Here is a 115,343-nt window from a genome sequence, read left to right as displayed (position 1 = left end):
TTTTAATGCCGCATTGATTGAATCAGCTGTTACGTCTTTATCAAGCTCCACAACTAAATCCACACAAGATACGTTTGGTGTCGGAACACGCATTGAGAAGCCGTCTAGTTTGCCTTTTAATTGTGGCAATACTTTCGATACTGCTACTGCTGCACCTGTAGTTGTCGGAATCATTGATACCGCGCCAGCACGTGCACGACGTGGGTCTGAGTGCGGGAAGTCAAGGATACGCTGGTCATTTGTATACGAGTGAATTGTCGTCATCATACCGCGCTTAATACCGAATTGTTCATCCAATACTTTTGCAAGCGGTGCTAAACAGTTTGTCGTACAAGAAGCGTTCGAGATAACATCCTGTGATGGGTCATAATCCGTATGGTTTACGCCCATAACATAAGTTGGCATATCGCCTTTTGCTGGTGCTGAAAGAATCGCTTTTTTCGCCCCGGCTTGAATATGCTTCTCTACTTCTTCCATTGAACGCCATCTACCCGTACATTCTAAAACAACATCTACACCAATTTCGCCCCATGGTAATTTTGCAGGATCTTTTTCTGAATACACTTGAATGCGTTTGCCGTTTACGATAAATGCATCACCTTCCGCCTGAACATCTGCATCGTACACACCATGTACTGAGTCATACTTCAATAAGTGTGCAAGCTGTCCGGCATCTGTTAAATCATTTACTGCAACAACTTCAAATTCCTCGTGCTTCATTGCTTCACGGAATACTAAACGTCCGATTCGACCAAATCCATTAATTGCTAATTGTAATACCATGTGAAATTCCTCCAATATATTTATTATTTAAACAGTATGTGTAATGGACATACTTTTAAAAACAACTTATCTTTCTAGAATTGTATTTGCGGTTTGCTCATCCGTAATTAAAATCGTCTGCTTTACTGCATTTTTAAAATAAGCCTGAATTGCAACTGCCTTGTTACTACCTGCAGCAATCGCAATGACATGTTGCGCCTTATTTACATGCTCAAGCTGAATCCCGATTGTACGTAAATGATGAACAATATCGCCATTTTTATTGAAATAATAGCCAAACGCTTCTGCAACGGCTCCCTTTTGTTCAAGCAGCTGCTGCTCCTCGTATGTGCTATTGCGACGAAGTGCCATTTCCTGAGCGGCTCCAATGCCATGAACGACAATATCCACCTGCTCATACAGTTCAATCATTTCTTTAATGATTGGCTCATCCTTCATCGCTTCATAAGCCTGCTCACTTAAATGCTCCGGTAAAAATAAAGTACGATATTTTGCACCACATCTTTTGGCAAACTTAGAAACAACCGTATTCGCCTGGAACGTCATCTCGTCACCCATACCGCCTCGTGCTGCAATAAAATTCGCATCACTGAGCACCGTGTTCGCTGTTAAATACTCTTTCATCGAGGCCACACTGCTACCGCCAGTCACAGCTATCTGATCTTTACCTTTAGCGAGTTGCTGTAACATCTGTGCCGCTTCTTTACCGAGCTGTTGCTTTACAGTCATATCCTGGTCCGCATCACCCGTCACAATAATAACGCGTGCAATCCCGAACATTTCTTTAAGCTGTTGTTCCATCGCCACAATACCTGACAACTCCCGATGTAATTCGGAAAGCTGTTCTAATACTTCATACCCTTTTGGCATACAAATCATGCCCTTTTTCTGAATCGAGATCAATTGCTGCTCACTGAGGACGGTTGTTTCATTACGAATATCACGCTCTGTCATCTGAAGCTGCTCGACTAAAGCACGCCTACCAATTGGCCCGAATGTTGCTAAAGCCTGCAATACTCGAAACCTCTTTTGAAAGAGCTTATCGATTTCAGGCATTAGTTTGCGCTCTGCTGCAAAAAACGAAACATCAGTCAAAAAACCACCTACTCAACTATATTGGACAAATTATGTCCCGCATATTATTTTCTAGTCCCACTTAGAGCAAAAAAAATAATTTCTGTCTTTATTATAAAATGCATAATATTGTTTTGCAACTTATATACTTGTCGGAATTATGACTTTCAACAAAAGTAAGGCACCCGCATCAATCTCCGAGCGCCTCATATAACGTTGCATAATCAAGCTGTCCATATTGAATAACTTCCCCATCCTGCTCAACGACGGGAATCATTAGCATATATTTTTCATGCACTGCATCATCTTCCTCAATATTATAGTGCTCAATTGTAAAGTCGATATCTTCCTGAACTATTTTCAACGTATGTAGCCCTTCCACGCAAAGCTCACAGTCCGGTTTAGAATAAAATTTAATAATCATGGTATTTCCTCCCTTTTTTATATTATAGCCGGGGAGAATAGAAATGGGGAAAGCTTTTATTAGAAAATCTTTGCAACATATTAGCACTTTCATAACACTTATTAGCAAACGAACCTCACTTATTTGAACATCCGACCCTTTTATTAGCAAATCAACATTTTATTAGAACAATCGCAAAACATATTAGAACATCCCGGACATTTATTAGAAAACCTCCACCGCCTGCCGCACACCACACCACAAAAAAAGCACCTCACCCCCTTAAGAGTAAGATGCCCATCCTAAAACCTAAAACTTCCTGCCAGCCCCGCCGCCGAATGATCCGCCACCGCCGAAACCACCAAATCCACCGCCAGAAGAGCCGCCACCTCTACCGCCGAAACCGCCGCCAAATGCACCAGGGAATCCGCCGCTACGGTATACACGTCGAGCAGTACGTCTACGTCCACCTGGACCACCGCCACCGCCAAACTTCGTAATGAGGTAGTAAAGAATAATAATAAAAATAATAAAGCCAATGGAAATGCCGTCATCATCACCCGATGAAACAGGCTTCACTAAATCAGCCCCACCTGCTTCACCACCCATTTCCTCATAAAAAACAGAGAAAATATTCGCAAAAGCACTCGTATAATCCCCATTCATTAAATAAGGAAACATATATTCATCAATCATACTGCCGAGTTTGCCGTCCGGGTAATCACCCTCTAAGCCGCCGCCGACCGTAATCCATACATCATTTTCCCCTGGACCTTGCTCAGTCGTAGCGAAAATCAGCATCCCGTTATTCTCGTTCGCACCACCGATTCCCCATTGCCGAATCGTTTCCGTTCCGAATTCATACGCATCCATTCCACCGATCGTATCAATGGTCATCATGACGATTACATTGCCAGTTGAACCTTCCAATGCTTTTGCGGACTGAATCAGCTGTTGTTCCACATCATCAGATAGTACATTCGCATAATCATAAACGTAGGAATTATAAGCCGGCTTCTCCGGTATAGCGGCCATCACCTGAAGCGGTACAGCTAGGAACAATATGAAAAGCGAGACAATCCATCTCATACGCAACCCCCCTTTTTGGAAATTTCGCCTCTATTAATCAAAATCGACAGCCGGTGCTTCTTCCACACCTTCTTTAATTTCAAAGTAATCTTTTTGCTCAAAGCTGAACATGCCCGCGATTAAGTTTCCTGGGAATCGACGCACAGTATTATTGAATTGCTGAACCGTATCATTATAATCCTTACGCGCTACCGCCAAACGATTTTCTGTCCCTGCCAGCTCATCCATTAAACGTGTAAACTGCACATCGGATTTTAAAGTCGGGTAATTCTCAATGACTACTAATAATCGGGATAATGCCGAAGATAAATCATTGTTCGCTTCTGCTGCCTCACCAACTGTATTGGCATTGCCATATTGTGTACGTGCATTGGCAATTTGAGTAAAAATCTCCTCTTCCTGCTTCGCATAACCTTTTACGGTATTCACTAAGTTCGGTACTAAATCAAATCGACGCTGCAGCTGGTTTTCCACTTGCGCCCATGCTGCATCCACCGTTTCTTCCCCACTCACTAAATTGTTGTATTTCGGTACGACGATCATTGCCGCAATGACAATCACTACAATGATGGCAATGACCGTAATTAAACCAGCACTGCCTCTTTCATTTTTAGAATACATTTTGTCTCATCCCCTCTTTCTAAAAAAGTGCGTATAAAATTTATGTTCACATCCACAATAAGAGCGTACGAAATTCTTATTATGGAGGTTACTGAATGTTTACCCAATCATCCCAATCACAAGATAACCAAATGCCATTTTCAATGAATCATGGTGCTCATGAATTACTGGATGTTCATGAAGTACTAGGCGCTATGATCGGCGGATTAAATCAATACGTTTTATTACGTGACCAAATTCAAGACCCAGAGCTACTATCTATTATGGATCGACAATACCCATTTATGCTTGATGAATACAATCTTACAATGGAAGCCTACAAAACAGGACACGATCCAAAGCACCCAACTCGCAGCTACAATATGCAAATCGGCAATGATACAAATTACGGTATAAAACCAGGCGAGCCTAAAAAACCAATTACTTCTGCTAACGAAATTAATGACGATATCATTTCAAGCTTCATGCTAAGCTGTCATAAAGCAGGAGCAGCAGGAAAAACGGCTGCAGCTTTAGAGTGTACAAACCCAGTTGTACGTCGTGTACTGCAGGACTCTGTACCAAACTGCATCGAGATGGCCTACGAAATCTCTTTGTACCAAAACAAAAAAGGGTATTATCAAGTACCACAACTTTCGCAGCAGGATATGAATACGATGCTCAATATGTATGGGCAGGCACAGCAAGCTAAAAATATGCCTAACTAATCCCCAATAAAGTATACGATTAATTCTTCCATTAATTATTGGCTTTGAATTAATAATAATACATTTTTTTTGCGGATATCCAATATTTACTTGCAAAAATTAAAGAATATACTTCCCTAAACGAACAAACACTAATAATGGTGTTGTATCACCTACTACGATGAAGGAGGGGCTTTTATGAAAAATATTCGTGAAGGTTTAATTCCGACTGTACTTGGATCAGCTGTAACTGCAACGGGGTATGCAATGAAACAAAAAATCGGTACAAACAAGATGCTTGCCAATACCATTTTCGGTTTCGGCCTTGCCCATATTGTATTAGGAGCAATTGACCTTGTAGAACATCGTAAGTAATAAAAGCAGGATAATCTGCTTTCAGCTGGCTTAAAGAATCATTAAGGTTCTTTACAGCCAGCTTTTTTAATGACAAAAAACAGCTTAACCCCAATTTAGAAAGGGATTAAGCTGTAAAATATTAATTAAATAAGAGTAAAACAATACCCACAAAAATAATCATATTTGCTGGAATAACATAAAAATACATTTTCTTGCCTTTCTCTTGCCTTTCATTTCCAGCTTTGTTGAATAAGTATTCAAAGAAAAAGCTAGTCCCAGCTAATACAGTAGCTGCAAAAGCATATGGCATTACATTACTAGTAAAAAAGCCAGTAAATACTAGAGAAAGGATTAATAACAATACTAATAGACTTACCGAAATTGCGTAACGATCCAAGTATTTTGTAACCAATTAGTTCAACCTCCTATTAACACATTAATGATCCTCCCACCCAAATAGCTCCAGTAAGTGCTGTAACAGCAATTAAAGCAGGTGTACTTGCTACACCTAAAATATACATAGCTGCCTGAGTTTGAACACCATGGTATAACCCTAGCACACCTAATGCGATTTCACACATACTAGCATAAGTACCATATTCGAGCTCACCTTCAGCTTCTACTTCCAAATCTTCAATGGCATTATTTATATTATCGATATCTTTTTTTATTTCACTTAAACTAACATCAGAAGATATTACTTGCAACTTTTTCCCTAACTCATTTTCATTTACTAAGGTAAATAATTTTGTCTTTTCATCGAATACTAAGTGTTCCATTATTACTTCACTAATTTGAATGTCCTTTTCAGTAAATCCATTTTCATCATATGTAGGCCCTTGTGCAAAAGAATTCCCAACTCCACCAGTCAACAATACAAACGACATCATCATCAAAGCAACAATCTTCTTCAAATTTTTACTATACATTATTAAATCTCTCCTTTATATTTTATTATGAAAATTTAACCTAAATACAATCATCCACCTATAATCCAAATATCAACAAGGATTTGTATTAACTCCATTACATAACCCCACCTTTCTTATAGCTACTATAAAGGATATACTGGACTATACAACATATTATTCCATATGGAATATTTCATTGGAGGGATAGGAATGAATTTAGGTAAAGATTTAAAAAGTATTAGAAAGAATAAAACATATAGCCAAGCGGAAGTGGCGAGTAATATTATTTCTCAAAGTACCTATTCTAAGTTTGAGGCTGGAATAAGGGATGTAGACGCGAGCATATACCTTCAATTACTTCAACGCTTGAATATTTCAGCGGAAGAATTTGATTACATTCGGAATGACTATAATTACGGACGGAAACAAAAACTTATTCATAGTCTATTTTCTTTAGATTACAATCACATCGCGAGTTTACATAAATTAAAACAACAAACAGTCCTTTTTTTACAAGAGCATCGTGACGAGGATATAGAGGAGATCTACCTGATATGTGAGGCATTTATACAACTTCATGATACAAAAAATATTGATATAGCCCGAAATATAGTGGAGCCTATTTGGAAAGAGATGTCGAAATACGAACAGTGGTATTTAAATGATATCCGCATAATCAATACCATTTTATTTTTATTTCCTGCAGACATTGCGATTGAATTCACACAAACAGTATTAACTAGACTGGATATGTATAAAGATTTTCATGATGCTGAAAGACTAAAGATTGCATTTAAAATCAACCTCTCCCTGATACTTATAAAAAATAAAGATTATGCAAAGGCACTTACAATTATCGAAGATTCACTTCAATCTGATAAAAAAAAGATGAGTTATACTATTTTGTCGCTTCATTATTCAAGAGAAGCCATTTGTAGAGTTAATTTACAGGAAAAAAAACCTGAACATCCCTTAAAAAAAGCTCAACAGTTATTGATGCTTTACGACGATCAATACTATTGGGAACTGATTCAGCAAGAGTTTAAACAATATACCCTTTCAAGGTCTAGTATGGATTAATGAACAATTTCTTAAAGTTCAATTTGTTTGTAAACACAACAAAAAAGCACAAACGCTATTAAAACAGTTTGTGCTAAATGTTATGGAATTTTATTAAAACATCTTTTTTACAATCTGCGCAAACTTCATAAGACGGTATTTTCACCGAAAGATCTAGTGGAACTCTCCATGTAAAACCTTGTATATTTTCTTATGATCGCTCCTTTAAGGTGACTTATAGTATCGCTTCTCGCTAGCTCACCCCCTGCACCTTGAGCTAAAGGCTACATTCCTTCAGCCCATTTTAACTCATATTATAACCACACTCCTCGCAAAACTTTTTCGGCTCTTCGTAGACTTCATTACAGTTGGCGCAATTGTATATATAGGGCGCTGTAATTTCGTCAATCGTTTGCTTTGCATTCAGATCGGGTATGATTTCCTCCTCTTCGGCACCCGCTAATTTACTAAGTTCATTCAATTCTTCGATATCTTTTTCCAGCTGCGCAATTGCGTTTTCTTTCGCCTCAATTTGCGCGAGCTGATAATTCACCATGCTAACCGAAAACAGGCTATTGCGGTTCATATTGACGATTTCCCCAATTTGCTGTTTCAGCACTTTGATCTCTTCTTCAATTCCATTGATTTGTTTTCGCAGTTTGGACCGGTCGACCGCAAAAGACGTTTTACTGCTAAGCGTTGTCACCTTCTTGTTGACTTTCTTCCTCCATTTCTGAAATGTGCCTTTTCCTCCACCCATAAAAAACCCTCCACTTCGATCAGAAATTTTTCTACATTCAACTGGTGCATCCACTTATCCTTCTTCACAATATGTATTTCCATGTCGAAATATGCCTTTGTTCGAAATTTTCTGGTGTAATTTAATAAAATAAAAAAGCGCATCCCATATGGAAATGCGCCTGACACTCTAAATTTTCAACTGCTTAATTGTTCCAATAGTTTACTGGAGAAATATTTTCGCGTATCTGCCATTTTAATATGCAGTATACGCTCCTCGTTCGTATCTTCATTGATAAAAGTAACAAAGGCACCTTCTAAATTTTCGTATACACTTTTAAAAATATAGTTATCGGCAAGCAGCTCATCAATCTGTAAAATTTCCTTAGCCACAAATTCATATTCTGACATCGTCGCACCCCATTCACATTTAATCTGTAGAAGCTGTTTGTTGAACACCAATCGGTTCCGGCGTCACATCAATTTCCCAGCTACGTCCAGCTGTTATGCCTAAATACTCCTCATCACTCGGATTCGTAATTTCAGCTTGCGGATACTTTTTGAACCACCAGAATTTCGCCAGCACATAATAGATTGCCGCCCCTACAAAGAAGCCGATTAGTGAAGAAAACGATGGCCAAATATTTGCGATTAATCCACCAAGCACCCAAGCGATAATACCCGCTACATTGACACCTTTTAAATATTGATATTGACCATCTGTTTCATATAGATCCTTTACATTTACTCGTCGCTTACGAATTAAATAATAATCGGCAAATAAAATACCAACAATTGAAGAAAGGATACCACCAACAACGAGTAAAACGCTATTTAAAATATCAAACAAGCTCCACGGTTGAACAATCGTCCCTACAATACCTGCAATGACAACCCCTACCCAAAACGGTACTTTCGGGCCGCCGATATTCGAGAAAATCGTCGCCGCCGGAATAACGTTCGCAGAAGTATTTGTCGACCATTGAGCGAGTACGATCATCGATAATAACATTACAAGAACAATGCCACCTGCTGCTTGCTGAAGTGCGTTAATCGGGTCACCTGAACCGGTAGACATATAACATACCGCGCCAATGACAATCATTAGCGTATTGAAAATTGGCTGAACTACTAGTGAACCTAGTAATTGTGTTTTATTTCGTTTAAACCAGTTACGCTCATTTTTCGGTGCTTTAAAGTGACGTGAAAGAGTTGGCATATCCGCAGCCAATGTCGCCCAGAAGCCCATAATTGCCATCGCGACAATCATAAATGCCGTAAACTGTTCAAAGCCTGTCTGCGGTGCTTCCACCCAAGACCATACCGCTTTTCCTTGTGCCTTTGCTTCAGCCGATAATTGCAAGTACATCCAAATCGAAATAAAGATAATGATCGGTGCAGCAAAATCGGCGAAACGCTCAATTGATTTAATCCCTAACGATACGTTGAATAACTGCAATGTCGCAAAGACGATAAAGCACACAAACCAATTATCGAAGCCTATCATAATATTTAAGATTCCATTGATTGCAAGGGCTCCGAAATACGTATTAATACCAAACCAGCAAGATGCCGTAAATGCACGTGCAAACGAAGGAAGATGGGTACCAATCGTTCCGAACGGAGCACGCATATACACCGGAAACGATAATCCGTGTTCTACACCGATATCGCCGATAATCACCATGAAGATACCAATTAAAATCGATCCTACCAATGTCGCAAGGATCAGCATCGGCATACTTAAATTCACAATCCCGCCGGCACCGATCGCAAAGGCGGCCAGGACGATCGCCATTCCTACCCAGATCATACCAAAGCCAAGCACTCCAATACTGCGATTCTCATGCGAGACAGGAAGTAAATCAGGTGATTTCAAATAATTATTACTCGAGCTTTTTGGATTGGACATCGCTACACCTCTCATTATTCAATTTTTTGGGTCTACAGGAAATAGGTCAGTCAGCCGTTGTCGCACATGCGGTGCTGTTAGGCTGACATCCATTCCTTAAAATCAACTACCTCACAATACTTGAACTGTTCGCTGCAAATCCTGCAATTAACGACTGTCTTTCATTCCATGTCATTGGTGGCTGTGTAGGCACCAATTCCTTCATCGTAATAGCACCTTCTGCCGGACAAACAATCGAACATAAGTTACAGCCTACACAATCTTCCTCGCGAACTTTGAGCATCGGACGACCGTCTTCCGTATACAAATCGATACATTGATGCGATGTATCTTCACACGCGATATGGCACTTATTACAGTTAATGCAAACATCATTATTAATCTCTGCTACAACTTTATAATTTAAGTCCAGATCGCCCCAATCTGAATACTTCGGAACCGTTTTGCCAACGAGATCCATGACCGAGTCTAAGCCTTTGTCATCTAAATAGTTGCTTAAGCCATCAATCATATCCTCTACAATGCTGAAGCCGTGGTGCATAGCTGCTGTACACACTTGCACGCTTGTCGAGCCCATCAGTATAAACTCAGCAGCATCCTGCCAGTTCGATATACCACCAATGCCTGAAATCGGTACATTGATATACGGATTTCTCGCACATTCACCAACCATGTTCAGCGCAATCGGTTTAACCGCTGGACCACAATAACCTCCGTGGGCACCTTTGTTACCAACGTGCGGGATTGTGTTCCAAGAGTTTAAGTCAACGCCCGCCAGACTATTGATTGTATTAATCATACTAATCGCGTCAGCACCACCGCGTATCGCCGCTTCAGCTGTTACCGTAATATCAGTAATGTTCGGCGTCAGCTTAACAATGACCGGTACTTGAGCATATTCCTTCGCCCAATACGTCTGCTTTTCCACCAGTTCCGGTACCTGACCAGAAGCGGCACCCATGCCACGCTCGGCCATTCCATGGGGACATCCAAAGTTTAATTCGAAGCCATCGACCCCGACATCCTGTACTTTTTTTACAATTTCATACCACTTTTCAGCTTTCGGCTCGACCATTAATGAAGCAATGATCGCGTGATTAGGGAATCGTTTTTTCGTTTCATAAATTTCTTTCAGGTTCACTTCCAGCGGTCTGTCCGTGATTAACTCAATATTGTTGAACCCTGCCACCTTTTGACCATTAAAACTTACAGCTGCAAAACGGGAAGAAACGTTTAAAATAGGGTCCCCCAACGTTTTCCAAACAGCGCCACCCCAGCCTGCTTCAAAAGCACGTTGGACTTGATAGCCCGAGTTAGTCGGTGGTGCAGATGCCAGCCAAAATGGATTCGGTGACTTTATTCCAGCAAAATTTATACTTAAATCAGCCATGTGAATACCCCCTATGCGATTTCTGAATTTGCGTTTAGTTCATAATGAATTGCGTATGCCGAATCTTTCCCTTGCTGCGCCGCGGATACAACAGTCGCTTCACCGTATCCATTGCCGTAAATTACATCGCCACAAGCGTAGATTTTCGGATTGGATGTCTTTAAGCTATTCATCTCGACATCAATGACCCCACGAGTATTCGCCAGACCTAGATGCTCAATCAGCTCATACTGCTTAGCTTGACCAATGGCCCGAATGACAGCATCCGTTTCAATAATAAATTCAGAACCCGGAATCTCAGTTAACGTTCCTTTTCCGTTTTCCATATCAGTTAGCTTCATCTTGATACATTCCAGACCAACTACTTTACCGGCTTCGTCCCCGATGATTCGCTTCGGTAACGATAACCATCTAAATTCAACACCGTCCTGCTTCGCAAAATCATATTCAAAGTCATAAGCTGTCATTTCCTTCGATGTACGGCGGTAAACGATTTGAACCTGCTCAGCTCCTAACCTTACCGAACACGTCGCTGCATCAATCGCCGTATTACCAGCACCGATCACGACTGCTTTTTTGCCTAGCATTTTATCTGTAAATGAAGCTTTCGATTCTTTTACAAAATCAATCGCATCATAGACGCCTTCCAAGTGCTCGCCCTCAATATTGAGCATCGGTACTTTCCCCATACCAACCGCTACGATAATGCGGTCAAAATTCTCAAGCAGTTCATCAACTAATACATCTTCGCCGATTTTTGCGCTCGTTTTAATTTCAACACCGAGGTTTTGTACTTGCTGCACTTCCCACTCCACAACGTCTTGAGGTAGGCGGAATGAAACGATCCCGTAATAATTCAAGCCCCCTGCTTTTTCATCTGCTTCGTAAATTGTCACACCGTATCCTAGTAATGCCAGTTCACGTGCAGCAGATAATCCAGCAGGACCGCTACCAATAATCGCGATTTTCTTGCCGTTTGCAGGTTTCGGTGTAAACAACTTCACATCGGTTTCACGCAGCCAGTCTGTTGCATAGCGCTGCAAGTGACCAATCTGTATTGGCTTTTCCTCACTGTTCAACACACAAGCACCCTCACAAAGCTCGATTGTCGGACATACACGTGCACAGCTTGCTCCTACTGGGTTCGCTTCCATAATGACACGAGCAGAGCCCTTCATATTATTCGAGGCGATTTTCTTTATAAAGCTCGGAATATTAATGCTTGTCGGGCACGCTTTAACACACGGTGGATCATAGCAATACAAACATCGATTCGCTTCCACGGTTGCTGCGTATGTTGTTAAACCACCAAATATTTCTTCAAAGTTTTTCGCTAAACTATTGCTCATTTCATAACAACCCTCTCCAGTTTGATTTGTTATTACTTTTTAGGATTACTAAACTATGAAGTTACTTTAGTGGAGCTCTTTACTTCACGACGAATGTACTGGCCTCTTCCCAGTTCTCCAACAAACTTTTTATCCTGAATCACGTATTCACCACGCACCAGTACACTCATTGGCTCCCCTGTCACTTCCAGCCCTTCAAATGCATTGTAGTCAACATTCATATGGTGAGTTTCTGCCGAGATTGTCCGTTTGACTGTTGGATCGAATAATACGATATCCGCATCAGAACCGACCGCAATCGTTCCTTTTTTAGGGAACAGACCGAAAATCTTCGCAGACTGCGTCGAAATCATATCAACAAACTCGTTCTCCGTAATGCGGCCTTTCGCAACACCCTCCGAATAAAGTACAGAGAAGCGATCTTCAATAAATGGTCCACCATTCGGAATTTTCGAGAAGTCATCCTTCCCTAATGTTTTCTTGCCATTGAAGCTAAACGAGCATTGATCCGAGCCGATCGTTTGCAGCTGCTTAGCTTTTAATGCATTCCACAATACTTCCTGATGCTCTACTGGACGCAGTGGCGGTGACCATACATATTTCGCCCCTTCAAAGTTCGGCTTTTCCAATGCCGTTTGATCCAATACTAAATACGGTGGGCAAGTTTCCCCTAAAACGTTGTAGCCTTTATTACGCGCTGCGATGATTTCATCAACGGCTTCTTTACACGTAACATGTACAACATAAAGCTGTGCACCCGCTAAATTTGCTAGCTCAATCGCACGCTTCGTCGCTTCACCTTCAACTTCTGGAGGACGAGTCAGTGCATGATAAATCGGCTCTGTCTGCCCATTTGCCTTCGCCTCTTCTACCAGCTCATCGATAACAGAACCATTTTCACAATGCACCATTACCGTTGCGCCTAATTGCTTTCCTACTTTAAATGCCTGGAATAACGTACGATCCGTCGCCTGGAATTCCTTTGCATAAGCCAAAAATACTTTAATCGAGCTAATGCCGCCTCTTTCTAAAGCTTCCGGCAATTCCTTTAGACGTTGCTCATTCAAATCACCAATCATTAAGTGGAACCCATAGTCGATCACGGCCTTGTCCTTCGCCTTGCCATGCCAAGTATCAATCGCATCCATCAATGTCGGAGAGCCTGCACTAATACAAAAATCAATAATTGTCGTGGTTCCACCAAATGCTGCTGCAATGGTACCTGATTGCCAATCATCATCTGTTACCGTATTGTTGAACGGCATATCCAAATGGGTATGTGGATCAATTCCGCCCGGGAATAACAGCTTTCCAGTAGCGTCAATAATTTCTGCATCCGCATCTTGAATGCTTGCCGCAATTTGCTGAATAACGCCATCCTCAATCAGCACATCACCTTTATACGTGTCTGTAGCCGTAACAATTGTTCCCCCGGTAATAATCTTTTTCATAGTAAACCCTCCTATTTTTCTAGTAATTTAGCTAAGTTCTAGAAAGAACCGATGAAACCCGTGCCTTGCATTTAATCTGAATTTTCAATAAATTTAAGTCACAATTAGAGTTATTTAATACTCTTTTGATTTTTTTGGCATATTTAACTTTTGAGAAGCATATAATTAAATATATATTATTATATGTTATATTTTTTTACATAATATCTAATTATTCAAAAAAATTAAAATAAATTTTAAAAGTTGCTTCTTCCCTTCATACACTTAACTTTACTCGATGCTTGATTAAAAATTAATATACAAAAGGTAATTTTTCCAATAATCTTTTTGGACATAACGTAAAAAGATAAGGGGAAAATCCACTTTTCATGTTATATTTTATGACATAATAAGTGCTAATTCGATAAATTCAGCAAAAAATGTTCTAATAAACTTTGAAATATTCTAATATATTTTCATTTGTTCTAATATATTTTTGATCTTCTAATAAAGCCTCGGCATGTTCTAAAATAGGTGCAAATTGTTCTAAAATCCCCTCTCAACCTTCTAATATCCCACCCGCATTTTCTAATATCCCCCCAAACTGTTCTAATAAATTCAATTACATATAAAAAACAGCCTGATCCCATTTCCCGGAATCAGGCTGTTTCCCATATTATTTTAGTCGTTACTCGGAAACGCAAATGTCGAAGCAGTCGTTTCCGTTGTCCCTGGCCAGCGCTCGGATACCGTTTTCGTTTTCGTAAAGAATCGCGCCTGATCTGGGCCAAACATATGCCCCTCACCGAAACGAGAGCCTTTAAAGCCGGCAAAGTTATGATAGCCTACCGGGATTGGAATCGGCACATTGACACCAACCATGCCTACATCAATTTCCGTAGTAAATTTACGCGCCGCAGCACCATCATTCGTAAAGATCGTTACACCATTTGCTAGCTCCTGATCGTTAATGAAGTCAATCGCCTCCGAAAGCGAACCTACGCGCACGACATTTCGAGCCGGTCCGAACACTTCCTGATCGCAAATATCCATTTCCTTTGTCACATTGTCCAATAGCGTCGGACCTACGAAGAAGCCTTCCGAATTCTTCACAATATCCACTTCACGACCATCATTCACAACTGTCGCACCTTGCTGCTCAGCTAAATCGATTGCCTTTAAAATACTTTCTTTCGACTCCTTCGAAATAACCGGTCCAAAATCCGTACCTTCTTCTGTATAGCTGCCAACCTTCAATTTACTGATCTTGTCTTTTAAAATCGCTACTAATCTATCAGCTGTTTCTTCACCAACCGGCACGATCGTAGAAATCGCCATACAACGCTGAGAAGCCGCGCCATAAGCAGCACCGATAAACGCGTTCGCCACTTGCTCTAAATCCGCGTCCGGCATAACAACCATATTATTTTTCCCGCCACCAAGCGCCGTTACACGTTTGCCGTATTTAGCACCTGTTTCGTAAATATATTTCGCAACCGGCGTTGATCCGACAAATGAAATCGCCTGCACAGTCGGGTTTTCCAGAAGTTCATTTACCGCGTCCTTGCTACCGTTTACTACTGTCCAAATACCATCCGGCAAGCCTGCCTTTTTCCATAGCTCACTTACAAATAGTGAAGTCATCGGTACCTTTTCGGAAGCCTTTAAAATAACAGCATTCCCTACAGCAATGGCCATTGACGTTTGCGCCAGCGGTACCATGATTGGGAAGTTAAACGGTGAGATCGCAGCTACGACACCTAAAGGATACTTCGCCGAGTAGGCATTAATTTGACCACCAACATTGACCGAATACTCACCCTTCACAAGGTGAGGTGCCCCGATCGCCAAATCGACCGACTCCAATGCCCGCGTCACTTCACCACGTGCATCCTCCAACGTTTTTCCACTTTCCGTACAAATCGTATCTAATAGCTGATCCATATTTTCTGTAATTAAATAGCGGAAGCGCATTAATACTTCAGCTCGCTTCGCAACGGATAAATCTCTCCACGCAGGAAAAGCCGCTTTTGCCGCTGCAATCGCTTCACGCGTTTCCTCGGCTGTTGCAATCGGTACTTCAGCAATCACTTCGCCTGTAGACGGATTATAAACCTTTGAATAGCTTCTGCTTTTCCCCTCGACTAATTCTCCATTAATAAAATGCGTTAACTTTTTTACCGAAACTGCTTCTGTCATTCTAAATGTCCCCCTTTATTTAATGCTGTTGACCGCCTCAATGAATGTCGAAGCGATAAAGTCCTTTTCCTCCGACGTAATCGATAGCGGTGGTGATAAAGTTAATACATTATTGAAATTCGCTACAGTTACACCATTTTTACCGATAATGACGCCCTTTTGCTTACAGTAGGCAATAACGGCATTGACCTTGTTAACATCAAGCGGCACTTTCGTTTCTTTATCTTCCACAAGCTCAATCCCGATCAATAAACCTTTTCCTCGAATATCCCCGACAAATGGATGATCCATTAAATTATCCGTTAACATTTCCTTCAGTGATTCCCCGAGCATCGTGGATTGGTCAAATAAATTTTCGCGCTCCATAATTTCAATGTTTTTCAACGCAACCGCACAAGCGACCGGTGAACCACCGAAAGTATTAACGTGACGTAAAAACTCGTAATCTCCTTCAGCTATAAACTGTTCATATATTTCACGACGAATAGCAGTAGCCGATAAAGGCATATACGCACTTGTCAGCCCTTTTGCCATCGTAACGATATCCGGCTTAATTCCGTAATTTTGGAAGCCAAACGCTTTTCCTGTTCGCCCAAAACCACAAATAACCTCGTCAATAATAAGTAGTGCCCCGTGCTTTTCACATACTTCCTGGACACCTTGCAAATAGGCCTCATTCGGGACGATTACCCCACCGCCCGTAATAATTGGCTCCATAATGACAGCGGCAATCGTTTCCGACATTTCCCACGTCATCACCTGGTCCAAGTTTTTCACACTCGGCAATGTCGTAGGGTCCTCCCCCTGCATTTCTTCTGGGTTACGATATTGATCAGGTGGCGCTACATGCAGAAACCCTGGAGCAAGCGGCTCATATTTATATTTACGCTGTGCCTGGCCTGTTGCGGCTAACGCACCCATCGTATTCCCGTGGTATGCACGGTAGCGGGACACAATTTTATAGCGATTCGTTTCACCTTTTTGCTGATGGTATTGACGCACGACTTTAAAGGCAACTTCATTTGCTTCCGAGCCACTGTTGGAGTAGAAAACGACATATTCATCACCAAGCAGCTCGCTAATTTTCTGACTTAGTAAAATTGCCGGCGTATGCCCATATGTGAGTGGCGTATAGGAATTTTTAAGCATCTGCTCATAGGCTACTTCTGCAATTTCCTTGCGTCCATACCCAATATTCGTACACCATAGCCCTGCCATCGCATCCAAATATTTGTTGCCATCGATGTCCGTCAGCCAAGCTCCTTCTGCTCTATCTACAATAAACGTTGCATCCGGGTTATAAGGCTTCATCGAATGCCACACATGCTTTTCGTCATTTGCCTTCCAGTTATACTCTACGTATTGGCTCATGCATTTCCCTCCTAAATTTCAGAACTTACCTCTATTTTCGCTTATCGAACTTATTAGGGCATTATACATTGTGTAAAATGATTTTTTGCATTCACTTCACATTAAGGTAATTAGTGAGTTCTTCATTAGTAGGTTAATATAACGTTTTTGTATAGTCCGACAAGCGATATTAGGTGACTTTCATCCCCTCATAATAATTATGCTTTGTCATCAATAACATGAGTTCTAAACATAAACGATTTTCATAATTCATAAAATCACTGCCGATAATTTGCTCCACCTTTTCAAGACGATGATAAAGCGTTTGGCGAACAATAAATAATTTTTCGGCTGTCTCCTTTTTCAATCCATTGCACTGAAAAAAGATATCCAACGTCTGAATTAAATTCGTATTATGCTTGCTGTCATACTGACTGAGCTTCTCAATCTTTTCCTTAGCCGCCTGCATAAGACTATTGTTATTTTGCAGAACCTTTACCATATGATAAAGAAGCAGCTCATCATAGAAATACGAAAGCTCCATATTCGTCATTCTGATTTGAAGCGTCTCCTGCGCAGTTTGATAGCTTTCCTTCAATTCATTGTAATGAGATACATATTTCCCTACCGCAATGAGCGTATCCAGCCTGTACTGATTGATCAGCTCATTCATCGCGCGCTTCATCCGCTCTTTATAAGTAGCTTCCGGCCCCAAATCATTCAATATAAAGATTAAATACTGGGACTGCTCTACGATAAATGTATAAAAGCCTTCCTTTTGCAAAGCTTGGCGAAGATTGATTTTATAGTTCGTCAAATCCTTTATAATATTTTTTCTTCGCATTTGATGAATCATAACCATCCAGCCGTTTTGCTTGAGCTTCTGTTCCGATTCTTCGATAAAATAACGTATTTCATCATCACTGTTTTTACCTTCCAGCCATTTCTCAAAAAATTTACGGTTTTCACTTTCAAGCTTTTCCTCAATATATAAATCCCTTAAAACAAACTGAGACAACGTAACGACTGTCCGATCCAAAATGAGTAAATCCAGTTCGGTAATTTCCCTTTTCTCGGAGTAAATATGGACCGTACCATACACCTGATCAAATAAATTCATTTCCAGACTCGCCTTATTTTTACTGTTCAATCTATTGATGAAATCTTTGTAATTTTCAATCTTTTTATCCGGGATTGCGAGACTTGTCCCTTTATTCACTTCAAAATAAGTGTTTACATTTAAATATTTCTGCATGTACTGCAAAATCTTCGCCTTGTCATTTACCTTTAACACATAGTTGTTTATTTTTTGGGAGTAATCCTCCAACTGCTTCAGAATACCGTATTGCTGATGAATAATCGCTGTATGCAAATCCTGCGTAATCCCGATAAACGGCACGATTTCCTGAAACACAATAAGTGGAAAATCAAGACGATCCGCTAAATTTATGACGCTTTCCGGTACAACCTGAATATACATTCCTAATTCAATGCATAGACCCGCCACTTCCAAATCGCTAAGCTGCTGGACAAAGTTTAAAAAACCTTGCTCGTTGTCTTTTAAAATAACTCCGGTTGTCAAAATGAGCTCATTACCTTTTATTAGCTGCTTCACATCGATAACTTCCAATATATGTATCCATTTTATCGCATGATTTAATCCTGATTGACCCGCAACAACTTTGGCAGATTCAAAGTATTTTCGATTTAGCACTTCTTTTACAGTTATCATAAGCAGCCTCCTCTAATTAACAATTCGTCCATACAATTATTGTAACATTTTACATTAGGTATATATTAATTTGTTATATGAAAATGCTAATGTATATATATTAATGGATTAAAGGGGGACTCCTAATGTTAAAAACCAATCGTGAACGACTAAAAAACAGTATCGAGTTATTCAGTCAATTTGGAGCTACAGAAAATAACGGTGTCACACGTTTAAGCCTTTCAAAAGAGGATATTCTTGCTCGCAACCAATTGAAGGAAACTTGCGAACAGCTTGGAATGACTGTCACAACAGATGATATGGGGACAATGTATGCCACACTTCCTGGCAAACCCAACCATTTACCGATTGTGATGGGTTCTCATTTGGATTCTGTTATTAAAGGCGGACGCTTTGATGGCGTTTTAGGCGTTTTAACAGCTTTAGAAACCGTCCAAACGATCATTGATGCAGGACTTGAACTGAATCACCCTCTAACAATCGTCAACTTCACAAACGAGGAAGGCGCTCGCTTTGAACCTTCATTAATGGCTTCCGGCGTTCTTTCAGGAAAATTCGAAAAAGAAAAGATGCTAGCTTCCACTGACATAGAAGGCATTACATTTGAACAGGCCTTAAAAGAAAGCGGCTATGAAGGTGATATAGCTAACCGGTTAACGGATGCACACGCCTATTTAGAGCTTCATATCGAGCAAGGCCCCGTACTGGAACATTATGAAAAGGAAATCGGCGTCGTCGAAGGTGTTCTTGGTATGGTCTGTTATGACATCGCATTAACTGGCGAATCGAATCATGCCGGTACAACCCCTATTTCAATGCGGAAAGATAGTATGTTTGCCGCAATGCAAATTATTTCAATCCTTCAAAATAAACTAAAACAGCTACCTGATGATCTTGTTTATACAATCGGGCGCATCAATGCCTACCCGAATATTCATACGGTCATTCCAAATAAAGTAACATTCTCGTTAGAATCCCGCCATCAAGACCCTTCAGTGATCGGGCAAGTAGAACAAATTATTTTCAACCTGCCAAAGGAAATAGAAAACTGCCAGCTTAGCTATACAAAATTATGGAGCCGCGATACGGTTCATTTCGCACCGGAAGTCATAGATGCCGTAGCAGCAAGCGTAAATGAATTAGGATATTCAAGCCAACAAATGTATAGCGGCGCCGGTCATGACGCACAATTTATTGCCGGATACATTCCTTCGACAATGATTTTCGTTCCAAGCAAGAACGGCTATAGCCACCGGGAAGATGAGTATACTTCTTATGAAGAATGCTCAAAAGGTGCTGACGTCCTTGTAAATGCCGTAGTGAAGATTGCAGAAAGTTCGGTTTTACCTGTGAAATCCGCTACTATGAACTAACCAACTTTACTATTTTAAAATATCATTCGAACGAGGAATGGCTACACGAATGCCTCTCTTCTAATCTGCCTTTTACTAAAATCAGGCACAGCCTTATGCATTGTTTTCACCTAGTAAAAAAATAGATTAGCCCTACCCTTCTTATTTAGGAAATCATACTATATGGTAACTATTAAAAAGAAGGGAGATAAAAGTAATGAGACGCCCTGCATTTGGTTTTTGTTACCCTGGTTACCGATACTGCGGACCAGGCTGTTCCGGTCCCGGTGCACCAACAAATGCAGTAGATAACTGCTGTCTGCACCATGATGCATGCTATTACTACGGATATGATAAACGCTACTGCGATGCGATATTTCAACAATGTTTAAGTCAATACAAATATGCTCCCACTAAAATGGGGAGAGACGCAAGATTATTCTCTAATGCCATCCGTATTAAAAATAACCTTTTATAACGATAACAAATAGACATGACTTCCTTCGCAACAAGGAGGTCATGTCTATTTAATTTCGATTTTTCGCGAAATGAAAATCATGTGATATTCAAATTAGCTTTCTTATAGGGATTTAATCGATATAGAAGTAAATGTAGTTGTTCGGAGTGAAGGCGGCGACTCCCAGGGGACAAGCAAAATTTATTTTGCGACGAGTAATCGCAGGAGCAGGTGGGAGAGACGTAAGGAACAAAAGCTAAAAACGCCACGTCCTGTGGCAACGCTTTTGTGACCAACTTCCTGTTGGCCTCGTGCCCCCAGGAAAGCGTCCGCCGTAACGGAGAACAACGGCTACGAAGTAGAAACAAAATAAAGCCCTGCATATGTATGCAAGGCAGCTCCTTTTATTAATCGATTTTTTGTCCTGTAATTTCTTCAAGCTTACCGTTTTCTTTAATTTTCTGTAAGCCTTCATTTAGGTGATTTAGTAGCTCAGTATTTCCCTTTTTCACCATAAAGCCGTAATATTCTTTTTCAAACTGATCTGATTCAATTGCTTTTAAGCCTGATTCAGGATTGTTCTTTAAGTACTCTAACACTACAGCATTATCACCAATTGCAGCCGCTGTTGCACCATTAATTACTTCCTGGAAAGCAATTGGCTGGTTTTCATAAGCTAACGTTTTCGAGCTTGTCATACCTTGCAGTTTTTTCGCCGCTTCATGACCTGTTGTATTAATTTGTACAGAGATTTTCTCATCCTTCAACTCATCCAATGTTGTAATCGGTGAATCTTCTTTTACGACAATCATTAATGTCGCTTCGTAATAAGGCTCTGTAAAATCAAATGTTTGTTTACGCTCATCTGTAATCGTAATTCCTGATGCCCCTAAATCCAACTCACCATTCTTTAACTGTTGGAATACCGGCTCCCAGCCTACATTTCTAAATTCGATTTCCGAACCCATCTCTTCACCGATTGCGTTCATAATATCAACGTCAATTCCGACAATTTCCCCTTTATCATTCATCGATTCAAACGGAGCAAAAGTTGCTTCCGTACCGACTAATAGTTTGGCAAATTTACCTTCCGCATCTGCGCCTGAAGTTTCTTTATCCCCAGTACCACATGCAGTTAAAACTAATGATAATACTACAAGCAGCATCATTGTTAACCATTTTTTATTCAACATTGCAAATCCCCCTATACATTTTATGTTATAATTATACATTTATTGAATATAGTAATACAACATTTATTTTGAATTTTCCGATATTTTATATTAAAAAAACTATCTTCACTATATTTTAATATAGTAAAAGATAGCTTTTTTCTATCCCTATAATACTTTCCCTAAAAATGCCTTCGTGCGTTCATTTTGTGGATTGCCGAAAACTTCTTCCGGATGACCTTGTTCTACAATATAGCCACCATCCATAAACAGTACGCGGTCACCAACTTCGCGCGCAAAGCCCATTTCATGTGTGACAACGACCATCGTCATCCCTTCTTTGGCAAGGTTTTTCATTACTTCTAAAACCTCTTTAACCATTTCAGGGTCGAGCGCTGATGTCGGCTCGTCAAATAGCATCACTTTTGGCTTCATTGCTAAAGCACGTGCAATGGCAACACGCTGTTGTTGCCCACCTGATAATTGCTGTGGGTAATTATCCGCTTTTTCACGCAATCCAACTTTATCAAGTAGCTCCATTGCCAATTTCTCGGCATCTTGTTTATTTAAGTTGCGAATTTGCATCGGAGCCATCGTAATATTATCAATAACCGACATATGCGGGAATAAGTTAAACTGCTGGAATACCATCCCTACTTCTGTTCGGATATCGTTAATGTTTGTTTTCGGATCATTAATTTTGACACCATTAATATAAATCGCGCCATCTGTTACTTCTTCAAGTAAATTCATGCAACGGAGGAAAGTCGATTTACCAGATCCGGATGGACCGATGACACACACAACTTCCTTTTCATGAACTTCATAATCAATTCCCTTTAACACTTCGAGCTTGCCAAAATGCTTGTGTAAGTTTTCTACTTTAATCATTTACGCGCGCTCCTTTTTCTTACGTGGGTTGTAATTGATATCGACCCGCTTTTCGATAAATGCGATGAGCTTTGTTACTGCGTACGTTAATACAAGATATAAGAACGCTGCAAATAAATATGGCTCCCAGAAACGCTGATACGTTCCGGCAACGACTTTACTCACGTATAATATTTCTGCACCGGCAATAACCGTTACAAGCGATGAATCTTTTAACAAGGCAATAAACTCATTCCCCAGTGGTGGAATCATACGACGGAATGCTTGAGGTAAAATGACTTTGCGCATCGCCTGACTATGCGTTAAACCTAATGACCTTGCTGCTTCCATTTGCCCTTTATCTATTGATTGAATTCCTGCACGGAAAATTTCCGCATTGTATGCCGCGCTATTTAAAATTAATCCTACGATACCCGATACCCACCAACCTTGTGATGAACCAAAAATAGTTGGAATAACAGCTAAGTGAATTAATAATAATTGCACTAGCAATGGTGTACCACGGAATACGTCTACATAAATTTTAGCCGGCCAATAAATTAATTTTCTTTTCGAAACTTGGCCTAACCCTAATAGTAGACCGAAAATGATACCACCAATATAACCACATGCGGTTAGAACAATGGTCGCCCAAAGTCCTTTTGCATATAGCTCACGGTAGTTCCAGATAATTTCCCAACGGAAAAAATCAAAAAACTCCATCTGAAACCCTCCAATAAATTAAAAATAGCTTATTCGATTTCTGTACCTGTAATTTCAGCTAATTTTCCGTTAGCCTTAATTTTGTCCAGACCTTCATTTAAAATATTTAATAGCTCTGTATTACCTTTTTTCACCATGAAACCGAAGTAATCTTTTTCAAATGAATCGTCTTCGATCGCTTTTAAACCAGAATCCGGATTTTTCTCTAAGTATTCTAAAATAACAGCATTATCACCGATCGCCGCATCTGAAGCACCTGTTAATACTTCTGTTAGTGCAATTGAAAAGTTTTCATACGCTAAAATTTTTGAACTTGATACGCCTTGTAAATCCTGTGCTGCTTTGTGACCTGTTGTATTAATCTGTACTGAGATTTTTTTGTCTTTAATATCCTCTAAAGATTCAATTGAAGAATCTTCTTTTGTCACGATTAATAATGTCGCCTCATAGTATGGATCTGTGAAATCATATGATTGTTTACGCTCATCAGTAATCGTAATCGCTGCTGCACCCATATCGATCTCACCATTTGTTACTTGGCTCATCATCGAGTCCCAGCCAACATTTTTAATTTCTGTTTCGACACCCATCTCTTCACCAATTGCTGCTAAAATATCAGCATCTAAACCTACTACATTACCTTTATCATCTAAATACTCAAAAGGAGCATATGTTGCTTCTGTACCTGCTACGATTTTTGTATATTCTTTATCCCCTGTAGATGATTTTTCATCTGCACCACATGCAGTTAAAATCATTGAAGCTGCTGCTAAAGGGGCTGCCCATTTAAGTAATTTTCTAGCGTTCATTATAAATATCCTCCTGGAGTTTTAAGTTTTTTAATTAATATCTTGTTCAATTATATTAATTCCCCAATTAATATACAACATTTAATTTTTAAAAAATTGATTATTATTGCAGTATGATGAATTTTTATAACAAAAATGATAAGAAATCTGCATATCTTTTAATATTTATTCATTAAATTGTTATATCATTATTGTTTTTTAATCTTCTATGTACTATGGGTACTGTATTTTTATTCTCTCTTTTTTAAAATTTGGGTTCATCACCATAACATGGGGTTACTTTTCTAATAAAATTCCACTTGATTGGTGGGCTGCGGCAAGACAGCGCTAAAGCCACGTGATATACGTGTCTTTATCACTGCCTTTATTGCCGTTTGCGAGGCCCACCAATCTCAAAATTTTGCCCTCGTTATAAAGTGAAGTAAAAAACACCTAATCAAGCCGCTTGCGCTATCGCGAGGCGGCAATTTTGTCATCCCCAACTTATGGTAATGAATCATTTTTTATATTATTTTCTAAATAACGGAAATCCCTTCCGCTATTTATCTCCTGACGCAATTCAATCTCCCACTCGTTATGTAATACAAAAAAGACTACTTCACGGGAATCCCGAAAGTAGTCTTGGTTTAAGAATGAATGAAGGATAAAAGGAATCGGTACAGTGATTCCTTTTATCCTACCAAAAAATCCATTCTCCATTGTAGAGCAATAACTATTATGTTATTTTTCTACAATTGGTATAGAAAAGTATATGAAAACAGTAAAATGGCGTCCTATTGGACATGATAATATAGTATTGCTTGAACATAACCTTTAATAATTTACTAATTATCTTTCCTTTTTTCAAGTCTAAATTATAAATTTCATTTAAAGAATTTAAATATTTTTTAAAAGTGCGTTTAAATTATACAGAATTCGGAAATTTATAGTATAGTGCCTAAAACGAATGTTAAATAATGGAATTAAAATACTTATCATCCTATTAAAGAACGCTAATACTTAATTATTCGCAAATAAAAAAGACGCCCTCGGAGGGAATCGAACCCCCAGCCTCAGAACCGGAATCTGAAGTGTTATCCATTACACCACGAGGACATATTAATAAGTAAAATAAGTATATGTTCAACTTTTCCCATTATACAGATGGTACGCCAGATTTTCAATAGCAAAAGTCAGAGTTTATATTTGACCATAACTGACTAATACGTGTATGATAGGTTTACAGCTGAAATGATTTCCATTTTTCAGCATAAGAATGCGAATAAAAGCTTTAACAAAGGGAGGATTATTCAATGAACTTAATTCCTACAGTTATTGAACAAACAAATCGCGGGGAACGTGCATATGACATTTATTCACGTTTATTAAAAGACCGCATCATCTTATTAGGTAGCGGAATTGACGACAACGTTGCAAACTCAATCGTTGCACAGCTACTGTTTTTAGAAGCAGAAGATCCAGATAAAGATATCTACCTATACATCAACTCACCAGGTGGTTCTATCACATCGGGTATGGCTATTTATGATACGATGAACTTCATCAAGCCGGACGTTTCAACAATTTGTATCGGTATGGCAGCATCAATGGGTGCTTTCTTACTTTCTGCTGGTGCAAAAGGTAAGCGTATTGCATTACCAAACGCAGAAGTAATGATTCACCAACCACTTGGCGGTGCACAAGGTCAAGCAACTGAAATCGAAATCGCAGCAAAACGTATTTTACATTTACGCGAAAAATTAAACCGCATTATGGCTGAAAACACTGGCCAAGAATACGAAACATTAGCGCGCGACACAGATCGTGATAACTTCATGACTGCAAAGCAAGCATTAGATTACGGTCTTATCGACAAAATCTATGAGCGTAACCAATTAAATAAATAATGTACGATGAAGCATGCAGGCGTTAATCCTGTGTGCTTTTTATTTTTCCAGGTCCCTCGCACTGCTTAATCGCCACAAAGGTATGGTTATTCGCCACTTATAATCTGATAATCGCCACTCCACTCCAGATAACCGTCACTCTTCTCCGGATAATCGTCAGTCCCCCAGATAATCGTCAGTCACCTCCAGATAATCGCCACTCGCCCACAAAAAAATAAAGCACAACCCGTTCATCCTGTGAATTGGTTGTGCTTTTCAAGTTAGTTTGCTTTTTCGATTAAAAGCTGGAGAGCATTAATGGCTTTTTCTTCATCGTGACCATCAGCACATAATGTGACAACTGTACCTTTAGCCACAGCTAAGCTCATAATCCCCATGATCGACTTTGCATTAACTTTTTTCGTATCCTTTTGTAAAAAAACGTCTGCTTTAAAACGATTTGCTTCTTGTACGAATAATGCAGCTTGTCTTGCCTGTAAGCCGGATTTCAGCTTTACTTCTACTTGTTTTTCGATCATCTTGATATACTCCCTTTCACAACCGTTCATCGCTACTTTTATCTATCTTATCGGAATTATTCGAAAAGAACAATAATAGATTCCGGTACACATGAAATCGTTACCATTATTACCTATACATTAGCATAAATGTACTTAAATCGTAAGTTTCATTCCAAAATTCTACGTAGCCAATGCCACTAAATTTTTTCACCACGTCTGAGGGCCTCCGCTATATCATCAATTTTACGTAAACGATGATTAACGCCTGACTTACTAACAACACCTGTTGAGACCATCTCTCCAAGCTCTTTTAATGTGACGTCCTGATATTCGACTCGAAGTCGGGCAATCTCTCGTAGTTTTTCGGGTAATTGATCAAGTCCCACTGCATTATCAATATAGCGGATATTTTCAACCTGCCGCAGTGCCGCACCAATTGTTTTATTCAAATTAGCCGTTTCACAGTTTACGATTCGGTTTACACTGTTGCGCATATCTCTAATGATACGGACATCTTCAAACTTTAGCATAGCCTGTACAGCACCGACTAAATTCATAAAATCCGAAATTTTTTCTGCTTCTTTTAAATAAGTAACATAGCCTTTTTTTCGTTCGATTGTTTTTGCATTGAGATCATAGCGATTCATCAGCTGTGCCAACGCTTCCCCGTGCTCCTTATATAAAGAATAGATTTCCAAATGATAAGAGGAAGTCTCCGGATTATTAACTGATCCGCCTGCTAAAAATGCCCCGCGTAAATAGGCACGGCGCTCACTGTTTCGCGGAATGATCGATTTTGAAATCGTATGATTAAATTCAAAAGAATTCGATACAATTTCTAAATCATCCAATATTTCACGGGCACCTTCCCGAACACGGCATATGTACACATTATTCTTTTTCAGGCGCATTTTTTTTCGAACAAGAAGCTCTACATTATATGGATAGAGCCTTTTTACAATGATATATAGTCGACGTGCTATAGCTGCATTCTCTGTTTGAACATCTAAGCTTATTTGACGATTCGCAAAGCTTAACGAACCATTCATTCGTATAAGGGCGGATACTTCAGCCTTCAAACAACTGTCATCCGCTTCAACCTGTGTCAGTTCCTTTTTTGTTTCAGATGCAAATGACATTATGTGCTCCCCCTTTCCTAGCAAACTATGTAGTGATTACAAGTAATATTACTGCATTGTTTGTTGTTTTAGTATTGTATATTCACACAGCCAATCCGCTAAATTACTTGCATCATGACGTACTGTTCCATTTTGGATAAGTGCAATTTCCTTTTGAATAATATTAATGCCCATCTCTTTTATTCTATCTATATCAAATTTTACGGGCTCGGCATTTTCTTCACGATAGTTTTCATAAATTGACGACGGAAGCTCTTTTTCATTAATCAGTATCGATTGAATGAACGGTTCGCCTACATGCGCATGAATGGCCTCAATATGCTGTGAGGCTGTATATTGACCTGTCTCACCTTGCTGGGTCATTAAATTAGCAATATAGATTTTCTCACCTTTTGCTCGAATTACCGCCTGGCCAATTCCTTTAACTAATAAGTTCGGAATGATGCTCGTATAAAGACTGCCTGGTCCAATCAAAATAAAATCCGCGCGTTCAATTGCGTGAACAGCAGCTGGCAACGGTTTTAAATTGCTCGGCTCTAAATACACACGCTTAATTGGTGCATGGCCAGACGGGATTTTCGATTCCCCGATAACGTCTGAACCATCCATTAATTCAGCATGTAATGTCACTTTTTTATTTGCAGCAGGAATGACTTTTCCGTGCACATTCAGAACTTTACTCATTTCTGCAATGGCATGGTTAAAATCACCTGTAATTTCCGTTAAAGCTGTTAACATTAAATTGCCTAAAGAATGTCCGTCAAGGTCATTGGATTGTGAAAAGCGATATTGAAACATTTGCTCAACTAAAGGCTCTACATCCGACAATGCTGCAATCACATTCCGGACATCCCCTGGAGGCGGAATATCATAGTCATCTCGTAAACGCCCAGAAGAGCCACCGTCATCTGCTACCGTAACGATGGCTGTAATATCAAAAGGATGCTGTTTTAAACCTCGTAATATCGTAGAAAGCCCCGTGCCTCCACCGATTACGACGATACGTGTTCTCTTTTTCTTCATTTAATCAATCCTTTCTATGATTGATATCTCTATGTGAAATGATGACTTGATCATTTTTTGCTAACAGTTTGCCAAAGTATTCAGCGAGCGTTACCGAGCGATGTTGTCCACCAGTACAGCCAAATGCGATTACTAACTGCGACTTTCCTTCACTACGGTAATGCGGAATCATAAATGTAAACAAGTCCGTTAACTTGGCAATGAGCTGCTGTGTTTCTTCTGTTGCAAGCACATAGGAAGAAACCTCTGTCTGAAGTCCGGTTTTATGACGCAATTCCTCAACATAATAAGGATTTTTCAAAAAACGTACATCAAAAACTAAATCAGCATCGATCGGTAAGCCATGCTTAAAGCCAAATGACATAATGTTAAGTGAAAAAGTTGGGCTGCTCATATTTGAAAATTCCTGTGCAATGCGTTCGCGTAATTCCCGGGGTTTCAGCTTGGATGTGTTTACAATTGTTTTTGCACGGCCTTTTACCTCTGAAAGCAATTCCCGTTCCTGTTGAATCCCTTCCAATGGTAAACCTTGTGTTGCAAGTGGGTGTGAACGACGAGATTCTTTATAGCGTCGAACTAAAGTGGCATCGTCGGACTCTAAAAATAAAATCCGGAGTAAAATGTCCTCTTCATTCATTAATGCATCGAGCGATTCAATTAACGACCCAAAAAATTCTCTCCCACGTAAATCCATTACGACCGCGATACGTGAAATTTTCTTTTCGGAATCTTTCATTAGTGCTAAAAAAGTAGTCAAAAGTTCCGGTGGTAAATTATCAACACAGTAATAGCCTAAATCTTCAAAGCTTTGAACTGCGACCGTTTTGCCCGCCCCTGACATTCCTGTAATAATAACTAACTCATGTGTAAAGCTCGAACTACCCACTTGTTTCATCTCCTCTAGTTTTGTTCTATCGAGTGTTGAATGGTTTCACTTAATAGCTCAAAATCTTCTGTATATTCAAATGTACCATATTGCATTCCTTGATTTGCTGTTGCAAATAATAAATTTGTGCGGTCACCTGCTGCCATCGGAAGGTCGTTTAATTGCTCTACTGGATACCAGTCCAAAATGCCTTCACGTGTTTCCACAAACGGTGTTCCTTCAACATCTGTTGCAATAAATGTATAGAGCATCCATTCATCTACGACTGTATCACCATTTTTTATGACCATAGTATAAATGCCTTTTAAATGAACGTTTTTAGGTTTTAAATTCGTTTCTTCCTGAAATTCGCGAACAGCCGATTCATAGATGGACTCTCCAAGCTCCATTTTGCCGCCTGGTGCAACAAACCAACCTCTTCTCGGTTTTTGGAGCAACAGCACTTTGCCATCCTTTATTGCGAGTAAATTTGTAATACGTTGCATACGTAACACCTCAATTCTTTCATTTGTGGATATTAATTTATGACTTTCAAGGTAATCCACATAAAGTACAGATAGTCTCTCACGCTATTGTACGCTAAATTTCTTTTCCTAATGCTTATATTTCTATTATACCTTGTCCCAGGCATTACGTAAAAGTACTCGTACCATTTGTCCCATTAGTAAATAAAGGATTGAGGGCTGAGTATTTATAATTCCGCACAAAAAGAGGTTGTTTCAGCGCAGATCGCGCTTGAAACAACCTAAGGATAAAAATATAAGGGGGTTAAAACAAATTCTACTTTTAGTATACCCTTATTTTGTAACGAGATGATTACATTTATGTTAAGGATTTATTGATTTATTTTTTCTTTTATTTCTTCGATGTAATGTTGGGCTGATTGTGCAGCAATACTGCCATCGCCAGTAGCTGTTACAATTTGGCGCAACATTTTCTCACGGACATCACCCGCTGCATAAATACCCGGAATAGCTGTTTCCATTTTTTCATTTGTTAAAATGTAGCCTGCTTCATTTAAAATATTCAGTGAAGCAAAAGGAGCTGTCAACGGAAGCGTGCCCACATATACGAATACGCCATCTGCCTGCATTTCTTTTTCAGTGCCATCCACATTTGAAACTAATGTCACTTTACCGACTTTGCCGTCCACTTCATGAATTTCCTTCACTTGTGTATTCCAGATGAAATCAATTTTTTCATTGGCAAATGCACGATCTTGTATAATCTTTTGAGCACGTAATTTATCACGGCGGTGAACAATTGTTACTTTGTCTGCGAAGCGTGTTAAATAAATACCTTCTTCAACAGCTGAGTCGCCCCCACCGATTACAATTAGGTTCTTTTGTTTAAAGAATGCACCATCACATACAGCACAATAACTTACACCACGACCTCCAAGCTCTGTTTCACCTGGAATGCCTAATTTTTTATATTCTGCACCTGTTGTAATAATTATTGTACGTGTTTTGTATTGTTTTTTACCTGAAACGATAATTTTATATTCTTCACCATCGATTACTTCGGACACATCACCGTAAGCATATTCTGCACCGAACTTTTTCGCGTGCTCGAACATTTTTGTAGATAGCTCTGGTCCTAAAATTGTATCGAAACCTGGGTAGTTTTCCACTTCTTCAGTACTAGCCATTTGACCACCAGGAATACCACGTTCAATCATTAATGTTGCTAAGTTTGCGCGTGATGCATAAACCGCAGCCGTCATACCTGCCGGACCTGCTCCGATAATTACTACATCATAAATTTTTTCTTCAGACATGTTGATCCTCCTCTTGCGTATACCATTACGATATTTTTATCGTATAAGATTGCTTAGATAAATACAACTATACTGCCCTATTCAAAGTCAGCCGGTATGAATTCATACAATTCATCACTATACTTCGTTAATGTTGCAGTTGTAATACCGTATTTCCCTGCAATCGCCTTTTTCGTTACCTTTTTCTCAAGTGCGATGTTATATGAATATTCAACCGCAGCAGCCAATGCAGCACTATTTTTAAACGCATACCCTTGCTGGAAAGCGATTTCGCCTAGTGCAAACCACGTGCTTAATATTTGTGCTACTTCAAGTGAAATCGATTCATTTTTTTCTGTAATAAGTTCCGCCACTTCCATAAAACGTAAAAAGTGCTTTTCCTCATTACTTTTTTTATCGAAATCATATTCAAGGGCATAAGCCAGACATAGTTTTTCCAAGTCCGAAAAGCTATCAACATTTAAAATAGTAGGATGTGCTACAATTTCCTGCTTATACGCAGAACGCTTTAATAGGAAAAGTCCGAATAACCGGCTTGATTCATGTTCATCCGATAATTGGCGAACAATGAATTCCCGATGATTTTCAGCCGAATTACCGAAAATCGTTCCTTCATTACTTCTCCATGGCTCCATACCTTCTTTTGAAGGGTCCAACTGAATCAGCAATTTCCATGATTCATTGGCTACTGCTTCATGTCCTGTAAAGTAGGCTGATTGGGCGAGCCAAAAATAAAAGCCTGGATCCCCTTCATATCCCTTTTTACTCATTGAACGCAGCCATTTATATGCTTCATCATATTGACCGATCAATGCTAAAGTTGCACCTAGCTTATAGCGATTATCCCATTCAAAAGGTTGTATTTTCTTTAATATTGAAAGGAGATTCTCAAGCTCTTCCGTGTTTCTCTCATAATAGGCAAACACTGCTAAGTTACACATTGCATGGAGATTCCCTGTATTTTCACGCAGCACTTTATGTAAAAGTGCGCGCGCCTGTTCAGCATCGCCAATATAAAAATAGGCTAACGCTAAGTTATTATAAGCATTCCAAAGGTCCGGGTATTCCTCAATTATTTGCTCCAACATTTCAATTGCAGCCTGGAAATCCCCTTGTTCCATGTGACGACGAGCTTTTTCCTGCGCTACATGTTTCGCCCCTTCAAATTCGTCCATATCATCTATCTCTTCGCCTACATAGTCGACAAATTCCAATATTTCAGAAGCATCCTCTAAGTAAGCACCATTAGGTTCCATTTCCAAATAGCGGGCTGCGTACTTTTGTGCATCCGCAATATGTCCGATACAGCCTGAAACTTCTGCCATCATAAATATAATTTCGGATTCATCCGGCTCTAAACTATAAGCGGTATGGATCAATTCATAAGCATGTTCAAAGTTTTGCAATTCCATTTCTAAAATGCCATATTGCAATAACACGTGCGCGTCATCCGGACTTAAATCCGCTGCGCGCTTAATAAACTTATAGGCTTTATCCATTTCATCCCGCTCAATTGCTTTTAATGCTACGTTATAATAATAATCACCATTCGGAACAAACGACACGACATTTGATGCATTTGCTTTTAAACGTTTATTTTCCAATAAAATTCCTCCGAGTCATTTCCGTTCAATACCTTTATATAATTCAATACGAAGTGTATCGTATGCTCAATTGTAGTAAAATACGCCTCGGCATCATTACACCCTATAACAGGAAGTAGACAACCATCCGAAGCTTCTATTTCGTTTAGTAGCCTTTTGACAACCACTGAGAAATAAACAAAGAAATAAGGAACGCACAAGTGTCGTCCCTTAATCAATTCTTTCCATTATAGCATATGTAGCAAATATGTACTTAAATCATGTTTGCAAACAACGGAATTCTCGTTAGATTATTGCTTTTTGCCTTCATGTCGTTTTTGTAGCACATCAAGCACTTCATATACATCCACTTTTTGTTCTTGAAGTAACACAAGCAAGTGATAAAGAAGGTCAGCGGATTCCCATTTCACTTCTTCCTTGTCACGGTTTTTCGCCCCGATTACTACCTCTGTTGCCTCTTCGCCAACTTTTTTACAGATTTTATCGATACCTTTATCGAATAAATACGTCGTATACGCCCCTTCAGGCATATCGATTTCACGCTGTTTAATTACTTCCACAAGCTGAGGTAAAATTGCTACAGTACCAGGTCGTTCGTTTTCTACCAAGCTTTCTGTAAAGCAAGATGTTGTTCCATTATGACAAGCTGGACCCGCAGGAACAACTTCAACTACTAATGCATCTTGATCACAGTCTGTTTTAATTGAAACAACCTTTTGTGTATTACCACTTGTTGCCCCTTTATGCCATAGCTCCTGGCGGGAACGAGAGTAAAACCAAGTTTCATTCGTTTCAATTGTTTTTTGTAGCGATTCCACATTCATATAAGCAACCGTTAATACTTCTTTTGATCGGGCATCCTGTACTACTGCTGTAATTAGCCCTTGTTCATTAAATTTAACATTCATCGTACACGTACCCCTTTTTCTTTTAAGTAGCTTTTCACTTCTGCTACGCTCGTTTCTTTATAGTGAAAAATGCTCGCAGCAAGTGCTGCATCTGTATCAACATCCTGCAGGACTTCACGGAAATGTTCAGCATTACCCGCGCCGCCACTTGCAATAACCGGTACTGTAACGGCATCTCGAACTGCCTTCGTTAACGCTAAATCAAAACCCGATTTCTCACCGTCTTGGTTCATCGATGTAAGTAGAATTTCCCCTGCACCTAGTTTTACCGCTTCTTTTGCCCAATCTATAGCTTTCCTTGAAGTTTTGTTACGGCCACCGTGTGTATACACCATCCATGTACCGTCTTCTTCAGAATATCTCGCATCAATCGCACAAACGATGCATTGTGCACCGAAGTAATCCGCGCCTTCTTTAATAAGCTCTGGACGCTCTAAAGCAGATGTATTAACCGACACTTTATCTGCACCGGCACGTAAAATACGTTTCATATCTTCAATCGTACGAATGCCGCCACCTACAGTAAAAGGAATGGCTAACGCTGATGCTGTTTGTCGGACAACATCGACCATCGTTTCACGTCCTTCATGCGAAGCCGAAATATCTAAAAATACGAGCTCATCCGCACCTTGCTCATCATAAAATTTAGCTAATTCTACCGGATCGCCTGCATCTTTCAATTCAACAAATTGTATCCCTTTTACTACGCGCCCTTCTTTTACGTCTAAACATGGAATAATGCGCTTCGTTAACATACGCCCTCTTTCACTCCTTCTGCCCAAGCCGTCAACAAGTGCATACCAAACGGACCTGACTTCTCCGGATGGAACTGCATACCTGTAAAATTATTCTTCGCCACAATCCCAGGCACTTGTATATGTTCATAGTCTGCCGAAGCAACCCGTTCCTTCTCATCCAATCCGCTCGCATAAAATGAATGGACAAAATATACATGGCGTGCTGCAGGCAGGTTATCTCTATCCAGCCAGCTTGGCGTATGCTGCAACGTTAAGTCATTCCATCCCATATGCGGAATTCGGGAAACCCCTTCAAAGCGTTGAATACGCCCTTTAAAAATACCTAGCCCTTCTGTTAAAGCCACTTCATCGCTTTCTTCAAATAACAGCTGCATTCCTAAGCAAATTCCGAGTAACGGCTTTTTCGTATTGCGAATGAAATCAATTAAACCTGTTTCCTTTAAACGCTTCATTGCATCTGGAAAGGCACCAACACCCGGCAGTACATAAGCATCTGCTGTTTCGAGTTCCACTTTGTCATTTGACACAATGACTTCAACATTAAGGCGCTTTAATGCCTGCTCAACACTAAATAAATTACCCATTCCATAATCAATTACACCAATTTTCACGTTAACAGCCCCTTCGTTGATGGCACGCCTTTCACACGCGGGTCAATTTGAACCGCTTGATCTAAGGCACGTGCTAATGCTTTAAAAACTGCTTCAATAATATGGTGTGTATTATGTCCATAAGGAACGATGACATGTAAATTAATGCGTGCCTCTAACGCAAACTTCCATAAAAACTCATGCACAAGTTCTGTATCAAATGACCCTACCTTGGCATTAAGTTCAGGTGTAATACGGTATTCCAAGTGCGGACGGTTCGAACAATCCACCACAACCTGTGCCAATGCATCATCCATCGGTACAAATGCAGTTCCGTAACGTTTGATCCCTTTTTTATCGCCCAATGCTTCACGGAATACTTGACCTAATACGATACCAATATCCTCTGTCGTATGGTGGTCATCTATCCAAGTGTCGCCATTTGCAATAATTTTTCCGTCAAATAACCCGTGCTTTATAAACAAATCCAGCATATGGTCCATAAAACCGACACCTGTTTTTATTTCAGCTTGCCCAGAACCATCGATATTAAGCTCTACTGCAATTTTTGTTTCATTTGTATTTCGTTCGATTTTCGCAAAACGTGTCATTCTTCTTCTCCTTTATCCCAGCCCCGTGATTCTACTGCTCTTGCATGTCCTTCTAACCCTTCAAGTCGTGCAAGACGTGCAATTTTCGGCGAATTTTGTTTCCAAGTTTTTTCGCTGTAATAGACAACACTCGTTCGTTTAATAAAATCATCCACATTCAACCCACTTGCAAAACGTGCTGTTGAATTTGTTGGTAATACGTGATTCGTACCTGCAAAATAATCGCCCACTGGCTCAGAGCTATAACGCCCGATAAAAATAGCACCCGCATGTGTAATCATTTCCGAAACCTTTTCGGCATTTTCCGTTACAACTTCTAAATGCTCCGGCGCTAATGAATTCACCGCTCGAACCGCTTCTTTCATCGATTCAGCAACATAAATATGACCAAAGTTTTCGATTGATTTTCTGGCAATTGCTTCACGCGGCAATTTGGATAATTGAATTTCTACCTGGTCTGATACCGCATCTGCCAAATCATCACTTGTTGTAATGAGTACCGCGCAAGCCAGTGCATCATGCTCAGCCTGTGATAAAAGATCTGCCGCAATTTCATCGGCATAGGCAGTTTCATCAGCCAAAACGCAAATTTCAGATGGCCCTGCAATCATATCAATCGCCACTTCGCCAAATACTTCACGCTTTGCCAATGCAACAAATATATTTCCCGGACCCGTAATTTTATCTACCGGGGCAATTGTTTCTGTTCCATATGCTAGTGCTGCGATCGCTTGTGCACCGCCTACTTTGTAAATTTCCGTCACTCCTAAAATATGGGCTGCCACTAATACCGCATCCGGTAGCTTCCCATCATTGCCTGCTGGCGATGTGATGACAATACGCTTCACCCCTGCAACTTGCGCCGGAATGACATTCATTAAAACAGAAGAAGGATAAGCCGCTGAACCACCCGGTACATAAAGCCCTACTGCATCAAGGGGTGTAATCCGCTGCCCTAAATACGAACCGTCCGCTAACGGCAATCGAAAGCCACTGCGCTTTTGTTCATTATGGTAAAGGCGAATATTATCTGCTGCCTCCTGTAAATCGATATATAATTGCTGATCGAAATTTTTTACAGCCTCAACAATTTCCTGCTCCGAGACACGTAAATTTTCAGGTGCAAAACCGTCCCATTTTTCACTATAATATTTAATTGCCGCATCCCCTTCTGTTCGTACTTGCTGAATTACTTCACGAACGGTTTGCAGCTGCTGCTCATTGCCTTGCTCGAGTTGGCGTTTTAAAGAAATATCATCGTTTAAAATTGTTATTTTCATCTATTTAGCCTCTCTTATTTCACACATTTTTTTAAGCGCGTAACTAAATCCTGAATACGGTCGCTTTTCATACGATAACTTACAGGATTGGCAATCAAACGTGATGAGACTTCGGCAATATGTTCATATTCCACGAGACCATTTTCCTTTAATGTACGTCCTGTTGATACGATATCGACAATGCGATCCGCTAAGCCAATCATCGGTGCAAGCTCAATCGAACCATTCAGCTCAATAATTTCAACTTGCTCACCGATACCTTTATAATATTTCAACGCAATATTCGGATATTTTGTCGCAATACGTGGTGCGATTTCACTCATCGTCGTATTCGGTAAACCTGCTGAAGCAATATAGCATTCACTAATCTTTAAATCGAGCAGCTCATGAACAGTACGACGTTGCTCAAGCAGCACGTCTTTCCCCGCGATTCCAATATCCGCTACACCATGCTCTACATATACCGGCACATCCATAGGCTTCGCTAAAATAAAGCTGATCTTTTCCTCTGGAATTTCAATCATTAGTTTACGTGACATTTCTACTTCTTCAGGAAGGTTGAAACCAGCCTCGAGCAGCATTTCATATGCCTCTTCAAAAATTCTGCCTTTTGGCATCGCGATTGTTAGCTCTGTCATTGCTTATGCCTCCCTGCTTTTAAATTCATTAACTATTTTATAATATGCCTTCAATGCTTCAATATTTTCGATTCCCTCATATGATTGGAACGTCACTTGCTTACCTTGTTCACGTAAAAGCTTCACCGTCTGTAAAGCTTCAGAAAAACGCTCTGACTCAAATAATACAAGCACATTGTCTGTTACAATATCGATCTTTGGCATCGCTTCAAAAACGCGATCTACACGTAATCCAAAACCAGTCGCGCCAACTTGCGAACCGAATTGCTGAAGCAATCCATCATAACGACCACCATTTCCTAACGGGAAACCACTGCCTGAAGCAAATACTTCAAATAACATCCCTGTGTAATAGCTCATATGGCTCGACAATGTGAAATCGAATGCTATGTATTCATCATACCCAGCAGCATCCAAAATTTTTGCTAAGCTGCGCATATATTCAAGCGCATCATTTTTTCGGACATATTTCTCAATAGCTTCTATAGAAGGGACTCTAATGGCTTCTTCAATATAGGCCAACAATGCATCAGATTTTGTTTTCGGTAAATCAAATGCCAATACTGCTTCTTCAAAGCCTACAAAATTCCGTTGTACGAGTAAATCATTTAAATGAAGAGCCTGTTCGTCACTCTCTGTATAATCCTTTAATATGCGACTTAATACGCCGGCATGTCCGATCGTAACTTTAAAATCGGTAATATTAAAGCTCTTTACTAAATCAATCGCGGTCATAATGACTTCCGCATCAGCAAACACTGAATTGTCGCCGATTAATTCAATACCCATTTGGTCAAATTCCGCCGGGCGCCCACCTTCACGTTGCTGTGCTCTGAATACATTCGCAAAATAGGCTAAGCGCTGTGGTATTTTTTCCTTTAATAATTTTGAAGTCGCGACACGTGCAATGGGTGTTGTCATATCTGGGCGTAATACAAGTGTATTCCCCTGACTATCAACAAGTTTAAACAGACGGGCATCAGAAATTGCCGATGCTTTCCCCACTGTGTCGTAATATTCTACAGAGGGAGTTTTAATAAACTCATAACCACGAGTATGCAGCAGTTCTCGACCAGTCGATCGAATTAATTCAAGTTTTTCATATATATCGGGAAATGTATCGCGCATCCCAAGAGGTTTTTCAAACATTTTTATCGATGACATTTTGACACATCCTAAACTTTTTTAAATAGAATATTATTTCCTGTTTCGTAATTTCACTTCACTTCGCTAGAGTAATGAATTACTAGTGTATGAAAGTATTTTACTGCTACTAGTATTCATAGTCAATGGAATTGTTGAATATTCAATAATTTAATTTTCTGATATATCAATTCATTATATATCATATATGGTGAAATATCTTAGGCAAAGGGATTTTCGAGAAGTTTTCATTTGCCGCAAATCTGTCAAAACTAAAAAAGACACCCCGCCGTAGCAAAGTGTCTCCAAATTTAATTTTGCCATACAGGCTGATCGTTCTTTTTTCGTTCCGCCATCTGCTCAGCAGTGAAGATAATGCGCATCGGATTGCCTCCTGCCATTGCGCCAGCTGGGACATCTTTATGAACGAGTGTTGCAGCAGATACGATGGCTCCGTCTCCAATCTTTACACCCGGTAGTATCGTTGAGTTAGCACCAACCATCACATTGCTGCCGATTTCTACATTCCCCAATCGATATTCCTCAATTAAATATTCGTGAGCTAAAATTGTCGTATTAAAGCCGATAATGGAATTATCTCCTACCGAAATACGCTCCGGAAACATCGAATCCGGCATAACCATTAGCGCCAGTGAGGCTTGTTTGCCGATTTTCATTTTCAAAAACGTCCGGTACAGCCAATTTTTCCAAGCCATAACAGGTGTAATACGTCCAATTTGAATTACGATAAAGCACTTCATTACTTTCCAAAACGAAACCGTTTCATATACATTCCACAATGAATTAGCATTTTGTACACGATAGCGTTCGGTTCTCCTCATGAAGACTCCCCTTTCACAATTTCAAGTAAATCTCGCATATGGTGCAGCATATATGTCGGTTCATAAGACATTAAGTAGTCGACACCCTTTGCAGACCAGGCAACACCTGCTGTTCGAACACCGGCATTCTTCCCGCCTTCAATATCATGTGAGTTATCACCAATCATAATTGCTTCACTTCGATTCACGCCAAGCTTTTGCAGCGCCAGAAGAACAGGCTCTGGATGTGGCTTCACATGCTCGACATCATCTAAACCAACTACAGCATCAAATAAGTGCTCTGCTTGTAAAATTTTCATTCCGCGAGCTAAACCTTCTCTGCTCTTCGTAGAAACAATGGCCAATTTAATTCCTAATGCATGCAGCTCTTCCAATGTTTCAACTACTGCTTCATAGCCGGTCACTAACGAATCATGGTTTGCTGCATTCCACTCTCTATATTTCGCAATCATTATTTCTGTTTCACCAGGTGTTAATTCGTCAAAAGTCTGTTTTAATGACGGACCGATGAATTTCAGGCAATCTACTGTCGAATATTGCCCGGGAAATCTTTCGTCAAAAATATACATAAACGTTTGGATAATCAATTCATTTGTATTCAGTAACGTACCATCAAAATCAAATAACAACGCTTTTGTTTTCATAACCATGGCCTCTTTCTTTTAAAAAAAGTCTGGGACAAAACGAAAAATATCTATTTTTTCTTTGAAAAAATAGATATTTTTCTACTTCTGCCAGAATTGATTTCCGTTCCGGGGACGCTTTCCGGGGGCACGGCCTGAGCCTGTAGTCTCAGGCGTCGGTGCTCCTGCGGTTACTCGTCGCAAAATAAATTTTGCTGTTCCCCCAGGAGTCGCCCCTTCACTCCAATCAATTCATATAATATCAATTTCTTCATAAGAGTATTTCCCTTATACAAAGAAATTTCTACTTATGCCCCAGCCTCTGTACTATTATTTCTTTTTATTATTATTTTTCTTTTTATTTGTTGCTGGTTTTGCTGGTTTTTTTTCCTCATCTAAATAATGCACAGCCGGTTTGACATACACTCGGCGGTAAATAATACCGATAATACCAACAGCAATTCCAATAATCGAAACAACTTGCGCAGAACGCAGTAACTCGTCCCCTATATATAAACTATCCGTACGCAATCCTTCGATAAAGAATCGGCCTACTGAATACCATATTAAATAGAAGAAAAACATTTCCCCGCGTCGCCAATTCAATTTACGAGCAAACAGTAAAATTACTAATCCGACAACATTCCATAATGATTCATATAAAAATGTCGGATGGACATATGTACCTTCTTCTCTAATATACATTTGTTCGATAATCCAGTTCGGTATAAATAAACCTTCCAAAAATTCACGCGACACTGGACCACCGTAAGCTTCCTGATTAACGAAGTTGCCCCAGCGACCAATAATTTGCCCGACTAAAATACTCGGTGCAGCAATATCGGCTAATTTCAAAAAGCTCACTTTACGCTTTCTAGTGAATATATAAGCAGTAATAAATGCTCCAATTAAAGCACCGTGAATCGCAATACCACCATTCCAAATTTCAATAATGCGTCCTGGATTTTGGCTATAATAATCCCATTTCATCACAACATAGTACGCACGTGCTGATAAAATTGAAATCGGTATTGCCCAAATGAGTAAATCAGCTATAAATTCTTGGTCGAATCCGCGGCGTACCGACTCCTTTTGAGCTAAAAAGTAAGCAATAACAATACCTAATCCGATTATAATGCCATACCAGTTCACCGGAAATGATCCAAGGTGAAATGCGACCGGATTAATCGCTAGTAAATTTGTACCCATAAAATTCTCCCTTCAACTACCTACTCCATTATTAATAATCATCCATCTCATCATTTACGACAAGCATATCATCTAAACGACGTGAAAACTCCTCTGCTGCATTCACACCCATTTTTTTCAGGCGATAATTCATAGCAGCCACTTCAATAATTACCGATACATTTCGACCCGGTTGAACAGGTACTGTAAGCTTTGTTACATCTGTATCAATAATTTTCATCTTTTCTTCATCTAGACCTAGACGATCATAAAACTTTTCAGGATCCCACGTTTCAAGCTCGATAATTAATGTAATCCTCTTATATGGACGAATAGCACTTGCGCCAAAAAGCGTCATAATATCAATGATACCGATTCCACGTATTTCAAGCAAATGTTCCAATAATGGTGGAGGGCTTCCAACGAGCATATTTTCCCCTTCTTGTCGAATTTCCACGCTATCATCCGCTACTAAACGATGCCCTTTTTTTACTAGCTCAAGCGCTGTCTCACTTTTACCGACACCGCTTTTCCCCATTATTAATACACCAATCCCATAAACATCGACAAGAACACCGTGCACTGCCGTTGTCGGAGCAAGTTTACTTTCCAAAAAGTTTGTTAACCGGCTTGAAAACCATGTTGTCGTTTGATTTGTAACAAATACAGGTACATGATTTTCGTTCGATGCATCGATAAGCTCTTTCGGCACCTGTAAATCACGCGAAATAATAATAGCTGGTGTTTCATCGGAACAGAGGCGCTTCATCCGGCTAATTTTATCTTCTTCAGGCAGCATTTCAAAAAATGATAGCTCTGTTTTCCCTAATAGCTGGACACGATCCGCCGGGTAATGAGTAAAATAACCCGCCATTTCCAAACCTGGCCTTGAAATATCACTAGTCGTTATATAACGTCCAATCCCTTCTTCACCACTAATCAGCTTTAAATTGAATTTTTCCATAACATCTTTCGCAATTACTTGAATCATGAATTTGGTACGCTCCTATCTCCAGACATCTATAAAGTATTTTAACATGACTTATAAATTTCCAATATAAAACGAACTTACTTTTCTTCACGGAACCGCCAAATTAACAGCCCAACAAAAAAACGATGAAGCTCATTTGCCCATCGTTTCGTTTGTTATTTTAAAGTTGCTAAATACTCTGCAGCCGCTTCAGCCTTTTCGCCTTTTACAATCCCAGGAGGCATACGGTCTTTACCGTTTAAAATAATATCTAAAATCTCTTCTTCAGAATATTTTGCTCCTAATTTATCCAATGCCGGAGCACTGCCACCCTGTAATTGACCACCATGACATGTTGCACAGGATTGTTTAACTACTTTTTCACCATCGACTTCTGCTGTTTCGCCGTTTGTTGCCGAATCATCCCCACCACATGCTGCTAAAAATAGTGCTGAACCAAATACTAATGTAAGTAAACCTTTTTTCACTCTAAACCCCTCCAAAACGAATTACTAATACACTGCTAATTATAACAAACTTATACCTTTTTGAAACCTTCTCCGAGCACTTCATACGCATCTGAAACGATAACAAACGCTTCTGGATCAATGGCTTTCAACACTTGTTTCAGCTTTGTGAACTCTGTTTGATAAACGACAACCATCAATACCGGACGTTCCTCACCCGTATAGCCTCCATATGCGGGAAGCCTCGTAATACCACGATTTACTTCTTTATAAATCGCATCGCGCACTTCTGTTTCCTTTCGAGTAATGATATAAACCATTTTCGATTGGCTAAAACCAAGCTGCACAATATCGATCGTTTTTGTTGTTACATAAAGACCAATTAAAGCAAAAAGTCCTTTTTCCAAATCAAAAACAATCGCCGCACTAACAGCGATGACTCCATCAATAAACAATACACTCGTCCCTAAAGTCAGCCCTGTAAATTTTGTTATAATTTGCGCAAGTAAATCTGTTCCACCTGTAGAAGCATTTCCTTTAAATACAAGTCCAATACCTAAGCCGACAACAATCCCACCAAAAATTGAACCTAATAACGGATTTAATGTCCATGCATCCCAGCCTGCCGTTAAAATAACGAAAAAAGGAAGCGCAATCGTACCGATAAATGATTTAATGCCGAATTTCTTCCCAAGTACAAGTACCCCTGCGATAAATAAAGGGATATTAAATGCATATTGTACAATTCCGGCATTCCAGCCGAACATACCATGCAAAATAGTACTTATCCCACTAACCCCGCCAGAAGCAACTTGGTTTGGAAATAAAAATACATTAAAACCAAAGGCAATGACTGCCGCTCCTATAATGACAAATAAATACTCTTTTATACTATCTTTCACTGAATGTTGTGAACTATACGTCATATTAATCCTCGCTTCTTTTGCAAATTCCTTTGAATTATAGCAAATCCAACATGAAATGAGAACTTCATTAAAGTAAAGAGGACGTAGCTAGCTGTACCGGTTATTTCATATTAAGCGTATCATTTACCCACCCTTTTACTTCCTCATACATTGGTAAAATCTCATCGCTCGGAATATTTAATTGATTAGCTAACGGCATTATATTTTCCCAATCTAGCTTACTTAATGCTGTGCTAAATTGAAGGTAAGGCGTCATAACTGTCTGTGATCCAGAAATTGTTTCTAAAATATCGTCTGACAAAGGCAATTGTGTAACAATAATGTTTAAAGGACGCTTCAATAAAGAATCGATTAATGAAAAAAGCCCAACTAAAAAGTACTCTGAGTAATTTTTTTTATAATTTAGGCGAGCACTTATTTCACATGCTTTTGCTCTAAATAACGATGTATACATTAATTCTTTAAACACATCGTTATTAGAATTTATATTCGACTCACGCATCGCTAGCAAGTATACCCATTGACGCAGTTCCAGCAGTCCCAACATTAATATCGCCTGCTTTATCGAACGCACCTTCTTTTTCGTTCGCTTAGAGGATCCGTTAATTAACTTCAATAAACGATATGAAAGTGAAATCTCACGTTCAATATTTTCTGCCAATAAATCAATATTTGTTTCATCATCACGCAATAAAGATATAATTTGAAAATATTGAAAGATATTTGCTGGTATATCATTTGCAGTTAATATTTGAGGCTTTTCAAAGAAATACCCTTGAAATAAAGAGTACCCAGATTGTTTTGCAATTTCGAATTGTTCGCGCGTTTCTACCTTCTCTGCTAAAAGCTTAATATGAGGAAATTTCGATTTAATTAGCCGTTCTGTTACTATTCGCTCGTTTTCCGATGTATGTAAAAAGTCAATTTTAATATAATCAATTTGAGGAAAGAGCTCATCATATACAAGGACCTTTTCATCAATTACAAAATCATCCAGAGCAAGCTTGTAACCTGCACTTTTCAATTGTTTTAGCTGTTGAATCAGTTCAGGAGTAATTGAAACGTCTTCCAATATTTCAATTACTACTTGTTCAGACTCTAAAAAATCTACAGAATCTTGCATAATTAAGTTTTCTGTGAAGTTAATAAATGCTGGTTTGCCATTTGCCACTTCTTTAATACCTATGGAAAGAAATGAATTGATTAATAATTCGATTGTTGCTGTATCCGAATCAATATTCGGAAACTGATTAACGTAATTGTTTCGATACAATAATTCATATGCGATGATTTCTTCATATTTATTAAATATTGGCTGTCTTCCGATAAAAACTTCCAAGTTAACCCTTCCCTACTTCTAGTATATTTTCACTATTAATGTAATTTGTTGTAATTTTAACTATTTACAATGTACTATAAAACTAGAGTAACAAAATATCAGGAGGTAGTAAATGTGAATACTGTAAAATACGACCAAAAAGATTTTACCGCATACGTAACCCTTAATCGTCCGGATATGTTAAATGCCTTTAATTATGAAATGCTTGAACAATTAAGAAGTGTCATCGAATCCATTCAAATTCATCCTGACATTCGCCTTGTCGTGATTACAGGAGCAGGTGATAAAGCATTTTCTGTTGGTGCTGACTTAAAAGAACGCAAAACACTCCCTGACACACTGGTAAAGCGAAATTTAAATCGCTTTGGTGAAGTATTTACACTTATTGAACAATTACCACAGCCGACAATTTGCGTTTTAAATGGATATGCTTTCGGTGGCGGGCTTGAGTTGGCACTTGCTTGTGACTTCCGCATCGCTGCTGACCAAATTTCACTCGGCTTAACGGAAACAGGCTTAGGGATTATTCCAGGTGCAGGCGGAACACAGAGACTGCCTCGTTTAATCGGTGAAGCAAAAGCGCTAGAGCTTATTTTAACGGCTAAACGGCTGACTGCAGCAGAAGCGCTTCAATACGGTGTGGTCACAAAAATAGCACCTTTTGAAAATTTACATGAAGTAACTGCTGATTTTGCGGCATTAATTTTAAAGAATGCACCGATTGCTCTACAGCAGGCTAAATTTGCCGTGAAGCAAGGAATGAAGACAGACATTCAAACTGGTTTGCAAATAGAACGAAAAGCTTATGAACTGACAATTCCTACAGAAGACCGAATTGAAGCACTAAACGCCTTTGCAGAAAAAAGACCCCCACAGTTTAAAGGGAAATAAACAAAAAAACAGGGCGCCCAATATGGGATACCCTGTTTACTTTTTATAAATATTTCTCAAACCAACCTGTAATTTGCTCCAATCGTTCTAGTCGTAAATTTGGAATCCCTGTTCGTGATAAGTTATGATCACATTCCGGGAAGCGGACGAATCCAACTTCTTTCCCCATACGCTTCAACGTAATATACAACTGTTCTGCTTGCTCAATTGGACAGCGGAAATCGCGTTCACTGTGTAAAATAAGTAACGGTGTCTCAACATTTGCTGCATACTTTAACGGCGAATGATGCCATAGCTTCTCAACGTCATTCATATCCGCAAGCATTTGCCATTCTGAGAAGTAATAGCCGATATCCGATACCCCGTAGAAGCTTATCCAGTTTGAAATCGAACGCTGTGTAACAGCTGCTTTAAAGCGATTCGTATGTCCTACAACCCAGTTCGTCATAAATCCACCGTAACTACCACCAGTAATACCTAAACGTGACTCGTCAATCCATGCATAATGTTGCAATACATAGTCAACACCAGCCATAATATCCTCATAGTCACCTTCACCATATTTACCGCGCACACCATCTACAAATTCCTGGCTATAACCATGACTGCCACGAGGATTCACATATAATACGCCGTATCCTTTTGCCGCTAATAACTGCATCTCATGGAAAAATGTATTTGCATACAATGTATGAGGTCCACCATGCACTTCCACAATGAAAGGATATTTCTCGCCTTCTGTATATTGAGCAGGCTTCATTATCCACCCATGTACAGTGATACCATCTTTTGCAGTATACGAAATCGCTTCCGGTGTTGAAAGTGTTGTTGATTCTAAAAACTCAGCATTAAATGTTGTCAGTTGTTTACGCTCACCCGTTGTAATATCGAAATCAAATAATTCGCCAGGGAACGTCGGATTCGAAACCGTTATCAATGCACGGTTACCATTTTTGAAAACGGCATATCCATATACATGTTCATTTTCAGGTGATGCAGGATAAATTGCGCCCTCTAATGTAGCATAATATAATCGGATATCTCCCTCAGTAGACACTTGGAAATATAAATCGTTATTTTCCGTCCAAATGACCGTTGGAGCATCAACACCTTGCTGGATATCTGCAACAGCATAATCCCCTACAGGGACGTCCAGCATCTCAGTCAGCTTTTGCGTAGTTTTTGTTTCTGTATCATAAATATACACATGGCCATGTGTCGCGTTTTTATATGTATGGTCCGAGCCGCCAAATGCTATATAACGATCATCAGATGAAAACTCAGCGCCACCATAATAGCCGTCTTCATCAATTAATACTGCTTCTTCTTTCGTCTCAACATCAACTAAAAATAGCGGTGTACGGAATATGTCATCCGTATTTTCAGTACGATTTACTGCAATAACCAATGTTTTTCCATCATGTGAAATCCCTTGTAAACTATGAGAATAATCACCTTCTGTAAAAGCACTCACTTCTTTTGTCGCCAAATCGACCTTCGCAATTTGTGAATAACGTTCCTGAGGTAATAACCCAACACTATCTGCTTTGTATTTCATTTTGTCGACTACATATGCTTTCGGAACTTTTTTCTCTTCTTTTTCTTCCTGCTCTGTAATGCCCAAGCCTTTTTTTACAGTACTCGTAATCCAAAGCTTCTCACCACATGGGCTCCATAAGTATGAATTGACGCCATTTGGAAGTGTCGTTAATTCCTGTGCTTCTCCTCCACGGCTATTTAAAATATACAGCTGCTGTTTTTCATTGCGTTTAACTAAAAACGCAACTTGCTTGCCATCCGGTGACCATTGTGGACTTGAAACTCTTTCATTGCCATATGTCCATTGCGTTGATTCCCCTGTTTCCAAATCAATATGAAACAGATGAGCATTATAGTTATTTTCCTTCTCATTCAATTGAGTGCGTATATATAATGCTTCTTTCTCGTTTGGTGCAAGTATTGGATTCGTAATGGATTGTATTTCAAAAAGACTTTCTTTCGTTACATAGTTTGCCATTATAACACCTCTTAAAATTTATTTCGATTTCCGTAATAACACTTTAACATTTTTTATTTGAAAGTTCAAAATATTATTAGTATAACTTTTTGTTGGGGTAGTGTCATATTATTTCTTCAATTGTCACTACCTCTTTTTGTTGTTTCTAATAAAGTCCGTTGATTTCCATTACGGGCGGACGCTTTCCGCGGGCACGGCCTGAGCCTGTAGTCTCAGGCGTCGTGCTGTTCCCGCAGGAGTCTGCCGCCCTCCATTCCAATCAACTCTTGATTAACCAAGGTGTATCCCTACATTTTTATATACATGATTTAATTAGTAATATCTTTGCTTTATAGTGTTAAAATTAAAGAAACATATAGGCCTTCCTTTTAATACTTTTAAGTGTATTATTAATTCCTTCTACCAATTCTGTAGAACCTTTTCAAATAGCAAAACACCTACCACAAGTGCAGTAGGTGTTTGTATGTTATGCTTTTGCGATTTCTTTTAAAGAGCGTCGCAGAATTTTGCCTGTTGTATTCTTAGGAAGCTCGTCCAAAATTTCAATAACAGACGGCACTTTGTATTTCACGATATGCTTTGCACAGTATGCTCGAATGTCCTCAACTGTAAGAGAAGGATCTTTTAATACAACATATGCATGTACCGCCTCACCAAAATCACGGTCAGGGAAGCCTACAACTGCTGCCTCAACTATTCCTTCATGCGAGAACAATACTTCCTCAACTTCACGAGGATACACATTGTAACCGCCTACAATTATTAAGTCCTTTTTACGATCTACGATATAGAAATAACCTTCCTCATCTCTACTCGCTAAATCCCCTGTATATAACCAGCCATCACGAATCGCAACAGCCGTTTCTTCTGGCATTTTATAGTAGCCCTTCATTACGTTTGGTCCACGGACGATCAGTTCCCCGACTTCACCGACTCCTACTTCATCGCCATTTTCATCAACAATTTTATTTTCAACATTCACAATCGACTGCCCGATTGAACCCGGTTTACGTTCGCGATCAATAGGATTAAAGCATGTTACCGGTGAAGCTTCTGATAAACCGTAGCCTTCAGAAATTCTTACATTAAACTTTTGCTCAAAGTTATGTAGTAATGATACTGGTAATGATGCTCCCCCTGAAATCGTCAATCGAACACTTGAAAATGCCGAAACATCGCCTTGTTCATACTGATACAGGAAATTAAACATTGTCGGCACTCCTGCAAATACAGTTGCCTTATATGTCGAAGCTAGTTCAAAAATTTCTCCTGGACTAAAGCGTGGAGCCAATAAAATTGTCGCTCCCCGCGTTAATGGCGAGTTCACCACAACCGTTAATGCAAATACATGGAATACTGGTAATGTTGCAATAACACGGTCATCCGTCGTCATTTGCAAATAATCCCCAATATCACGCGCATTAGAAAACAGGTTATTATGTGTCAGCATTGCACCTTTTGGATGACCTGTTGTACCGGAAGTATATAAAATAATAGCTGTATCGTCCGGAGCTAAATCTACCGGATCAGTTGTACGAGCCGTTGTAGCCAGTACTTGTGAAAACAGCTTTGTTTTTTCTTTAGCAGCATCCGAAAGTGCCGCATATTTCTCACCGATTTCCGGTGTCGTTTCGCAAATAATATACTGTTCAACTTGTGGTAATCTATGCACCCCTGCTTCCACAAGCGGTAAAAGTAAATCAAGTGCGATAACAACCTTAACGTCACCATTTTTAATAATATAAGAAATTTCATCTGCTGTATAAATTGGATTAATCGGAATTGCAACAGCACCAATACGCATAGAAGCGTAAAGACTGATGATAAAATGCGGTGTATTCCCAAGTAAAAACGCGACATGATCGCCCTTTTGTACACCTAAATCTTCCAAGGCAGCAGCAAATCGCGCAACGGTTTGCTCCAATTCCCCGTATGACGTGCCTTTGCCTAAAAAGTAGTACGCTGTTTTTTCTGGTTGTTCGAAAGCCTGTTGTCTTACCTTTTCAACTAAATTCAATACACCCATCCCCTTTATGCGTAAAATGAAACAATATTCACTTTATTAGCATTATAAAATAAGTATATTAATAAAACAATACCAAACTCTCGTTTATACCGAAATATTGTACTAAAATCATATTTTTTCTATATCTATTATCCTCGGACATGCGATAAATACCGCCATCTTATTAAATAAAAATAGACAACTTGAATAACTCCAAACAATGTAAATGAAAATACAACTTCCTTTACGATCGATAAATTCATCACATCATTTAAAACAGTTTGGACGACATAGAACGCGAAAGCACTATGGATAAAGGCTAAGCCCCATGGTAGGAAAAATTGAATGACTAAATTTCTTGTTATAAGCCGCTTTAGTTCCTTATCACTTAAACCGATTTTTTTGAGCATATCAAACTGCTTTTTCTCCCGGTCCAAGTTTGCATAAATTTTGAAATAAACAAAGCTCCCTGATGCCAATAAAAATACAGCTACTACTAATATACCAATGAGTGTTAACAAGGAATACGTAGCTAATATATAAGAATAATTTAGACCTGCATTTTCAAAATAAAATGGCAGTGTATAATCACTATTTAAAATATAATCTCTGGCAACCATTTGCTGAATGCCAAGACCAATTTGATCAGTTTCAGTCCAGTTAGGAATATCAAAAGTAAATAAGTGATAACCCGGCTCGACAAATGGTGTCATCTCAAAATCATTTACGAGACTCGTAAAATCTTCGTCGCTGATTATAATCGCATTACTGCTAATAATCGCAGATGGGAAAAACACTTTTGGATACACACTATCAATCGTCAGGTGAATATCGTTTTCCTTTAAAACCGTCTCTACAACCGTCTCCTCCAATGTTTCAATCGAATCTTCCGAGTACGGGATGAACATTGCTTCCCCACTCGTTAAACTAACAAGCGGATATTTATAGGAAAACAGTAAATGGTTAATATCGGTTTCCCGAAACACCTCTACCGGATTCGAAGTATAAGTGGATGTTTGACGTACTACAGTAAAACGCGTCATATGATAACTTATTCCGCTATCTTCCAACTCATCTATAATAGAGAGAATATGCTCAGTTTCATATGGATTATCGGTTACTCCTTTATAAATAAGGCCAATCGGGTTGAGCTTATCGTATTGGGAAGTATAGGACGACATTGCAGACAATACGCCTACTGTTAAAAAGGCTAGTGTGGAAACAAGGGTAACGATGAAGAACATCCGAGAATTAACACGTAAAATATGCACTTGCTCGGCTATCGCCAACATGCGTGCCCGCTTCCAATAAAACAGCTTTCGATTCTTCAAACGATCTATAATAAAAAGCGTTGTATCTGTAAAGAAATAATACGTCCCGAAAGTTACAAAGATCGGGATAAGTAGTGTATACGTAAAAATGGATGATTTCGTTGTAATAAGCGCTAAACTGTAGCCACATAAAATAAGTACAATTCCTAAAATCGCATTGCGTTTTGAATAGTTCGTTACAACATCAACAAATTTTGGCCCTCGAATTAAATTCCTAATTTTAATGTCAGGAGTAAACATAATACTGATTGTTGAAATTACAATAAAAGCACTCAAGTAAACAAATAACGTAAGTACAAACGGCTCCCATGATAAATAGAGCGGCAACGCAGTTAAGTTTAAAATTTCACGCACAATCATAAAGAAAAACTTAGAAAATGCATAACCAAAAACAATTCCTGAAATGCAGGAGAATATACCAATTGTCATCGTTTCAATGATAATTAGTTTTCCGAGTTGATTGCGATCCATGCCAAGTTGAAGCAATATCGCAAATTCCTTCGAACGCGCCTCTAAAAAGGCCCGCATCGAATAAAAAATAAAAAACCATGAAAAGAGAACAAGTATAATTTCAGCAATAACCATCCCTGCAATTGATACTTCTCCTAAAAACCCACTTTCTATTTCAGGATGAAACATCAACATGGAATAGATAAAAAAAACAAAAACACTGAAAAAGCTGGCCATAAAAAAAGCAGCGTAGTTTCGAAAATTCCGGAAAACGTTACGGTAGGCGAATTGAAGAAAAGTCACCGACATGTCCCCCTAATAAACTTAATACATTTAAAATTCGTTGGAAAAAAGTTTGGCGTCGGTCATCTTTATAGATTTCATTGAAGAACTCACCATCTTTAATAAAAATAACACGGTCACAATAGCTTGCTGCGATTGGATCATGTGTCACCATTAAAATAGTAGTGTTATTTTCTTGATTCATTTTTCCCAACAGCTCCAAAACTTCTCGTGACGCATTCGAGTCTAAATTCCCTGTCGGTTCATCCGCTAAAACAAGCATCGGTCTATGAATTAATGCCCGAGCAATCGCCGTACGTTGTGCTTGTCCACCGGAAATTTCATTTGGACGCTTTTCTAAAATAGAAGTCAATTCGAGCAGTTCACTTAAATAATGAAGACGCTCTTCCATAACGGCTATCGGCTGTTCATCAAGCGTTAACGGCAATATAATGTTTTCTTCTACCGTTAAAGTCGGAAGCAAATTGAAATCTTGAAATATAAATCCTAGCTGACGTCGACGGAAAAATGCGAGCTCCTCACTATTAAGCTTTTGCGGTTTCATTCCATTGAATATAATCTCTCCGGAAGTAAGTGTATCAATCATGGAAACCATATTTAACAATGTTGTTTTACCACTGCCCGACGGACCCATAATTGCTATAAACTCACCCTTTTCCACCTCAAAACTAAGTTGGTTTAGTGCACGCTTCGTCACTTTTCCCTCATACACTTTCGTTGCTTCCTGTATTTGTAAAATTGGCATAGTAACTCCTTTTAAACGAGTATATTACTTTCGATCACCCAAGGCAGGACAACTTCAAAGCTAATTTCGATAATAGGACCATCCATCACTATAGGAACCTGATCCATTTCATCAGTTAGCGAAAAACAGTGTTCTCCAAGTATGATATCCCATCCATCGACTTCACCCTCTACAATTTCGCCGATAATATGGTATTTTCCCGAATACATAATGGCTGTATTGTCGTTTACTTGATGACTTTCAAGGTGGCTTGGCTTTGAAAGATCTATGCCTAGCTCCCTAGCAAAATCAAGTACTTTATGTTCTAAATGTTTTTCACACGCTTCTACAAAATTGTGGCATTCCTCACTCATACAACGGTAGCTATTAAATTCAAATGCCATTTTTGTTTTTTCTACATCTACCGCTAATTTCCAGTCTCCAATGTGTATCATCGTACGCCCCCTATGATTGAAAAATCACTTCTACCTGTGTACCTTGACCTGTTTCAGAAGTAATCACGAGCTGATGCCCGAGCTTATCGCATATTTCCTTTGCAATATAAAGCCCCATACCAGTAGATTCACCTGTTTTACGACCATTTTCTCCTGTATAAAAGGCTTTCGTAATTCGGGATAAATCAGCTTTCGGTATACCAATTCCTTCATCACGTATGCATAATTGCACCTGGCTTTCCTTCTGCACAACAGTAATATAGATTTTCTTATTTGGTTCAAATGTATATTTCACCGCGTTCGTAATAAATTGTTCAATTAAAAAGCGCAGCCATTTTTCATCACTCATTACAACTATATCCTCGTCAATATTCACTTCCGGAAAAACACGGTTCGTAATAAATAAGCGCTTATTCTCGTTAATGGTATTCATAATAACGGATTTAAGCGGTACTTTCATGATTTGCATATCGTCCGCAAAATTTTCTAATCGTGCATGCATGAGCACCATTTCAAGGCCTCGCTTTAAACGCTCCACTTCCTCTTGGACACTTCTTTTATCAAGCTCCTCATCCTGCTGCAGCAACAGTTCTAAAACTGATACGGGCGTTTTCATCTGATGGACCCATTGATTCATAAATTTATACTGCCGCGATTGGGTCGCATACAATGCCTGTACTTCATGCTGATACAGGCGGTAAAGCTCATGTAAATACTGTTCTGTTACTGCATATTCGGTAGTCTTTGCATTTTTTTGAAGCGCATCTTCCATAGTAATTGGAAGCACCGAAATCTTTGCTAAATATCGGCGTCTTAGCATGTACCTCACAACTAGAAAAGAAAAAATAAGAAGAGTGCTAATAGCAATTGCATAAATGGCGGTGTTGATATTACGAAAGCCATCCAGCCAAAATAAAGATAGTAAAAATAACGTCAGCACAATTTGAAAAATAATATAGGAAAGATGCTCCTTAATGAACAGTTTGATCGCCATTACATTTCCTCCGCACTCAATAAAAAGCGGTAGCCTGCCCCACGTACGGTTTCAATCATTGATTTGATTCCATAGTCCGCTAACTTTTTTCGGACACGTGTCATATTTACATTCAATGTATTTTCATCGACGAATGCTTGATCATCCCATAATTCCTCCAGCAAATGATCGCGCGACACCACTTTTGGTGCTTGTCCCATTAACAATCCTAAAATAATACATTCCTTCTTTTGCAAAGGAATGACCAAATCTCTTAACTGAAGTTCCATCCGTTCCAAATATAACGTGAGCTGACCTTGTACAACCGTTCGCTCCTCCTGTCTAGTGGAATATTCTCCATATGTACGACGTAAATGACTGCGAATTTTAGCAAGTACAATTTCATAGTTGAATGGCTTCGTAATAAAGTCATCCCCACCATTTTCCAATGCAAAAATTTGATCCATTTCTCCAGAACGAGCTGAAATGAACAGTATTGGACATTTCGTAAATTGTCTTAACTTTCTGCACCAATAATATCCATCATAAGAAGGTAAATTTATATCCAATAAAATCAAGTGTGGTGAAAATGCCAAACATTGCTCGACTAATAAATCAAAGTCACTGATAGTTTCCACATCATATTGATATTTCCTTAATGTATCTGCTAATAGTGAAGCTATTTTTGGATCATCCTCGACGATGAAAATTCGATGCTTTTCCATCTGAATGACCTCCTTTTCAATAGGTTATCAAATAATAATACCTAATCATTTTATTAATCCATCGTTTCCGCAGTAGCAGCATATACGCAACTTCTCACCGCATAAAAAGATGGATAAAAAAACTTTCTCATTTACTCTTATTGTATCAAAAAAAGGGAGCTCTCGAAATCAGGAGCACCCTCTTTAAACAATCTCTATTACATTCATGATGCGATACACTGGATGCTAGTAAATTAATTGAAGGAAATCCTCTTCAGAAACTCCTCCAAAGTAAGTTGGAATTTCAATATACTTTAGCTTTTCTGCAATTGCGCCACGTTCGTATTTAGTACCGATCAGTAATTGTGCAACTTCATCCACATCACCTATACCGAAGAAATCACCAAAAATAGTTGCTTCTTCAATAACCCCTTTGTTTACATCTAAACGAATATCTAAGCTACCTGATGGGAAACGCTTTGTTTTTTGAATATTAAAGCGTGGCGATTTACCATAATTCCACTCCCATAACTGATAGCGACTTTCGGAAATTTCATGGATTTTTTTCCAATCTTCTTCCGTAAGCTCATAATATTTAATATTTTCTTCACCGCCGAAAATCGACTTTAAAATTTCCATACGGAACTCTTCAACAGTAATTTTTTCAGGCAGAAAATCGATAATATTTGCCACACGCGAACGCACAGATTTAATCCCTTTAGATTCGATCTTGTCCTGTTTAACTTTCAGTGAATTGACAACAGCATCTATATCCAGATCAAACATTAACGTACCATGACTAAACATCCGGCCGCGAGTTGAATATTGCGCATTACCCGATACTTTCTTACCTTCCGCCAAAATATCATTACGACCTGACAGCTCTGAATTTACGCCTAGTTTTGCAAGTGCATCCACAACTGGTTGAGTAAATTTTTTGTAGTTGCTGAAACTATTCCCATCATCTTTCGTTAAAAAGCTGAAATTTAAATTGTTTAAATCATGATACACAGCGCCACCACCTGAAAGGCGTCGTACAACAATTATTCCATTTTCTTCTACATAGTCTGTATTAATTTCTTCGATTGTGTTTTGGTTTTTCCCAATGATGATTGAAGGCTGATTAATATAAAACAATAAATAATCGTCTTTTTCAATATCCATATTCTTCAATACGTACTCTTCTATTGCTAAGTTAATGCGTGGATCTGTAATCCCTTTGTTATCGATAAAATACATGGGGCTTCTCTCCTTCACAATTTATCCATATTTATTTTAACTTAAATTAGGCCATTTGTGTTGACGAATTAAAACTGTTATAATACAATACATAATATAAACAGAAGTAATATAACAGAACATTAAAGGAGGCATGCACAATGTTAGAAAACGTAGTGGAATTTTTCAAGAATTTACCTGATAAAATTTGCGTTCAATGCGGTGATAAAATCGAAGAACAAAGCGAGTGCTACAGCAACAATTGTGATAAATGTAACTCTCTTTAATTCTATATTCACTGTTTAATTCGCACTATCCCTTCATCTTAGAAAAAGATGAACCTATAATAGCTTACACTTACACAAACCACGAGCCCGCTCAATGCTCGTGGTTTTTTCTATCCATAAAAAAAGCGTGGATTCAGGTTACCCTTGAATCCACGCTTCTTCTCTCTAAGCTTCTGTATGATGTTTTGAATAACGTTTTTTATAAAGTAATGTAAAGTAACTGAATGTAATTGCCAAGCATGAGAACATTACTGTACCTAAAATCGCCCAGTTGAACATCAAGAATGCTGTATCACCCATTGAAATAGCTGCTTTTAGACCTTGCACAGAGAATGTCATCGGTAAAATTTTGTTAAAGAAATGCAATTGTTCTGGTACTAGTTCGATTGGGAACGTACCTGCGCTTGTTGTTAATTGAAGTATTAAAACGACAATTGCAATAAATCGTCCTGGATCGCCAAACAGTGATACTAATAATTGAACCATCGCTAAAAATGTAAAGCTTGTTAAAATCGTCGTAAGAATAAACTGTGGCATACTATTGACCTCAAGACCAAGTCCCCAAACGACAATTGCAATCGTGATGAAGGATTGTATTAATCCAACACCGATTAATACTGTTACTTTACTTGCAAACCAGCTTGCACTGTTTTTCGGTATAATCGCTGGTTCAACAAATGGGAACACGATGGAGATTAATAATGCCCCAACGAATAATCCTAGTGAAATGAAGTATGGTGCAAAACCTGTACCGTAGTTAGGTACATGGTTTACTGATTCTTTTTCAATTTCCACTGGAGAGCCTACCATATTATAAGTTTCTTCAGTCGGGTTGACTTCTGCTTTTTCACTTGCTTCAGTTAACTTTCCAGATAATGTTTTCGTACCGTTCTTTAACTCTTTCGTGCCATCTACTAAAGTAGTCGAACCTTGTGCTAACTCACCTGATTTTTCAGCTAATAAGCTTGTGCCATCACTTAATTTATTCGAACCGTCCACTAATGTGTTTAAACCTTGTGCCAATGAGTTGGCACCTGTAGCGACACTCAATGCACCTTTGTTTAATTCATCCAGTTTCCCTGCAATAGTGGCGTTGCCTTCTGCTAATGAACTAGCGCCTGCAACGAGCTGGGCTGAATTTTGCTGTAATTGTGCAACACCGGCATTGACTTGTTGTTGTCCTGAATTTAATTTACTCGCACCATTACTAATCGCTGCGATTTTATCATCTAGCCCATTTACACCTTCATGTAACTGACCTAAACCACCGCTTACCTCTTTACTACCAGCTTGTAACTGTGCGAGTGCTGTTTTTAAAGCTTCTTGATTTTCTTCTGGCAGCATTGGAAGAATTCCTTCTAATTGGCTTGCTAATTTATCCATCCCACCTGCTACATTAGCTGAACCATCAGCCAATGCTTTAACTTTGTCATCGATATTCGCTGTACCTTGTGTTAATAATGACAGATTTTCAGCTAAGCTCGCTTGACCAGATGTAATGTCCTTTTGTCCGTTTGCTACTTGTGCAACACCATCAGTATAGCTTTCAATCCCTTGTTGCAGAGTATTGGCACCATCAGCTGCAGATTTTGCTCCTACTGACAATTGATTGCTACCGTCAGCAATTTTTGCTACCCCGGCTGATAATTCCTTTGCACCTGCCGCAGCATTTTTGGCACCGGCTGTTAAAGTACCTGTACCATCAGAAAGCTCAACAGTACTTGATGCCAATTGCTCTAAATAGCCTTTCAGCTCATCAGCGCCATCCGCAAGCTTCGCGGCACCTTCATCAAGTTCCCCTGCACCATTTGCAGCCTCGACAAAACCGTCACCAAGTTGTGTAATGGAATCAAATAATTTTTCGGCATATGTTGCGGAAACTTGTGTATTTACTTCCGCTTTAATGCGGTCCATTGCAGTTTCACCAATTTGTGCACCTAAAAAGTTAAAGCCTTCATTTGGAATATAATCGATAACCAATTTTTGTGGTTGATCATCTAATAATGTTGTAGCATGTTCCGAGAAATTTTCCGGAATTTTAATTAAAATATAATATTTTTGATCGAGTAATTTTTGGTCTGCTTCCTTTACATCGACTTCCTCAAACTGGAATTGCTCGCTATCTATCAGCTTATCGACCAATGTTTGACCGAGCTCCATTGTTTCGTCATCCATCATAGCCCCTTTGTCTTCATTGACAATGGCTACTGGCATGCTTTCTAAATTAGCATATGGATCCCAAAATGCCCATAAGAACATTCCGCTGTACATGACCGGAACAAAAAGAACGGCAATAACTGAAATAAGCATTTTCTTTGTTTTGAAAATCTTCAGCCATTCTGCTTTTATCACATTAATTTCCTCCTTCAAAACTATATGACTGAAATCGTCATTTGGTCATTTTATAGTAAAAAGAAACCACTCCACTAGGAAGTGACGATTACTTTTTCTTTGCCAACCCTCGGAAAAGGGTTTCGCTGAATAATGTCAAAATTTCTTGTTCATTGAGTGGCTCATTATGTGTCAACTGCCAATCTACAATAAATGCTAAATACGATTTAAACAACAAAAAGGCCACATGCTCAGGATTACAGTCAATAATCTCATCTTTTGCGATGCCATTTCGAATACGCATCGAAACATATGAAATGATTTCCGATTCTATTTGTAAAAGCATTTGCTGTACTTCCGGAGTGCCTAGCGCTGTTTCCTCTTCTATTAGTTTGGCAAACAGTAAATGTCGCTCGCGGAATTGCAGCATTTTCATTAATGCTGTATGGGCATTTTGCATAAAACTTGCATTGGCATCAATTAGCTTATCTGTTTCGTGCTTCATTTCATTGATTAAATGAAATACCACTTCCTGAAACAACTCTTCTTTATTTTTGAAAAACGTATAAATTGTCCCTTTCCCGACATTAGCAATTTTAGCAACTTGTTCAATCGTTGTTGCTTTATAGCCGAATAAAGTAAAGGACTTAGTCGCAGCCAGTAGAATTTCATGTCGACGATCCATAAATCCACCTCCCTAGAAAAAATGCAATTTTATAATTTTTTTAATTTAAAAATGACCAGAAGACCATATCGGTCACCCAGTCATCATTATACACCGTTCATTTCAATTTGCAACAATTAATGGCCATGCTCTTCTTCTTTTTCTACTTGTTCTTTTTCATCGCTTGACCCATGTTCCATTGAATCCGAACTAGTATCTTCGACAACTTTACTCATATCGGGTTTCCCTACAATGAGCTTTTTCTTTGGCATGACATGCATTCCGCGAGCCGTTGTATGGGCAAACATATAATATACGCCATCATGATCGAATGTATATTCCGCAACATATATACCATCCTCCGTTAGTTGCCCGTCCAACATGTCACCCTCATCTCGAAATCCGGACTCCCACACTTCAAACTTTACTTCCTGTGCATCATTCACGACTTCTTCATCCTGCGTGACACGTGCAGCAAGCTGAACTTCCCCTACATTTAATTGCTCTTCAGTTTGAATTTGTACCTCGACAAATGCAGGTACTTCAGCAGTTTCTAGTGTTTCCACTTCGTCATCTCCACAACCGAATAATACGAAAGGTACTGCAAATAAGCTATATAACCATTTTTTCATCATTCTTCCTCCATTAATGGGAACATGACACTTACAACTGTTCCTTCATCTACTATACTTTTAATTTCCAATTTTCCTTTATGCTGTTTAACAATTTGCTCCACTATCGATAATCCGAGACCACTTCCGCCGTCTGATCGGCTCCGCGCTTTGTTCACACGGTAAAATCGCTCTGTTACATGAGGCAGGTCTTCGGGTGGAATACCTATCCCATAATCGGTAATTGTTAAAACTGCATATGAACCTACTATAGAAGATTCTACACGAATGCTAGAATGATCAGTTGAATAGTGTATCGCGTTTTCCATGATGTTAATAAAAACTTGCTTTAGTTTTTCTTCATCACCAATTACAATTATCTCTTCATTTAATTGTTGAACGATTTGAATATTTTTTTTATTTGCTTTTTGTTGTACTAAACGAATGGCATCACGGATAGTTTCTGCAAAGACAAGCATATCAAAATATGATTCTGCCTGGCTGTCTTCTTTACGTGCCAGCTGCATAAGCTCATTCGTTAGGCGCTCCATTCTTGTTGCTTCTTTTTCAATTAACCGGATCGCTTCATCCCGCTTAGCTTCATCGATTATTCCTTTTTGAATGGCTTCACTATATCCTTTCACATAGCTGATCGGTGTACGCAGCTCATGGGAAACTGTTGCTAAAAAGGATTTTTGTACTTCGTCATCTTGCTGAATTGCATCCGCCATTTGGTTGAAAGCGGAAGATAAATGCCCAATTTCATCATTTACGGAAACATTGACCCGTACATTGTAATCCCCGGCTGTCATTTGTTTTACGGCATGCTGCAATGTTTCCAACGGCAGTAGGATTTTCCGCATTCCTTGATACACGAAAAAGCCAGCTACAAGCAAAAACATAATGGCCCCTGTAATGAGTAAAATCACTTCTTCTTTTGCCAATTCCGAAATTTTAGCTAACGGAAAATAGATGTAAAGAATACCTTCCAGCCGATTTTGATCAGTAAAAGGGAGAATGACGGATATAATTTGCCGATCGAATCGTTCCTCATAACCGATTTTTGTTACAGCATTCCCTGAAAGTAATTGCTTCCGCTCATCCGGGCCAATTAATGCATCATAGTCAATATCAAATGGTACACAAGCACTTAATTCCCTCGGATTTCGAACAGCAAATATTTCAAGATTAGAGTAGGCAGCAAATTGTTCAATATCAGAAATTAGTTCGTCTGATACTTTACCTCCACTATACTTCGTCTGAAGCTTCTCGCCTGTTTCAATCATAGTACTTTTCGTATCTTCCACGTAAAGCTGTTCATATAAAAAGTTCGTAAATATGTACATAAAAATGATAGTGGCACTTAAAAATAACACCATTAATAGCCATAGCTTTGAAGATATTTTTTTCATGTCGTATGCTCAAAGCGATAGCCTACACCCCATACGGTTTGGATGTATTCACTAGCCTCTTTCGATTTTTTGCTCAGTTTTAGCCGCAATGTTTTAATATGAGTATCTACTGTACGAGCTCCACCTGCATAATCAATATCCCAAATCCGTTCTAAAAGTTGCTCGCGCGTATAGACAATCCCCGGTTTTAGCATAAATAAATGCAAAAGCTCAAATTCCTTTAAAGTTAACAATACAGGTTCCTGCTCGATGTATACTTTACGAGAAATTTCATCCATTTTTAAAATACCCCTGTGCAAGTATTGAATGGAAGGCTGTTCACTTACTGTTCCGACCCTTCTTAACACCGCAAATATTCGTGCGACTAGTTCATCGGCAGTAAAAGGTTTGACGATATAATCATCGCCCCCAATCATTAGACCCTTTACCTTATCTTCATTCGCATCACGGGCTGTCAAAAAAATAATAGGAACTTTCGCCATAGCCTGCATTGCTTCACAAACAGCAAATCCGTCTTCCCCTGGCATCATCACATCAAGCAAAACTAAATCCACCTGCTGCTGGGACAATATAAAATATGCTTCAGCGCCATTTGATGCCTGTACCGTTTCAAATCCAGATTTCGTTAAAATAACATCGATTAATTGGCGCATATTTTCTTCATCATCTACTATTAAAATAGTTGTCAATGACTATCCCCCCTTACGAGCAATTGAAAAGGTCCCTCTTTTGTTTTAACCTGCTTTTGAACTTCGCCATCATCTATAAAGTAAAGCGTATGATCATCATAACCCGCAACAACCAACTTATCCTGAAATTGGGCAACTGCAAATGGATTTGCCCCAATCTCCTGTTGCCATAATATATCACCATCCGCTGCAACACGGTATATTGTATTGGAACCATGACTCGAAACGATGATATCTTCATCAGTCTTCGAAAAGGCAATCGGCATTAGAGGCAGTGTGAATTCTCTATTTAACTGACCTGTACTTAAATTATAAACCCGGACGAATTTGTTTGGTTTATTACCTATACCATGTCCCCCAACCCATAATTCCTGTTGCTCATATGATACATACAACCCTTGGGAAGAAGTTGAAACAGGCCATTCATCGATTACCTCTAAGTTTTCTTTATGTACGACAGATAACACGGTATCTTTATAATTTATCACATATAAATAATCTTTCGACGCTGCCATTGACATTGGATAATTGCGCAGCCTAACTTTTTTCTTAAGCTCCCCTTTTTCGGTATAGCTTATTAGTTCATTTGTTTTGCCATTTGTTAAAAATAGTTGGCTCGTATCTTCATCATAATAACCGTTTGTAATGCCTAATCCTACATCAATGGACTTTACCTTTTCCCCAGATGAAAGCTGTAGAATATCTGCATGCTGCAATTGATAGCCATATAACACTACGTGGTCAAATCCAATTAATACTGCTCCTGTATATCCTTTCTCGAAAACCCATGTCGCGAGTAATTCACCTGACTGTTCGTAAAACGTTAAGGAAGGCTGCAAAATATTAAGGGATGCAACAAAAGGCTGATGTGGATTAATTTCTTCCATTCTTTCGCTATCACAACTAGCTAAAAGTAAAAGAACTATGCAACTAAAAAAATGTATTATAAATTTTTTCATTTTCATTGCACCTCATTAATAAGCGTACTAAAAATATGTGAAATTTGCATGAAGCCAATAGGATAATTTTGTGAACGAATAAAGGAAATTCACACCAAAAAAGCTGCATTAAAAGCAATTATACTTTTAATACAGCGTTTTTGTTCAATTTACATATTGAGTGATTAAATTGCCAACTTTTGTTCTAACAATTGCGCAAGTAGTAGCTCCGCGGTTTCTCTCCCTTGTAGGATACAATCCGGGATACTAATACCCTCATACGAACTTCCTGCCAAATAGACATTCGGGAATTCTTTGTAAAACTGCTCCTTCATTGAAGACATGCGTAGCTGATGACCGATAGTATATTGGGGCATAGCTTCTTTCCAGCGAGCAACTGTCGTAAACAGCGGTTGTGCATCGAGTCCAACTGCTCGATTCAAATCCTGCAATACAATTTTCTCAATTTCATTATCTGATAGCTCTACGATAGACTCATCACCGACACGACCAATATACACACGTATTAGCTCATGACCATCCGGTGTAATATTATCCCATTTCTGATGACTCCACGTACAGCTTGTTATCGCAAAATGACTGTTACGCGAAACGAAGAAGTTAAGCGCACCTTCATACTTTTTAGTTGTTCCAGGTTTAAATGCCATCGTTACAGTTGCAATGGTTGCATAGTTCATCTCCGGCACTTGCTGCATAATATCAGAATCCGGGAAGATTTTTTTAGTCACATTAAATGGTGTTGTCATCACAACTTTATCGGCATCTATAGTAGTACCATCATTTAATGTAATCGATTGTGAATAATCGATTTTATTTTCAATGCAATTTACTTTTAGTCCTTTAAGAATGGTCACATCGGTCAACGAGTTTTCCAATGTCTCAATTAACGACTCCAATCCATTTACAAATGACTCATAATGAATTTCACCCGGTGTATCTACAAGCGCGTAAATTCCTTTACCTGTCTTTTTCATGCCAACCAATAAACTACGATAATCATTTTCAAGCTGATAAAATTGCGGGAACATCGATTGCATACTAACATGATCGACATCGCCGGCAAATGTTCCCGCCAATACCGGTTCCACCAAATTTTCTACAAGCTCTTTCCCGAAGCGTCTACTGAAAAACTCACTGATCGCCTCGTCGGCTTCATGAGGTAATTTAGGTAAAAATAAATCCCCTGCAGCTCGAAATTTCCCCATTAAAGAAAGGACATTCGATGTCATAAACGTGAATATTTTAGGTGACCCTCCGAGTAAAATATTACTCGGAATTTGATGTAGCTTGCTACCAACAGCGATGAATGTTCGACCGTTATTATTTTGAACTATTTCATGTTCGATATTTAAATCACGTGCCAACTTACGGACACTGCTACCTGTATCAAAAAACGATTCAGGTCCACGTTCAATGATATATCCATCTTTACGCTCTGTATGGATTTTACCACCTAAACGCAGGGACGCTTCGATTAACACAATATCTATTGGTAAATTGTGCGCCTTCGTTTTTTGTTGTAAATAGTATGCCGTCGTTAAACCAGTGATTCCACCGCCAACGATAACAACCTTCCTCTTTTTTAAAGTCACCTTCATCATCACTCTCTATATTAATTCGCTATTTTCTTATTTATCGCATCTACCATTGCGTCTATAAATAAAGGGTGCGTATTTGGCATTGTTGGTCGATAATAGCTTGCGCCAATTTCATCGCATACAACTTTACATTCAATATCATTATCATAAAGAACTTCCAAATGCTCTGTAACAAAGCCTACTGGCGTATAGATGAATGCTTTATAACCCTTTTGCTCAAATAATTCCTTTGTTAAATCCTGCACATCCGGCCCTAACCATGGCTCCGGCGTTTGTCCAGCTGATTGCCAGCCTACTTCAACATTCACAATATCAGAAGCTTCCTCAATTAAACGGGCAGTTTCAACTAATTGCTCTTCGTATGGATCACCAGCTAATTTAATTTTTTCCGGTAATGAGTGGTTAGAAACAATTAGACAAGCATTTGCACGTTCCTCTTCAGTCATCTTCGCCAATTCACCATTTACTGCTTGTTTCCAAAACTCAATGAATTTCGGTTCGTCATACCATGCTTCAACAGAAGTAATATTTAATGTACCGCCTAACTTTTCGGCAGCTTCTTTAGCACGTCCGTTGTAAGATTTAATGGAGAAAGTAGAGAAGTGTGGCGCTAAAACGATGGAAACCGCTTCAGTAATCCCTTCCTTTACCATCGCTTCTACGGCATCCTCTACAAATGGCTCAATATGCTTTAAACCGATAAATACTTTATATTCTATTTTATCCTGAACCTCATTCAAACGTGCACATAATGCGTGTGCTTGAGCCTCCGTCATTTTTGCAAGAGGTGAAATCCCGCCAATTGCACGGTAACGCTCTGTTAAATCGTCAATATGTTCTTGGCTCGGCTTACGGCCATGACGAATATGTGTATAATAACGTTCAATATCTTCTTCTTTATATGGCGTACCATACGCCATTACTAATAATCCACGTACTTCTTTCATGTAAGATCACCTCTGAATGTTTTTAAACACGTTTTTATTTTTGGATAATTTTCGACTTCATTTTATTGCTGACTAGAAAGGAGTTAATGTTTTCACTGTGCAAACGGTGAAAACATCAGTAGGACATTCACCTTCTCCTTCTCAAATAGCAACGAATCAAATTAGAATTAATTATTTAATTATTATCGTTTTGCAATTTGTTCACGGCTGTAGTCGTGTACAAATGCTGTTAGTCGTTTTAATACGGCTGGATCTACTTCCGGGAAGACACCATGACCTAAGTTGAAAATATGACCACCTGTATGTGCTAATCCTTGATCAACAATATCTTTTGCACGTGCTTCGATTACGTTCCAGTCTGCCAATAATAATGTAGGATCTAAGTTCCCTTGAACGGCCTTTGTTACACCACGTGCTTCTGCTTCACGGATTGGTAAACGCCAGTCTAACCCTACGACATCGATTGGCAGGTCATGCCATTCGTTTACTAAATGTGTTGCCCCAACACCAAACTGAATTAAAGGTACATTTAAAGCACGTAATTCAGCAAAAATACGAGTCATTGTTGGCTTAATAAAAATTCGGTAGTCTTCCACATTTAATGCGCCCACCCATGAATCGAAAATTTGAATAGCCTTTGCACCGGCTTCTACCTGTGCTGTAATATCCGCGATAATCATGTCAGCTAATTTATCCATTAGCGCAATCCAAGCTTTTGGCTGTGAAACCATAAAGGATTTTGTTTTTGCATAATTACGGCTTGGACCACCTTCAATCATATAACTTGCCAGTGTAAACGGAGCACCGCCAAAGCCGATTAACGGAACATTTAACTGCTCTTTCGTTAACATTTTAATCGTTTCTAAAACATATGGTGTATGCTCTTTTGCATTAAACTCGCGCAAGTTTTCTACATCGGCTACAGAACGAATCGGGTTAGAAATGACCGGTCCAATACCTGCCTTAATTTTTACATCTACTCCCATACCTGGTAAAGGGGTTACAATATCTTTATAAAGAATGGCAGCATCTACGTTGTATTGTTCAACGGGTAAACGTGTAACATATGCACATAGTTCCGGTTGCATTGTAATCTCTTCTAATGAATATTTTTGTTTGATTTCACGATATTCTGGCTGGGAACGACCTGCCTGGCGCATAAACCAAACTGGCGTATGTTCTACTTGTTCACCGCGAGCAGCACGTAATAATGTATCATTAAATTTCATCATGTTTGATTTCTACCCCTTAAAATAAATTCATTTTTATTCTGTACTTTTAAAAAAACGTCATTAATATCCATTATCGACTATAAGCTTTTCAAGAATAATTGTATAGATTTCTTCTTTAAATGTCATAAAATTGTCCTTTCTGCTATAGAACTTTTTGACAAATAGCTTGAACATCTTTATAAATGGAAATAATAGAACCAATTACGTTTACGTAATCAAACCCCTAAATAAAGAAAAGGAGGTCATATCCATGAATTTTTATGTAACTTCAGGTACACCCGACTATATGGAAAAGTTAGTCGAAAAAAATGCTAAGCACCCTCTTATCTTATTACACGGAAATGGCAACTCTGTCGTATTACATGAAACCGATAAAAAGTCTATCTTTGCTGTACCCCGTAATTTCGAAGTCATTGCCCAAAAGGGACAATTTGAGCAGAAGGGCTATTTTACTTTTTACAATATGCCCATTATGTCAGATGAACGTCCTGTTTTCGAGAAAAAAGCTCTCGACGTCATTTCTTCATTAAATACAAACGACGGTGTCATTGCATATCGCCTACTCCGTCCGATCAAAGCAGAGACGTATTTATTTATTATCCAATGGGGTGGACCTGCTTCCTATGAAGTATGGAAAAACAGCAATGAGTATAAAACTTCATTTTCCCCGGTATTCGAGGGAACTACTCAGGCTTTGCAGTCAATGTTTAACGCAGCAGCATATATTACGACATACAGTGCCCCATCAAAAGAATAATGCTTTTTTTGGAGTTATCTCTCCTATGAAGGTAACTCCTTTCTTATTTAAAGGAGGAAACACATTGGCTAAGCAGTTACATATTTTTATTGCGTTTTTCAGATCGGGATTACTTGGCTTTGGTGGTGGCCCCACGACAATCCCACTAGTACATAAAGAAGTTGTTAAAACTTATGAGTGGATGACAGATGAAGAATTTTCTGATGTCATATCAATTGGAAATACCTTACCTGGTCCGATTGCTACAAAGATGGCTGGTTATATTGGTTTTCGGGTAGGTGGATGGTTGGGACTCATAAACGCATTAGTAGCAACGGTTCTTCCAACTGTCATCCTTTTGGTATTATTACTCGGTTCACTAAAGCAATTTAGCGAATCTGATTTCGTAAACGGTATGACAAATGGGGTTATTCCCATTGTTGCCGTGATGATGGGTGTTTTAACATGGGATTTTATAAAAAAGTCAAAAGCATCCCTTGGTATTAAATTGGCTTCGATTATTTTTATTGTAAGTTTCATTGCTATTATTGTATTAAATATTCATCCCGGATTTGTTATTGCTACATTATTAATAATCGCACTTGCTCTTCCCGTTAAAGGAGGCGATATTTCATGACCTATTTTCAATTATTTTTAGCATTTTTCTTTCCAAATATTCTCGCTTACGGTGGCGGTCCTGCTGCAATTCCATTAATCGAGCATGAAGTTGTACAAAAATATGGCTGGATGACGAAAACAGAATTCAGCGAAGTATTCGCCCTTGCCAACTCTTTACCGGGACCGATTGCAACCAAAATGGCAGGTTATATCGGTTTTGAAGTGGCCGGCATTTTAGGAAGTATGGTTGCACTCTTTGCAACAGTAGCGCCCTCCCTTGCACTTATGCTGTTATTATTAAACTTATTATATAAGCATCGTCATTCTTTACGTGTAAAGCGTTTGTCGAGCTATGTATTACCGGCTATTGCAATATTAATGCTTTCTCTGACATTTGATTTTGCAAAAACTTCTTATGAATTAAATAACCTTATTCCTACAATTCTATTACTTGCTGCAAGTTATTTTGCTTTGGAGAAATTTAAAATTCACCCTGCCTTTGTCATTTTAGCTGGTCTATTAATTGGGGGATTGTTTTTATAGGATTATAGTGTAATCAAAGAGCCTGGAACAAAACGAAAAACATCTATTTTTCCCAAAAAAATAGATGTTTTTCTACTTTTGCCAGAATTGATTTCCGTTACGGGGACGCTTTCCGGGGGCACGGCCTGAGCCTGTAGTCTCAGGCGTCGGTGCTCCTGCGGTTACTCGTCGCAAAATAAATTTTGCTGTTCCCCCAGGAGTCGCCCCTTCACTCCAATCAATTCATTATAATATCAATTCTTAATAAGAGTATTTCCCTTTTACAAAGAAATTTCTACTTATGTCCCAGCCTCCAGATTGTCGACAAATGGTCTTTAGGGTTTTGTCTTTTTATTATAAATTTAACTAGATGCTTAGCAGGAACAAATTGTTCATGTTCATTAATTTGAATTGATTATTTGTCATCGTAGATATCGTAGCTCACTTTATTTAAAGCGATGAATAAGTTGATTGGAATGGAGGGACCGTGACTCCACCGGGAATAGCGAAATTTATTTTGCGACGAGTAATCGCAGGAGCACCGCGCGGAAGATCCACTAAATTGTGCCTGCCGTTGTAGGCACAATTTAGTTAGCTGGAGCCGTGCCCGGGGAAAGCATCGGTCCCGGAATGGAAATCAACGGTTTAATATTAATTTAATTTTTAACAAATACTTTTTAAAAGTTTGTATACAGTCTAAGAGCATCTCTTCTCACCAAAAGAAGAGATGCTCTTTGTTTTGTTACTGAATTATTTAGACATTCTCATCGTTAATTCACTTACGCCAATAATTACAAACGGAATAATGTAAAATTGAGGCTGCATTATCGCACATACTGTCACAATTATTGCTTGTACAATACTTAATTGACGGAGTAACTTTGCGACTGCCTGCTTTCTCGTATCTCGTGGAATCGGATAAAGCATGTCCATTCGGAAATCCCCTGCCGACATTAATGCATATTTAAGTTGTAAAGTCGTTGCAAATGCCAATGCTCCGACTACAATCCATGTTACAAACGGAATTGTTATAAACATAGCAATAATTGCTGAAATGACCGTTAGACGTACCCATAGGTAGAAATGGTCATCTGTCCGAATAAATGTACGGTAAATTAAGAAAGCCTGTGTATTTTCCTTTTTAAAACTAATCGCCTTATACGCAAAATCCAACCAAGCACGGCGCTTTACCGATCCCTTTAAATGCGGGACATCTGTGAAGTAATTCGCAAAACGATAGAAACGCATCATGCGATTTTGTTCTAGTTTAATAAAATGTTCATATGGTACTGGATTATTCTGCATTCTTTTCTGAAGCGTGATGTTATAAAATACGAGCATAATCAAAAATACGATACCAATTAAACCGTTTGTTAGCATCATCTGAATGGCTAAAATCGATACGACCATCCGGACAACCCGGTCCAAACCAATTGAGTGACCACGGTTCACATATCTATAATAGAATTCACCGCGCACATTAAACCATTTCAAGATAGCTATAAATAATACATTCATCCAAATTTCAGCAGCAGAAAGTTCAGTTACAGCCTTTAATAATGGAATCGCTATAATACATAATACAACCGGAATCAAAACTTGTGACCAAAATGTCCAGTTCATCGCTTTTTTAAAGTAGCCGGGCATTTGACTTTCTAGTGGCAATAAATATACTTGGTCCGGCTCTTTTATTAATGTTACTGGTCGGCTCAATGCAATCAGTGCCCCAATCATTACGGCAATAATCCACTCAGCCGGGAAATCTGTTGATACTACTTTTAGCCATTCACTATATTGATAGCCCCCTGCGCCAGCAATAAAAACGAGGACAATGGCTATATGCCCCGTAAAGACGAAGCGCATATATTTCATTACTTCGCCTATGTAATGCTCAAAGCGCTTAGCCCATACATTATGCATGTTGTTCATTGTCCTGCTCCTTTGTCATCGCAATGTACAAGTCATCCAATGTTGCAGTCGGCATGTTGAAAGCTTTTCGTAAATCATCCATCGTCCCCTGTGCCCGTACTCTTCCTTCATGAAGGAGGATGATGCGGTCACAATGCTTTTCGGCAGTAGACAAAATATGTGTCGACATTAAAATCGATGCCCCTGCACGCTTCTTTTCATCCATTTGATCTAGTAATGATTGAATCCCTAGTGGGTCCAAACCGACAAAGGGCTCATCGATAATATAAAGACTCGGATTAACTAAAAATGCACACATAATCATTACCTTTTGGCGCATCCCTTTTGAGAAATGCGATGGAAACCAATTTAAACGCTTTTCCATTCGGAATTCCTTCAATAGGCTTTCAGAACGCTCATTTAATGTCTTTTCATCTATTCCATAGGCCATTGCTGTTAATTGTAAATGTTCTTTCAATGTTAGTTCCTCGTAAAGGACAGGCGTTTCCGGAATATAAGAAAAACTGGAACGATATTTATCCAAATTCTCCTTTAGTGTCACGCCGTTTAAGCGGATTTCCCCAGAACGAGGTAAGAGTGTACCGATTATATGTTTAATTGTCGTACTTTTCCCGGCACCGTTTAATCCGATTAATCCAACAAGCTCACCTTTTTTAATTTCAAATGATAAGTCTTTAATTACAGGTTTTTTCGTATAACCACCTGTTACATTTTCTAATTGTAAAATTGTCACAGTCGTCACTCCTCTTTTCTAAATTCAGTTTATCAAATGCTCATGAAGTTGAACACTGAATGAATCAGCCAATTCTTTATACGTTTCATACAAATCCTTTACATAAAGTAGTTTTCAAAATAATCTATGATAAAATAAAGAAAAATAATAGAAAAAGGAGAGAAAAAATCCGATGAACGATTGCTTATTTTGTAAAATTATCGCTGGGGACATACCAAGTTTGAAAGTTTATGAAGACGATCATGTATTTGCCTTTATGGATATTGCGCCATTAACAAAGGGTCATACATTACTAATTCCTAAAACGCATTGCAAAGATTTATTTGAAATGCCTGAGGACGTTGCACGCAATTTATATGCAGCCGCTCCAAAAGTGGCAAATGCGATTAAAGCGGCATTTAACCCAGTAGGTATGAACACAATCAACAATAATGGTGCTGCTGCAGGCCAGACCGTATTCCATTATCATCTTCATCTCGTACCGCGCTATGACGAGACAGATGGCTTAGTAGTTGAATGGAACAGTCGTCAACAGGATTTCCAAGCGGATGTGCTAACAAACCTTTCAGAGCAGATTAAAGCACAGTTATAGTTTCATCTAACGATACCAGCATCTTCTCCATACAAAATGCTGGTTTTTGTATGAACTATTTTTCCTCTCCATCCTAATTCCTGTTTTAAATGTTTATTGGTAGATGGATTTGGAAAAAGATTTGGATAAAGACATATTAAAAAAAGTGAGGGAATCATTATGAAAGTTAAATCATTTCTATTAGGTGTTACAACAGGAATTGTCAGCGGTGCTGCAGTTATTTTATTTTCCGCACCACAATCAGGTACCGAATTAAGAAAGAACCTTATTGCCAATACAAAAAATGTTAAATCTAAGCTTCAAGAAGTACAAGGCGAACTGAATAATGTAAAACAATCCATTACAACACTAAAGGCAGAAGCCCAGAATAATATGCCTAGTATAATAAATGAATTAAAAGATAATTTCACAACTTTTAAAACAGAAATCGAACCAGAAACAGCATTATTAAAACAAGAAATTGAAAATTTACAGAATTCTATAAGTGAAATCGAGAAAAATATCCCTTCAAACAAAAATAATACACAATGAACGGCTATTCACTCATAGTTATTTAGTCCTGTTATTTTTTACAAAAATAGCAAATTAAATCCTAAAAGTATCTTTTTGTAGTATATTTCAAGCAATGTTCAATTATTCCATTTTTCTAACTTTAAAGTCTTTTCTTTTATTGCTATAATATTTTTAAAATGATAATGAAAGAAGAAGGTGATTGCTTTGACAGAAGATTTATACTCACAAAGAGAGGCTATGCTGTTCAGCCAAAGAGTCGCACAGCTATCAAAAGCTCTTTGGAAAGCTATTGAAAAAGATTGGCAAACATGGATTAAACCTTTCGATTTAAACATTAATGAACATCACATTTTATGGATTTCATATCATTTGAAAGGCGCTTCAATTTCGGATGTAGCTAAATTCGGCGTCATGCATGTATCTACTGCTTTCAACTTTTCAAAAAAATTGGAAGAGCGTGGATTACTCACTTTCTCAAAACGTGATGAAGATAAACGTAATACATATGTCGAGTTGACTGAAAAGGGCTCTGAACTGATTTTACGTATGTATGACCACTATCACGATACAGAGCATTCTATTTTATTAGGTGCGTTGCCATTAAAGGAACTATACGGGAGATTCCCTGAGTTTTTAGATGTAATGGCCGTTATTCGCAATATCTACGGCGATGACTTCATTGAAATTTTCGAACGCTCTTTCTACAATTTCAAAGAGACGTTGGACGATTCAGGAAAACCGAGTATACCGACTACTTAAATAAATCAATTAGAAAGAAATGCCGTCAATTTAAATTGGTGACATTTCTTTTTTCTTTCATTATAGTTAGTTTAATGTTTAAATCTTAATATTTATTGGGAAAATAAAGTAAATCGTTATCCATTTGTTTTAGGGGGGGTAACATGCATTGTTGGAAAACGATTAATATTGAACGTGAATACGGTACAACACGCTTATTTTTATTGGGAATTACCATTTTTGTACTGGTTTTTTGCTTTTCTTATATTGCATTTAGTTTTAATTTTAATGGTCAGCACATTGATCATTATTTATGGTTAGTTTTTTTAGTAATTCCGCTTCTTTATCCTTTACACAAGTTTTTGCATTATCTTGCTTTATTTCAATATAAAAAGTCACTTATACTTCGTTTAAAAATTCAATACTATTTTATTCCGGTTATTCAGATGCGCTTAGAAAATGGTATCCCTAAAAGATCCTATATTTTTGCACTGGTCACGCCTTTTATTATAATTAATGCAAGCTTAATATTCGGGGGCCTTTCAGTTCCCCAATACGCACATTACTTTAGCGGACTGCTTGCTTTACATTGTAGTATTTGTCTTATGGATTTTTTATATGTGAAAAATTTAATGTATGCACCAAACAATGCTATAATTGAAGAGACGCCTAGAGGTTATGAAATTTTAGTACCACTTGATTTATAGTTTTTATTGATGCTTTAGAGGGGAGGAATAAATTTGTTACTACTTGTTGTCATCTTATTTTCAGTAATATACTTATTCCAAATAAATCGAATGACTGCGGCATTATGCAGTCGCCGTGAAATTCCAGAAGAAAAACAACCAAAAATTTTCCGTACGATAAATGTTTTAATTACAATTTTACTCGTCAGTTTGTATGTTGAAGTGCTACTGGCTGTCTAAGTCGTTCCACATTCAATTGAAAAGTGGTAAAAATCGTAAAATACGATTTTTACCACCTTTTTTTTTAGTAGATGAATGCTGCGCCTACGATAATTAACAAGATAAATAAAACAACTAAAAGCGCAAATCCAGAGCCATAGCCGCCGCCGTTATAACCTCCACCGCCCATACTTGCCACCTCCTTCCCTTGCTTTCCTAATTATCGTATGCACTAATGTTCACAAAACTTAGGCGCTCTTTTCCTTGGGAACCATTTTTGTTTTTATTTCGTTTATGTTATAGTTACAATTGCATAAAAGTTAAGTTAGGGGCGTATTAACATGAAAAAAACTCTTTTCGCATTAACAGTTGCAGCTTCAATCGGTTTAGCTGCGTGTAGTAATCCTGGAGATGAAGTTGTCGTATCCACAAATGTAGGCGACATTACTCAAGAGGAATTTTATAATTCAATGAAAGACATTGCAGGAGACCAATTATTACAACAAGTAGTAGTTGAAAGAATTTTAAACGATAAATATAAAGTAACAGATGAAGAAATTGAAGAAGAATTAGCTACTGTAAAAGAGCAGTATGGCGAAGGCTATGAAGCTGCATTAGCACAGAGCAATTTAACGGAAGAAATGCTAAAAACAAATATCCGCTTCACTTTGTTACAACAAAAAGCTACAGAAGACGTTGAAGTAACAGACGAAGAAATCCAAAAATACTATGACCAAGCTTCTCAAGAATTAAATGCTCGCCATATTTTAGTTGAAGATGAAGCAACTGCAAATGAAATTATCGAAAAGCTAAATGCTGGTGAAGATTTTGCGGAATTAGCTAAAGAATTCTCAACTGATCCAGGTTCTGGTCAACAAGGTGGAGATTTAGGTTGGTTTACTGTTGGTACAATGGTGCCTGAATTCAATGATGCTGCTTATGCATTAAAAGTTGATGAAATTAGTAAACCAGTACAAACTCAACACGGTTTCCACATCATTCAAGTACAAGAAAAACGTGCTGTAAAAGATTACGGTACACTTGAAGAGAAAAAAGAAGAAATCCGTGAGTCAATCGTTGCTACAAAAGGTGATTGGAACACGACAATGGCTGAATTAATTAAAGGCGCTAAAATTGATGTAAAAGATGAAGATTTAAAAGACGCATTTTCTAGCTTTACTGCTGAATAATTACATCACATCAAAAAAGCGAGACCCATCTGACATGGGTCTCGCTTTTTTTAGTTTTTCTTTACAAATTCGGATTTTAGTTTCATTGCACCAAAACCATCGATTTTACAGTCAATATTATGATCGCCTTCCACAAGACGAATATTTTTAACACGAGTCCCTATTTTTAATGTGGATGAGCTCCCTTTTACTTTTAAATCTTTAATTACTGTAACGGTATCGCCATCTGTTAAAAGGTTTCCATTAGCATCACGGACAACTAACCCTTCTTCTACTTCCACCGATTGGGACCACTCATGCGCACATTCAGGACACACGTAATTTTGTCCATCTTCATACGTATACTCCGAACCACATTCAGGGCACTTTGGTAATTGTTCCATTTCATATAACCTCCAGTCATTCATCTTCTCTATACTGGCATAAATCAAACCTTTAAACAAGGTTATCAATGCTCTACTATTCCTCCATTATGTTTTGACTCCCTTTACATAACCAAAAACCAAACCCTAAAATAACAGCGCCTCCAATTATATTGCCGATCGTGACAGGAATGATATTATGTAATGCACCTTGTAATGTAATCATCTCGCTATGCGGCATCATCAAAGCTAACGAAAAGAGCATCATATTCGCAATTGAATGTTCGAACCCACCTAGTATGAACGGGAAAACACAGCAAAAAATAAGCAACACTTTGGCAACCTCACTTTTAACTCGATAGGAACACCACACACCTAAACAAACAAGGACATTGCAAAGAATGCCACGGAACAGCAACTCTGTCGTCGATGCAGTCATTTTTATAATAGTCACTTTTTCTACATATACTGCTAAATCACCGACAACATATCCCGTCATAAAAAGTAGCCATGCACAAAAGTATGCACCGATAAAATTCCCGCTATAACTAACAGTCCAATTTTTTATCAAATCGAACCAAGTATTTTTTCTCTCAAGTGCTCCAATTGTTAAGATCAAATTATTACCTGTAAATAAATCAACCCCACCTATTGTTACCATACAGAGGGCGATCCCAAAAACAGCTGCTTGTATAATCCTTAGCATAGGCATTTCAGAAGGAGATAATAAGCCCCCTATCACGATAAAAGTCAGCATACCAAAACCTATAAATAAGCCCCCAAAAAAGGCAAGCATCAAATAATTTAATACACTTTTATTTAAGATTTTTATTTTCTTTTCTGCTACTGCTGCGATGACCTGAAATGTTTCATACATTGGAACGCCTCTTTCCTAATAAATTCACCATAAATTATACCAACTTATTACAATTACTGTATTCAAAACAATGAAACTTTTACTACTATTTATTAGAGCCAATTCTTCTAAACCCGAACATTAGTATTTCACATTGTACAAAAATCCTTATATATGTAGTTAGTTATTCTCATTTATGCCTTTTGGAAAAATAATTTAAAGAATTTTCACACATTAATATAAAAAGAGTATATTATCTACTTATATGAATTAACTAACATAAGGAGTGTTTCCATTGACGATAACAACAAAACGCGCATATAACTTTAATGCAGGTCCATCTGCATTACCACTTGAAGTTTTACAAAAAGCACAAGCAGAACTGGTTGATTTTAAAGGTACTGGCATGTCAGTAATGGAATTAAGTCACCGAAGTGCAGCATTTGAAGAAGTACATAATGAAGCAATTGCACGTCTGCGTAAGCTATATGAAATACCGGAAAACTATGAAGTATTATTTTTACAAGGTGGAGCAAGCCTACAGTTTTCCATGATTCCTATGAACTTCTTAAAAGAAGATCAAAAAGCAAGCTATATTCAAACTGGTGCTTGGTCAGAAAAGGCTTTTAAAGAAGCGTCATTATTCGGTACACCAGTTTTAGCGGCAAGTTCAAAAGAAAATAACTATAAAAATATCCCTGCTCTTTCAGACATCCAAATTGATAAAGAATCTGCATATGTTCACCTAACATCAAACAATACGATTTTCGGTACTCAGTGGAAGGCATTCCCTAACACAGGTGATATTCCATTAATTGCAGATATGTCTTCTGATATTTTATCTAAAAAAGTAGATGTTTCGAACTTTGCAATGATTTATGCAGGGGCACAAAAAAACCTTGGTCCATCTGGAGTAACAGTAGTGATTATTCGTAAAGACTTATTAGAAAGTGCTAACTCTAATATTCCTACAATGTTAAAATACTCAACTCATTCTAAAAATAATTCTTTATACAACACACCACCTACTTTCGGAATCTACATGTTAGGTGAAGTTTTAAAATGGATGGAAGATCAAGGTGGATTAGAGGTTATAGAGCAACGTAACGAGGAAAAAGCAAAATATATTTACGACGCAATCGACAATTCAAACGGCTTCTACTTCGGGCATGCAACAGAAGAATCTCGTTCACTGATGAATATTACTTTCCGCGTTGCTGACGAAGAGCTGGAAAAGAAATTTTTAGCTGAAGCAAAAGAAGCTGGCTTCGTCGGTTTAAATGGTCACCGTTCTGTAGGAGGCTGCCGCGCTTCTGCATACAATGCTGTACCAGTAGAAACTTGCTTAGCCCTTTCTGAATTTATGGTGAAATTCCAACAAGATAACCAATAGAATTAACTAAAGTGAAGATGCTCCCTAATATCATGGGGGCATTTTTGTATATAGGGGGGTATAATGATGAAAAAATGGCATTATAGCTGGATTATACTAGCCGTAACATTTATATCGATTATTGTAGCTGGTATTATACGCTCATCAGCTGGGGTATTTATTAATCCTTTTGAGCAGGAATTTGGCTGGAGCCGCCCCTCGATTTCATTAGCATTTGCTGTATCTTTATTTTTATATGGATTTTCAGGTCCTTTTATGGCTGCATTCGTTGAGAAATATGGCTTAAAGCGTATGATGCTTGGATCAATGACGTTGCTTTCCCTCGCATTAGCCAGTACCTTCATCATGCAAAAAGAATGGCAGCTTATACTTATATGGGGCATTATGATGGGCATCGGCTCTAGTTTATTCTTAACAGTATTAAGTACACAAGTTGCAAATCGGTGGTTCGTTAAACGTAGAGGGCTGGCAGTAGGGATTTTAACCGCTGCAACTGCTACAGGACAGCTGATATTATTGCCGGTACTTGCGGCTTTAGTAGACCGTTATTCATGGCAAGCAGCCATTGCTTTAATCTTTGTACTAAGCATATTGATGATCGTTATTATCTCTATCTTTATGTATAACTATCCGATTGAAAGACAGATTGCTCCTTATGGAAATGATGATCTAGTAGAGCCTGTGCGCTCAACAGGGAATCCTTTTGTAATGGCCGTAGCTTCACTTATTGAAGGATTGAAGGCAAAGGAATTTTGGCTATTGGCAGGCAGTTTTTTTATTTGTGGTTTATCGACGAGTGGTTTGATTGGAACTCATTTTATATCTTACTGTATTAGCTTTGGTATCCCTGTCGTTACAGCAGCTGCAATGCTTTCCTTTATGGGGATATTTGATTTAATCGGTACTACATTATCAGGCTGGTTATCGGATCGTTTTGATAATCGCTGGCTTTTATTTTGGTATTATTCTTTAAGAGGGCTTTCATTACTTGCACTTCCCTTTGCACTTGACACAGGTTCCTATGCATGGCTAATGATTTTCGCCATTTTTTATGGGCTTGATTGGATTGCAACTGTCCCACCGACAATTGGTTTAACACGCCAACGTTTCGGTATAGAAAAAAGCGCCATGATGTACGGCTGGATGGTGGCATTTCACCAAGTGGGGGCTGCTGTAGCTGCCTACTATGGTGGTGTATTCTATAGCGCATTTGGTTCATATAAAATGGCCTTTTTGCTGGCAGGAGGATTTTGTTTCCTCGCAAGTCTATTTGTTATTCTTATAAAAAAACAACCGCAATTAAAAGAAGCATGAGCCAAGGTTTGGCTCATGCTTTTTCTTATAACGTTGGTTTATAAAATGAACGATTGTCCAATGGGAATAAGCGCTCTGTAAATTCACCTGGTTTTGTTTTATCCAAGGCACGTGTAAGCATATTCATTTTCGCATCAATATTATCAATGTAATGCAAAATTTCCGCTTCCTGAATCATTGGTTTTTTAGGGCTGCCCCATTCTTCTTTTCCGTGATGGCTCAACACTAAGTGCTGTAGTAACATCACTTCTTCACCTTCTATTTTCAGTTCATGTGCAGCTTGACCGATTTCATTGACCATGATCGAGATATGGCCAAGTAAATTCCCTTCCACTGTATACATTGTACCGACAGGACCACTTAATTCAATCACTTTACCAACATCATGTAAAATAACACCTGCATATAGCAAGTCACGATTTAATGTTGGATATAAATCACAAATCGCCTCACTTAATTTTAACATGGACACGACATGGTCAATTAAACCCGATGCATAGTCGTGATGGTTTTTTGTCGCTGCCGGGAATATGATTATTTGATCTTGAAATTTTTTCACGATATAGCGCGTGAGACGTGAAATATTTGGGTTTTGAATTTGGAAGAAATATTGATTTAATTCTTCAAATAACTGTTCTTTCGGAATGGCGGATGTCGGCAATAAGTCGCTGATCTGAACACCCTCTTCTTCACGTGTCGGGCGAATTTGTTTTACACGTAACTGGTTCTTTCCACGATAATCGTGAATTTCTCCACCGACTTTAACAATTACTTGAGCCCGATATAAATTTTCATGTTCTTCATTTGTATCCCAAAGCTTTGCTTCAATATCTCCACTTCGGTCTTGTAAAATAAGTGACATGAATGGTTTACCAACTGTCGTTACACCTTTTTTTGCTTCTTTAATTAGTAAATATTGATCTACTTGGTCACCCGGTTGGAGTTTTGTAATTCCATTCACAAGCAATCTCCCCTTTATAACTCTATTACAATTTATTGTAACATGTATATGCAATACTTATCGATTAAAAGACTATATTACTGTTCATCTAAATGACATTACTTTCGTCTTTTTTCTACAAAACAAGCTTTATTTCGTGAATTATTCGAAAATTACTAGTATAATTATATTATCTTGCTTATAAAGGGTGGTTTAAATGGAGAATTATCGTTTTACTGCATTTGAGAAAACAGGAGAAACTTTATTCGATGAAGTATGGACTTTTGCAAACGATGACGCTGCAAAAATCGATGGCCAGAAGCAAATCGAAGAAAAAGGTATTGCTGAAAAAACACATCGATTAGTAAACTCATCTGGCAAATTAATTTTATTCCACGTGTAAACTAACCGTACATAAATCGGAGGTGCCCTATCATGTAGGGCATTTTAATTTTATCTGATTATTCTTTTTACAAATTATTGGTCTTAAAACGAAAAATCCACCATTTTGCCGTTCAGCAAAATGGTGGATTTTTCATTGGTAATTATTTACCTATAAACTGTGGCATACGTTTTTCTACAAATGCTTTAATGCCTTCTAAATGATCTGTTGTTTGTCGCATCTTCACTTGTCCCTCTGATTCACCCTTCAGAATTTCATCCAATTGGCCGAGGTTAGAAGCATGCAAAATACATTTTGTTTCAATCATTGCTAGAATTGGAGATGCCAGTACTTTCCCGACGAGCTGATCAACTGTTTCTAATGCCGTTCCATCTGGACAACTATAATCAATCAGACCTAACGCTAATGCCTCATCTCCATTCATTACTTTCCCTTCCCAAATCATTTGCTTAGCTTTTACTGTACCAAGACGTTCCTTCATAAAGAAGTGGCCGGCACCATCCGGTATTAAACCAATACCGATAAAGTTCATCGCCAGTTTACTTGATTGTTCTGCAACAATAATGTCACTTCCTAATGCCAAACTAAAGCCTAGCCCAGCAGAAGCACCATGAATTTGTGCAATTGTAATCATCGGAAGCGTGTAATATGCTCTGACTAAACGTGCAATATCATCCATTATCGTACCAAAATCAGAAAAATCATTCGAGGCAACCATCCTCTTCACATCGCCTCCTGCTGAAAAGACTTTCCCTTCTCCTTTAATTATCAGAATTTGGACGTCCTTTTCATTATGTAATGCTTCGAAGCAGTCGGCCAATTCCCGCATCATTGTAAAATCCATTGCATTCATCGCATTCGGACGATTTAATGTTAAAGTTGCTTTTCGTTCTGCTATTTCCAATTTAATCGTTTCAAAGTTCATTTCCATACACCCCTTATAAATGAATAATCATTCATTTCGACATAACTAAATGATATCCCTTTAATTTTTCAAAACCAATATAAATAATAGTTCGTGTGATTGACTCAAGCTCTGTCACACTGTATGTTTCAGCGCCTGACCTTATTACTTTTAGGTCATACTCGAATACTTATGGGCAACAGCTAAATATTTTCCTACTTGCAAGCCTGTAAACAAGCATCCCCCTAAAAATGTCCCTTCTAATGAACGATAGCCATGGACGCCTCCACCACCAAATCCACTCACTTCACCAGCAGCGAAAAGTCCTGGTATAGGATTTCCTTCCTCATTAAGTACTTGCCCGTTTAAGTTTGTTTGTAATCCTCCTAATGTTTTTCGTGTCAAAATATTTAAGCGTACTGCAATTAATGGCCCTGCTGATGGGTCCAATATTTTATGAGGTTTTGCAGCACGAATTAATTTATCCCCTATATAATTTCTAGCACCATGTAATGCTGTAATTTGTGCATCTTTTGTAAAGGGATTTTCAATTTCCCGATCTCGTGCCAATATCTGCTCTTTAATATGCAGGAAATCAAGTAAATCACTCCCTACAAGTTTATTCATACCTTCCACTAAATCTTTTAAACTATCGGCAATTACAAAATCTTCTCCATGATCCTTAAAATCCTGAATTGCTTTTGGCGGTCCTGGTAAAACACGTTTCAACACATCTTTAATACTCTTTTTTGTTAAATCTAGATTTTGCTCTGAACCCGACAAAGCGAATTCTTTTTCAATTATTTTTTCAGTCAAAATAAACCATGAATAATCATATCCAGTCTTCTGTATCGCTTCAAGTGTACTTAATGTATCAAAACCCGGAAAATTCGGAGCAGTAAAACGGTTTCCTAATGCATCAAACCACATTGATGAAGGTCCAGGCAATATGCGAATACCGTGATTATTCCAAATAGGTTCCCAGTTTTTCAGCCCTTCCGTATAATGCCACATGCGGTCTCGATTGACGATGCGACCGCCAGCTCGTTCAGTAATCTCCAACATTTTACCATCTACATAGGCTGGAACTCCTGCCACCATGCTGTTTGGCGGTGTCCCGAGTCTGGATGGCCAATTTTTCTTAACCAACTCGATATTCGCCCCAATTCCGCCACTAGCTACTACTACTGCATCTGCCAAATACTCAAATGAATCTACTACTACTCTCGAACTTTCTTCACCACGTCGAATAATACTATTTTCCAAAACATTTCCCCGAATACCTGTAATGGTCCCATCTTCAGTAATCAACTCTGTTACTTGATGCCGCGGCAAATAGGTAATATCCCCTTTTTCAGAGGCATTTAATACTTTATTTGCAAACGGTTCTACCAATGCAGGACCTGTCCCCCATACGATATGAAAGCGCGGAACAGAATTCCCATGTCCCCCTGCTAAAGAGCCACCTCGCTCTGCCCAACCAACGACCGGGAAAAAATTAATGCCTTGGGATTTTAGCCAGTTGTATTTCTCTCCTGCAGCAAAATCGATATATGCTTTTGCCCATTCATACGCCCAATGATCCTCATCCTCTAAACGGTCAAAGCCTGCCGAACCACGCCAGTCCTGCCATGCAAGCTCTTTATTGTCTTTAATCCCTAACCTTCTTTGCTCAGGGGAATCAACTAAAAATAAGCCTCCAAATGACCAAAATGCTTGCCCCCCAATTGAATTTGCTGGCTCCTGGTCGACTAGCAGCACCTTTTTCTTCGCGTCGATTAGTTGACAAGCTGCCGTCAATCCAGCCAACCCTGCTCCAATAACGATTACATCATAATGCATATTTTACTCCCCCTTTATATGTACATATGTATTACCATTTCGAGTTATTTTACATTTCACCTTCTATTTATTTTCCAATAAAAAAAAGGCTTAATTTAAAACGTGACAAAATTATGTCACAAAATAAAAAATAAATTTTAATGATTATTTTGAAAAGTCATAAATTTTCTGTAAATTTAATTAAATCTTATTATATCAACATCGTTAGCGCTTACATAGGAAATAATAAATCCGAACATTCAATTAATAATCAATTAAAATAGTTCGCTTTAAAGCACTTATTTATTAAACAAAAAGAAAATTACTCAAATTATTCTAAAAACTCCGTTGACAAAGGTGAACAATCGGGTTTATGATGTTATCAACTTAAACACAGCAAAATATAACGATAGAGACATGCTTTTCGAATGTATTACCAAAGAGAGCTGATGGTTGGTGTAAATCAGTGTATGCTTCGAATTCGCTCCACTCTTGAATAGAATAGCTGAAATTTATCAGTAGGTTATTCCGTCCCATGCACGTTACGCATATGGATAAGGTTGTACATATATTTTTCAAAATATTATGGCAACGAATAAGGGTGGTACCGCGATTTGTTTAATGAATGCCTTTCGCCCCTTACGTTACACGTAAGGGACGGAAGGCTTTTTTTGTTGAATCATTTCAGTAAATTAATAAAGAATTTAGAGGAGAGATTTTATTATGACAACAGAAGTAATCGAACAAGGCACAAAAACAATTAATGTATTTATTGCAGATCCACTTAGTGATGACGGTATTTTTCCATTACGCCAAGAAACAGAACTAGATTTGAATATTATTGTTGATACAGGTTTAGCACCTGAAGATTTAATGAAAAAAATAGTAGATGTAGACGTATTACTTGTTCGTTCTCAAACTACTGTTACACGCGAAGTAATTGAAAAAGCGAAAAACTTAAAGCTTATTGGTCGTGCTGGTGTAGGTGTTGACAACATTGATTTAAATGCAGCAACTGAACATGGAATTATCGTTGTAAATGCTCCAGATGGTAATACAAACTCTGCGGCTGAACATACAATCGCCATGATGACGTCACTTGCACGTTTTATTCCACAAGCGTTCAACACATTAAAAAATGGAAAATGGGATCGTAAATCTTATGTAGGTGTAGAGCTTAAGAATAAGACACTTGGTGTTATCGGTATGGGACGTATTGGGGCAGAAGTAGCCTACCGCGCTAAAGGCCAACGTATGAATGTTATCGCATATGATCCATTCTTAACGGAAGACCGTGCTAAAGAATTAGGTATTACAAAGGGTACTGTGGATGAAGTATGTGCTGCAGCTGACTTTGTAACAGTTCATACGCCGTTATTACCAGAAACACGTAATATCATTAACAAGGAACGTTTTGCAATCATGAAAGACGGTGTTCGCATTATCAACTGTGCGCGCGGCGGCATTATTAATGAGGATGATTTATACGATGCTATTGTCGAAGGTAAAGTAGCTGGTGCTGCACTAGACGTATTTGTTCAGGAACCGGCAACAGATCATAAGCTATTAACATTGCCACAAGTTATTGCTACACCTCACCTAGGCGCATCTACAGTAGAAGCGCAAGAGTCAGTTGCAGTTGATGTTTCTAACGACATTATTAAGTTCTTTAAAACAGGTACAGTAACAAACCCTGTAAATATGCCGTCTATTCCAAAAGAAAAGCTTGCAGAAGTTGAGCCATTCTTCGCATTAGCAGAAAAGCTTGGAAAGTTTTTAATTCAAGTTACTGAAGAAAGCATTCAACAATTAAATATTTCATACGCTGGTGAAGTCGCAAACTTTGATGTTCGCCCATTAACGGCAAATGCCATTAAAGGACTACTTTCTACAAACCACGGCTCTCACGTAAATGATGTTAATGCACGTTATTTAGCAGAACGTATCGGCATTCAAATAAATGAACATAAAACAACAACAGCAAAAGGTTTTACAAACTTAATTACAGTTGAAATCGTTACAGAAACTGAAACACATACAGTAGCAGGGACTTTATTAAATGGTCTAGGTGCCCGCATCGTAAAAGTCGAAGGATTTGTAGTAGACGTTATCCCTAACGGAAATCTTCTTTATATTAAAAACCAAGATAAACCAGGTTCTATCGGACGTGTCGCTACTAAATTAGCTGAAAAGAATATCAACATTGCCACAATGCAAGTAGGACGCGATCAAATTGGCGGATCTGCTGTTATGATGCTAGTTGTTGATAACGAAGTGACTACAGAAGATTTACTGTTCGTAGCACAGCTCGAAAACATTGATGAAGTAAAAGCTATTTCACTTTAAACTTAACTACGGGGCTTTGTTAAAGTAAACATTACCTTTAACAAAGCCTTTCTTCGTAATAACTAGCTTTCGGGTACAGCCCCTTTTTTGTTTTCATAATTTCATTTACAGTACATATGTTTAAATGTAATGGTATCTCTTTGTTTTAAGTCAGTATAAATAATTTATAGGTTTTAGAGAAAGTGAATTAATCTACACTATTCCTCCTTTCTACTTTCACTTTACTCGCGTATTTTTATATTACTAAAGGGGAATTAAGTTGAAAAAAGTATTCCATTTTTATTTTATGATTTTTTGTTTAATTGGCTTTTTTACAGTAAATGTCGAAAATGCTTCCGCTGCTCCTTCAGCCATAATTAAACTAACAACGATAGAAACCGAAGTATTAAAAGAAAATCTGCAGGAAAAGATTATTTCTCTATCAAAGGCGACCCCTATTATCGTATTAGCTGAAACTGAAGGTTGGACGAAAATTCAGTATAAAACGGTAATTGGCTTTATAAAGAGTGAGTATTTAAAATCGGTTTCTCCCCAGTACATGCTCGTTAAATCCCAAAAAGAACCGCTTGTCCGCGTGACGAATAAACAACACAGCGGGTCTATCGGAAAACTTTATTTAAATAGTATTGTTGAACTGTACGGATCTAACTCTACCGACTTTGTATTCATAAAATACGGTGGCCTGGCAGGGTATGTAAATAAGCATGCTCTCATAAAGCCTACTGGAAAAAAGATGAAGGTAAAACCTACAAAAGATTTAGTAGTCCGGTCTATTGCTAGCTCATCGAGTGATGAAATAGGGACTTTACGTAAAAACAGTAATGTCACAATGTTTACAAACTTAAGGGGCTGGGCGTTTGTCACATCTGAGAGTCTATCTGGCTATGTGCCTATGAATGGTTTAACGACTCCTGCACAAAAAACTGTACCTCTGAAGCCATCCAAACCTAAAGCGGTGCCACCTGTGAACGGAAAAAAAATTGCCTTAACATTTGATGATGGTCCCCACCCGAAAGTGACGAGGCAAATATTAAAAACACTTGAAAAGTATAATGCAAAAGCTACATTTTTTGTTATTGGCCAAGAAGTGGTGAAGTACCCTGAAGTTTTAAAGGAAGTATATGAAGCAGGCCATGAAATTGGCAATCATACATACAATCATGAAAAGCTGACAACATTGTCTCAAAAAGAAGTGAATCATCAAATTCAATCAACGGATGAGTTAATTAAATCTGTTATAGGTAAAAAAGCAACGGCTTTCCGTCCGCCTTATGGGAGCTATGATGAAACCATTATAAAGCAGTTAAAAGTACCAAACGTAATGTGGACAATTGATACACTGGATTGGAAACACCGCGATCCGGAAAAAACGGCGCTTGCTATAGAGGAACAAGTAAACAACGGTAGCATCATATTAATGCATGATATTCACCAAGCAACTGCAGATGCATTAGAAACAATACTTATTGATTTACAAATACGAGGTTATACATTTGTGACAGTTTCAGAATTACTAAAAAAGCAATGATTCGAGTTGTTTAAAAGAACTAAAGAAAAAGCATCGCAAACAATTGAAAAATTTGCGATGCTCTTTATTGTGATTCCTATACTGTATATTTTAATAGAATGATTTTAAATGTAAGAACGTCAATTGCTGAATCATCGGATCTAACTGTATTTCCTGAAATGCTTGAGTAGTGAAGCCATTGTTTTGTGTTACAGCCAATGCTGCAATTACAACTAAAAACAAAACACCAACTGCAATAAAGGCCGTTAAAATCCGGTGCGCCTTTTGCATCTCACTATTGGAGTGCTGTCTCTTTTTATTACGTATGAGTTGGAAAAAGCGGTCTTCATTTTTAGGTAAAGTAAGTACATGTTCGCAAGTTAAACAAAGGTTTGCCGTATGATGAGCTAATGTCACGCTATTCACTTGGATAGATTCATTTGTACGGTTACAGTTTTCACAGCGGTATGTATTAGCATTTCCCATAGGAAGAACCTCTTTCATTAGTTTCTTATTAATTATGATAACATAAATATTCAGAAAATTCATTCTTATGAACAAAATAAAAACGCACCGAATGAACAGTGCGTTTTAATTTTATATCGATTTTAATAGCTGTAAAAACTCCGTTAATGATGTCACTTCAAAAGTTGGCACTACATCGGGGTTTTTAGGTTTGTTTTCACGGTTAATCCAAACGTTCCGCATGCCGACACGAGATGAACCTAAAATGTCCGTCATTAAGTTATCCCCCACCATAATGGCTTCATCTTTTGTTAAACCTGCTTTATCCATAACAAATTCGAAAATAGAAGCATCTGGCTTACCTTTACCAAAGTCTCCTGAAATAACGATATGGTCAAAATAAGGGACAATTTCAGGTGTAATCTCCAGCTTTAAATTTTGTAGGCTTGGTGCTCCATTTGTAAGTAAAATTAACTCGTATTTCCCTTTTAATTGATCTAACACCTCAAAAGTATCTTCATAGAAAAACGGGGCTTTTTTACGTTCCTCAACAAAACGCTCTCCAAGTTCCGCGCCTAGTTCAGCATCTTCAATCCCAATTGCTGCTAAGCCGTTTGTCCAAGCTTGGGCACGATATACAGGCACAATTTCCTTCATCTGTTGAAATTGTGGTGTAGGATCATCAAATGTCCCCCAAAGCCCCTCAAAAGGGTTTATTCCGATTAAGACTGTGTAGTCGTATGTAGAATAGCTTTCATACAATCCACGTGCCGCCACTTTGACCGCCTCTTCCAATTCTCGGGAGTCTACATTTTTTATAGTTGCTGCATAGTCACACGTTTTTTCAAATGCCGTTTTTACTGATTTTTGATCAAATAATAAAGTATCATCTAAATCGAATATAATTGTTTTAATTGCCATTGTTATGCTCCTAAAATTAATATATGTACTCATATATTCTACCATATAGAAGCGTCTAGTTTCTGTTACTTTTTGATTTTTCTAACTTTTCAAATCAACCGTTAACGTACTGCGCCAAAACTTATTTGTTCTTATTTCTTAATTGCTCTAATAGATTGTTGACACGCTGTTTTTGATTAGCTGTTTCTTCCGGTAATAATCTAATCGTATACGCAAAGCCATCATCTTGAATTTCTACAATGTCGCCTTCTTTCACTTCTACTGAAATTTCATCACGTTGGATTAAAAGTTGGTCCGTTTCTTGAGTACGTTTTAAAAAAATTGCATAATCTCCTTCAAATCGATCCAGCGTATACTTATTGTCATTCACTTACAATCTCCCCCTTCGCTTTTATTCATTTGGTATTACTTTCATTGCAGTCAGCATTATACCTTTACTGTTTAAAATGCAAAAGTCTCTTCACATATTTTTACTTACAAGCTAACTTGGACACTGCCGTGTATCTATTTCATATGATACCCAATCTGGTGTGATGACAATCGTTTCCTGTTTCTCCACTAGGTAAAAACAACAAATAGCACATACCTCAGAAAGTGGCTGTGCTATTTGTATAGGACCTAACTAATCAAGAATATAGCTCCTCTAAAATAGCTATTTTCTTTGCAATTGATTCTTCAAATGTCAGAATGTATGCGGCAGGATCTTTCGGATTATGGAATTGTGTAATCTTTCCTGTTTCGGGATGCACAAACTTTGAGGATGCCCCACAGCCAATACCTAAAATTGTTTGTACTTCTTCCATAATGACAATATTGTAGATCGACTCTTCTTTCGGTTTACAATAGCCGACATTTTCTAAGTTACCTAGAATATTTTTCTGGCGGTATAAATAATACGGTACATAGCCATTTGCAGCTGTCCATTCTGTTGCCATCTGCATCATTTCCCCAACTGTCTCACGGTCGGCAACTTTATACTTATCCTTATTTCGAGTCATTTCGGAAGCACGTTTAAAGCTCAATGTATGAACAGTTAAGCTTTCCGGTTGCATTTTAGCCGATTCTTCCAAAGAATGTTTAAATTCTTTAATGCCTTCATTTGGCAAACCGATAATCAAATCCATATTAATATTGTTCATACCGGAATTGCGTGATAGCCAAAACTTTTCTACAGTTTCTTCAACAGTATGATGGCGGCCAATTGCTTTTAATGTTTCTTGCGTATAACTTTGCGGGTTAACGGAAATACGGTCAATCCCCCATTTTTTCAGCACTTCGATTTTTTCCGGTGTAATTGTATCCGGGCGTCCTGCTTCTACCGTAATTTCACGAATGGACTCGGGATTCGGGAATGCATCAAACATTGTTTTATATAATGCATCCATTTCATGCGCCTCAATAGAAGTCGGTGTGCCCCCACCCCAGTAAATCGAAGTAATGCGCATATTTTTTTCTGTCAGCCATTTACCCATTTCACGTAGTTCAATGTGAAGGCCATCGATAAATTTTTCTACCCGTCCTGCCTTACGATTTGATTGGATCGCATAGGCCGGGAATGTACAATAAGCACACATTGTCGGACAAAACGGTACCCCAATATAAATTGAAATTTCCTTTCCAAGCTCATCCAAATCAGGAATAATCGTAAGTTGTCGCTCAACAATCGCTTTCATCAATGCGATCTTTTGATCTGAAATTCGGTAATCCTCTTTTAGTACCGCGGCAATCTGTTCATCATTCATACCGGCTTTACGATATTTATGATAAAGCTTTGTTGGACGTACTCCTGTCAGTATCCCCCATTGCTGTACCATACCTGAATATTGTTCAAGTACATCAAGCATGACATGGGACAATGCACGTTTCATCCGGATGTTTTGCTCTTTCTCAGTTCCTTCTGTCGTATACTGAATGGAATAATCACTCGTATATTCTTGACCATCCACTAGAAGTTTGGCATAAGTAGAAATCGTAAAATTTTCATCGATTGCTTTGTTAAATTCAATCGACATATCCGAACCGTCCTGCTCAATTTGAATAACGGAGTCTTCGTAAAATAAATTTGCTATATGATTAAGAACACGAGTCCAATCTTCTTTAAACTGTTCATTTATATGAATTGTTTTCATAATATTTCTCTACTTTCTTAATTTTAAATAATAAAAATCTATCTCATTGTAACAAAAAAACCTCTATAAGAGAAAAATGAATTATTACATATATTATTTGACACTTCTTATTAAACAAACTTTCACTTTTTAATTGCAAAATAAAAAAGGAGCGCAGTATAACTGTGCTCCTCTTCCTTTTTATAGTCCATCGTATAAAGATTGGATTGGCTGTGTAATAATGCGATTAATTTCTTGAATCACAGCACTTAATGCCATTTCAGCTTCAAGCATTTCTAAAATTTTCACATTTTGTTGAGCAAGTTGCGCTGTTTTCTGTAAAAATACATATTCTTCTTCAGTAATCTCTTCACCAGCATTTTGTTTATCTTGCATCTTCAATTGAACATCACGGAAGTTTGTAAACAAAACTTTAGCCTCTTCATCTTCACGTACTGTTTCTACTGCCTTTTGTAAATTTTGAAACTCATCAGTCTTGCGGAATGTTGCTTCCAATTTATTAATATCTTCATAAATATTGATCATGTAATAGTCCTACTTTCTAATTTTAGTTCGTCATAAAGACGATTAACGCTTGTATGATCCCGACAAGACCACCTATAATACCGCCTAGCCATGTAATTAACTTTAACTCTTTACTAATAATACCTAGTACGAGCTCTTCTAATTTGGCAATCGGGAAGGAATCTACTTGCTCACGGACAACTCCAGCTAAATTCAGACGTTTTAATACGTCTTCAAGTTTTCCTTCAGCAGCTAAAAATGCTTTATCCATTATTTTCGGAAGTAAATCATTAGTAGCCCACTCTTTCCCTTTTGGCCAATAGTCATTAATTGTTTTATCCAGGCGTGTTTCCAATGCGAGTGCATTTTTTGCATAGCTTTGGACATTAGCTTCAATCGTATCAAAATTCACATCATTCATAAAGTCCATTGCAGGACGATTTTTAATTTTTTCCCATTCTGCTATGAAAATACGGTGTAAAAGCGAAGCGGTTCCTGGCGCCTGGAGAAACTTTATGAGTTCCCTTTGGACTTTATCAACAAGTGATGAAGAATCCCCTAAAAACATCTGAATCATCCCACCAAAAGAGCCTTTTGTCGATAAGAAGTCATCCAGCATATTTTTAATTGTCATCGTACCTTCTGGTGACGAAAAATAATCTTCGCCCTTTTTCAAAATTTGTATGACCGCTTCATCAATTTTCCGGTCCAATACCGGCTCCAAATCATCAGGTAATAACTCTCTAATTGATTTCGTAGATAATGTATTTTTTACGGAAATAAATTGAGTATGGATAATGTCATTGACTTTTCCCTCAACAGATTGTGGTAATTGTGTAAAACCAGCTAAATGAATCCAATCATTAATTGTTTTCTCATTTGTAAATACTTCTTGCGCTACTTTATTTTGTGCGTAGGTTAAAACATTTGTGCGTATTTCCTCAGATAAAAATTTCTTTTTAATCGTTTCAGGTGTCAGTAAGTACTCTGAAACTGTTTTTCCGAGCTGAATCGCCAAATCTTCTCGACGCTTTGGAATCAAGCCAGGCGTCAATGGCAACTTCCACTTTTTAAAGTATATTGGCTTATACGGTCTAAATAACATCTTAATCGCCATATAGTTTGTCGCTGCACCAACAGCAGCACCTACAACACCAAGCAGGAATAATAACGAAATAAATTCTCCCATTTTGCTCACTCTTTCTTCAACATGTGTATGTTCTATTATTAATTTTTTAAAAGATAAATTGCAACAATGTACTACTTTCTGTACGATTAAATAGGGAGGGAAGTTTCATGATTCAACATTTTAGCTTTAAGCCCCTATTTGAAAATAGTCAAATACCGGGTTGGTCAATTAGTTTCTTCTTTGAGCAGAATCGTTATGCAGCAGAGTATTATAAAGATGGTAGTATTCAATTTATTGGTGAAGGTCCTTCAGAAGACCAAAGAGAAAATATTGAAAAAGTGATTCATGAATTAATGCTTTTTCACGTATATGAATAAAAAATTAAAGTGGGAGCATCCGATTATTTATTCGGATGCTCCCACTTTTATGCGCGTTTCGAGCTAATCATAATTTAGTAGCTGGCTACGGGTATATGTATTTGCTGGCTATTTTTTATATTTCCCGTCTACTAAATTATCACTATCTACTTCTTCACATTAGCATATATTTTCTAAAATTTCAATTTTCTATTAATTCAATTGTATATTATTTAAATTTTAAATAACCCTACAATTTCTCCAGTAATTAAAAACAAATTATTTCCTCAAATTTCAAATTGAAAAATTGTTTTTTTTACGTAAATATTTTATGATTATATTATTAAAATTTTTTTAGGAGGTGTACTCTTTATTTGCCACGCTCATTTGCGCCGCAAATAGGGAATATAGTTGGACGTAGACATAGGAATCGAACTAACCATTAGGTTGATAGCATTTGCTATCTTAATTGCCGCTACGGCATTTTTCGTTGCAACTGAGTTTGCAATAGTTAAAGTAAGGACAACAAGAATTGACCAGCTCGTTGCAGAGGGTAACAAACCTGCAATTAGAGCAAAAAAGGTAATTTCAAACTTAGATGAGTATTTATCTGCTTGTCAGCTAGGAATTACGATTACTGCATTAGGACTAGGATGGTTAGGAGAACCGACTTTTGAAATTCTTCTTCATCCACTATTCGAGTTCTTCGGCTTAAGCGGTAGTATCACATCTGTTCTTTCATTTATTGTTGCCTTCTCACTCGTAACGTTTTTACACGTTGTCGTAGGGGAATTAGCACCAAAAACTCTCGCTATTCAAAAAGCAGAAGCTGTAACATTAAAGCTATCAGGATTAATAATACTATTCCATAATATCATGTATCCATTTATCCGTACATTGAACGGGTCGGCACGTGCATTAACAGGGCTTTTCGGCTTAAAAATGATTTCTGAATCTGAAGAAGCGCACTCTGAAGAAGAGCTTCGCATGATTTTATCAGACAGCTTTAAGGGTGGGGAAATTAACCACTCCGAATATGAATACGTTAACAGTATTTTTGAGTTTTCTGATCGCATTGCGAAGGAGATAATGGTACCTCGAACTGAAATAATCAGTATTGAAAAAGGTCAAACAATTCGCGAAGTATTTGAAGTAATGGGGATTGAGCAATATACACGCTACCCAATTACAGACGGTGACAAAGACCATGTCATTGGCCTTGTCAATATGAAGCATTTATTGACAGCTTACATTAAAGACCCTGCAAATGGCGATAAGCTTGTTGAGGAATATATGCAGCCGGTTATTCGTGTAATTGAAACGATTCCAATTAGTGATTTATTATTAAAAATTCAAAATGAACGTATTCACCTAGCTATTTTAATGGACGAATACGGTGGTACTTCCGGTTTAGTAACGATTGAAGATATTATTGAAGAAATTATCGGTGATATTCAAGATGAGTTTGATGAAGATGAAATTCCTGAAATTCAGGAGATCGCAAAAGATCACTACATTTTTGATGCTAAAATGTTATTGCAAGATATGAATGATATTTTAGGGACAACAATTGAAGATGAAGATATCGATACAATCGGCGGCTGGTTTATGACACAGCGTTTTGATATGCAAGTAGGCGATACCATTGAAGAACAAGGTTATCAATTCAAAGTTACCGAATTGGATGGACATCATATTTTATACTTAGAAGTAACTAAACTTCCTGAAATTGAAGCAATAGACGAAGAAGTATAATTCAAAAAGAACGCACCTTTTAGTATTAAAAGGTGCGTTCTTTTTAATTTGTGAACTTATCCATCGTTCGTTTCGGTTAAATTATGCTTCACAGCGTAAAGAGCTGCCTGGGTACGATCCTGAACTTGAAGCTTCGTAAAAATGTTGGAAATATGTGTTTTCACAGTTTTTTCTGTTACATAAAGTGATGAAGCAATCTCTCTATTGCTTTTCCCCTTTGTCAATTCAGCCAGTACATCCTTTTCCCTTGGTGTAAGCGGATTTAAAATATGAGGCTTATTTTCGTCTTCTCGAAGCCCTTCTTCTAATTGTGATGTAGCTTCCGGATGAATTGTATTTTCGCCGCGCATAATTTGCCGAATCGACTCTACTAAATCATCTGGCTCAATATCCTTTAATTGATAGCCTGATGCACCAGCTTCCATCGCCGGCAGCACATGGTCCTTATCCGAAAAACTTGTGAGCATAAGTACTTTCGTATCCGGCCACTTACTTTTTATTTTTTTTGTCGCCTGAATACCATCCATTTCTGGCATGACCAAATCCATAAGTACGATATGCGGCGCAAATTTCTCTACTAGCTCAATTGCTTCTAGACCGTTTTTAGCTTCCCCTACAACTTCGATATCTTTTTGTGTTTTTAAAAAGAATAATAGCCCTCTACGTACAACATGATGATCATCTGCAATTAATACGCGTATCATCGAACTCCCCCTAGTATGGTAAACGAATTAATAACTCTGTCCCTTTTCCGATCTCACTTACCCAATCAGCAGTCCCACCTACTGCATGGACCCGGTCAACGATTGACTGCAATCCAATTGAAGGTATATGGCGATGAGCCTCAATATTAAAGCCCTGCCCTTCATCTTTAACAACGAGTAATACATCCGTAGCTGTTACGCTAATATAAATTTCTGCTTGTGTAACGCCAGCATGTTTACGCACGTTATTTAATGCCTCCTGCGCAATTCTAAATAGCGTTTCTTCTATTCTTGAAGGAAATTGGATAACACCCGAAACATTGACCGCCAATTTCAAATTCAGCATTTCAGCATATACTTTTATCGCTTCAATGAGTCCACTTTCCAATCCTTTTGGACGCAATTGCCATATAAGTGCACGCATTTCTGTCAGGGCTTCTTGTGTAAGCTGTTGGATGTCTTTAAACGTTTCCTTAATATCCGGCTGCTCGCTCATTTCAATCCCTGCTCTTGCAGTTAAAGTTACCGAAAAGAGCAACTGATTAACAGAATCATGTAAATCCCGAGCCAAGCGATTTCGCTCCTGCACAAGGGCAATTTCCTGCTGTTCATTTGTTAAATATATGCGCTTTATCGCAGAGCCCATTTGAAATGCGACTGATTCCAGTAAGTCCAGATCCTCATCGCTAAAGCGTACTGTATTTCTCGATGCAACATTTAGTAATCCAAAACGTTCCTGACCGGATTGCAATGGTACTGTCGCATGATGTGTAATGTCGCTATGCTCGCCAACATTCGCTTCTATCGCGCTTTCAATTCGTTGGCACTCAATAATATTCGAAGCTTTTTCCAGTTCCTCATTGCGGAAGCGTGACACACACCAGCATCCACCGCGCTTTAAATGCTGACAATCATTGTAGCTAAGTGCATCCGGTAAGTTTTGCTTCACTACAAGCTCCGATTTTCCTCTTTCATCAATAAAGAAAATCCAACCTGTCTCAAATTTTGTTCCACTTAAAAATTTTGAAAGTGCCCCATTTAACATTGGAATCATTTCGGTCTCTTCATTTAATAGCTCTGCAATCTCTTTCAATATTGCAATATTCGAATGGTCTTTTGTCATTCTGACTCTTCCTTTGCATCATTCACTTTTCTATATCATACCATTCCATTTAATCAGTTCGCACCGCTATACACCTCATACTTTTGAATGAAAAAAGTGTCCCCTAATTAAACGGGACACTTTTTACTTACAAGTTAATTTTGCATAGGAATTTTAATTTCCGCTGTTCCATCTAAATAAGAAGGATAACTATAAAAATAAATTTTAACGGGATTTGTGTATTTTTCAATATCATAGCTAATAGTAAATTCATGATGCTTTTCATCCATTTCCGAGATGGAGGATGTTCTTTCACTTAATTCTCTGCCTGTCGCATCAATCGCATTAGACAATAGTTGACGGTAATGTTTCATGTTTGCTGCCTTATATTGTACTCTCAACTGTTTTGGATACACTTCAACTTTTGATAAATCAATAAAATCAGGAGCAAAAATTACCTCTTGCTTCTCAAAATCAACTTCCATATAATCCTGCCCTTTAGGTAAAGCTTCCACTTCAGAAATCTTTAACGTCAGTGACTTAGGTTCTCTAAAATAATTACTTTGTAAATAATGGGTCATTACATTTTCATCCGTAGCCCCCATACCCGTTATGCCACTCGAAACCTTACTCCAAATTTCATTATTTTCATCCAACAGCTCAATTGAATTAAAGCTTAATATACGCTTGTCATTATTCGGGTCAATCGCAATTTCAATCCCTACCCGTATTGGTGAAATCCGAACTTCTTTAACAGTAAAACGTTGCCCTTCTATTTCTAGCTGTTCATTAACTGCATATACTTTTGTTTTCTTAATTTCATTTTTTAATTCGAACGGTACATGTATTGTGCCTTCTTTTAATATAAATTGAACTTCAAAGTTTGGATTGCTGTAGTCCATTCCTTCAGCTGAAACAACTTCAATCTTACTGGCAAATTCATACGTTTCTTCATCTATAAATGTACTATAGGACACACCTGCTTTTACAGGCTCGCCATTTTGAAATACTTCTAAATTTACATTCTTATAGTCATTCAAATCCTGTTCACTGCTTAACCGATACATAATGAACATTCCTGTTTCATCTGCTATAACCTCTTCAATTACTGCCTTGACCCCATTTAGTTCAGCTGATGCATAAATTTCCTCATTATATCCTTGCTCCAACACATCCTCGATTCCCTTATTATGAGAAATGAGCTCGACAATCGTTTCTAATCCCGGTACCTTTGATACGGCATATGCGATTGTCGGTGAAAAACGTATGGACAAAATAAAAAGACAGATGACTGCAGCTGAGATAATGGTAGCTGTCCAATAATTTCGCCTTTTTTGGTCCGCTCTTTTTTTCATGATTGCTTGGGCTCTCGCTGCTCCTAATGCTTCATTTGGGGTGTTAAGCTTATTTAAATATTCCTTTAGCTTATCATCCATTATCGTTCACCTCTTTCTATTAAAATCCCTCGAAGTTTTCTAAGCGTATGGTGCAAACGAGATTTAATTGTTCCTTCTGATACTTGTTGAATTTGAGCGATGTCTTTCATTTTTAAATCTTTAAAAAATCGTAAATATATAAGTTCTTGCTGTTCAATCGGCAGCTCTGCTATAACATCTGCAAGCTCTAAAGGATGGACCTCTTCATTCGGTATTTCTATATCTTCCTTCAAATCATAACGAGCTTGTTTCTTTTTCATATCAAGACAAATATTAATCAAAATACGAATAAGCCATGTCTGCAAATATTCGGGTTGTTTGACTGTATGTATTTTTTTTAGGCAACGGTACGTCATTTCCTGAATCGCATCGACTGCATCATATTCGTTTTTCAAATATGCAAAAGCTATTTTATAAAATCCGTCTTCATAGCTCTCTAACATTTCAACAATTGCTAGTTCGTTACCAGCAATCGCACTTTTTATAAGTTCCTGCTCATCCATGAAAGACACCTCCCTACTTATTAGACATTTGTAACATACGTTTCGTTCAGTCCAAAAAAAATTCTGCTATCTTTTACAATAGCAGAATTCCCCTTAAATTTACTTTAAATATTCAACACGATATACGTCATGACGTCTGTCTTTTAAATGCTTTACTGTCCCATCTTGACGCTGGCGACGTAAAATTTCCAAGTCGACGTCTCCAATGAGAACCATTTCTAAGTTCGGGCTTGTTTCGCCTACAATGCCGTCTCGGGCAAATTCAAAATCGCTTGGTGCAAAAATGCCTGATTGTGCATATTGAATATCCATATTTTCCGTTTCAGGCAAGTTCCCCACGGTTCCAGAAATAACTGTATAAATTTGGTTTTCAACTGCACGTGCCTGAGCACAGTAGCGCACGCGTAAATAGCCTTGGCGGTCTTCTGTACAGAACGGTGTGAAAATAATATTCGCGCCCATATCTGTTGCGATTCGGGCAAGTTCCGGAAACTCAATATCATAGCAAATTTGAATTGCGATTTTCCCGCAGTCGGTATCAAATACACGGACCTTATCGCCATTACTGATTCCCCACCATTTACGCTCATTTGGTGTAATGTGAATTTTATATTGTTTTTCAATCGTCCCGTCACGTCTGAATAAATAAGCGATATTGTAAATCTCCTCGTCCTCTTCCTCGACAAAATGGGAACCGCCAATAATATTCACATTGTAGCGAACCGCTAAGCTTGTAAATAATTCAATGTATTCAGGTGTATACTTTGTCAGTTTACGGACTGCCTGCGAAGGTGATTTTTCATTTAAAAAGCTCATTAATTGTGTCGTGAAAATTTCCGGGAATACGACAAAGTCTGAACCCGCATCAGAGCCTACATCAACAAAGTACTCACACTGTTTTGCAAAGTCCTCAAAGGAATCAATCGCACGCATCATATATTGGACAACACAAATACGTACTGGATAACTTGTTTTAAAGTGACGCTTCGAGAGCGGACGATAATCTACGTTATGCCATTCCAATAACGTTGCGTACTTTCCTGATGCAACATCATCTGTTAAATAATTCGGATTTATACGCATTAAAATAAAGCCATTCATCATTTGGAATGTTAGTACTGGGTCATATATTTTATGGCGGCTTACCGCGTCTACATATTCACGTGGACTCATCTCATTCGAATGTACATGATAATTCGGAATACGCCCTCCAATAATAATAGACTTTAAATTGAGTGTACGAGCCAAGTCCTTACGTGCCTCATAAAGTCTTTGTCCTACCTTCATACGGCGATATTCTGGATGCACCATTACTTCGATTCCATATAAATTATAACCATTTGGATCATGATTTGTGATAAAGCCGTTATCTGTAATATCGTTCCACGTATGGCGATCGTCGTATTCATCAAAGTTTATACGTAAGCTCGAGCATGAACCGATCACCTTTCCATCTAACTCTGCAACAATTTGTCCTTCTGGGAAAATTGTTAAATGACTATATAAATGTGCCCGCTCCCACGGCTCCATACCTGGAAAAGATATGCGCTGAATTTCTAATATCGCATCTATATCCTCTACTGTCATATTTCGTATAATCATTGGTTTTTCAAATTTGGACATATCTAATGCATCTGTCATAATAACTCCCCCTCCATACATATATAGACTTTCCTTTTCATAGCACTCCATAAACGTAGTAATTTACTTTTTCTCGAATTCAAACTATAATCAATTGAGATTAAATTATGAATATAGAGGTAACAGTATGTCTAAAAAACTCGAAAATGCCTTGCTCGTCATTTGGGTAGTATCATTAACAGCGACCCTTGGATCTTTATATTTTTCAGAAATACGGGGTTACGAACCATGTGCATTATGTTGGTATCAGCGTATCCTCATGTATCCCATTGTTATTATTGCTACAGTAGCATACATACAAAAAAATGCTAGAATCGCCATGACTACAGCCGTGTTCTCAACGATTGGAGCTTTAACATCATTATACCATTATGGGTTACAAAAACTGGATTTTTTGCAGGATACAGCCCCTGCATGTGGACGTGTGCCATGTACAGGTCAATACATTAACTGGCTTGGCTTTATCACGATTCCATTTTTAGCACTTACCGCTTTTACTATTATTGCAATTATTAGTTTTTATATGTTAAAAGTTTTAAAGGAGGAAAATTAGTATGAAGAAATTAGCAATTGTCGGTGCAGTAATAGTTTTATTATTCGCTGGAATTATCATTCTGACAAATATGAAAAATAGTGAGAAATTAGAGGATAACCCTTACGGCACGAAAAATCTAAAACAATCTACAATTGATCTTTTGGATGATGAGAATTACCAAAATATCATTTTACCAGATGCATTAGCAAAGAAAATTGAATCAGGTGAAGGGGTTGTCGGCTATTTCTTCAGTCCTGAATGCTCGCATTGTAAAAATTATACACCGAAGCTTATGCCTATTGCTGACGAGATGGATATTCAAGTGGATCAATTAAATATTCTTGAGTATACTAATGAATGGGATACTTATAATATTACAGCAACACCAACACTTATTTACTTCGAAAACGGTGAAGAAGTTGCCCGTTTAGAAGGTGACGCTCCTAATGAAACAACGCGCCAATTCTTTAATGATGTTGTGTTAAAATAAGAAGTATTAATAAAATCGTGTTCTTCATGAGCACGATTTTTCATTTGGAGGAATTTACAATGTTCACATATACAATCAATGAAAACGGCTTAACTATAGAAGAGCTCTTACGTACGAAATGGCGTTTAGGAAAAAAGATTGTCCATGAATTACGCATGGCAAAAGCAGTAACATTAAATGATGAACCAGTACTATGGAAAGAGCCTTTAGAGAAAGGGACGACAATTCATTTTGCTTTCGATATCCCCGCGTCTAATTATATCCCAACAGATAAATGTGAAGTGACTGTACGCTATGAAGACGAGCATTGCTTAATTGTATCAAAGCCTAAAGGGATGGCTACTCATCCAAATGAGCCAATGGACAGTGATACTTGTATGAATCATGTAATGCGCCATATTGTCGATAATGGGGGACATTACGCTGAGCATGTACATCGTTTGGATCAAGGAACGAACGGCTTATTACTTGTTGCCAAACATCCGATAGCGAAGTCTATTTTTGATCGTATGATTGAAGAAAAAACAATCGTCCGTACGTATGCTGCTGAAGTTCAAGGAAACTTACGTACAGATAGTGGTACGATTAAAGCCGCAATTGGTAAAGACCGTCATCACAATACACGTAGAGTTGTAGCCCCGAATGGTCAATCTGCCGTTACACATTATGAGGTAGTAAATCGTTTTAAAGGGACATGTGTTGTCCATGTCGTTCTAGAAACAGGACGTACCCATCAAATCCGCGTGCATATGGCTCATTTAGGTCACCCGATTGTTGGGGATACAATGTACGGTGCACGTGAAACTGCTTCTGGCGATTATGCCCTGCACGCTATTCAATTAGCATTCACACACCCATTTTTAAATGAGCAGATTATTGTAAAAGATAATTGAAAATGAGCCTGGGACAAAACGAAAAACATCTATTTTTTCAGAGAAAAAATAGATGTTTTTCTGCTTCTGCCAGAATTGATTTCCGTTACGGGGACGCTTTCCGGGGGCACGGCCTGAGCCTGTAGTCTCAGGTGTCGGTGCTCCTGCGGTTACTCGTCGCAAAATAAATTTTGCTGTTCCCCCAGGAGTCGCCACTTCACTCCAATCAATTCATATAATTTCAATTTCTTAATAAGACTATTTTCCTTTTACAAAGAAATTTCTACTTATGTCCCAGCCTCATTTTTATTTTAAGCTCTTTTCACGCTCGATATAAGTTATTTCATTCTGATATGCTAAGTGATAAATTTGACTTACACCTGATGAATGAATTTCCTTATGACTAATAACAAACTGTTCCCCCGATTTTGCTGTAAATGTAATGTCCCCATTTTTACTCCCTACAACATACTCAAATACAATCTCATCTAATTGCTCCCATCGATAATGCTGTTTATCAAAAAAATGATGTCTTTCTATTGCTTCCTGGCTAATTAGTAAGTAATTTTGCATAGATAAATAAGCAACCCCAATACTTAATCCGAAAAACAAAATACTATAAAGATACATTTTTTTCTCTTGTCTGTAGCCAATAATGCCGAACGCTATGATTAATATTAGACAAGATAAAAGCACGAGTCTCAGGTTTACAGGATTAGGGATGAATGTCGATGCCCGGTTATTATAAGAAAAATACTCCATTTGAAAAATAGGCTGAAACATCATAATAAACGGTGCACAAATCACAACTGTAACTGCTGCCATAGAGAAAAATAAACCTGGTGAAAAATTTTTGAACACTTCATCACTCCCCTAAGTAATTATATGTTAAAAATCAAATTTGAAATTATCCGGATTTTGTCCAAAGCGCTCATTGCGATTTACCGCATTCAGTTGCTGCATTGTTTCTTTTGTTAATTCAAAGTGATAAAGTTCACTATTCTCTTTAATACGTGAAGGTGTAACTGATTTTGGAATGATAATGACATCATTTTGTAGATGCCAGCGTAAAATTATTTGTGCTGGTGTGACATTGTATTCATGTGCAATACGTACAATTGTATCGTCATTTAATACATTTCCCCGTCCAAGCGGTGACCAGGCTGTTACCGCAATTTGCTCCTGTGCACAATAGTTTCTTAAGGACTCTTGGCTTAAATATGGATGTACTTCAATTTGGTTGACCATTGGGGCAATATTACAGCTTGCTAGGATGTCTTTTAAATGATGCTCATGGTGATTGGAAACACCCGGTACACGGATCAGCTTTTCTTCATATAGGCGTTCAATTGCCCGGTATGTTTCCACATACTTCTCCTTGACTGGCCAGTGAGTCAAATATAGATCTATGTAATCCATATCAAGCTTTTTTAGCGATATTTCAAAAGCACGCAACGTGTTGTCATATCCTTGGTCACTATTCCAAACTTTTGTTGTCACGAAAATATCCTCGCGTGGTACTGAAGAATGTTTGATTGCTTCTCCTACTTCTTCTTCATTGTAGTAAAGTGCTGCTGTATCGACTGCCCGATAACCTAAGTCCAGCGCCGTAGTAATTGCTTGAAGCGTTTCATCCCGGTCAGTCATTTTATAAACGCCTAAACCAAGCATAGGCATTTTAACTCCATTCGTTAATTCTTTTGTTGTTTGTAAATTCATATTCATCACCTCGGTATTAGAATGTTTTTATTATAGCACTACTTATGTAAATGTTACGAAACAGTTTCAATAATAAGGAAAAAATGGTAGATTGTCTCGATGTTATTTAGTATGATTTAATTAACAGAAAATTCTTTCAATAGAATTTAATAAATTTGTTTAGGAGCTGAAAAACTATGATGGACACGCAATTAGTTTTAACAGGATTTTTAAAGCGCGCACAAAGGTATTTCCCAAACAAACAAATCATCTCTCGTACTAGCCCTACTATGACACATCGCATTCCATTCAAAGATTACGTGAAACGAACTCATCGATTAGCTGATGCATTAACGAAGCTAGGTATGACGCGCGGTACAAAAGTCGGTACTTTTGCATGGAATCACCATCGTCATTTAGAAGCCTACTTTGCTATTCCATGTAGTGGTGCCATTCTGCATACAATTAACATCCGACTAGCACCCGAGCATATTATTTATATTATTAATCATGCAGAAGATGAAATTTTATTAATCGATGGTGACTTATTCCCATTAGTAGAGCCTGCTCTAGGTCATTTAAAAACAGTGAAGCATATTATCGTCATGAGTGATGATCCGGTTGCTCCACAATCCAGCTTTCCGAATGTTTACAGCTATGAACAACTTCTTCAGGAAGCCGATGAAAATTTCGAATTCCCTGCAGATTTAGATGAAAATATGCAGGCAGGGATGTGCTATACATCCGCAACAACAGGTATGCCTAAAGGTGTCATTTATACACATCGGAGTATTGTCTTGCATAGCTTAGCACTCGGTCTCGCGGAGTCCTTTGCACTAAAGGAAAGTGATATTGCATTACCAGTTGTGCCTATGTTCCATGTAAATGCATGGGGTTTCCCATTTGCTGCCCTTAATTTTGGCGCAAATATTGTATTACCAGGTCCAATGATGACTCCAAGTTTAATTCTAGATTTAATAGAACAAGAGAAAGTTACGATTACAGCAGGTGTTCCGACAATTTGGCTTGGTGCTCTTGCAGAATTAGAAAAGCAACCGCGCGATTTATCATCCATCCGTTTAATTATCTCTGGGGGTTCAGCTTCACCGAAAGGATTAATTCAAGCCTATAACGAAAAGTTAGGAGTCCCTTATGTAAACGCTTACGGTATGACTGAAACATCGCCCCTTGTAAGTATGTCGCATCCTACTACCGAAATGAACAGTTATACGGATGATGAAATGTTAAACATTCGCGTAACGCAAGGACTAACCGTATCTTTAATTGAAACAGAAGTCGTAAATGAAAAAGGTCCGGTTCCTTGGGACGGAGAAACTATGGGTGAATTGCGCGTACGCGGACCTTGGATTGCATCTGAATATTATAAAGATGATCGGACAAATGAAGCATTCCGTGATGGCTGGTTATATACAGGTGATATTGCAGTATTAACGAAGGAAGGTTATATCAAAATTACAGACCGTACAAAAGATCTTATAAAATCAGGAGGTGAGTGGATTTCTTCTGTTGATTTAGAAAATGCACTCATGTCTCATCCAGATGTTTTTGAAGCAGCAGTCATTGCTGTTCCCCACCAAAAATGGCAGGAAAGACCGTTAGCTTGTGTCGTTTTAAAAGAAGATGCTCTTGCAACAAAAGAAGAGCTTCTTCAATTTATTGAACAGGATTTTGCAAAGTGGTGGCTCCCGGACGATATCGTATTCTTAAAGGAAATACCAAAAACATCTGTAGGTAAGTTTTTAAAAGCTAAATTAAGAGAAGAATTAAAAGATTACGAAGTTCAAACAAGTTAGAAAATCAAACATAAAAGGTGTGGACGAATATTTCGCTGGCCACACCTTTTATTCATTTATTTCTCTTCATCTTCATCATCAAATTGCTGCGGATCTGCAATACGGTCCGATTCCTCCAATTGCCCTCCGTCACGCATATTTTCCATCTGCTTACCAAGGTTTTTTAATTCTTCCATTGAATTGGCCATATTCCCATTTACAATCTCATCTTTCTTCATATAAATCCCTCCATATTTTATTTTATATTTTTCCAATTTTGAACTATTTCTGACATAATTAAAGTTTTCATACAGGTAATTTATGCTATACTTAAAAAAGAATAATTAGAAACATGAGGAGGATACTTCCATGAAATTAATTTTAATTCTTGGTGTTTGCATCGCATTCTTAACAGCAATTTTCACTGCTGGTTATGATAGCAAACCATTCTCAAAAGAAAACTAATCCTATTAGCTTTTCATTAAAAGGCAATCGTTATTTATGCGATTGTCTTTTTAATTTGACTTTTTTTCTTTTATAAAATATATTAGTTACATAAAGTAAGTTGATTATAAAAAATAACTAATTAGGGAGAATGATAAATGCCTACTCATTTTCATAAAAAACCAAATTTATATCCAGCTCATGTTCAATTAAAAGTTTCTAACTTAAAACGTTCGATTGAATACTACACAACGATAATCGGATTTAAAGTCCTACAGCAAACAGAGTCGGAAGCATATTTAACAACAGATGGCCAAACGAGCTTAGTTTCTCTAGTCGAAGTACAAAATGCTCTGCCTCTTAAACAAGGGTTTGCAGGTTTATACCACTTAGCATTACTATTACCCTCTCGCAAGGACTTAGGAAACATTGTACAACACTTTGTTGATTTAAATATTCGCCTTGGTGCAGCAGATCATGACGTATCGGAAGCACTCTATTTAAATGATCCAGATGGTAATGGGATTGAAATCTACATAGACCGTGACGAAACTACATGGACATGGGATAACAAGGATCAGGTAAATATGGTAACAGAACAGCTTAATTTTCAACCCATTTTAGAAGCGGCAGACGGAAATTGGAATGGTTTACCTTCTGAAACAGTAATGGGTCACGTTCACTTATCAGTAGTAAATCTAGACAAATCAGAACAATTTTATACAAATGTATTGGATTATAATGTCGTAACGCGTTATGGTGCACAGGCTCTGTTCGTATCTACAGGAAAGTATCATCACCATTTCGGTATGAATACGTGGAACAGCAATAATGGCCATGTACCAACAGAGAATATGGTCGGTCTAAAATCATTTACGATCGTATTAAAAGACGAGCAATATGCAGATGAAGTTAAGCAAAGTTTAATAGACCATGATTTCGTCGTTGAGACCTTTAATGAAGCACCAGTATATGGCGGTAAACAACTTTTCTCTACAATCGATCCTAATGGTCTACGTATCGTGTTTACTGTAGACGGAGAATAAAATATTTTTGAAACTTTCTTTTGACTCCAGCGTATAAATTATTAATTAACATACAATGGAGGAGTTTTATTGTCACTATTTAATAAAGTTTTAGCGAGTGTAGGAATCGGTTCTGCTAAAGTTGATACAAAATTGCACAAATCTTCTTATACATTAAATGAAAATGTAACGGGTATAGTGGAGATTACTGGAGGAAGTACGGAGCAACAAATTGATGCTATCTATTTATCACTTTATACAAATTTCATACGTGAAATCGATGACAAAAAAATTAATGATCAAGCAATACTTTCCCAGTTCCAACTAAATGAGCCGTTTATAATTCAAGCGAATGAAAAACATGAAATCCCCTTCTCATTTCCTTTACCTTCTGTAGTTCCAATTACTATAGGTAAATCCCGAGTGTGGATTCAAACTGGATTAGACATTAAAAATGCGGTGGATCCGAAAGATAAAGACTTTATTGATATTCAGCCATCACCTCTGGCAAATAGCGTGTTAACAGCAATTCAAAACATGGGATTCCGATTACGTAAAGTAGACAATGAGCAAGCGCCATCTTATTTACGTCGCCAAACACCAATTGTGCAGGAATTTGAATTTACCCCTACTAATCAAACGTATCGCCGGTATCTAGATGAGCTGGAATTGGTCTTTTTAGGTCATTCACAAAACTCAGTCGAAATCCTACTTCAGGTTGACCGACGTGCGCGCGGGCTTGGCGGATTTTTATCAGAAGCTTTCGATATGGATGAAAGCTTCATTCGCCTTACCCTATTCGAAAATGATAATTTGTCAGCAAAACTTTCACACGCGATAGAAGCTAAAATGAAATAATAAAAGGCAAGAAGCAAATTGATCTGCTTCTTGCCATTTTTATTTTAACCCTGGATAGTTTTGTTGTCTTAAAGCTTCATAAATAACAATTGCCGCTGTGTTTGATAAATTCAGTGAGCGAATATGGTCACTTTGCGGAATGCGCAGGCACATATCGGCACGTTCCTTTGCAAACTCTTTCGGTAAACCGGTCGTTTCTCTTCCAAACATAAAGTAGATGTCCCGTGACGTATCACTAAAATCATGTGTTGTAAAAGGCTCATCACTATAAGTCTCAATTAAATATAAATCTCCATTCTTACTGTACTCAATAAATTCTTCTAAAGAATCATGATACACAACATTCACATGCTCCCAATAATCCAATCCTGCACGCTTTAACATTTTATCGTCTGTAGAAAATCCCAGTGGTCGAATTAAATGTAATGATGTATTTGTTCCAGCACATGTACGTGCGATATTTCCTGTATTTGCCGGTATTTCCGGTTGGTATAACACAATATGGTTTGGCACTTCAAAATCCTTCTCTCTTATTGATTTAACAATGTTAGTCCTTTTTCTATTTCAGCCAGCACTTCTTCATCTTGCTCTAGTTTTTTTGCAGCCAATAAAATTCCCTCGGCTTCATTTGTTCCTATTTTTCCAATTGCCCATGCGGCCGTCCCTCTTAATACCGGGCGTTCGTCTTTTTGCAGCACCTGAACTAACTCAGGCATTGCCGATTCTTCTTTAAAGTGAGCCAATGCTAATATGGCATTGCGCTGAATTGGCTTTTTACCGCGCCATGAACCCGAAACATGACTAAATTTAGATTTAAATTCTTTATTGGAGATTGATAAAAGAGGCTGAAGTAAAGGCTTTGCAATTTCAGGATCCGGCTTGAATTCTTCATGAATCCAATTTAGTTTTCCTTTATTTTTCGGACATACTGTTTGGCATGTATCACAGCCGTACAATCGATTCCCTATTTTACTACGAAATTCATCAGGCAAAAACCCTTTTGTTTGTGTTAAAAAGGCAATACATCGCTGTGAGTTCAGCTGACCCGGTGCTACAATTGCACCCGTTGGACAGACGTCAATGCATAAATTACAGTCTCCACATTCATCCTCTATCGGTGTATCAGGAGCAAAAGGTATATTTGTCATAATTTCACCTAAATATACGTAAGAACCAAACTCAGGTGTAATAATGGAACAGTTTTTCCCGCTCCACCCGATTCCAGCACGCTCTGCTACAGCACGATCAACGAGCTCCCCTGTATCGACCATCGATTTCACTTTTACATTCGGTACTCTTTCTTGTAGCCATGCTTCAATCAGCTGCAGACGTTCCCGCACTGCTGTATGATAATCGACTCCCCACGAAGCACGACAAAAGATCCCTCGGCGTTCTCCCTTTTTTCCTTGTGGAGCATCCTGCATTCGAGAAGGGTATGCTATAGCAATTGCAATAATACTTTCGGCATCATCCAATAATTTTAACGGCTCTGTACGAAGCTCAATATCCGATTCTTCAAATCCCGACTGATAGCCTAATTGTTGCTGTCGTCGTAAACGGTTTTTTAATTCATGAAACGGAGCAGCGGTTGTAAATCCGATTTTATCTACCCCAATAGAAGTTGCGTATTGAATTAATTCTTCTTGAAGTTGAGATACTTTCATTTCCCTTGCTCCTTTCAAATGATACAATGAATACAAGTTATTTTATATTACATAATTATCCAATATTATAATTGAAGTAGGTGCTTTAATTGAATATCTCTATTAATGACTCACTCTTTACAGTGAATGAACAATTTAAAATTGGCCTTATCCATTATAGCAAAATTATCGTAGAGGAATCTCCTCAAATGTTTAAAGGTCGCACGCAACTATATCAGGAAAATTTATTTTTAGAATTACAGGAAAAACCTGTGACTGAGCGAACTGGAATTAAAGAATGGCGCCAACTTTGGAAATCTTATGGTGCCAATCCAAATCGTTATCGACACTCTGCCGAAAGCTTAATGCGACGTATCGCTAAACAGCAATATTTAACACCGTTTCATACAGCGGTAGATTTGAATAATTTCTTTTCATTGCAATATGAGATTCCAGTCGGTATTTATGATATGGATGGTATTCAAGGAAATGTTGAAATACAAATCGGCAATGCATCGACAGGCTACGAAGGAATAAATGGTCGTTACAACACATTGGAAAATATCATTTATTTAAAAGATACGTTCGGTCCATTCGGTAGCCCCTATGTTGATTCAAAGCGAACTGCTGTAACTGAAGTAACTACTAATGCATTGCAAATCTTTTATTTACGTCCATCGATCAGTGAACAGGAAGCACAAAAGTTATTAAACAGTGCCGGAAAAATGTTTACACAAGTAAGCGGTGGCGAATTTGAGGCGCACGTTCTTTCAACTGAAAATAAAAAAATTCATTTTTAAGGAGCTGATAGTGTGAGTATTAATCTAGCGGAGGCTGTAAAACTAAAGAGCGTTATTACGAAGAAAATTCAAGAACGTACATTTGCTGTGAATCAACTAACACATGTGATCATTGAAAAAGGTGAACAACCAAAAAGACCCGATTACACACTTGAAATGCTAGAAGCTGAATTAAAACAATTACGGTATGACTCTCGTAAGCTGGATTCACTCATTTACCGTGCAAATATTGAAAATGTAATTGTATTTAAAGACGAGGAAATGCCCATTGTAGAAGCGATCGAACTTGCTAGCCAGTTACGGGCAGAAGCTGCCTTATGTAAAAGCTTAGGTTCTGAAGAAAAAGAAGCATTCTACCACAATTCTGGTGAAGCCATCCTGTACCGTGTAGCACTGTATGATCCGATGACATACCGCACTCGCGCTAACGAGCTGGAAAAGGAAGCACATCGCCTTTCCAATTTAATTAATGCTAAAAACTATCAAGTCGAAATCGAATTTGATGATAGCAACTACTTCTAATCCTAGAGCGGTGAGACTCCAATCTAGGTAATAACGAGCGATTTTTGCTTAGGCAAACTTAGAGAAACCAATCAACTTTTACCTGTTACAACGTTACCTTTCACTAATGACCAACTATTGTAAAAGATAACTACAAACTAAATTGTGTATTTCCGTCGCTCGTTATTAAAAGACACCTGCTCACTTATTTAGTGAAAAGGTGTCTTTGTTATTTATTTCCTAGTATTATTCTACACCCGGTAATATCCGTAATGTTTTATCATCCGCATCTAAAATAGCTTCTACTCCTAGTGGTATCGCAATATTCGGTTCGCAATGACCAAATTTAAATCCTGCTACTGCTGGTTTGTTTAAAGGCTTTATATACCCTTCTATAACGTTTAATACATCATCATAGTTATATTTACTGCTAAGCATATTAAAATCGCCTATTACAAAGCCTGCAGCAAGCTCAAGCTTTCTAGAAAGACGTAATTGATTTAATGATAAATCAATTTGCTCAATCGATTCACCGATATCCTCAATTAAAACAATTTTATTCCGAACATCAATTTCAAATTTTGTTCCAAGTGTACTAACAAGACGATTCAGATTACCACCTGTTAATTCACCACGTACAACACCGGATACGAGTGTACGAAGTGGCGAAATACTTTCTGTATACTGGATTTCAATCGGTTGGAATAATTGCTGGAACATTTTTTTTGATAATGGGTCTAGCTCCCCTTCCGGACCCGATAACATAGGCCCATGGAAGGTAACGACATTTGAAAACTCATTCACTTGTGTATGTAAAGTGGTGATGTCTGAATAGCCCCAAATGATTTTCGGATTGTCCTCGATTAATGGATAACTTATTTTATCTATAATTCTAGATATACCGTAGCCACCTTTTACTAAAAAGACTGCTTTCACTTCTGGATCACGAATCATTTGGTGAAAATCTTCTAATCGTTCCTCGTCTGTACCTGCTAAATAGCCGTCATACGATTGAATTGTATTGCCTAGCTTATATTTCAAACCAAGCTCGTCCAATATTGCTAATTTGTCCCCTAAAGATTCTATATTAAGCGGGCTGCTTAAATTTACTAATCCTACAGTATCGCCATGCTGTAATCTTGCTGGTCGTATTTTCATGTAAATGACCTCCTTTTGCTTCTGTCGCTATTGTATCATAGCGTTTTATGTAAAGCGCATTGCAATTTCCCCCAGGTTATCCCTATAATAGATAAAATTATTTTTCCATTATTAAGGAGATGCTACTTAATGAAATTTCCACCACAGCTACTTCTCATTTTAGCTACTTTATTATGGGGTGGTAACTTTGTAATTGGTCGCGCTGTTACCGGAGAAATTCCTCCTATTACCCTGGCATTTTTACGCTGGATTGTTGCCTTTGCCGTATTTTTCCCCATTGCTTACAAACGGACAAAAAAGGAATGGAGTGTACTGAAGCAAAATTGGGTTGCCGTCATTACGTTAGCTTTGACAGGAGTCGCTGCATTCAATACGCTCGTTTATATCGGTTTATATTATACAACATCCATCAATGCATCTTTAATGAATTCTTCCACACCGATAATTATATACATATTAAGCTTTCTCTTCTTAAAAGAACGTTTAACTAAGTATCAGTTAATAGGTACAATAATTTCTCTAGCTGGAGTGTCTTTTATTATTTCCGGAGGCTCATTACAAAGCTTACTTGCCTTTTCATTTAATAAAGGAGATTTAATTGTACTAGTTGCAGTGTGTTGTTGGAGTATTTATTCATTGCTTATTAAGAAGTGCGCTAGCAGGCTCCCTGGCTATTCTACATTTTTAGTAACAATTGCTATAGGTGCATTAATGCTGCTCCCATTTGCGGTATATGAACTACTCACTACATCCCAAACTATTGTATGGAGCACTACTACTATTGGAGCTATTTTTTATGTTGGGGTATTTGCATCGATTGTGGCATTTCTAAGCTGGAATACAGGCGTTGTAGCTTTAGGTGCCAACAAGGCAGGAATTTACTTAAACTTTATCCCTTTGTTTGCTAGCATCTTTGCAGTAATCTTTTTAAATGAAAAGCTGCTACTTACACAATTAATCGGCGGGGTTGCCATAATTGTCGGGGTATTTATCTCATCTATAAAAAAGTAAATTAAAAGGAGTGCATCATCAGCACTCCTTTTAATTATTCTACTCCTGTATAAATAACAGTTACGTCTGGATGATAGTTTAATACACTTGCTGGGAAGTCTTCTGTCACTTCACCACTACGAAGACGATCAAATGCTTCTTGCTTCGCTGCGCCTGCAATTAGTAAGACAATCTTTTTTGATTTCATAATTGTTTTAATACCCATAGTAATTGCATGTGTCGGTACATCATTGATTGAGTCAAAGTAAATTTTATTCGCTTCACGTGTCGACTCAGCTAGTTTTATAACATTAGTCCCTAAATCGAATGGTGTTCCTGGCTCATTAAAGCCAATATGTCCATTAACACCAATACCTAAGAGCTGAATATCAATATTCCCTGCTTCTTCAATCATTGCATCATAATCCATTGCTGCTTTTTCAATATTTGCTGCATTACCTGTTGGTAAGTAAATATTTTCCTGCTTCATATCAATATGATTAAATAAGTTGTGGTCCATATAGTAATGGTAACTTGCCTCATTTGATGGATTAATACCAATATATTCGTCCAAGTTAAAAGACTTAGCCTGAGCAAAGGAAATATTCCCTTCCTTATATATTGATACAAGTTCTTTATAAAACCCTTCAGGTGTACTTCCAGTTGCCATCCCAAAAACAGTTTTACTATTTTCCTTTAACTGTTCTACAAAAATACTTGCAGCAATTTTACTCATTTCATCATAATCTGTCGCTTCAACCCATTTTAAATTTGTTACAGCATTCATTCATTTCCCTACTCCCTATGCTTATATAATTCAAATAAAGTAAAGTTCATTTTTAGTTCCTTACATCAATACGTTAATTTTATAGCATAAATTTTTAATATGCTATATAAAACAGTTCACATTTTCTTTTAAAAAATACGATTTAACTTTAATTGTACCCATATAATTTATTAATATGTTAGGAATGAATTTCAAGCCGGAAAAAGGGTAGGACATTATAAACTAGTACTTTTTTGCATAATAAACCATATTTAAAAATACGACTGAAATATATAATGCAATGAATAGTGATAACACTTGAAAGGCTGAAACATTTAGAGGAGACAATGGGTTAAAAATCAACATTAATATAATGGCAAATATCACTCCCCAAAAATAACTAATGTATGTTGCACGTTCTCGAATCTTTTGAGCACGTTCATCCTTTGCTGCAAAGTGAGGTTCTAAATAAGCCAAACTAAACGCCATAATCGAAAGGGCAATCACCATTAATGCATCAGGAAACTTCCCTGAAAACATATGAGATCCATTAATGAAAATACCTATTAAAAGCATAAAGATACCGATAAACAAAAAGAATGACCTGTTTCCAGTAATCATTATTGATTATCCTCCTCATAAATAAATATATCCTCAATGTGACAGTTAAACTGACGGGCTAACTTAAATGCCAATGTAATGGAAGGGTTATAACGTCCCTTTTCCAAAGAAATAATGGTTTGCCTAGAAACTTTTAAATTTTCAGCTAAGCCATCCTGTGATAAACCATACCGTGTACGTAAATCCTTAATATTATTTTTCATTTTTACCTACCTAACGTAAAGTATATTTTACGTAAAGCTGACTTTACATTCATTATATATAAGAAGTAAATAATTGTAAATATAATACGAGAAAACGTTTTGTTTTCTTCGATGTTTGTAAGCCAACTGTTGTAGTACTGTAATTCCTTCTCAACTAAAAATAAACTATAGTAAACGAAAACACCCTCAAAGCCTGTAATCAAGACTTTGAGGGTGTTTTAATAGTTCTAACTTGAACTCAATGATACCGATAGCCGGGGTCGAACCGGCACTCCAGAAGGAACCGGATTTTGAGTCCGGCGCGTCTGCCAATTCCGCCATATCGGCAAAATAAAAAAGGGTAAAAAAAAACCGGAATTACCGATTAATTAAATATGGAGGCGGCAACCGGATTTGAACCGGTGATAAAGGTGTTGCAGACCTGTGCCTTACCACTTGGCTATGCCGCCATATTGGAGCGGAAGACGAGGTTCGAACTCGCGACCCCCACCTTGGCAAGGTGGTGTTCTACCACTGAACTACTTCCGCAAAAAAAAAATGGCTGGGGAACCTGGATTCGAACCAGGGCATGACGGAATCAAAATCCGTTGCCTTACCGCTTGGCTATACCC

At 38.0% G+C, this 115,343-nt stretch carries 120 protein-coding genes, 4 tRNA genes and 1 other annotated feature (1 of these 125 running past the window's edge); of the genes, 33 read left to right on the top strand and 91 right to left on the bottom strand.

What is annotated here, in order from left to right:
• The 5 genes from gap to H9635_RS07470 all read right to left on the bottom strand — a co-directional run.
• On the bottom strand, positions 1–783 hold the 5' portion of the coding sequence (gene gap, locus H9635_RS07490) for a type I glyceraldehyde-3-phosphate dehydrogenase (protein WP_191699569.1). 231 nt of this gene lie to the left of the window's left edge; only the first 783 of its 1,014 coding nucleotides appear in the window; the start codon lies at positions 781–783; the stop codon falls past the left edge of the window.
• Between the two features lie 66 nt (positions 784–849).
• Positions 850–1,878 (bottom strand): sugar-binding transcriptional regulator, encoded by a 1,029-nt coding sequence (locus tag H9635_RS07485; RefSeq protein ID WP_225231184.1) that lies wholly within the window; start codon positions 1,876–1,878, stop codon positions 850–852.
• A gap of 169 nt (positions 1,879–2,047) precedes the next feature.
• Positions 2,048–2,281 (bottom strand): glutaredoxin family protein, encoded by a 234-nt coding sequence (locus H9635_RS07480; protein WP_191699568.1) that lies wholly within the window; start codon positions 2,279–2,281, stop codon positions 2,048–2,050.
• Positions 2,282–2,569: 288 nt separating this feature from the next.
• Positions 2,570–3,349 (bottom strand): TPM domain-containing protein, encoded by a 780-nt coding sequence (locus tag H9635_RS07475; protein ID WP_191699567.1) that lies wholly within the window; start codon positions 3,347–3,349, stop codon positions 2,570–2,572.
• Positions 3,350–3,382: 33 nt separating this feature from the next.
• A complete protein-coding gene (locus H9635_RS07470; protein ID WP_191699566.1) occupies positions 3,383–3,970 on the bottom strand; it encodes a LemA family protein in 588 nt (195 codons plus the stop codon).
• Between the two features lie 95 nt (positions 3,971–4,065).
• On the opposite strand from H9635_RS07470, the gene H9635_RS07465 reads away from it, so the two are divergent.
• Positions 4,066–4,677, top strand: coding sequence for a spore coat protein (locus H9635_RS07465; RefSeq protein WP_191699565.1), 612 nt, complete (start codon positions 4,066–4,068; stop codon positions 4,675–4,677).
• Positions 4,678–4,854: 177 nt separating this feature from the next.
• Complete coding sequence (locus H9635_RS07460; protein ID WP_008406370.1) at positions 4,855–5,031, top strand: hypothetical protein; 177 nt, start codon at positions 4,855–4,857, stop codon at positions 5,029–5,031.
• Between the two features lie 121 nt (positions 5,032–5,152).
• On the opposite strand, the gene H9635_RS07455 is transcribed toward H9635_RS07460, so the two are convergent.
• Positions 5,153–5,425 (bottom strand): hypothetical protein, encoded by a 273-nt coding sequence (locus H9635_RS07455; protein ID WP_191699564.1) that lies wholly within the window; start codon positions 5,423–5,425, stop codon positions 5,153–5,155.
• 16 nt (positions 5,426–5,441) lie between these two features.
• Positions 5,442–5,942 (bottom strand): hypothetical protein, encoded by a 501-nt coding sequence (locus H9635_RS07450; protein ID WP_191699563.1) that lies wholly within the window; start codon positions 5,940–5,942, stop codon positions 5,442–5,444.
• Positions 5,943–6,134: 192 nt separating this feature from the next.
• Here H9635_RS07450 and H9635_RS07445 point away from each other — a divergent pair, with 192 nt between their 5' ends.
• A complete protein-coding gene (locus H9635_RS07445; protein ID WP_191699562.1) occupies positions 6,135–7,004 on the top strand; it encodes a helix-turn-helix domain-containing protein in 870 nt (289 codons plus the stop codon).
• 283 nt (positions 7,005–7,287) lie between these two features.
• Here the strand turns inward: H9635_RS07445 and H9635_RS07440 are convergent, their stop codons facing one another.
• From H9635_RS07440 to H9635_RS07400, 9 genes are all read right to left on the bottom strand, one after another.
• Positions 7,288–7,797 (bottom strand): nucleotide-binding protein, encoded by a 510-nt coding sequence (locus H9635_RS07440; protein WP_318245188.1) that lies wholly within the window; start codon positions 7,795–7,797, stop codon positions 7,288–7,290.
• 122 nt (positions 7,798–7,919) lie between these two features.
• Positions 7,920–8,132 (bottom strand): hypothetical protein, encoded by a 213-nt coding sequence (locus H9635_RS07435; RefSeq protein ID WP_191699560.1) that lies wholly within the window; start codon positions 8,130–8,132, stop codon positions 7,920–7,922.
• A gap of 19 nt (positions 8,133–8,151) precedes the next feature.
• The gene (locus H9635_RS07430) at positions 8,152–9,633 is read right to left on the bottom strand and encodes an NCS1 family transporter (protein ID WP_191699558.1); all 1,482 of its coding nucleotides are present in this window, start codon (positions 9,631–9,633) and stop codon (positions 8,152–8,154) included.
• Positions 9,634–9,739: 106 nt separating this feature from the next.
• Positions 9,740–11,023 carry an NAD-dependent dihydropyrimidine dehydrogenase subunit PreA gene (preA, locus tag H9635_RS07425; RefSeq protein WP_191699556.1) on the bottom strand — a complete coding sequence of 428 codons (1,284 nt, stop codon included), beginning with the start codon at positions 11,021–11,023 and terminating at the stop codon, positions 9,740–9,742.
• A gap of 11 nt (positions 11,024–11,034) precedes the next feature.
• Positions 11,035–12,372: an NAD(P)-dependent oxidoreductase gene (locus H9635_RS07420; protein ID WP_191699554.1), complete on the bottom strand. Its 1,338-nt coding sequence runs from the start codon at positions 12,370–12,372 to the stop codon at positions 11,035–11,037.
• Positions 12,373–12,425: 53 nt separating this feature from the next.
• Entirely contained in the window at positions 12,426–13,823 is a 1,398-nt protein-coding gene (hydA, locus tag H9635_RS07415) for a dihydropyrimidinase (protein ID WP_191699552.1), read from the bottom strand.
• Positions 13,824–14,483: 660 nt separating this feature from the next.
• The gene (locus tag H9635_RS07410) at positions 14,484–16,001 is read right to left on the bottom strand and encodes a CoA-acylating methylmalonate-semialdehyde dehydrogenase (RefSeq protein ID WP_191699550.1); all 1,518 of its coding nucleotides are present in this window, start codon (positions 15,999–16,001) and stop codon (positions 14,484–14,486) included.
• Between the two features lie 15 nt (positions 16,002–16,016).
• Positions 16,017–17,372: an aspartate aminotransferase family protein gene (locus H9635_RS07405; protein WP_191699548.1), complete on the bottom strand. Its 1,356-nt coding sequence runs from the start codon at positions 17,370–17,372 to the stop codon at positions 16,017–16,019.
• Between the two features lie 169 nt (positions 17,373–17,541).
• On the bottom strand, positions 17,542–19,083 hold the full coding sequence (locus tag H9635_RS07400) for a PucR family transcriptional regulator (RefSeq protein ID WP_191699546.1): 1,542 nt from the start codon (positions 19,081–19,083) through the stop codon (positions 17,542–17,544).
• 125 nt (positions 19,084–19,208) lie between these two features.
• On the opposite strand from H9635_RS07400, the gene H9635_RS07395 reads away from it, so the two are divergent.
• Positions 19,209–20,456, top strand: a complete 1,248-nt coding sequence (locus tag H9635_RS07395; RefSeq protein WP_191699544.1) for a Zn-dependent hydrolase — start codon at positions 19,209–19,211, stop codon at positions 20,454–20,456.
• A 196-nt stretch (positions 20,457–20,652) separates the two neighbouring features.
• Positions 20,653–20,913, top strand: coding sequence for a Parvovirus coat protein VP1-like protein (locus H9635_RS07390; protein WP_191699543.1), 261 nt, complete (start codon positions 20,653–20,655; stop codon positions 20,911–20,913).
• 386 nt (positions 20,914–21,299) lie between these two features.
• On the opposite strand, the gene H9635_RS07385 is transcribed toward H9635_RS07390, so the two are convergent.
• The 5 genes from H9635_RS07385 to H9635_RS07365 form a co-directional block, all read right to left on the bottom strand.
• Positions 21,300–22,085 carry a basic amino acid ABC transporter substrate-binding protein gene (locus H9635_RS07385; RefSeq protein ID WP_191699542.1) on the bottom strand — a complete coding sequence of 262 codons (786 nt, stop codon included), beginning with the start codon at positions 22,083–22,085 and terminating at the stop codon, positions 21,300–21,302.
• Positions 22,086–22,232: 147 nt separating this feature from the next.
• Entirely contained in the window at positions 22,233–22,955 is a 723-nt protein-coding gene (locus H9635_RS07380) for an amino acid ABC transporter ATP-binding protein (protein WP_191699541.1), read from the bottom strand.
• On the bottom strand, positions 22,956–23,657 hold the full coding sequence (locus H9635_RS07375; RefSeq protein WP_191699540.1) for an amino acid ABC transporter permease: 702 nt from the start codon (positions 23,655–23,657) through the stop codon (positions 22,956–22,958).
• Between the two features lie 29 nt (positions 23,658–23,686).
• A complete protein-coding gene (locus H9635_RS07370; protein WP_191699539.1) occupies positions 23,687–24,466 on the bottom strand; it encodes a basic amino acid ABC transporter substrate-binding protein in 780 nt (259 codons plus the stop codon).
• A 1,023-nt stretch (positions 24,467–25,489) separates the two neighbouring features.
• Positions 25,490–25,561, bottom strand: a tRNA-Arg gene (locus H9635_RS07365).
• A 197-nt stretch (positions 25,562–25,758) separates the two neighbouring features.
• Between H9635_RS07365 and clpP the strand changes: the two genes are divergently transcribed.
• Positions 25,759–26,352 carry an ATP-dependent Clp endopeptidase proteolytic subunit ClpP gene (clpP, locus tag H9635_RS07360; RefSeq protein ID WP_191699538.1) on the top strand — a complete coding sequence of 198 codons (594 nt, stop codon included), beginning with the start codon at positions 25,759–25,761 and terminating at the stop codon, positions 26,350–26,352.
• A gap of 260 nt (positions 26,353–26,612) precedes the next feature.
• On the opposite strand, the gene H9635_RS07355 is transcribed toward clpP, so the two are convergent.
• The 21 genes from H9635_RS07355 to H9635_RS07255 all read right to left on the bottom strand — a co-directional run bounded on the left by H9635_RS07355 (position 26,613) and on the right by H9635_RS07255 (position 45,567).
• Positions 26,613–26,870: an HPr family phosphocarrier protein gene (locus H9635_RS07355; protein ID WP_191699537.1), complete on the bottom strand. Its 258-nt coding sequence runs from the start codon at positions 26,868–26,870 to the stop codon at positions 26,613–26,615.
• 179 nt (positions 26,871–27,049) lie between these two features.
• Positions 27,050–27,991, bottom strand: coding sequence for a DNA-binding protein WhiA (gene whiA / locus H9635_RS07350; protein WP_191699535.1), 942 nt, complete (start codon positions 27,989–27,991; stop codon positions 27,050–27,052).
• 48 nt (positions 27,992–28,039) lie between these two features.
• The gene (locus H9635_RS07345) at positions 28,040–29,014 is read right to left on the bottom strand and encodes a gluconeogenesis factor YvcK family protein (protein WP_191699534.1); all 975 of its coding nucleotides are present in this window, start codon (positions 29,012–29,014) and stop codon (positions 28,040–28,042) included.
• A 4-nt stretch (positions 29,015–29,018) separates the two neighbouring features.
• Complete coding sequence (gene rapZ / locus H9635_RS07340; RefSeq protein WP_191699533.1) at positions 29,019–29,909, bottom strand: RNase adapter RapZ; 891 nt, start codon at positions 29,907–29,909, stop codon at positions 29,019–29,021.
• A 5-nt stretch (positions 29,910–29,914) separates the two neighbouring features.
• Complete coding sequence (locus H9635_RS07335; RefSeq protein WP_191699532.1) at positions 29,915–30,385, bottom strand: NUDIX hydrolase; 471 nt, start codon at positions 30,383–30,385, stop codon at positions 29,915–29,917.
• Positions 30,386–30,735: 350 nt separating this feature from the next.
• Entirely contained in the window at positions 30,736–31,680 is a 945-nt protein-coding gene (trxB, locus tag H9635_RS07330) for a thioredoxin-disulfide reductase (RefSeq protein ID WP_191699530.1), read from the bottom strand.
• 77 nt (positions 31,681–31,757) lie between these two features.
• Positions 31,758–33,284, bottom strand: a complete 1,527-nt coding sequence (locus tag H9635_RS07325) for a tetratricopeptide repeat protein (protein WP_191699529.1) — start codon at positions 33,282–33,284, stop codon at positions 31,758–31,760.
• Positions 33,285–33,574: 290 nt separating this feature from the next.
• Entirely contained in the window at positions 33,575–34,192 is a 618-nt protein-coding gene (gene hisIE / locus H9635_RS07320) for a bifunctional phosphoribosyl-AMP cyclohydrolase/phosphoribosyl-ATP diphosphatase HisIE (RefSeq protein ID WP_191699527.1), read from the bottom strand.
• Positions 34,189–34,947, bottom strand: coding sequence for an imidazole glycerol phosphate synthase subunit HisF (gene hisF / locus H9635_RS07315; protein ID WP_191699526.1), 759 nt, complete (start codon positions 34,945–34,947; stop codon positions 34,189–34,191). The genes hisIE and hisF overlap by 4 nt, the downstream gene beginning before the upstream one ends.
• Positions 34,941–35,561 carry an imidazole glycerol phosphate synthase subunit HisH gene (gene hisH / locus H9635_RS07310; RefSeq protein WP_191699525.1) on the bottom strand — a complete coding sequence of 207 codons (621 nt, stop codon included), beginning with the start codon at positions 35,559–35,561 and terminating at the stop codon, positions 34,941–34,943. The genes hisF and hisH overlap by 7 nt, the downstream gene beginning before the upstream one ends.
• Positions 35,558–36,151, bottom strand: a complete 594-nt coding sequence (gene hisB / locus H9635_RS07305; RefSeq protein WP_191699523.1) for an imidazoleglycerol-phosphate dehydratase HisB — start codon at positions 36,149–36,151, stop codon at positions 35,558–35,560. The genes hisH and hisB overlap by 4 nt, the downstream gene beginning before the upstream one ends.
• Positions 36,148–37,431, bottom strand: coding sequence for a histidinol dehydrogenase (hisD, locus tag H9635_RS07300; protein WP_191699522.1), 1,284 nt, complete (start codon positions 37,429–37,431; stop codon positions 36,148–36,150). Before hisD ends, hisB begins: the two co-directional genes overlap by 4 nt.
• A 14-nt stretch (positions 37,432–37,445) precedes the next feature.
• Positions 37,446–38,069 carry an ATP phosphoribosyltransferase gene (hisG, locus tag H9635_RS07295; protein WP_191699521.1) on the bottom strand — a complete coding sequence of 208 codons (624 nt, stop codon included), beginning with the start codon at positions 38,067–38,069 and terminating at the stop codon, positions 37,446–37,448.
• 3 nt (positions 38,070–38,072) lie between these two features.
• Positions 38,073–39,233, bottom strand: a complete 1,161-nt coding sequence (locus H9635_RS07290; protein WP_191699520.1) for an ATP phosphoribosyltransferase regulatory subunit — start codon at positions 39,231–39,233, stop codon at positions 38,073–38,075.
• 290 nt (positions 39,234–39,523) lie between these two features.
• Positions 39,524–40,054, bottom strand: a complete 531-nt coding sequence (locus H9635_RS07285) for an acyltransferase (protein ID WP_191699519.1) — start codon at positions 40,052–40,054, stop codon at positions 39,524–39,526.
• Positions 40,051–40,698, bottom strand: a complete 648-nt coding sequence (ppaX, locus tag H9635_RS07280) for a pyrophosphatase PpaX (protein ID WP_191699518.1) — start codon at positions 40,696–40,698, stop codon at positions 40,051–40,053. Before ppaX ends, H9635_RS07285 begins: the two co-directional genes overlap by 4 nt.
• A gap of 309 nt (positions 40,699–41,007) precedes the next feature.
• Positions 41,008–41,886 (bottom strand): prolipoprotein diacylglyceryl transferase, encoded by an 879-nt coding sequence (lgt, locus tag H9635_RS07275; RefSeq protein WP_191699517.1) that lies wholly within the window; start codon positions 41,884–41,886, stop codon positions 41,008–41,010.
• Between the two features lie 31 nt (positions 41,887–41,917).
• A complete protein-coding gene (gene hprK, locus H9635_RS07270; RefSeq protein WP_191699516.1) occupies positions 41,918–42,856 on the bottom strand; it encodes an HPr(Ser) kinase/phosphatase in 939 nt (312 codons plus the stop codon).
• A 155-nt stretch (positions 42,857–43,011) separates the two neighbouring features.
• On the bottom strand, positions 43,012–43,323 hold the full coding sequence (gene cccB / locus H9635_RS07265; RefSeq protein ID WP_191699515.1) for a cytochrome c551: 312 nt from the start codon (positions 43,321–43,323) through the stop codon (positions 43,012–43,014).
• Positions 43,324–43,373: 50 nt separating this feature from the next.
• Positions 43,374–44,228 carry a YitT family protein gene (locus H9635_RS07260; RefSeq protein ID WP_191699514.1) on the bottom strand — a complete coding sequence of 285 codons (855 nt, stop codon included), beginning with the start codon at positions 44,226–44,228 and terminating at the stop codon, positions 43,374–43,376.
• A 100-nt stretch (positions 44,229–44,328) separates the two neighbouring features.
• Entirely contained in the window at positions 44,329–45,567 is a 1,239-nt protein-coding gene (locus H9635_RS07255) for an EAL and HDOD domain-containing protein (RefSeq protein ID WP_191699513.1), read from the bottom strand.
• Positions 45,568–45,681: 114 nt separating this feature from the next.
• Here H9635_RS07255 and H9635_RS07250 point away from each other — a divergent pair, with 114 nt between their 5' ends.
• Positions 45,682–46,458: an enoyl-CoA hydratase-related protein gene (locus tag H9635_RS07250; protein WP_191699512.1), complete on the top strand. Its 777-nt coding sequence runs from the start codon at positions 45,682–45,684 to the stop codon at positions 46,456–46,458.
• 43 nt (positions 46,459–46,501) lie between these two features.
• Here H9635_RS07250 and H9635_RS07245 read toward each other — a convergent pair whose 3' ends face one another.
• The 8 genes from H9635_RS07245 to H9635_RS07210 all read right to left on the bottom strand — a co-directional run bounded on the left by H9635_RS07245 (position 46,502) and on the right by H9635_RS07210 (position 56,659).
• The gene (locus tag H9635_RS07245; RefSeq protein WP_191699511.1) at positions 46,502–48,475 is read right to left on the bottom strand and encodes an alpha/beta hydrolase family protein; all 1,974 of its coding nucleotides are present in this window, start codon (positions 48,473–48,475) and stop codon (positions 46,502–46,504) included.
• A gap of 466 nt (positions 48,476–48,941) precedes the next feature.
• Positions 48,942–50,492 (bottom strand): fatty acid--CoA ligase family protein, encoded by a 1,551-nt coding sequence (locus H9635_RS07240; RefSeq protein ID WP_191699510.1) that lies wholly within the window; start codon positions 50,490–50,492, stop codon positions 48,942–48,944.
• A gap of 137 nt (positions 50,493–50,629) precedes the next feature.
• Positions 50,630–52,564, bottom strand: coding sequence for an FtsX-like permease family protein (locus H9635_RS07235; RefSeq protein WP_191699509.1), 1,935 nt, complete (start codon positions 52,562–52,564; stop codon positions 50,630–50,632).
• Positions 52,536–53,309, bottom strand: coding sequence for an ABC transporter ATP-binding protein (locus H9635_RS07230; RefSeq protein ID WP_191699508.1), 774 nt, complete (start codon positions 53,307–53,309; stop codon positions 52,536–52,538). Before H9635_RS07230 ends, H9635_RS07235 begins: the two co-directional genes overlap by 29 nt.
• Positions 53,310–53,320: 11 nt before the next feature.
• The gene (locus tag H9635_RS07225) at positions 53,321–53,743 is read right to left on the bottom strand and encodes a hypothetical protein (RefSeq protein ID WP_191699507.1); all 423 of its coding nucleotides are present in this window, start codon (positions 53,741–53,743) and stop codon (positions 53,321–53,323) included.
• A gap of 10 nt (positions 53,744–53,753) precedes the next feature.
• Complete coding sequence (locus H9635_RS07220) at positions 53,754–54,737, bottom strand: sensor histidine kinase (RefSeq protein ID WP_191699506.1); 984 nt, start codon at positions 54,735–54,737, stop codon at positions 53,754–53,756.
• Positions 54,737–55,441 (bottom strand): response regulator transcription factor, encoded by a 705-nt coding sequence (locus tag H9635_RS07215; RefSeq protein WP_191699505.1) that lies wholly within the window; start codon positions 55,439–55,441, stop codon positions 54,737–54,739. The genes H9635_RS07220 and H9635_RS07215 overlap by 1 nt, the downstream gene beginning before the upstream one ends.
• Positions 55,442–55,666: 225 nt before the next feature.
• The gene (locus H9635_RS07210; protein WP_191699504.1) at positions 55,667–56,659 is read right to left on the bottom strand and encodes a lipoate--protein ligase; all 993 of its coding nucleotides are present in this window, start codon (positions 56,657–56,659) and stop codon (positions 55,667–55,669) included.
• 140 nt (positions 56,660–56,799) lie between these two features.
• Between H9635_RS07210 and yhfH the strand changes: the two genes are divergently transcribed.
• The gene (gene yhfH, locus H9635_RS07205; protein WP_008406441.1) at positions 56,800–56,925 is read left to right on the top strand and encodes a protein YhfH; all 126 of its coding nucleotides are present in this window, start codon (positions 56,800–56,802) and stop codon (positions 56,923–56,925) included.
• A 165-nt stretch (positions 56,926–57,090) separates the two neighbouring features.
• Here yhfH and H9635_RS07200 read toward each other — a convergent pair whose 3' ends face one another.
• The 9 genes from H9635_RS07200 to hemE form a co-directional block, all read right to left on the bottom strand.
• Positions 57,091–59,277 (bottom strand): YhgE/Pip family protein, encoded by a 2,187-nt coding sequence (locus H9635_RS07200; protein WP_191699503.1) that lies wholly within the window; start codon positions 59,275–59,277, stop codon positions 57,091–57,093.
• Positions 59,278–59,365: 88 nt separating this feature from the next.
• On the bottom strand, positions 59,366–59,941 hold the full coding sequence (locus H9635_RS07195; RefSeq protein ID WP_191699502.1) for a TetR/AcrR family transcriptional regulator: 576 nt from the start codon (positions 59,939–59,941) through the stop codon (positions 59,366–59,368).
• Between the two features lie 116 nt (positions 59,942–60,057).
• The gene (locus tag H9635_RS07190; protein WP_191699501.1) at positions 60,058–60,552 is read right to left on the bottom strand and encodes a FixH family protein; all 495 of its coding nucleotides are present in this window, start codon (positions 60,550–60,552) and stop codon (positions 60,058–60,060) included.
• Entirely contained in the window at positions 60,552–61,943 is a 1,392-nt protein-coding gene (locus H9635_RS07185; protein WP_191699500.1) for a sensor histidine kinase, read from the bottom strand. The genes H9635_RS07190 and H9635_RS07185 overlap by 1 nt, the downstream gene beginning before the upstream one ends.
• Complete coding sequence (locus H9635_RS07180) at positions 61,940–62,632, bottom strand: response regulator transcription factor (protein WP_191699499.1); 693 nt, start codon at positions 62,630–62,632, stop codon at positions 61,940–61,942. Before H9635_RS07180 ends, H9635_RS07185 begins: the two co-directional genes overlap by 4 nt.
• Positions 62,629–63,519: a YncE family protein gene (locus H9635_RS07175; RefSeq protein WP_225231181.1), complete on the bottom strand. Its 891-nt coding sequence runs from the start codon at positions 63,517–63,519 to the stop codon at positions 62,629–62,631. Before H9635_RS07175 ends, H9635_RS07180 begins: the two co-directional genes overlap by 4 nt.
• A gap of 236 nt (positions 63,520–63,755) precedes the next feature.
• Positions 63,756–65,189 carry a protoporphyrinogen oxidase gene (gene hemG / locus H9635_RS07170; protein ID WP_191699497.1) on the bottom strand — a complete coding sequence of 478 codons (1,434 nt, stop codon included), beginning with the start codon at positions 65,187–65,189 and terminating at the stop codon, positions 63,756–63,758.
• 14 nt (positions 65,190–65,203) lie between these two features.
• On the bottom strand, positions 65,204–66,136 hold the full coding sequence (hemH, locus tag H9635_RS07165) for a ferrochelatase (protein ID WP_191699496.1): 933 nt from the start codon (positions 66,134–66,136) through the stop codon (positions 65,204–65,206).
• A 182-nt stretch (positions 66,137–66,318) separates the two neighbouring features.
• Positions 66,319–67,368 carry a uroporphyrinogen decarboxylase gene (hemE, locus tag H9635_RS07160; RefSeq protein ID WP_191699495.1) on the bottom strand — a complete coding sequence of 350 codons (1,050 nt, stop codon included), beginning with the start codon at positions 67,366–67,368 and terminating at the stop codon, positions 66,319–66,321.
• A gap of 250 nt (positions 67,369–67,618) precedes the next feature.
• Here hemE and H9635_RS07155 point away from each other — a divergent pair, with 250 nt between their 5' ends.
• The 3 genes from H9635_RS07155 to H9635_RS07145 all read left to right on the top strand — a co-directional run bounded on the left by H9635_RS07155 (position 67,619) and on the right by H9635_RS07145 (position 69,265).
• Positions 67,619–68,125 (top strand): antibiotic biosynthesis monooxygenase, encoded by a 507-nt coding sequence (locus H9635_RS07155; RefSeq protein ID WP_191699494.1) that lies wholly within the window; start codon positions 67,619–67,621, stop codon positions 68,123–68,125.
• Positions 68,126–68,189: 64 nt separating this feature from the next.
• On the top strand, positions 68,190–68,741 hold the full coding sequence (locus tag H9635_RS07150; protein WP_191699493.1) for a chromate transporter: 552 nt from the start codon (positions 68,190–68,192) through the stop codon (positions 68,739–68,741).
• Entirely contained in the window at positions 68,738–69,265 is a 528-nt protein-coding gene (locus tag H9635_RS07145; protein ID WP_191699492.1) for a chromate transporter, read from the top strand. The genes H9635_RS07150 and H9635_RS07145 overlap by 4 nt, the downstream gene beginning before the upstream one ends.
• A gap of 729 nt (positions 69,266–69,994) precedes the next feature.
• Here the strand turns inward: H9635_RS07145 and H9635_RS07140 are convergent.
• Together H9635_RS07140 and H9635_RS07135 are read right to left on the bottom strand one after the other, a co-directional pair.
• Positions 69,995–71,173 (bottom strand): ABC transporter permease, encoded by a 1,179-nt coding sequence (locus tag H9635_RS07140; protein WP_191699491.1) that lies wholly within the window; start codon positions 71,171–71,173, stop codon positions 69,995–69,997.
• Entirely contained in the window at positions 71,157–71,906 is a 750-nt protein-coding gene (locus H9635_RS07135) for an ABC transporter ATP-binding protein (protein WP_191699490.1), read from the bottom strand. The genes H9635_RS07140 and H9635_RS07135 overlap by 17 nt, the downstream gene beginning before the upstream one ends.
• 172 nt (positions 71,907–72,078) lie before the next feature.
• Between H9635_RS07135 and H9635_RS07130 the strand changes: the two genes are divergently transcribed.
• From H9635_RS07130 to H9635_RS07110, 5 genes are all read left to right on the top strand, one after another.
• Positions 72,079–72,498 (top strand): HIT family protein, encoded by a 420-nt coding sequence (locus H9635_RS07130; protein ID WP_191699489.1) that lies wholly within the window; start codon positions 72,079–72,081, stop codon positions 72,496–72,498.
• Positions 72,499–72,657: 159 nt separating this feature from the next.
• Positions 72,658–73,029, top strand: a complete 372-nt coding sequence (locus H9635_RS07125; RefSeq protein WP_191699488.1) for a YtxH domain-containing protein — start codon at positions 72,658–72,660, stop codon at positions 73,027–73,029.
• A gap of 180 nt (positions 73,030–73,209) precedes the next feature.
• The gene (locus tag H9635_RS07120; RefSeq protein WP_191699875.1) at positions 73,210–73,770 is read left to right on the top strand and encodes an HTH-type transcriptional regulator Hpr; all 561 of its coding nucleotides are present in this window, start codon (positions 73,210–73,212) and stop codon (positions 73,768–73,770) included.
• 143 nt (positions 73,771–73,913) lie between these two features.
• On the top strand, positions 73,914–74,456 hold the full coding sequence (locus tag H9635_RS07115) for a metalloprotease family protein (protein WP_191699487.1): 543 nt from the start codon (positions 73,914–73,916) through the stop codon (positions 74,454–74,456).
• Positions 74,457–74,489: 33 nt separating this feature from the next.
• Positions 74,490–74,675 carry a hypothetical protein gene (locus tag H9635_RS07110; protein ID WP_191699486.1) on the top strand — a complete coding sequence of 62 codons (186 nt, stop codon included), beginning with the start codon at positions 74,490–74,492 and terminating at the stop codon, positions 74,673–74,675.
• A 64-nt stretch (positions 74,676–74,739) separates the two neighbouring features.
• On the opposite strand, the gene H9635_RS07105 is transcribed toward H9635_RS07110, so the two are convergent.
• Positions 74,740–74,844 (bottom strand): YjcZ family sporulation protein, encoded by a 105-nt coding sequence (locus tag H9635_RS07105; RefSeq protein WP_081483416.1) that lies wholly within the window; start codon positions 74,842–74,844, stop codon positions 74,740–74,742.
• Between the two features lie 151 nt (positions 74,845–74,995).
• On the opposite strand from H9635_RS07105, the gene H9635_RS07100 reads away from it, so the two are divergent.
• Positions 74,996–75,844, top strand: a complete 849-nt coding sequence (locus H9635_RS07100) for a peptidylprolyl isomerase (protein WP_191699485.1) — start codon at positions 74,996–74,998, stop codon at positions 75,842–75,844.
• A gap of 50 nt (positions 75,845–75,894) precedes the next feature.
• Here the strand turns inward: H9635_RS07100 and H9635_RS07095 are convergent, their stop codons facing one another.
• Together H9635_RS07095 and H9635_RS07090 are read right to left on the bottom strand one after the other, a co-directional pair.
• Positions 75,895–76,227, bottom strand: a complete 333-nt coding sequence (locus H9635_RS07095) for a zinc ribbon domain-containing protein YjdM (RefSeq protein ID WP_191699484.1) — start codon at positions 76,225–76,227, stop codon at positions 75,895–75,897.
• 76 nt (positions 76,228–76,303) lie between these two features.
• Complete coding sequence (locus H9635_RS07090) at positions 76,304–77,083, bottom strand: formate/nitrite transporter family protein (protein ID WP_191699483.1); 780 nt, start codon at positions 77,081–77,083, stop codon at positions 76,304–76,306.
• 274 nt (positions 77,084–77,357) lie between these two features.
• On the opposite strand from H9635_RS07090, the gene serC reads away from it, so the two are divergent.
• Together serC and H9635_RS07080 are read left to right on the top strand one after the other, a co-directional pair.
• Positions 77,358–78,455 carry a 3-phosphoserine/phosphohydroxythreonine transaminase gene (gene serC, locus H9635_RS07085; RefSeq protein ID WP_191699482.1) on the top strand — a complete coding sequence of 366 codons (1,098 nt, stop codon included), beginning with the start codon at positions 77,358–77,360 and terminating at the stop codon, positions 78,453–78,455.
• Between the two features lie 66 nt (positions 78,456–78,521).
• Entirely contained in the window at positions 78,522–79,769 is a 1,248-nt protein-coding gene (locus tag H9635_RS07080) for an MFS transporter (RefSeq protein WP_191699481.1), read from the top strand.
• A gap of 25 nt (positions 79,770–79,794) precedes the next feature.
• On the opposite strand, the gene yhaM is transcribed toward H9635_RS07080, so the two are convergent.
• Positions 79,795–80,730 carry a 3'-5' exoribonuclease YhaM gene (yhaM, locus tag H9635_RS07075; RefSeq protein WP_191699480.1) on the bottom strand — a complete coding sequence of 312 codons (936 nt, stop codon included), beginning with the start codon at positions 80,728–80,730 and terminating at the stop codon, positions 79,795–79,797.
• 196 nt (positions 80,731–80,926) lie between these two features.
• Between yhaM and H9635_RS07070 the strand changes: the two genes are divergently transcribed.
• Complete coding sequence (locus H9635_RS07070) at positions 80,927–81,112, top strand: YhzD family protein (RefSeq protein ID WP_191699479.1); 186 nt, start codon at positions 80,927–80,929, stop codon at positions 81,110–81,112.
• 142 nt (positions 81,113–81,254) lie between these two features.
• Here H9635_RS07070 and H9635_RS07065 read toward each other — a convergent pair whose 3' ends face one another.
• Positions 81,255–82,037 (bottom strand): enoyl-CoA hydratase, encoded by a 783-nt coding sequence (locus tag H9635_RS07065; RefSeq protein WP_191699478.1) that lies wholly within the window; start codon positions 82,035–82,037, stop codon positions 81,255–81,257.
• Positions 82,038–82,187: 150 nt separating this feature from the next.
• Complete coding sequence (locus H9635_RS07060; protein ID WP_191699477.1) at positions 82,188–83,858, bottom strand: FAD-binding dehydrogenase; 1,671 nt, start codon at positions 83,856–83,858, stop codon at positions 82,188–82,190.
• A gap of 376 nt (positions 83,859–84,234) precedes the next feature.
• Positions 84,235–84,480: a binding site (T-box leader), on the top strand.
• 80 nt (positions 84,481–84,560) lie between these two features.
• Between H9635_RS07060 and serA the strand changes: the two genes are divergently transcribed.
• On the top strand, positions 84,561–86,183 hold the full coding sequence (gene serA, locus H9635_RS07055; protein ID WP_191699476.1) for a phosphoglycerate dehydrogenase: 1,623 nt from the start codon (positions 84,561–84,563) through the stop codon (positions 86,181–86,183).
• Between the two features lie 286 nt (positions 86,184–86,469).
• Entirely contained in the window at positions 86,470–87,711 is a 1,242-nt protein-coding gene (locus H9635_RS07050) for a polysaccharide deacetylase family protein (protein ID WP_225231178.1), read from the top strand.
• Positions 87,712–87,801: 90 nt separating this feature from the next.
• Here H9635_RS07050 and H9635_RS07045 read toward each other — a convergent pair whose 3' ends face one another.
• The 6 genes from H9635_RS07045 to H9635_RS07020 form a co-directional block, all read right to left on the bottom strand.
• A complete protein-coding gene (locus H9635_RS07045) occupies positions 87,802–88,176 on the bottom strand; it encodes a DNA polymerase III subunit delta (RefSeq protein ID WP_191699474.1) in 375 nt (124 codons plus the stop codon).
• A gap of 111 nt (positions 88,177–88,287) precedes the next feature.
• Entirely contained in the window at positions 88,288–89,076 is a 789-nt protein-coding gene (locus H9635_RS07040) for an HAD family hydrolase (protein WP_191699473.1), read from the bottom strand.
• Between the two features lie 121 nt (positions 89,077–89,197).
• Positions 89,198–89,446, bottom strand: a complete 249-nt coding sequence (locus H9635_RS07035) for a DUF3006 domain-containing protein (RefSeq protein WP_191699472.1) — start codon at positions 89,444–89,446, stop codon at positions 89,198–89,200.
• A 256-nt stretch (positions 89,447–89,702) separates the two neighbouring features.
• The gene (locus H9635_RS07030) at positions 89,703–91,205 is read right to left on the bottom strand and encodes a coproporphyrinogen III oxidase (RefSeq protein ID WP_191699471.1); all 1,503 of its coding nucleotides are present in this window, start codon (positions 91,203–91,205) and stop codon (positions 89,703–89,705) included.
• A 180-nt stretch (positions 91,206–91,385) separates the two neighbouring features.
• Complete coding sequence (locus H9635_RS07025) at positions 91,386–91,730, bottom strand: YlbF family regulator (RefSeq protein WP_191699470.1); 345 nt, start codon at positions 91,728–91,730, stop codon at positions 91,386–91,388.
• A 22-nt stretch (positions 91,731–91,752) separates the two neighbouring features.
• Positions 91,753–92,898 (bottom strand): DUF445 family protein, encoded by a 1,146-nt coding sequence (locus H9635_RS07020; protein WP_191699469.1) that lies wholly within the window; start codon positions 92,896–92,898, stop codon positions 91,753–91,755.
• A 107-nt stretch (positions 92,899–93,005) separates the two neighbouring features.
• Here H9635_RS07020 and H9635_RS07015 point away from each other — a divergent pair, with 107 nt between their 5' ends.
• On the top strand, positions 93,006–93,215 hold the full coding sequence (locus tag H9635_RS07015) for a YheE family protein (protein WP_191699468.1): 210 nt from the start codon (positions 93,006–93,008) through the stop codon (positions 93,213–93,215).
• 426 nt (positions 93,216–93,641) lie between these two features.
• Positions 93,642–94,949, top strand: coding sequence for a hemolysin family protein (locus tag H9635_RS07010; RefSeq protein WP_191699874.1), 1,308 nt, complete (start codon positions 93,642–93,644; stop codon positions 94,947–94,949).
• 56 nt (positions 94,950–95,005) lie between these two features.
• Here the strand turns inward: H9635_RS07010 and H9635_RS07005 are convergent, their stop codons facing one another.
• The 5 genes from H9635_RS07005 to H9635_RS06985 all read right to left on the bottom strand — a co-directional run bounded on the left by H9635_RS07005 (position 95,006) and on the right by H9635_RS06985 (position 100,335).
• Positions 95,006–95,653, bottom strand: coding sequence for a response regulator (locus tag H9635_RS07005; protein ID WP_191699467.1), 648 nt, complete (start codon positions 95,651–95,653; stop codon positions 95,006–95,008).
• Positions 95,654–95,663: 10 nt separating this feature from the next.
• Complete coding sequence (locus H9635_RS07000) at positions 95,664–96,776, bottom strand: GAF domain-containing sensor histidine kinase (protein ID WP_191699466.1); 1,113 nt, start codon at positions 96,774–96,776, stop codon at positions 95,664–95,666.
• A gap of 134 nt (positions 96,777–96,910) precedes the next feature.
• A complete protein-coding gene (locus H9635_RS06995; RefSeq protein ID WP_191699465.1) occupies positions 96,911–98,191 on the bottom strand; it encodes a DUF4179 domain-containing protein in 1,281 nt (426 codons plus the stop codon).
• Entirely contained in the window at positions 98,191–98,694 is a 504-nt protein-coding gene (locus H9635_RS06990) for a sigma-70 family RNA polymerase sigma factor (RefSeq protein WP_191699464.1), read from the bottom strand. The genes H9635_RS06995 and H9635_RS06990 overlap by 1 nt, the downstream gene beginning before the upstream one ends.
• A gap of 99 nt (positions 98,695–98,793) precedes the next feature.
• A complete protein-coding gene (locus H9635_RS06985) occupies positions 98,794–100,335 on the bottom strand; it encodes a carbon-nitrogen hydrolase family protein (protein ID WP_191699463.1) in 1,542 nt (513 codons plus the stop codon).
• Between the two features lie 127 nt (positions 100,336–100,462).
• Here H9635_RS06985 and H9635_RS06980 point away from each other — a divergent pair, with 127 nt between their 5' ends.
• From H9635_RS06980 to H9635_RS06970, 3 genes are read left to right on the top strand one after another with little or no spacing between them, the layout of a single operon-like run.
• On the top strand, positions 100,463–100,888 hold the full coding sequence (locus H9635_RS06980) for a disulfide formation protein C (protein WP_191699462.1): 426 nt from the start codon (positions 100,463–100,465) through the stop codon (positions 100,886–100,888).
• Position 100,889: 1 nt separating this feature from the next.
• Positions 100,890–101,360 (top strand): thioredoxin family protein, encoded by a 471-nt coding sequence (locus H9635_RS06975; RefSeq protein WP_191699461.1) that lies wholly within the window; start codon positions 100,890–100,892, stop codon positions 101,358–101,360.
• A gap of 59 nt (positions 101,361–101,419) precedes the next feature.
• Positions 101,420–102,253 (top strand): RluA family pseudouridine synthase, encoded by an 834-nt coding sequence (locus H9635_RS06970; RefSeq protein ID WP_191699460.1) that lies wholly within the window; start codon positions 101,420–101,422, stop codon positions 102,251–102,253.
• Here H9635_RS06970 and H9635_RS06965 read toward each other — a convergent pair.
• The 3 genes from H9635_RS06965 to H9635_RS06955 all read right to left on the bottom strand — a co-directional run bounded on the left by H9635_RS06965 (position 102,221) and on the right by H9635_RS06955 (position 103,951).
• Positions 102,221–102,415 carry a hypothetical protein gene (locus H9635_RS06965; RefSeq protein ID WP_191699459.1) on the bottom strand — a complete coding sequence of 65 codons (195 nt, stop codon included), beginning with the start codon at positions 102,413–102,415 and terminating at the stop codon, positions 102,221–102,223. The two genes, H9635_RS06970 and H9635_RS06965, sit on opposite strands and share 33 nt — an antisense overlap.
• A 123-nt stretch (positions 102,416–102,538) precedes the next feature.
• Positions 102,539–103,093: an acyl dehydratase gene (locus H9635_RS06960; RefSeq protein WP_191699458.1), complete on the bottom strand. Its 555-nt coding sequence runs from the start codon at positions 103,091–103,093 to the stop codon at positions 102,539–102,541.
• Positions 103,094–103,120: 27 nt separating this feature from the next.
• Positions 103,121–103,951, bottom strand: a complete 831-nt coding sequence (locus H9635_RS06955) for an aldo/keto reductase (RefSeq protein ID WP_318245187.1) — start codon at positions 103,949–103,951, stop codon at positions 103,121–103,123.
• 176 nt (positions 103,952–104,127) lie between these two features.
• Between H9635_RS06955 and H9635_RS06950 the strand changes: the two genes are divergently transcribed.
• Positions 104,128–105,744 (top strand): long-chain fatty acid--CoA ligase, encoded by a 1,617-nt coding sequence (locus H9635_RS06950; protein ID WP_191699456.1) that lies wholly within the window; start codon positions 104,128–104,130, stop codon positions 105,742–105,744.
• Positions 105,745–105,800: 56 nt separating this feature from the next.
• Here H9635_RS06950 and H9635_RS06945 read toward each other — a convergent pair whose 3' ends face one another.
• Entirely contained in the window at positions 105,801–105,962 is a 162-nt protein-coding gene (locus tag H9635_RS06945; RefSeq protein WP_191699455.1) for a hypothetical protein, read from the bottom strand.
• 363 nt (positions 105,963–106,325) lie between these two features.
• Between H9635_RS06945 and H9635_RS06940 the strand changes: the two genes are divergently transcribed.
• Together H9635_RS06940 and H9635_RS06935 are read left to right on the top strand one after the other, a co-directional pair.
• Complete coding sequence (locus H9635_RS06940) at positions 106,326–107,213, top strand: VOC family protein (RefSeq protein WP_191699454.1); 888 nt, start codon at positions 106,326–106,328, stop codon at positions 107,211–107,213.
• Between the two features lie 69 nt (positions 107,214–107,282).
• On the top strand, positions 107,283–108,050 hold the full coding sequence (locus H9635_RS06935; protein WP_191699453.1) for a sporulation protein: 768 nt from the start codon (positions 107,283–107,285) through the stop codon (positions 108,048–108,050).
• Positions 108,051–108,089: 39 nt separating this feature from the next.
• On the opposite strand, the gene trmL is transcribed toward H9635_RS06935, so the two are convergent.
• Positions 108,090–108,563 carry a tRNA (uridine(34)/cytosine(34)/5-carboxymethylaminomethyluridine(34)-2'-O)-methyltransferase TrmL gene (trmL, locus tag H9635_RS06930; RefSeq protein WP_191699452.1) on the bottom strand — a complete coding sequence of 158 codons (474 nt, stop codon included), beginning with the start codon at positions 108,561–108,563 and terminating at the stop codon, positions 108,090–108,092.
• A gap of 17 nt (positions 108,564–108,580) precedes the next feature.
• Entirely contained in the window at positions 108,581–109,714 is a 1,134-nt protein-coding gene (queG, locus tag H9635_RS06925; protein ID WP_191699451.1) for a tRNA epoxyqueuosine(34) reductase QueG, read from the bottom strand.
• Positions 109,715–109,803: 89 nt separating this feature from the next.
• On the opposite strand from queG, the gene H9635_RS06920 reads away from it, so the two are divergent.
• A complete protein-coding gene (locus H9635_RS06920; RefSeq protein ID WP_191699450.1) occupies positions 109,804–110,493 on the top strand; it encodes a B3/B4 domain-containing protein in 690 nt (229 codons plus the stop codon).
• Positions 110,494–110,505: 12 nt separating this feature from the next.
• A complete protein-coding gene (locus H9635_RS06915) occupies positions 110,506–111,015 on the top strand; it encodes a DIP1984 family protein (RefSeq protein WP_191699449.1) in 510 nt (169 codons plus the stop codon).
• Between the two features lie 225 nt (positions 111,016–111,240).
• Here H9635_RS06915 and H9635_RS06910 read toward each other — a convergent pair whose 3' ends face one another.
• A complete protein-coding gene (locus tag H9635_RS06910) occupies positions 111,241–112,152 on the bottom strand; it encodes a S66 peptidase family protein (protein ID WP_191699448.1) in 912 nt (303 codons plus the stop codon).
• A gap of 129 nt (positions 112,153–112,281) precedes the next feature.
• Here H9635_RS06910 and H9635_RS06905 point away from each other — a divergent pair, with 129 nt between their 5' ends.
• Entirely contained in the window at positions 112,282–113,163 is an 882-nt protein-coding gene (locus tag H9635_RS06905) for a DMT family transporter (protein ID WP_191699447.1), read from the top strand.
• A gap of 34 nt (positions 113,164–113,197) precedes the next feature.
• Here H9635_RS06905 and nagB read toward each other — a convergent pair whose 3' ends face one another.
• The 6 genes from nagB to H9635_RS06875 form a co-directional block, all read right to left on the bottom strand.
• Positions 113,198–113,929, bottom strand: a complete 732-nt coding sequence (gene nagB, locus H9635_RS06900; protein WP_191699446.1) for a glucosamine-6-phosphate deaminase — start codon at positions 113,927–113,929, stop codon at positions 113,198–113,200.
• A gap of 222 nt (positions 113,930–114,151) precedes the next feature.
• A complete protein-coding gene (locus H9635_RS06895) occupies positions 114,152–114,529 on the bottom strand; it encodes a hypothetical protein (protein ID WP_191699445.1) in 378 nt (125 codons plus the stop codon).
• Positions 114,529–114,732, bottom strand: coding sequence for a helix-turn-helix transcriptional regulator (locus H9635_RS06890; protein ID WP_191699444.1), 204 nt, complete (start codon positions 114,730–114,732; stop codon positions 114,529–114,531). The genes H9635_RS06895 and H9635_RS06890 overlap by 1 nt, the downstream gene beginning before the upstream one ends.
• Positions 114,733–114,977: 245 nt before the next feature.
• Positions 114,978–115,059 (bottom strand) — tRNA-Leu (locus tag H9635_RS06885).
• A gap of 48 nt (positions 115,060–115,107) precedes the next feature.
• Positions 115,108–115,181 (bottom strand) — tRNA-Cys (locus tag H9635_RS06880).
• 4 nt (positions 115,182–115,185) lie between these two features.
• A tRNA-Gly gene (locus H9635_RS06875) sits at positions 115,186–115,260 on the bottom strand.
• Positions 115,261–115,343: the final 83 nt, after the last annotated feature.

This window comes from Solibacillus faecavium (assembly GCF_014836905.1).
Classification (GTDB): Bacteria; Bacillota; Bacilli; order Bacillales_A; family Planococcaceae; genus Solibacillus; species Solibacillus faecavium.
This window is presented reverse-complemented; position numbering and strand designations above follow the sequence as displayed.

Bases quoted from the DNA above. Each gene is read 5' to 3' on its own strand.
- hemG (WP_191699497.1), bottom strand. From the start codon at position 65,189: ATGAAGGTGACTTTAAAAAAGAGGAAGGTTGTTATCGTTGGCGGTGGA.
- H9635_RS07095 (WP_191699484.1), bottom strand. From the start codon at position 76,227: ATGGAACAATTACCAAAGTGCCCTGAATGTGGTTCGGAGTATACGTAT.
- H9635_RS06995 (WP_191699465.1), bottom strand. From the start codon at position 98,191: ATGGATGATAAGCTAAAGGAATATTTAAATAAGCTTAACACCCCAAAT.
- yhfH (WP_008406441.1), top strand. From the start codon at position 56,800: ATGTTAGAAAACGTAGTGGAATTTTTCAAGAATTTACCTGATAAAATT.
- H9635_RS07015 (WP_191699468.1), top strand. From the start codon at position 93,006: ATGATTCAACATTTTAGCTTTAAGCCCCTATTTGAAAATAGTCAAATA.
- H9635_RS07460 (WP_008406370.1), top strand. From the start codon at position 4,855: ATGAAAAATATTCGTGAAGGTTTAATTCCGACTGTACTTGGATCAGCT.
- rapZ (WP_191699533.1), bottom strand. From the start codon at position 29,909: ATGAAACAAGTGGGTAGTTCGAGCTTTACACATGAGTTAGTTATTATT.
- serA (WP_191699476.1), top strand. From the start codon at position 84,561: ATGACAACAGAAGTAATCGAACAAGGCACAAAAACAATTAATGTATTT.
- H9635_RS07445 (WP_191699562.1), top strand. From the start codon at position 6,135: ATGAATTTAGGTAAAGATTTAAAAAGTATTAGAAAGAATAAAACATAT.
- H9635_RS07290 (WP_191699520.1), bottom strand. From the start codon at position 39,233: ATGTCATCGATAAAAATGTTTGAAAAACCTCTTGGGATGCGCGATACA.
- hemH (WP_191699496.1), bottom strand. From the start codon at position 66,136: ATGAAAGAAGTACGTGGATTATTAGTAATGGCGTATGGTACGCCATAT.
- whiA (WP_191699535.1), bottom strand. From the start codon at position 27,991: ATGTCATTTGCATCTGAAACAAAAAAGGAACTGACACAGGTTGAAGCG.
- H9635_RS07185 (WP_191699500.1), bottom strand. From the start codon at position 61,943: ATGAAAAAAATATCTTCAAAGCTATGGCTATTAATGGTGTTATTTTTA.
- H9635_RS07260 (WP_191699514.1), bottom strand. From the start codon at position 44,228: ATGACGTATAGTTCACAACATTCAGTGAAAGATAGTATAAAAGAGTAT.
- H9635_RS06975 (WP_191699461.1), top strand. From the start codon at position 100,890: ATGAAGAAATTAGCAATTGTCGGTGCAGTAATAGTTTTATTATTCGCT.
- H9635_RS07470 (WP_191699566.1), bottom strand. From the start codon at position 3,970: ATGTATTCTAAAAATGAAAGAGGCAGTGCTGGTTTAATTACGGTCATT.
- trxB (WP_191699530.1), bottom strand. From the start codon at position 31,680: ATGTCTGAAGAAAAAATTTATGATGTAGTAATTATCGGAGCAGGTCCG.
- H9635_RS07090 (WP_191699483.1), bottom strand. From the start codon at position 77,083: ATGTATGAAACATTTCAGGTCATCGCAGCAGTAGCAGAAAAGAAAATA.
- lgt (WP_191699517.1), bottom strand. From the start codon at position 41,886: ATGGGTACAAATTTACTAGCGATTAATCCGGTCGCATTTCACCTTGGA.
- H9635_RS07005 (WP_191699467.1), bottom strand. From the start codon at position 95,653: ATGATACGCGTATTAATTGCAGATGATCATCATGTTGTACGTAGAGGG.
- H9635_RS07210 (WP_191699504.1), bottom strand. From the start codon at position 56,659: ATGTATTTTATCGATAACAAAGGGATTACAGATCCACGCATTAACTTA.
- H9635_RS07400 (WP_191699546.1), bottom strand. From the start codon at position 19,083: ATGATAACTGTAAAAGAAGTGCTAAATCGAAAATACTTTGAATCTGCC.
- H9635_RS07335 (WP_191699532.1), bottom strand. From the start codon at position 30,385: ATGCAACGTATTACAAATTTACTCGCAATAAAGGATGGCAAAGTGCTG.
- H9635_RS07285 (WP_191699519.1), bottom strand. From the start codon at position 40,054: ATGAGGAGAACCGAACGCTATCGTGTACAAAATGCTAATTCATTGTGG.
- H9635_RS07145 (WP_191699492.1), top strand. From the start codon at position 68,738: ATGACCTATTTTCAATTATTTTTAGCATTTTTCTTTCCAAATATTCTC.
- H9635_RS07045 (WP_191699474.1), bottom strand. From the start codon at position 88,176: ATGGGAAATGCTAATACATACCGCTGTGAAAACTGTAACCGTACAAAT.
- ppaX (WP_191699518.1), bottom strand. From the start codon at position 40,698: ATGAAAACAAAAGCGTTGTTATTTGATTTTGATGGTACGTTACTGAAT.
- H9635_RS06910 (WP_191699448.1), bottom strand. From the start codon at position 112,152: ATGAAAATACGACCAGCAAGATTACAGCATGGCGATACTGTAGGATTA.
- hisB (WP_191699523.1), bottom strand. From the start codon at position 36,151: ATGACACGTTTTGCGAAAATCGAACGAAATACAAATGAAACAAAAATT.
- H9635_RS06905 (WP_191699447.1), top strand. From the start codon at position 112,282: ATGAAATTTCCACCACAGCTACTTCTCATTTTAGCTACTTTATTATGG.
- H9635_RS07025 (WP_191699470.1), bottom strand. From the start codon at position 91,730: ATGATCAATATTTATGAAGATATTAATAAATTGGAAGCAACATTCCGC.
- H9635_RS07215 (WP_191699505.1), bottom strand. From the start codon at position 55,441: ATGGAAAAGCATCGAATTTTCATCGTCGAGGATGATCCAAAAATAGCT.
- preA (WP_191699556.1), bottom strand. From the start codon at position 11,023: ATGGCTGATTTAAGTATAAATTTTGCTGGAATAAAGTCACCGAATCCA.
- queG (WP_191699451.1), bottom strand. From the start codon at position 109,714: ATGAAAGTATCTCAACTTCAAGAAGAATTAATTCAATACGCAACTTCT.
- H9635_RS07225 (WP_191699507.1), bottom strand. From the start codon at position 53,743: ATGATACACATTGGAGACTGGAAATTAGCGGTAGATGTAGAAAAAACA.
- H9635_RS07380 (WP_191699541.1), bottom strand. From the start codon at position 22,955: ATGATTAAAGTAGAAAACTTACACAAGCATTTTGGCAAGCTCGAAGTG.
- H9635_RS07195 (WP_191699502.1), bottom strand. From the start codon at position 59,941: ATGGATCGTCGACATGAAATTCTACTGGCTGCGACTAAGTCCTTTACT.
- H9635_RS07105 (WP_081483416.1), bottom strand. From the start codon at position 74,844: ATGGGCGGTGGAGGTTATAACGGCGGCGGCTATGGCTCTGGATTTGCG.
- H9635_RS07190 (WP_191699501.1), bottom strand. From the start codon at position 60,552: ATGAAAAAATGGTTATATAGCTTATTTGCAGTACCTTTCGTATTATTC.
- H9635_RS07450 (WP_191699563.1), bottom strand. From the start codon at position 5,942: ATGTATAGTAAAAATTTGAAGAAGATTGTTGCTTTGATGATGATGTCG.
- H9635_RS07465 (WP_191699565.1), top strand. From the start codon at position 4,066: ATGTTTACCCAATCATCCCAATCACAAGATAACCAAATGCCATTTTCA.
- H9635_RS07175 (WP_225231181.1), bottom strand. From the start codon at position 63,519: ATGGAAGAAATTAATCCACATCAGCCTTTTGTTGCATCCCTTAATATT.
- hisG (WP_191699521.1), bottom strand. From the start codon at position 38,069: ATGACAGAGCTAACAATCGCGATGCCAAAAGGCAGAATTTTTGAAGAG.
- H9635_RS06955 (WP_318245187.1), bottom strand. From the start codon at position 103,951: ATGAATTTACAAACAACAAAAGAATTAACGAATGGAGTTAAAATGCCT.
- H9635_RS07040 (WP_191699473.1), bottom strand. From the start codon at position 89,076: ATGGCAATTAAAACAATTATATTCGATTTAGATGATACTTTATTATTT.
- hprK (WP_191699516.1), bottom strand. From the start codon at position 42,856: ATGATTCAAGTAATTGCGAAAGATGTTATGGAAAAATTCAATTTAAAG.
- H9635_RS07060 (WP_191699477.1), bottom strand. From the start codon at position 83,858: ATGCATTATGATGTAATCGTTATTGGAGCAGGGTTGGCTGGATTGACG.
- H9635_RS07125 (WP_191699488.1), top strand. From the start codon at position 72,658: ATGAAAGTTAAATCATTTCTATTAGGTGTTACAACAGGAATTGTCAGC.
- H9635_RS07395 (WP_191699544.1), top strand. From the start codon at position 19,209: ATGTTAAAAACCAATCGTGAACGACTAAAAAACAGTATCGAGTTATTC.
- H9635_RS07410 (WP_191699550.1), bottom strand. From the start codon at position 16,001: ATGACAGAAGCAGTTTCGGTAAAAAAGTTAACGCATTTTATTAATGGA.
- H9635_RS07480 (WP_191699568.1), bottom strand. From the start codon at position 2,281: ATGATTATTAAATTTTATTCTAAACCGGACTGTGAGCTTTGCGTGGAA.
- H9635_RS07435 (WP_191699560.1), bottom strand. From the start codon at position 8,132: ATGTCAGAATATGAATTTGTGGCTAAGGAAATTTTACAGATTGATGAG.
- H9635_RS07130 (WP_191699489.1), top strand. From the start codon at position 72,079: ATGAACGATTGCTTATTTTGTAAAATTATCGCTGGGGACATACCAAGT.
- H9635_RS07220 (WP_191699506.1), bottom strand. From the start codon at position 54,737: ATGGCGATCAAACTGTTCATTAAGGAGCATCTTTCCTATATTATTTTT.
- H9635_RS07245 (WP_191699511.1), bottom strand. From the start codon at position 48,475: ATGGCAAACTATGTAACGAAAGAAAGTCTTTTTGAAATACAATCCATT.
- H9635_RS07390 (WP_191699543.1), top strand. From the start codon at position 20,653: ATGAGACGCCCTGCATTTGGTTTTTGTTACCCTGGTTACCGATACTGC.
- H9635_RS06940 (WP_191699454.1), top strand. From the start codon at position 106,326: ATGCCTACTCATTTTCATAAAAAACCAAATTTATATCCAGCTCATGTT.
- hemE (WP_191699495.1), bottom strand. From the start codon at position 67,368: ATGATGAAATTTAATGATACATTATTACGTGCTGCTCGCGGTGAACAA.
- H9635_RS07430 (WP_191699558.1), bottom strand. From the start codon at position 9,633: ATGTCCAATCCAAAAAGCTCGAGTAATAATTATTTGAAATCACCTGAT.
- H9635_RS07155 (WP_191699494.1), top strand. From the start codon at position 67,619: ATGAATTTTTATGTAACTTCAGGTACACCCGACTATATGGAAAAGTTA.
- hydA (WP_191699552.1), bottom strand. From the start codon at position 13,823: ATGAAAAAGATTATTACCGGGGGAACAATTGTTACGGCTACAGACACG.
- H9635_RS07370 (WP_191699539.1), bottom strand. From the start codon at position 24,466: ATGAACGCTAGAAAATTACTTAAATGGGCAGCCCCTTTAGCAGCAGCT.
- H9635_RS07030 (WP_191699471.1), bottom strand. From the start codon at position 91,205: ATGAAAACAATTCATATAAATGAACAGTTTAAAGAAGATTGGACTCGT.
- H9635_RS06985 (WP_191699463.1), bottom strand. From the start codon at position 100,335: ATGACAGATGCATTAGATATGTCCAAATTTGAAAAACCAATGATTATA.
- H9635_RS07475 (WP_191699567.1), bottom strand. From the start codon at position 3,349: ATGAGATGGATTGTCTCGCTTTTCATATTGTTCCTAGCTGTACCGCTT.
- nagB (WP_191699446.1), bottom strand. From the start codon at position 113,929: ATGAATGCTGTAACAAATTTAAAATGGGTTGAAGCGACAGATTATGAT.
- H9635_RS07080 (WP_191699481.1), top strand. From the start codon at position 78,522: ATGAAAAAATGGCATTATAGCTGGATTATACTAGCCGTAACATTTATA.
- hisD (WP_191699522.1), bottom strand. From the start codon at position 37,431: ATGAAAATAACAATTTTAAACGATGATATTTCTTTAAAACGCCAACTC.
- H9635_RS06980 (WP_191699462.1), top strand. From the start codon at position 100,463: ATGTCTAAAAAACTCGAAAATGCCTTGCTCGTCATTTGGGTAGTATCA.
- H9635_RS07050 (WP_225231178.1), top strand. From the start codon at position 86,470: ATGATTTTTTGTTTAATTGGCTTTTTTACAGTAAATGTCGAAAATGCT.
- H9635_RS06970 (WP_191699460.1), top strand. From the start codon at position 101,420: ATGTTCACATATACAATCAATGAAAACGGCTTAACTATAGAAGAGCTC.
- H9635_RS07070 (WP_191699479.1), top strand. From the start codon at position 80,927: ATGGAGAATTATCGTTTTACTGCATTTGAGAAAACAGGAGAAACTTTA.
- H9635_RS06990 (WP_191699464.1), bottom strand. From the start codon at position 98,694: ATGGATGAGCAGGAACTTATAAAAAGTGCGATTGCTGGTAACGAACTA.
- hisIE (WP_191699527.1), bottom strand. From the start codon at position 34,192: ATGAATGTTAAATTTAATGAACAAGGGCTAATTACAGCAGTAGTACAG.
- H9635_RS06950 (WP_191699456.1), top strand. From the start codon at position 104,128: ATGATGGACACGCAATTAGTTTTAACAGGATTTTTAAAGCGCGCACAA.
- clpP (WP_191699538.1), top strand. From the start codon at position 25,759: ATGAACTTAATTCCTACAGTTATTGAACAAACAAATCGCGGGGAACGT.
- H9635_RS07385 (WP_191699542.1), bottom strand. From the start codon at position 22,085: ATGTTGAATAAAAAATGGTTAACAATGATGCTGCTTGTAGTATTATCA.
- H9635_RS07065 (WP_191699478.1), bottom strand. From the start codon at position 82,037: ATGAACTTTGAAACGATTAAATTGGAAATAGCAGAACGAAAAGCAACT.
- H9635_RS07000 (WP_191699466.1), bottom strand. From the start codon at position 96,776: ATGACAAAAGACCATTCGAATATTGCAATATTGAAAGAGATTGCAGAG.
- H9635_RS07355 (WP_191699537.1), bottom strand. From the start codon at position 26,870: ATGATCGAAAAACAAGTAGAAGTAAAGCTGAAATCCGGCTTACAGGCA.
- H9635_RS06895 (WP_191699445.1), bottom strand. From the start codon at position 114,529: ATGATTACTGGAAACAGGTCATTCTTTTTGTTTATCGGTATCTTTATG.
- H9635_RS07115 (WP_191699487.1), top strand. From the start codon at position 73,914: ATGCATTGTTGGAAAACGATTAATATTGAACGTGAATACGGTACAACA.
- H9635_RS07405 (WP_191699548.1), bottom strand. From the start codon at position 17,372: ATGAGCCAATACGTAGAGTATAACTGGAAGGCAAATGACGAAAAGCAT.
- H9635_RS07020 (WP_191699469.1), bottom strand. From the start codon at position 92,898: ATGGGAGAATTTATTTCGTTATTATTCCTGCTTGGTGTTGTAGGTGCT.
- H9635_RS06945 (WP_191699455.1), bottom strand. From the start codon at position 105,962: ATGAAGAAAGATGAGATTGTAAATGGGAATATGGCCAATTCAATGGAA.
- H9635_RS07375 (WP_191699540.1), bottom strand. From the start codon at position 23,657: ATGGAGTTTTTTGATTTTTTCCGTTGGGAAATTATCTGGAACTACCGT.
- H9635_RS07230 (WP_191699508.1), bottom strand. From the start codon at position 53,309: ATGCCAATTTTACAAATACAGGAAGCAACGAAAGTGTATGAGGGAAAA.
- H9635_RS07140 (WP_191699491.1), bottom strand. From the start codon at position 71,173: ATGAACAACATGCATAATGTATGGGCTAAGCGCTTTGAGCATTACATA.
- H9635_RS07420 (WP_191699554.1), bottom strand. From the start codon at position 12,372: ATGAGCAATAGTTTAGCGAAAAACTTTGAAGAAATATTTGGTGGTTTA.
- H9635_RS06890 (WP_191699444.1), bottom strand. From the start codon at position 114,732: ATGAAAAATAATATTAAGGATTTACGTACACGGTATGGTTTATCACAG.
- H9635_RS07345 (WP_191699534.1), bottom strand. From the start codon at position 29,014: ATGAAGAAAAAGAGAACACGTATCGTCGTAATCGGTGGAGGCACGGGG.
- hisF (WP_191699526.1), bottom strand. From the start codon at position 34,947: ATGTTAACGAAGCGCATTATTCCATGTTTAGACGTAAAAGAAGGGCGC.
- H9635_RS07100 (WP_191699485.1), top strand. From the start codon at position 74,996: ATGAAAAAAACTCTTTTCGCATTAACAGTTGCAGCTTCAATCGGTTTA.